Source organism: Arenibacter algicola (assembly GCF_018860365.1).
Lineage (GTDB): Bacteria > Bacteroidota > Bacteroidia > Flavobacteriales > Flavobacteriaceae > Arenibacter > Arenibacter algicola_B.
This window is the reverse complement of the sequence record NZ_JAHKPO010000014.1, coordinates 576,715-692,057: the sequence shown is the minus strand read 5'-3', so window position 1 is coordinate 692,057 and position 115,343 is coordinate 576,715. Positions and strand designations below refer to the sequence as shown.

Sequence of the window (115,343 nt, the reverse complement as noted above, 5' to 3'; positions counted from 1 at the left end):
TTTCATCATTTAGGTAAACAAACTCCTCAATATGTTCGATTGAATTCATTCTCAAGGAATATTCCAGAGGGAGATGTCGCTGTGCATGACCAATTACAGGTAATTTAAATTTTTGCGACTCCTGCAATAATTTCATGTAAATGGAATCCGTTAAATTATCCGCTATTTTTAAAAAATCAAAGCCTGTTTCTACATGCTGTCCTACCAATTCGGTAACGTCCAATTTAGTGCTAAGGTCCGATTTGGTCAGATAAGGACCAGTGGTAAAATAATTGGGAACAATAAGTTCACCGGATTTAGACCTATTTCTAATATCAATATGGTCTTGCCCTGAAAACTGAGCCATATTTCTAACGGTCGTGATCCCATTGGCAATGAAAAGCTTAAAGTCACTTACAATGTCATCACTTCGAAAATGATAATGCATTTCTGCCAATCCGGGGATAAGAAACTGTCCGGATCCATCAATGATCTCAAATCCCTCATTCTTCATTGGAACTGAAGCCTTTTCAATAGAGATTATCTTACCATCTTTGACCCATACCCTATGCTCCTGAAGTATGGTATCCTTGGACATGGGAATTACATTTACATTATCAATGCACAAGACTTCAGAATTTTGTCCCTTGGTATTTGAGCAAATGAGAAGGAGTACTGCAATAATATAGAACTTCATAGAATATAATATAAGTCAAATAATCAGTTCAAAATATGTGTTGGATATAAGTCTTAACAAAAATATAAAAAAAACCATCTTTTTATACACATAGGTATTATTTTAATACATTTGCTAAAAAAAGTACATATATAATGTCAAAAGCGGAAAGAACCAAGAGATATATTATTAGAAAATCCTCTGTACATTTTAATAAGAAGGGCTACGCTGGGACTTCCTTGAGGGATATCACTGAATTGACAGGATTGACCAAGGGTAGTATATATGGTAATTTTGAAAATAAGGAGGCAGTGGCCCAGGCAGTATACAGGTATAATGCAAAAAATATTGGAAATCAACTTTTAAGTGTTGTTCAAAATTGCAAGGGTGGAGCCAAGGAAAAAATTGTTGCCATATTGGATTACTATAGGGATAACTGGGAAGATTTCAGTAAGGCAGGTGGGTGCCCCTTGTTAAATGCGGCTACCGAGGTAGACGACACACTGCCTAAATTAGTAGTGGACGTAAGAAATTCGTTCAAGGGATTTACAAAAATGTTCGAAAACATTATATCGGAAGGAATGGAGGAAGAAGTATTTAAAGAACAATTGAACGTGGGGAAATTGGCTTCAACAATGGTCATACTGATCGAAGGAGGAGTCCTGCTGGCTAAGACCATGGACAACCGCGACTTTCTCGAAATAGCTTTTAACAGGATAGAAGGTATTATAGAAAATGAAATGAAAATGTAATATTTTTTTTAATTAAAAATATACCTAAGTGTATATTTTTGATGTAATTGTCAGATACATGTATATAATTTTATCAAATAATCAATAATATTTAATTAATAGAAGTTATGAGTAGGTTAGAATTATTAAAATCCTTCGTTGGTCAGGAGTTCAGGGTATCGCCATCACCACTAATGCGCTGGTTAAATCCCACTATCATTAGTGCCCAAAAAGGAAACCTTGTGTTCCAATATCAAGTAAGGCCAGAATGGTTAAACCCAATAGGAAACTTGCATGGTGGAATAACCGCTGCAATAATAGATGACATCTTGGGAGCGACAATGTTTTCACTTGATGAACCCTCTTTTTTTACGACAATAAACAATGTTATAGATTATTTTTCCGTAGCAAAACCTGATCAAATCATAATCGCGGAAACATTTATTGTTAAACTAGGCAAACAATTTGTCAATGCCGAATGTAATATATGGAACAATGAAAGAACCAGGCTCATTGCCAAGGGAAAATCAAACTTTTTTAAAACTGAAACCAACGATGGGACAATCCCACATATCCAGATGGATATGAACGTAAATCAAAATATCAATAATGGCATCAACAATTAAAGAAAGGGTAGAGCAGGCCGGATTGACCTTGCCAACTCCCCCGGTTCCCGGTGGAAATTATTCCCCTTTAACAATTAGGGGAGGTATTGGATATGTGGCAATACAGTTTCCAATCAAGGATGGCGTTTTCTACTATCAGGGCAAACTTGGAAATGAGCTATCAACCAATGACGGATACTTGGCCATGCAAATTTGCGCACTTAATGTCTTGGCCATAATCAATGAACACGTTGCATATGATAAATTGGAAGGCATAAACCACATCTATGCTTACTACAGGAGTGCCAAAGACTGGGACGACGCTCCATTGGTTGTAAATGGGGCCTCAGACTTGTTCAATAAGGTCTTGCAGGATAAGGGAGTGCACAGTAGGTCCTTGTTAGGAATCAAAAGTTTACCTAAGAGTTTTGGTGTTGGACTGACAGCTACATTTACAATTTTAAAATAACAAACGGATAACGGTTAATAGGACCGGGCGCTAAACGATCAATGCTAAAAGAAGCAATAAGTATTGTATCTGATGCTTTATAGCAAGTCCAATCCTTTAAGGGCGAAAATCAAAATTGGCCGGTTCAGCTATATCCATACCAACATCCGCTTTTAAAAGATTGGAGTATACTCATTCAGAATCAGTAAAAAATAGAGAATTAATAATTATTCAATCAATGGAAAATACATTCGATACAATCGTCATAGGATCTGGACCCGGCGGCTATGTTGCTGCCATTAGATCTGCGCAATTGGGAAAGAAAGTTGCGCTAATTGAAAAATACCCTGTATTGGGAGGAACATGTACCAATGTCGGTTGCATCCCGTCAAAAGCATTGCTGGATAGCTCCGAACACTACCATGATGCCACCACGAAGTTCAATGAGTTTGGAATAGAAATTACGGACATCACACTTAATTTCCCAAAGTTTATCCAAAGAAAAAATGAAGTTGTCCAATCCAACAACAGGGGCCTTGAGTACTTGATGAAAAAAAATAAGATAGTTGTATTCGAAGGTGTCGCTTCATTTATTTCTAAAAATCAAATTAGATTAAAAAAAGATCAGGGAGAAGAAATATTGGTATTTCACAACGCTATTATTGCCACAGGTTCCAAGCCAGCCTCTATTAAAAATATTGCACTGGACAAGGACCGGATTATAAGTTCAACAGAAGCGTTGTCATTTAGGGTACAGCCCAAATCCATGATTATTATCGGTGGCGGGGCAATAGGGGTAGAGCTGGCTTCAGTTTATGCTCGAATCGGTACCGAAATAACGATAATAGAATATGAGGATTCCCTTTTGCCCAATATGGACAAGGACCTTGGAAAGGCTTTATTTAGAAAGTTTAAAAAAGATAACATTCAAGTCTACCTGGGGGCGAAAGTCATCAGTGTTCAAAACCTGGAAAATAGAACACTTGTAAAATTCATAAACGCACATGGACAGGAAGAAGAAAAAATATCCGACTATACCATGCTTGCGGTAGGACGCATACCTTATACCAAAAATTTGGGATTAAAAAAAATTGGCATTCAAACCGATAATAAAGGCTTTGTTTTGACCAATGAGAAGCTTCAGACCAACATCCCAAACATTTATGCTATCGGTGATGTAATAGGAGGGGCTATGTTAGCACATAAGGCAGAAGAAGAAGGAACATTCGTTGCAGAAACCATTGATGGTCAAAAACCCTTCTTGGACCATAATTCCATCCCTAATGTAGTTTATACTTGGCCCGAAATTGCCTCAGTGGGTTTGACAGAACAAGAGCTGACAAAAAAGAATATTGATTTCAAAACATCGAAAATTCCCATTGCCGCGTTTGGCCGTGCACGCGCTGCTGGTGAAAAAGACGGTTTCGTTAAGGTTTTGGCGCATCCAAAATATGGTGAAATATTAGGTGTTCATATTTTTGGTCCGAGAGCAGCTGATATCATCAGTTTGGGTGTAACTGCTTTGGTTTATGAAATTACAGATCTTGATATGACCAATATTCCCTATCCACATCCTAGTTATACCGAGGCCATAAAAGAAGCCTTTCTGGAAGTTTCTGGTAAAGGGACTATAAACCTTTGAGTTCAGCAGTTTAATGTATTCTGGATTAGATGTAATAATAAATGAACATTTCTCGCCAACAACTGAATTATCAAATTGAAAATTGTTCAATAAGACCCGATCCATCTATAGTCCGGTAGGGCATTAAAATCGTAATGTACTATCAGGAGTTCAAGTCCATTGAATTAAAGGGAAACCAATTTAATTTCAAGACGGCAATCTACACCATTACACAATATATTAATGCACCAAAGGAAATTTTAGAAAACAAAAATCACAATTTAAAATGAAGATAGAAATTAGGGCACATTCCGACAACTGGAAAAGGGAGTTTGAGGAAGAACGCTTGGTTTTACAAGATATTTTTCAGGATGAAATTAGAGTAATTGAGCACATAGGAAGTACCTCCGTTCCCCAATTAAGGGCAAAACCTGTTATCGACATTTTTCTAGCCGTATCCAATTTACGTGGTATGTCGTATTACAAGAACAAGCTCAAAAAGTTTAATTACAGATATTCCCGAACAGATATGGCCAACAGGCATTTATTCTCCAAATATACGGCAGAGGAAGTTTGGACCCATAATTTACATATATTACCTTATGACGAGAATTTTTATTTAAGAAACGAATTATTATTTCGGGATTATTTAAGAAATAATCCCGAATATGTCTTCAAATATTCAGTGCTAAAAGAACAATTGGCCATAATAAATTACCAGACAATTGAAGATTACACAAAGTTGAAGTCGCAGTTCATCCAATCGGTAGTCGACAGGGCACTAATTGAAAAAGGAATACAGAAGCGAGTACCATTATTGGACCCAATTAATCGGTCCACTTAAACCATACTTCATCCTTTGCGAAGCAGTCAAGATTTTTAAATTAATTATTATATGGGAACCGCATAAGTATTCTTTATATCACCCATAACAAAAGTACTATGGGCACTGCCAATATTCTTTATACTGCCAAGATGGTTCAATACAAAATCCTGATAGTGCTTCATATCCTTGACCATCACCTTTAGCAAGAAATCATAATCCCCCGAAACATTATAACACTCGGTAACCTCCTTGATAGCTACAATATCCTTTACGAATTTGTTGCCAATTTCCCTGGTGTGCTGTTTAAGGGTAATATTGCAAAATACCGTAAGACCTTTATCCAGCTTCTCGGCATCAAGAACCGCTACATACTTTTTTATATAGCCATTTTTCTCCAATCGCTTGATCCTCTCGAAAACTGGTGTAGTCGACAAATTCACCTTATTGGCCAAATCCTTAGTGGTCAGGTTGGAATTGTTTTGTAATAATTTTAGAATCTGTATATCGATCTTGTCCAAGTCACTCATAGAATATTTTTCTTTTATTTAATCTTCACTTGTATCTGTTAGAATTATATTCTAATCAATAAGTATAACACAGTGTAAAATTTCAAATATGGTCATAAATATAGAATATTAAAACAAAAATATAAGCTTTGCCGAGAATTATGAAATCTAAATAAAATGAAGACAAACCTTTTAGGCTTTCCAAGAATAGGGGCCAACAGAGAATTAAAAAAGTCCTTGGAAAAATATTGGAACGGAGGTATTAATGTACAGGAATTAATACAGGCCGGTACAATCATCCGTGAGGAAAACTGGAGAACTATGCAATTGTCCGGTACAGATTTAATTCCTTCCAATGATTTTTCCTTTTACGACCAAGTATTGGATGCCACTATGACCTATGGCTGTATTCCTGAGAGATATTCAGAGATCAAAAAAGACAAATCGGATCTGGATCTTTACTTTGCCATGGCTAGGGGCTTTCAAAAAGATGGATACGACGTTACGGCTATGGAAATGACCAAGTGGTTCGATACCAACTATCATTACATTGTTCCGGAGTTCCAAAAGAATCAACAGTTCCACCTAAATTCCACCAAAGTAATCACTGAATACAAGGAGGCCCTTTCCCTAGGCATATGGACCAAACCCGTGCTGATTTCACCGTTTACCTATTTATATCTTGGAAAAGAAAAAGAAGAAGGGTTCCACCGTTTGGACCTGTTGGAATCTTTATTGCCTGTATTTTATGAACTGTTGGAGCAATTATACTCTGCAGGAGCAGAATACATTCAACTGGATGAGCCATGTTTAGCTTTAAACCTAAAAGACAAAGAGCGCAATAAGCTAAACGACCTTTATAATTCCATTGCATTAAAATTTCCTCACTTAAAAATAATTCTGACCAACTACTTTGACTGCTATGGCGACAATTTAGAAACTGCGCTGCAACTTCCGGTGCATGCATTGCACTTGGATCTAGTGAGATGTCCATTACAATTGGATGACATTTTGGAGTCGACATTGTACACTGGAAAACAGATACTTTCCTTAGGGGTAGTGGATGGCAGAAATATTTGGAGAAACAACTTTGATGCCTCCCTTAAATTGATAGACAAGGCCCAACAATGTTTGGGCAAGGACAAGGTTTGGATTGCCAGTTCCTGTTCATTTTTGCATACACCATACGATCTGGCCCAAGAAAACAATGAAGAGAGTCTGCCAAAAATAGTTAAACAATGGATGGCCTTCTCAAAGCAAAAGCTTAGGGAATTGGCAGTCCTAAGCCAATTGGCATCTGATATTCCAACGGAGGAAGCTGCCATTGAACTGGTCAAGAACAGACTCCTTTTTATAGAAAAAAAGAACTCAGAATTGGTTCATCACGCGCCGACCAAACAAAGAGTCGGATCATTGACGGATGCATGGAGCAAGCGCAACAACAACTTTAGTATCCGCCAAAAAAAGCAAAAACAGGATTTAAATCTTCCAATATTTCCCACAACCACCATTGGATCATTTCCACAGACACAAGAGGTTAGAAGTTGGCGCAGTAGACTCAAAAGAAATGAGATAACCCAAAAGGAGTATGATGACTTTATAAAAAGGGAAACCGAAAATACGATCCGTTTTCAGGAAGATATAGGATTGGACGTGCTGGTTCACGGCGAATTCGAAAGAAATGACATGGTAGAGTATTTTGGGGAGAGACTTAAGGGATTTGCGTTTTCGGCTAAAGGATGGGTACAAAGTTATGGTAGTCGATGTGTAAAACCACCCATAATATATGGGGATGTGCATAGGGAAGTACCAATGACAGTCGAGTGGACCTCTTACGCCCAATCCTTGACAAATCAGCCCGTAAAGGGCATGCTCACTGGTCCTGTGACCATATTGCAATGGTCCTTTGTAAGGGATGACCAACCCAGGTACACAACCTGTAAACAAATAGCTTTGGCCATTAGGGATGAAGTCATGGATCTGGAAAAAGCAGGAATAAAGATCATACAAATTGATGAACCGGCTATAAGGGAAGGGCTCCCCCTAAGACAAGAGTATTGGAACTCCTATTTAGATTGGGCCGTAGAATGTTTCCGGGTGGCTTCAAGTGGAGTAAAGGATAGTACACAGATCCACACCCATATGTGCTATTCCGAGTTTAATGATATAATACAAAACATTGCGGATATGGATGCGGATGTAATTACCATAGAAACCTCTAGATCCGAAATGGAATTACTGGACGCCTTTGTCCAATTCAAATATCCCAATGAAATCGGACCTGGGGTATATGATATCCATTCATCCAGAGTACCGGACATGAAGGAAATGGAACAATTATTGAAAAAGGCTGCTAAGCTTTTACCAATAGATAATTTATGGGTCAATCCGGATTGTGGCTTAAAGACAAGGGACTGGCCAGAAACAAAACTGGCCTTGGTCAGCATGGTGCAGGTGGCGAAGAAAATGCGGGTCGAGTACTAGACCGATTATTTCATATTAATTTGGAATCTAATATAAGGGACGGTCCCAGTTGGCCCGTCCTTTATATTTTGCACATATCGGACAAAAAGCATTCTACTCTATTCATTTGAAATTACCGATTGGGATTTGGATACAATTTCCTGTATAATATCGTCCAGTTCAATTGCAGAGGTATATATATGATCGAGCATTGGTTTTTTTTCATTCTCATCGAGCAAACCTTCGCGGAACAAATCCACCACACCCATCAATCGTGCTAATGGGGCTCTAACGACATGTGATTGCGTCCAAGCTATTTCCCTTAGTTTGTCATTTTGTTTTTGAATGGCAAATTCACTGTGTTGTTTATCACTAATATCCCTAATGTACAATGACAAGTTGTTTTCCGAGGGATAGGCACTGACCTCCAACCATTTATTGAAACTTGAGAAATAATCCTGAAAGTAGATCGTATTTCCAGAATATATCGATTTATAGTATTTCAGAAATGCTTTGGAATCGATGTGGTTTTCCATTACGTTCCACAAGTTCTTGCCCATTATATCATCCTTTTCTACCATCAATACTTTCTCTGCGACGCTGTTCCAATACGTAACCGTCCAATTATGGTCCACAGAAATAAAGGCATCACCAATGCTTTCGAGGATATTGTTCTTTTCTTCATTGGTTTTTTCAATTTGCAATTGGGTCGACTTCAAATCTGTGATGTCCTGAACGGTGCCCTCAAGTTTTGTATAATTACCGTCGGGTCCATTAATCGGTTGCCCCACATGCTGTATCCATTTTATGGAGTTGTCGGGCAGTGTAATCCTATAGACAACCTCATACTTCCTTTTTTGTAAAATGGCCTTATCATTTTCACTTGTCAGCACATCCTTGTCTTCAGGATGGATGGTGTCCTTAAAAGTTTCAAAACTAAAGTTAAAAGTTTCTGGATTTCTTCCCCAAATTTTATAGAACTCATCTGAACAAACAAAGGATAAATCAATCGGATCAACACTCCAATAGCCCAGTTTCGCAATTGTAGTTGCACTCTTGAGCTTAAGTTCCGATTGTTTAAGGTTGTTTAAATATGCTTCCCTGTCGGTCACGTCATTACAGGTGACTAGAATACATTTAATTTGATCCAAAACCAAGTGCTGTCCAACAATTTCCATTTTTACCAATTCCCCGTCTTTCTTTTTATGGGTGTATATTCCGGATTTCATGGTCCCTGTCTGAAATTGAAAGTCTTTGACGCCTGCACCAATTTATCTATCTCTTCATTTGGCCTTAGATCTTTTGCTGACATTGTCAGCAACTCTTCTCTAGTATAGCCGTAGAACTGCATCATGGCATCGTTGACATCTACAATTTTGAAACTGTTCGGTTCTAGAATGTATTTGGGGAAAGGACTCGTATTAAAAAGTAGGCGGTGTTTTTCTTCCGAAGCTTTAATTTCCTTATTAATCAGTACCCTTTCAGTTATATCACGGGCATTAATCACAATACCTTGAATCATAGGATCGCCATACAGATCTACCATCAATATCTCTATCCACCTCCAGGAACCGTTTTTGCACCGAAATCTAAATGGCTTGGAAACGAAAGGTTTATTATTGATGAATTTTGAAAAATGATTTGCTGCTTTTCCATTATCCGATTCATGGACAAAACTAAAAATATTTTGGCCGATCAACTCCTCGGATGAATATCCCAGAGCCTTTTCCAATGCCTTATTTACATAAATATAGTTTCCATCAATATCTACTATGGTCAACCAATTATAGCCGGCTTGTAATACCGAAGTATAACCTGGATTTATCAGGTCGATCTGTTCCCAAACCTTCTTTTGGGTGGTAATATCCTGGATTTCCCCATCCAATTCGGTTAATACAGCTTTATCATTTATTCTTGATTCACTTATTTTGATATTCAGGAAAACAATTTCCCCAGATTTATGGACCATTCTACACTCCAATTCTTCCTCCAATAAATTGTTGTTGGGCCAATTCCCAAACCTCTCGATAAATTTTTCCTGATCAAAATAATACACTAACTATCTGCAACCTCCGTTTCTTCCACAAATTCTTCTATATCGATGGTCTTACTTTTTTGGATATTTGCGTTTTCAAAATCTTCCTTTTCTAAAATGACATATGCATCATTCTTTTTAAAACCTTTAACAATATTTTTCCACTCTACTTCTTCACCCGTAATTTCGTTCACACGTTTATATCTTATTCGTGCATTATCATTTTTGTCGAGCATATCTAAATCTAGTGCCCGACTTTCTGATGCCGAATACATTTTTATAGGAATCGAGACAAGCCCAAAACTTACAGAACCATTCCAAACTGATTTCATATTTTTTAGATTATAAATTTGTCGGGTTAATACCCATTATACATCCAAAAATTACAGATTATCCAATATAAGCAAGGATGCAAAAACTTTTTTTAATATCTCATTTGGAAAAAATCTAAGAAAGTGTGATTCCTTTAGAACACTATTTTCCCATTTAAAGTGATATCATTTGATATGATCATTCATAGGGTGAATCCCATAACACCTCGATATATGGAGAATCCGAAAATTAGAGCGGATGTGTTTTTTCTATTGGAACAAGGCGAATTTATTACCTATGCAGATGGAAAGGACAAAAAGGTGCAATTTAAATTACAGGCCATTCACCGGGGTCTTCCTAAACCTACCAAAGAATTTTCTAAGTCTGATCTAGAAACTAATTTCGAGAGAATCTATAGAGAAGCTAGACCTATATTTGAGTAAGATTGCTTAATTATATTATTTGAACCATATAAATTGAGGTTCATAAAGAGTATCTAAGGGTTAGAGTATGATTCCCTCTTAAGTGATAAGGATTACAGATCGGCTATAGACATATTTCCTCCTTGATGCTTGGAATCGGGCCAATTGACTTTGGCGAATATGAATTTGTATGCATTTGGCCTATTCAAGGGAAGTAATTCGTTATTTGCTAGACACAAACATTTAAAACAAATTTTCTAACATAAAAGTCAAAAGTTTTGGAATAAGGGAAAGATTACTTTGCCCTAAAAGCAAAAAAAATTACTCCGCAACCTAAATTTAGAGAAAAGAATTCTCAAGTTCCGATTACTCAAGTTGACTTTCTGGAGTTTAATAAGCTGGGCAACTTGTTCTAAATTACTCAACATTTCACCCAGCTATGTAATTATGTCATTCTGGAACGTGGCAAACTTATTTCCTGTGGATATGGGGCTCGGTGCGTAATACTCCTATCTTCTTTTAGTCTCTCATGTACTTTATAATCTCTATCACTACCGTTCTCGTATCGAGGGTCTGGAACAAAGGGCATTTTTTCCATCTTGGATATTACTACGGTAGGAAAATGGAAATCGACCTCTACAGTGCCAAGCAGTAGATAGCAGCCCCCACCTTTAAATGGATAATTTTTTAAAGTGGTCGCGAAATGGGCGGTATCGAAGTAATCCCCATTACTGTCTATCCAGGTCCCGAAATACATGTTGCCATTCATGGTGGGCACTTGCTTTGTAGATACCAGATAGGCCAACATGCGTACCGTTTTTTTATAATTATCAAGCAGTTGGTTGTTCATTACATCCCCGCGATACTTTGTTTTTAAGAGCTCAAAAGGAGAGAGCGATACCGAAAATCCGAGTATCTCTATTTCATCGAATGCATCCTCGAAAATATTGCGCTCCATAACCGGAAATGTATATTCTTGTATTGGCTCCTCTATGAGTAGCATAGGTGACTTCGAAACCTCCCCAGATTCCAACATTTTGGCAATAATTATAAGGTCGCTTTTCGGTTTACCGGTAAACCGAAAAGCACCAACAAATATCAAAGTTTGTAAGGTCTCACCGCCGATGGCTGTTCGCGATAGGAAATTTTCCAAGGAAGTAAAGCCGCCATTCGCCTTTCTTTCCTCAACCAACTGGACTGTTAATTTTTCATCCATAGATTTTATAAGACCGAATCCAAGATAGATATCCTCGCCCTTCAGACAAGTCTGTAGTTCGCTATTGTTCACACAAGGTACATGCACGGTACCACCAGAACGCTTTGCTTCATGGACATAAATTTCCGTACGGTAAAAACCACCACCATTATTTATGGCACAGACCATAAATTCAATTCCGTAGTAGGTTTTAAGGTAGAGGCTTTGATAACTTTCTACCGCATATGACGCGGAATGTGCCTTGCAAAAGGAGTACCCCGCAAAGCTTTCGATTTGCCTAAAAACTTCCAAACTTAATTGTTCGTCATGGCCACGTTTTTTACAGGATTCAAAGAACTTATATTTTAAACTTTCAATCTCTTTTTTAGAGCGCGATTTACCACTTATGGCTCTTCGTAAAATATCTCCGTAGGTTGGTTCAAGACCCCCATAATGAAGGGCGATTTTTATTACATCCTCCTGATATACCATTATTCCATAAGTATCGCCTAAAAACTCTTCAAATACTTCATGGAAATACTCAAAGCAATTGGGGTTATTGTGGCGAAAAATATACTCTTTCATCATACCACTTTTCGCTACCCCTGGGCGAATAATGCTAGAAGCTGCCACCAAGGTCTGATAATCATTACATTTTAATCTTCTAAGAAGCCCACGCATAGCTGGGCTTTCTATATAAAAACAACCTAAGGTGTTTCCATTTTGTAGGTTGCTATTGCATTGGATATCGACCTTAAAGGAATTGACCTGTTCAATAGCAATGCTGATACCCTTGTTCTCTTTAACCAGTTCTACTGTATCGGCTATAGTTCCCAATCCTCGTTGGCTTAGAATATCGAACTTCTCGAACCCGATATCTTCGGCAATGTGCATATCAAATTGAACGATTGGAAAGCCCTTCGGCTTTATCTCTAAGGCAGAGAAATTAGTTATCGGTTCTTCAGATATTATTACACCACAAGCATGCATACTTCTTTGATTTGGAAATCCCAAAAGCATAGCACCAAGAGTGGCCACACGATCAACGACCGAATCCGTTCCGCCAGATTGCAAACCCTTGTTGGACAACTGGTCCAGCTCTGTTTTTTGCAGACCATAGACTTTGCCCAATTCACGCATTATAGAACGATGTTTAAATTCTACAATTGTCCCACAGAATGCTACGTGGCCCGGAGAGAATCTCTTGAATATATAATCAAGGATTTCATCCCGTTCTTGCCAAGACCAATCTATATCAAAATCGGGAGGGCTTTTTCTATTTTCGTTTAAAAAACGCTCAAAATATAAATCAAGTTCAATGGGGCAGATATCCGTAATTCCAAGGGCATAGCTTACAATACTATTCGCACCGCTTCCTCGTCCAACATGCATAAATCCTCTACTTTGACTATATCTTATAATATCCCATGTAATCAAAAAGTATCCTGTAAAGTTAAGTTCGCCTATAACCTTAAGCTCCTTTTTCATCCGGACTTTAGCATCCTCGTTCTTTGCGCCATAACGCCTTACAATTCCATCCTCGGCCAACTGACCCAACAGTAACATATCCCCGGACTTACTGCCTGTGTACAGTTTTTTATTTCTAGGTACCGTAAAGTCGAATGTGAAATTACAGCGTTCGGCCAACTTCTCCGCATTGCGGATAATACCAGAATATCTAGAAAACTGATCCTCTAGAGTATGCGTAGTATCCATAACCTCCGAAGGATGGCAATGGGCATCCTTCGGTAACTGTGATAACAAAATGTTATGGTCGATACATCTCAGCGTTTTATGAAGCTTGAATTCGTCATCGCTACGAATGGTCACGGATTGAAACGCTACAGTTTTTCTTAGTAATTTTTGATATATCGGTTTAATCAATTGGGTGGTTTCAAATCCATTGACACCAAGAAATTCATTCTTTTCCAAACTTACTGGAGCATTGGATAGCGGATAAATTATAAATGCATTTTTAAATTTCGGGGCTATATTGGGAAGCGGCTTATCGCTGAGATTATAATTTGTCAAGAATTCACAAAGTTCGGCGATTCCCTTTGTGTTCTTTGCAAGGCCGGTATAAAGCTTTTCATCATTATTGCGAAATTCGATACCCACTATGGGTTTAATTTTTTTTGCATCGCACATCCGAATAAAGTCGTAAATACCAGTTACCGTATTGATATCGGTCAGCCCCAAGGTAACCACACCCATTTTTGCTGCTAGGTCTACTAGTTCCTCCAATGGGATTGTGCCGTACCTTAGACTATGGTATGAATGGCAGTTAAGAAACATTTTCATTTGGTCCGGTAATTTTGAAAGGCTGAAGAAGTTCCTACTGCATTCATGCCATATTTGTTCCGTATGGAATCCAATGCATGATATAACGATAGTATTTCACTAGTATCCTCAAACAAGTTGATTTGATGGGATCCCGATACGATATCAGAAAAGCGTACACCGACCTTTACAAGGCGCATTCTTCTATGATATAATTTAAAAAATAATAGCTGTACTTCTTTTTTTAGAATATGGTCCAAGGAAGTGTAGCCTATTTTTGACTGTTTGGTTTCCGTATCAAGGTTGTTATATTTGACCTTGACAATTACCTTTGCGGTCACTAGGTTATCCTGTCTTAGCTTAAAAGCTAATTGTTCCACCATGGCCATTAGTTGAGATTTTATAACTTGGATATCTATACAATCCATGTCAAAATCGTGTTCCTGATAGACCGCTCTCTTTTCTGAATAAGGTTTTACCGGTTCACTATCAATACCGTTTGCATGCTGCCAAATTAAATTGCCCCTTTTTCCCAGCATTTTCTGTAGAACCATCGGTGGCATTTCAGAGACTTTACCTATTTGTCGTATTCCTATTCTTGATAATAATTGGAAAGTAGTGTCACCAATATTGGGCAATCTTTGAATCGGTAATGGATTCAAGAAATTCTGCACTTCTCCCTGCTTTAAAAGTCTTGGCATTTTGGGAGTGGTGCCGACCACTCCAATTTTTGAAACTGTTTTATTGACCGACAACGCCCAGGAAGGGTCAAGGCCAGACATTTTTGAAATCTGTACCGAGAGTTCCTTTGTCCAATCATAACAGCCAAAAAAACGGTCCATTCCGGTAATATCCAAATAGAAGGAATGAATCGATGATTTCTCGACCACCGGGGCATGTTCCTTTATTATTTCGGTAAGCTCCTTTGATTTATTGGTGTATGAGCCATAATCCCCTTTAAGTATGGTCGCATTGGGACATAACCTTTGCGCATAAGCAGTAGGCATCGAAACCCGAACACCAAACCTTGACGCTTCTATAGAGCAGGCGGCAACCGTCCCTCTATTCGTACCACCCCCGATGATAAGGGGCATTCCCTTCAGGGATGAATTTGCCAAACGTTCGCATGCAATGTAATAATCATGCATATCCATATGTACTATCGCTCTTTCCATAGTCAATTATCCATAATCTTCAATTACATATTTGGCTTCCTTAAGCTCCAATTGACCTATTAACCTTTGTTCTGCTTCGTAATAGAATCCCTCTGTTAGCATAGCTTCATATTTGGCCAACCGCTGTGTTATAGTGGTTTTTGACCCATATAATTCAATGCGGCACATCACGGTCTTATCCATTGCATAATAAGCCTCTACTATAACTTGCTCATAATGGTAGTCCGCCATTCTATAGTCAAGTAAAACCTTAATTTCTTCTTCTAAATGTATCAGATTTGGATAGTCCATTTGCTCTATTTTAATAATTATTGGAAAATGTCCAAAATTATGGATTATTTCCATTGATTATAGTATTTTTACGGCACGAAATAAAATTTTAACAAAATGGACTATGTAGTCGTCGATATCGAGACAGCTGGAAAGGGCATTCGAAATAATCGTATTACTGAAATTTGCATCGTTCGTATGAACGAGAACACAATATTGGATAAGTTTACATCATTGGTAAATCCCCAAGTTCGAATTCCCAACTTCATTACAGGTCTGACAGGAATAGATGATGATATGGTACGAACTGCCCCACTCTTCGAAGAGATAGCTGCAAAAATCATAGAAATTACTGAGGATGCCGTGTTCGTTGCGCATAATGTAACCTTTGATTATTCGGTGCTACGCTCTGAATTTCGATACCTAGGTTATAACTACAGTCGCCAAAGACTCTGTACCGTACGACTCGCGAAAAAATTAATGCCGGGAATGTTATCGTATAGCCTGGGACGCCTCTGTTCGACCTTGGGAATTCCACTCGTCAACCGACATAGGGCCGAAGGCGATACTGATGCTACCGTCATATTATTTCAGCGTCTGATGAGCCTAGATGACGGGGGTATCGTGTTCGATTCTTATTTAAATTCAAGAAAGACCACCTTGGCTCCGAATATCGATAGGGAGATTTTAGAGGGCCTTCCGCAGCGTCCTGGTGTCTATTATTTTAAGAACAGACATGATAAGATTATATACGTAGGTAAGGCCATCCGAATCAGGGAAAGGGTGCTCAGTCATTTCTATGATAAAAAAAATAAGGAATACGACCTTTGTCAAGCGACCGCAACCATAGACTTTCTAGAAACTGGAAATGAACTTATCGCATTGCTTCTGGAAGCGGATGAGATTCAGAACCATTATCCGATGTTCAACGTTACTCAAAAGAAACTAAGGGCACCCTATTGTATAATACATTACATAAACAGAAAAGGTATCATCCAATTTGCAATCGATAGAAAAACCGCAGCTGATTTGGGAGCCGTTACATTTTACAGGCGTGAGGAGGCTGTTGCCAGATTAAGGCAAATCTGTGAGGAATTTACCCTATGTCCGCGGTTTACTGCGCTACAAAGCAGTAAGGAGGGTTGCTCCCATTATGAAATCAAAGATTGCCACAAGGTCTGCGAGGGAAAAGAGTCCGTGGCAATTTATAACATTCGAGCCAAACGGGCTATTTCCGAGCTTCATAAGAACAGGGATAATTATGCCATTATCTGTAAAGGCCGTACGCAGGAAGAACATAGTTTTGTCTTGGTCAAGGACAGCATATATCAAGGATACGGCTTTTTCGACAGAGATCAGGGCATTGAAGGTCTTGATGATTTGGAGACGTTCTTAACAGCTAGAAAAAACACGTATCATACCATGCGTATCATTAGCAGTTATTTGAATGCCAACCCTAAATCCATTAAATTAGTGGTGCCACAGGAGTTTGTCCACTGATGGTCTTTCTCTTGAATTTAATGTTATACTTATCCTCGCTGCGTTAAAACAATTTTTTATAAGAGCATCTTGTGTAATCAAATAATTTTAAGTTTGAAGAGCTCCCCAGTATTCGATGATTAACGGTAATTTTAATTTAGTACTACTATGAACATTCCAGATACACTTAACGATGGGCAAAGAAAAGCGGTCGAATTCGATGGCGGACATCTGCTGGTACTAGCTGGTGCTGGAACAGGAAAAACAAAAACTATAATTGCGCGGGCAGCATATCTTATACAATCAGGAATAGACCCATCGAAAATACAGATACTCACATTCACCAAAAAGGCTGCGAACGAAATTGTCGAAAGGGTCAAAGCAACATTACCGCAATCCGATGGAAACTCTCTAGGCGGTGCTACTTTTCATTCTTGGTGCAACCAATTGATCGTGCGCTTTCCGAATTTATTCGGCGCAGCAGCGTTTACAGTTATAGACCCAGATGATCAGCTTAGTATTATGAAAATGGTATGTGGAAACCAGAATCTCGATTTCGGAAAACTTCGAATAAAACCGCAACAACTTATCGATTTATATTCCTTGGCCCGAAATACAAAAAAAAGTTTAACGGAAAGTTTGCGGATTAAACTCTTTAAGAATAAGAAGGACGCCGACACCGACTTTGAGATCTCCACAATAAAACCACATGTCGAAAATATTTTAAGGGCATATCAATTTAAAAAAAGGGAACAACGATATCTGGATTATGATGACCTGCTGTTGGTTGTTTCCACACAGTTGCGAACTAACCCTGAAGCGCGAACCATTCTAGCACAACATTTGGATTATCTACTAGTGGATGAAATGCAGGATACCAATCCGTTACAATGGGAGCTGTTGGACCCGTTTGTCAGCATTTGTAAGTTATTTTGTGTTGGTGATGATGCGCAATCTATTTATTCTTTTCGTGGAGCCGATTTTAAGAACGTACATCTTTTCAAGGAAAGGGTCCCGGATTCCGAGGTCTACAAATTGGAAAAAAACTATCGCTCTACTCAGGAGATTTTAGATATATCCAATTGGTTATTGGAAAAGTCTCCGATAAACTATGATAAGAAATTACAATCGATTCGCGGTTCTGGAGAGTTGCCACGGCTTGTAAATGTTAGTGACGAATGGCAAGAGGCCAATTGGGTTGCAGACGAGATATTAAATAATTTCACACATCAGGACCGCACATTCTCTGACCATTTGGTATTGGCCCGGTCTCAATATTACTCCAAATCACTTCAGGCCGTTTTCATTCGAAGGAAGATTCCATATGTCACCTATGGTGGGCGTAAGTTCATGCAGGCCGCGCATATCAAAGATTTGGTCTCTCTGCTACGAATTGTAAATAATCCATATGACGAAATTGCATGGATGCGGTTTTTGACCTTTCAAGAGGGAGTCGGGGAAGTTCGGGCATCGCGAATACTTCAACAGGTCATAGAAAATGTTGAAAAGGATGATATTCCGAATATTCTTCAAAATGCCATGCCAGGAGTGGATGGTAGCAAAATAGCCAAGCTTTACGAATCGATAAAATCCAAAAGCGATGTAGGTGAAATGGTAGATACCGCATATGAAGCAATGTCGTTAGGTCTGGCATTTCGATATAGGCGTGATTGGAACGAAAAAAGGAGAGGGGATTTTCCAGTTCTTAAATTACTGGCAAAAAGTTATCCGACCCTTGGCGAGTTTATTGGAGAAGGTCTTCTAGATAATTCTGAAAATATGAACGGTATGAATGTTCTTAGTGAGTCTAAGCTAATTACTGCAGAGAACAAAGACCATGTTATTATATCAACTATCCATTCAGCCAAAGGCTTGGAGGCGGATGTCTGTATTGTGTTAAACGTATCCCCAAAAGCATTTCCATCAGCATGGTCATTGGATAATCTTGCTGAAATCGAAGAAGATAGACGCGTTCTATATGTTGCCATGACACGTGCAAAGAACAGATTGATTCTAACCCGAAATACAGCCTCAATTTCTGCGGTGCACCAGCGGGCAATACCGATCATTAAGGATTCCAAGACCGACGATGCCGATACGTATTTCCTTAATGACCTTCCTGATAACTTAGTGGAACAATTAGTTGTTGAACACAAATTTGGAAAGGTCAGTGATGCCGCTTCACCAAATAAGATTGACTTGTCCTCTGGGATGGATTTTAGCTAAATTCAATATCCTTGTTCCGCGAGAACTGTAAAATAAAAATCTTCACGAGTTAACTATATCATACTTATTATAAGAAGAATATAAGTGCTATTAGTACAACAGGGGTAAACGAAAAAAATGACATCCACAGATTTCTCAAGAAAAATAAAGTCCATAAATATGATAATTTGTGAACAGTATTTCAAGGACGGAAAACTTTCAGTGAAAGAAATATGCGAACGTGTTGAGATTTCAAGGGCAACATATTACAAGGGTTTAAGATATAGAGTACATAAAGTAAAATTGTGGCTCTATCAAACAAGAGAATAATTTTATATAAGCTAAATAACCAAAAGTAAAAATGAAGCTAACATATACAATAATATTCCTAATCTGTATATCTAATTGCCTAGAGGCTTTAGGTCAGGGTGAAGATGGAGATGAAAGAATTTTTTTTAATTCTATCGTTTTTCTCAAAGATTCAGTAGTAAAGAAGGAAAACAATTATGAAATATACATTAAAGAAATCTCATCTGGGAAGATAAAACCTTTTAAATATGCCGTGACAGGGTCAGGATTTTTTGTAAGTAAGGACCTCGACACCTATCTAGTAACGGCTAATCATGTGGCCAATCAAATTTCCTTAGAAGGAGAAATTTACTTTCAAAATATAAATAATGAAAAAAGAACTCTTAAATTAGAAAAGCTGGCCGATAAAAATTCTAGTTGGATTTCACATCCAATCGCAGATGTATTGTAAGCTTCCCTTAAAACCGAACTGTTTAAAAGTAGAATAATAATCTTAATTTTAAACAGTATGAGAAAGAGCAAATTTTCACCCACGCAGATTGCAAAGATTTTAAAGGAGTTCGATAATGGTAAGAGTGTGGACCAGATCAGTCGTGAGCATGGCGTCAGTTCCGCTGCTTTTTACAAGTGGCGCTCTAAATATGCAGGCATGAATTCCAAGGAACTCAAACGACTTAAAGAGCTTGAGGAGGAGAACCGTAAACTCAAACAGATGTATGCGACCTTGGCACTGGATCATCAGATGGCAAAAGAGATCATTGAAAAAAAGCTCTAAAGCCTTGCCGTAAAAGGACGATGACCAAGGAGCTTATTCATTACGGCATCAGTAGGGCGTGCCGTGTATTGAATATGAGTAAGAGCGTTTACTATTACAAACCTTTGCCAAAAGACGATACCGAGATAGAAGAGGCATTACAACAAAAAGCGAAGGAACACTCAGAGGAAGGCTTTTGGAAGTCTTATGACCGTTTACGCAATGAAGGCAGACCATGGAACCATAAACGTGTCCATCGTGTGTACAAGGCCCTTGGACTGCCTTTGAGAAGAAAGATAAAGAAACGCTTACCTGCAAGGATAAAGGAACCCTTGGAGGTCCCCGATGAACTAAACCATACCTGGAGCATGGATTTTGTAACCGATGTTTTGGAGAACAAGAGACGCTTCAGATCATTTAACGTCATCGATGATTTTAAACGGGAAATACTTCATATAGAAGTTGATTTTTCTTTGCCCAGCAACCGCATTGTCTGGGTATTGAACCATCTTATCAATAAAAGAGGAAAACCAAAGAAGATCCGAATGGATAATGGACCGGAGTTCATAGCCCATTTAACGAACGATTGGAGCCAGATGCATAAAATTGAATTCAAATATATCCAGCCGGGCAAGCCGACCCAAAATGCTTTTGTTGAAAGATTCAATGGTAGTTATCGGCGCGGGGTCCTCAATAAATATATATTTGAGGATATCGACCAGGTAAGGGAGCAAACACAGATCTGGATGAACGATTACAATCATCACAGGCCCCACGATGCCCTAGGTAAAATACCACCAGTAAAATATGCGAAACTTAATTCTTTTGGGACTAGTCCCAAAAGAATTAAAAACAATAACTTTAATGAAGTTTTAGAAAACTAAACAGTTCTAATTAGGGGGAGCTTACATAAATAACTATAATAAGATCTATTCAATTCCCATTATCTTTAAATGAAAAACTCTTTTAATCAGTCCAAACTACATTCTTAATACTAACAACATTCGACATCAAAGCAATTCTTTGAATTGTCGTCCTGGTACAAAGGTTTATCAGGGGAAAGTATCTTTGATAATCATTCGAAATTTAGCAATCTACTAAGACATATGTACTTTAAAATAACTAAAGTGAGATTTAATCCCCAAAAACAAATTTTTACCAAAAACTTAGTTTTGAGTATTAAGTTGTTATTTCCGTTATTAATCATGAATTCTTTATTTACCACTGCTCAGCACGTTATCCCCGAATCAATTAGCAACCAGGCGAATATCGCTCTATCCCACTTCACTGAACTTAATGAAACAAGTATTACTTTTAAATTTAAGCATAATATAAAAAAATCCACTATGTTGGCTCAGCCAAACTTTTGGAGCTTTTTTAAGTCCAGGAAAAAGCGTCAATATAAGATTTTAATTAGTGAAAAAATATTGATTTCAGGCAAGGAGTATCTTACCAGCGATATCCCGAATGATGTTATGATAGGTTGGTTAGGTCACGAATTGGGACATGTGATTGACTATAGCAACAGAAGTAGCCTGAATCTATTATGGTTTGCAATAAAATATTTGTTTTCCGATAAATATTTAATGAAAGTTGAACGCGCAGCCGATACCCACGCCGTAAATCATGGAATGGAAGGTTATATTCTAAGTACTAAGAACTTTATCCTTAACAATTCCGAAATAGATGAAATTTATAAAGCTAGAATTAAAAAATATTATTTATCTCCTGAAGAAATTATGAAACTTGTTAATGATAGGGATTTAATGAACTAATTATAAAATCAAATGGCACGTTGGACAAAATTCTCCCATTCCGCAAATTTATTTTCTCCCATGACACGTTCCATTTTGACTTGACCACCTTTTTTCTTGTTAAGTCCGTTCCATTCGTAGAATATATTTGGAGTTATTGTTTTGACCTTGATGCCTTTCAAAGCTTTGGACCTAGCTACCCGATAATTCTTATTGGTACCCTGTAAAAATCTATCTAATTCTTCCGCAATTTCCACTTCATTGCACTCATTCTCAGTACCCAAATACCAAATATGATGGAAATCTCCATTTATACGTTTCGCACAAATGGTATACTCTGGTATCCTCATTGAAAATTTATCTTCTAAATGTTGTGCTGCATCATCCATTTTATTCACGGAAAGCTGCGATCCTACGGTGTTTAGAAAAAATTTGGTTCTTCCCGTAATTCTAATTTCCGCTTTCTCCAAATTAGTAAATTCAATAGTATCACCAATTATATATCGCCAAGCACCAGCCACTGTACTAATTATAAGGACATAATCTTGACCCAATTCAACATTATCTAACGTAATTGATGGAGCATCAATAGTTAAAGACCCATCTTCATTAATATATTTAGGTTTAAAAGGTACAAACTCAAAGTAAATTCCACCATCGGTAACCAATTGCATAGCATCCGTATCAGGTCTCGATTGAAAGGCGATAAAACCTTCCGAGGCCAAATAGGTGTCAATTACTGTAATGTCTTTACCCAATAAGTCATTAAAACTCTTTTTATAGGGACCAAAAGCAACCCCTCCAGAGGTATAAACTTGTAGATTGGGCCAGATTGCGTGAATATTATCCAGTTTATGGTAGTCAATTACTGCCTGTAGCATCAGTTCTACCCAAGAGGGTATTCCGCTTATAGCACCAACGTCCCAATTAGGAGCTTCTTCTGCTATTTTTAGCACTTTATTTTCCCAGCCGTCTATTTTAGAAATTTCTTCTCCTGGCTTATAATAGCCTCTGAACCACACAGGAATACTTTTTGCACTAATTCCGCTTATTTCGCCTTCCTCATATTCGTCCAGTTTTCGTAACTGGGTCGAACTTCCCAACATTAAAATATCCTTTTCAAAAAATTCAGCTGGAAGACTAAAATTAGTAAGAGCATATATTTGTTTAATCCCGGTATCCTGAATGCAATTAATCATTTCATTGGTTATAGGAATACGTTTGCTTTTTGTTCCTGTAGTCCCAGAACTAACAGCAAAGTAATCCGGACTGCCGGGCCAGGTCACATCTGTATGTCCGGAATGTAATTTTTGCCACCATTCACCATTCATTTTATTATAATCAAAAAAAGGAATCCGGTCGGCAAAAGCACGGGGTGTATTTTCTGAGACCAAGATTTTTTCAAAGTCGTAATGTTTCCCGAATGCCGTATTTTTCGCCTTGTCCAAGATATCCGTCAATACATTTCGTTGTTCTGATACTGGGTTTCTTGTAGTCACCAGTACATCTCTTAGTTCTAAAAACCCCTTTATAACATTTCCAACTATAGCCATTACATGTTAATATAAATTTTAATGTGCTCATTTGAATAGTAAATGAGTTTCAATAAAAATATAGCATTTATTCCTTTGTGTCAGCATAGTGATAATTTAAGGTCATCAATTATGAGTCTTTATAAATTGGAACAAAAATCGCCATTAAAATAAGTAATAATTTCACTTGTTCTAATAATGAATAAGGCCCCAATGGGCCCTTATTCATTATTAAATAGGCCAAAAATCACCTAAGGTCTTCCAATGTTTTTATTCGATGTAGATCTTCTTTAAGCCGATCTCGCTGTCTTCTTATTACAGCAGCCGCTTCAGATGGTAGTCGAACATCAACTAAAACTTCATTGTATTCATCAATAGCCGCGTTATCTCCTCTAATAGCTTCTTCCAACATAGCCTCTTCATCATCACCGGAAAAGAAGGCCTTAATATCCATCCATGTTCTATGTAATGCCCCTAAGGTACTACCATCTATTTCATCCCTAGTATTTAAAGCTGGAGCAACGGATTTCAATTCTTCCAAAAATATACGTCGCTCACGAGCCTTATTTCGAAAATAGGATTGCAATCCTAATTCAGTGGTATTCTCTACAGCCTTTTCGTAACCTTTGACTGAATCTTCGTTTTTCCGAATAATATCATTTAAACGGTCCTCAATATTTCTTATATTATCGTTCATATATAATAATTTTATGCGGTAACAGTTAATGCCTACCGTTTGACATATTGATAAAACTACAATGCATCGTTCGTGTAGCTTAATTCAAATCATATAAATATGAACTCTAATAATTGTGGATCGGCCACATTGAATTATATGGTTTATAATTCAGTAGGGGAGGTCTATCCGTTTCGATGAACTTCTATTCGCACTGGAAGAAAGTATTAAAAAATAAAATTTAAAAGATGATACAATAACTATTCCCATGAACGATTCACCATGTTTTCTAACCGTATATCTTTTTCCAATTCTATTTTTACCATAGAATTTAATTGATATTAGATTATTATTGTTTTTTATAAGTATCGCAGATAAAACTACTTTTTGCTTTTTCTTCTTGTTTAAATATAACGATAAGTGAGATATGCCAGTTGTGCCCCAACAGCCATTAATTTCAATTTCCTACTTTTAATTAAAGTAGATGCCAGTCCTAATATGTTTAAAGTTTTCATATATATTTATTATTGATGATTATGAATATCAATTAAACTACCCTTAGTTCAAATATCACAGTTAATCATCCAATTGATTCCATATCTATCGGTAAAGCGAGCAAAAAGCGCTTTCCATTCTCTTTCGCGCAACTCATGGTGAATTCTGCCACCGGAAGATAATTTTTTATAAAGTTTTTCTGCTTTTTCTTTTTGGTCCAGATCAATGCTCAAATGTATTTTACTACCATCTGTCAAAGGAGTATCCGGTGTCGCATCATAGGCCATTATATGCACTCCATTTCCCTTCAGTTCAGCATGTTGAAGTTTACCTCTGTAGGAAGAAGGGACATCTAATTCCTTATCTGCATAAGTTTGTCTATTCTTAATTTCTGCATTGAAACAATCCGCGTAAAAATTGAGGGCCTCCTGACAATTGCCCCCAAAAGCCAAGTAAGCTTGTACAGTCATATCTTTTATTATTTAGTTTACATTAAAAATACTATAGGAAAACCGTTCAAATTGATCGTAAAAGAATTGTTCTTAGTTCTAAAGCAAAAGGGGTTACTTTATTTTACTTTACTCAACAAATCACATTTGTGTCTTGGATTACTTAAAAATGTAAGCATTGAATTGAAAGCATTACGCTCTTAAAATTCCTGTAACCATCCAAAAACTTATAGCATGTTTATCTTTTCATCCACAGATATCCAATCTATAATTAGTAAAGGTTTATAGAATGGAATCCAATAACTACTTATATAATATATTTGAATATTTCTAACGTACAATTGGACTTATAATCACTTGTAAAATTTAAAATAAAAAAGAATCATAATACCATTCAAGATAGAGGATAACCCATTGGTTATAATTATTGGCCAATCCATTTTAATTGTTCCGTAAATTGTCCATAGGATAACACCGGTTAGTATGGTTACAAACATCCATAACGATATATCACCCACACTTTTGGTTCGGTATGCCTTAATTATTTGTGGCAGCGCACCTATGGTTGTAAAAAAACCCGCAAAAATTCCGATAGTATCAACCATTTATTATATTATTTAAGGATTGTTCGGACACATTATTGCATGAAATTGACAATCATTAATTTTGAATCAAATCGTCTACTAAAATTTCAGGAGGTTTATTATCTTTAGTATCCAGAATATATAGGTTTGTGGACAGCTCAAAAAGGTGTGCTTCGGTTTCATAAAAATGCATCATGTAACCGCCTGTATTAATAAATACTACAAAATCACCGATTTCAGGTAATTTTGGAAAAGTTAGTTTTCTTTTCAATATTACGTCCTGCTCCAAACAATATGCGCCAGTCAGATAAAGTTCTACAGCATTACCGTCATTTACCGGTTTCTGATATATTACAAATGGATCTAATAAAAAATCAGCACTTGAGCTTTTAAGCTGACTCATGTTCATTTCCAATCCAACAAGCCAAGTCCCATTGGCATCTTTCTTTCTATGCGCAACTTTCGCTATAGTCATGCCAACTTCTTGCAATAATGCTCGTCCAGGTTCAATTCTTAATTGGATTTTTCTGTCATTAACCAGTTCATAAACAGACGGACCCGAATTTTTCTTATAAGTCAATATTTTCTCAAGAAATTGCGATCCATTTATTTCATTGTAATAGGGATATGTGTTCAATTCTCCAACTACAGAATTTTCATTATCAGCCTTTCTTAAACCCAAACCGTTGTTCATAAAAGTTATTGGAGAACTTCTTTCCAGCACCGCCATCTGTAACCCTTCCTTAAAATTTTCCCATTCCTCTTTGGAATCCAGGTAATTTATCAATATACCGCCCCCTATATCCAGAAAAGTAATTTTGCAGCCAGAATTGTTTAATTCGTCCAATAGTTCCAAAGTTTGCAATATCGCTTCAGCACGTTGTACAATGGAATAGCCGTCTAAATGAAAATGGAAGCCCTGTAAATAAATATTATGGAATTCAGATATTTGTGAAAACCATATCTTTAAATGCTCAATATCTTTATCGATATCGAATCCAAATCTACTGTATAATTTTTTACCATCAACCTTAAAGCCGCTCAATCGTATTCCTATACTTGCAATTACATTTAGATCCTTTGCTATTTTTTGGGTCAATCTTAGCTCATCATGGTTGTCAATAATTATTAATACATTGTTTTCTATGGCATATTTCAACATAGTGGTTGTTTTAACTGCTGCGGTTAAAACCAAATCGTCTGAGCTTGCTCCAAGATCTATGGCCTCTTCAAGTTCATTATAGCTGGCGGTATCAACACCTATTTTAAAATCAATCGCCGCTCTAACCAAACTTTTTGATTTATTGGCCTTCCTGGCAAAGTAAATCTTAGAATCGATATTATATGTTTTAAAGACTTGATTTAAATTATCGATATTTTTTCTAAAAGAAGGTATGTGGTGAAGATTTATTGGGGATCCATATTGCTTTGTCAACTCTTCCAAAAGTTGTACCTCTGCCATAATATCCTTCATCCAATCACTGGTGATAGGCGTCAAAGGGTATTTGCCTTTAGATTTTGAATAGGTCATATTTATCTTAGCGTTTTTATATTACTATTTAATCCGATGTTAGAGTAACTCCTTGCTGTTCGCAAAGCCCAATCGGAAGCAAAATTATTTTTTGTTCGAGAGAGAGAATCATTATCATAGGTTATGCCTTCCGTCAAAGTTCCATATAAAGTAATATCAGGGTTGATATTTCCCTTAGAATCGATCAACCTTCCACTTCTATCTACCTCAGGACAACCTGTATTGTAGCTTTCCTTTCCAGGGACAATAAACTCCCTTAACAGTTCATTATTTTGTAAGCCAATGAGCAATTCAGACCAATTATCTCTGGACGTATTCGTTGGAATCCGCGCATCTACAAGCACTTCGGCATTAACAGGACCTCTATTGGCAACTTTTAATGTCCATTTGTAATTTTTTCGTTTAACAACTGGATTTTTAGAATAATCCAAGTTTAAAATTCCATTCTCTAATAAGGCCAATATCTTTTTCATATTCGTCAAGGGTGGACCATAGGATATGCGATTGAGCTGGGAACGATAATTTAGATCAAAAAAACGATGGGATTCTGCAGTCATTCCTCCAAAATTATATATTTCACTAAACTGTTCACTAATATTTCCCCAGGTCATTACCGCGGCCATGAATGGACTTTTCTCTGAACCCAATTCCGCTTCAGACATCACATATCTCAAATAGGCCAATGGCCCAAGATTATCTGTAGGATTTTGGAAGTCGACAGGTTTGAAGATATTCTCGAAATTAAATGTCTGTTCATTAGGGTAGTCTTTATGGAATTTCAGGATTTGGCATCTAAATCTATCTACATTGTCATCGGGGTCAAGGTTCAATCCTTTTTTATGAAAAGCTACCTTGTAGAAGTTGTATTCAGCCTCCAAAATATAAAGTGGCAAGATATTCTTTAAAAAACTTGGTTTTTCCCCATTTACTATCCGCCCGTATATGGATCTTAGAGTAAAAAATACGGGTAGATAAGGCTTTTTTCCTTCTCTGGTTGAGCGTGGGATCATCGGAAGTCCACTACGGCAAAAACCATATATTTTACCAGGTTCCCTTTTCGAAGGCTCATAAATATAGGACTCATCATCCTTTTTTATAAAACGTCCTCCTCGACCTTCTGTCAATGCCAAAAGAGCGTCAATAAAAGTTAATCCCATACCTTTGATTGCTACTTGGGTATTGCTTTGTATTACAGACAATTTGGAATCAACAGGATAAATAAATGGGATAAATGATTTCCGTGTTACACTAGTGCTTTCGGGCTTTTCTTTTTCTTGAAGTTGTCCCTTCCAACTACAATGACCAGTGGAAATTAATATATTATTTACTGTAAGGAATTGATCCTTTGCATCTAATTCGTCTAGATATCCCAACTCGTATACACCTGCTTTCTTGATTATACTGACAACAGAACTACGATGTTTAACAATACGATAGGAACTAATACCTGCTCTGTACAATTTTTCGAAACACTCCATTAAATAATATCCCACCATCGATCTTGAAGCAAAATGATCGTTTAAATTTGAATCTTTGTTATAAGTTCCTTTTGCTATCCAATCAGCGAACGATAGTCTATTATCGACCACAGGCTTTAGTATTTCCGATGGCCATACATTGATATTGCGGTTAGGATAGTTCATCAGTAAATAACTGGGTTGAACCGGGTCATAAATCTCTCCGGCCCCGAAATTTCCTGATTTTTCAAATAAATGCACTTCAATGTTTTTATCAATTTCCAATTTGCCAAGTTGTGCTAAAAGACGCTCGAAAGCGTAAAGACCTTTTGGCCCTAAACCCACAATAGCAATTCTATAAGCTTTCATGTTCGATAAATTGATTATAATTTTTTAACACTCTTCCATTTTGAAATTCCGAGGAGATTTGGTCAGAAATAAAATTTTCCCTTATCCATTTAGGGTTGTAGACCGTATCAAGGTAACGTTCACCCTTATCTGGAAATAAAAGCACCGACACTGAATTTTCAGGCAATTTGTACTGATATCTTAAATAAGCAGATACTACTCCACCAGATGAACCTCCAGCAAGAATAGCTTCCTCCTTCAATAATTTCATACAACCTTTAATGCAATCGATATCCGCAACATGCATAACGTCATACACTCTATCAGGGATAAGAAACTGAGAAGGCATGCCTGCGCCATGACCGGGAATTTTTCTCAATTTGCTAGGCCCACCAAATAAAACACTACCAATGGCATCGACTGCCACTAATTTTGTATCAAGTTTATGTTTCTTGATATAATCTGAACATCCCATCAGACTTCCGCACGTACTTGTAGCAATAAAAATATAATCTACCTGTTTATTGAGTTGCTGCATAATCTCCTCCATAGTTTGGTGGTACGCTTTTGGATTGTTTGGGTTGCGGTACTGGTTTGACCACACACTATTGGGCACGGAATAAAGCAATTCCTTTACTTTATTTAATCGTGCCCCCAAAAAACCACCCTCCGAATTTGGCTGGTGAACGACAATTATTTCTGCTCCGTACACTTCCAATAGTTTTTTGGTGTGGGGATTAAGGTTTGGATCGACAACTACTTTTAAATTTAATCCGTGAAATAAACAAGCTTGAGCAAGGCCAACTGCCATATTACCAGAACTAGATTCGATGACTGTCCCCCCTTTTTGTAATTTACCTTCTCGCATTAATTCATAGACAATTCGACTGGCCGATCTATCCTTCATACTACCGGCGGGATTAAAGCCCTCCATTTTAGCATAAACCAATTTGCTGTCTTCAAACATTCTATTCAAGCGGATAAGTGGAGTATTACCAATTGAATCCATAATATGAGATGCTATCCTATTCATAGTAGTTATGTTAAAGTTTTAATAAATCTCCGGGCGCATTTAGCCTTGAGTTAAATTTCGAGTAAGATAAATCTTCATTACCTCTAATATTAACTTGATGTCCATAATTATTGATTCGAAAGATAATCTTGTGTAAAAGCAGAATATAGGTGATATACATTTTACATTTTTCCGCTGCATTAAGTTGTCACTATAAAGGTATTTCACTGTATCTGTCTATTCATTTAGATACATAAGATTATATCAGTTTCCTATTTAGCAAATAGCACTGAATTCTTAATAATGACAAATGAGATAATTTAATTGCTTTATCGGGGTACATTAGGAGTTTTTAATTAACTATTTTGCTGACCAATACCCCCGAATATGTTCTGAATACTTAGTTAAGTTTTATCAATTTAAATTAACCATAATCCAGAAATACCTTAGAGATGGAAATGAATAAATATACTAGACGAGCTTTTATTGGTGGTTTAATATGCATGATAGTAATTGCACTGAGCACCTTTCTTTTAGGTAAGTTAAGTGGGTACGAAGCCAAAATCCTTATTAAAAGCTCTTTGGATGGAATTAACACATTATGTAATACGATTGCTTTGGCATCAGCAACAATTTTAGCTCTTTTATTAACTTTATTAGGACTTAGTTCCACCACTAAATCAGAATTAAAAAAAGACTATTATCATGAGGTACTAATAATAGCCAAACTCGATACAACTATTTTTATCGCTGCGGTAATAACATTTCTTATATTCAACTTACCAATTACAGAATCGAGTAATGTGCCAAATAATTGGTTCAGCACACTTTATTATATTTCATTAGGCATTTCAAGTCTATTGAGTGCTGGACTTATTGTAGTTGTACTTTTACTATATAATACAGTAGTTAATATTATAAAAATAGTCGGTTTAGGCAGAAAAGATCATCCACTAGTTCGTGATGAAAGTAACAAGATAGAAAATTGAGTCAATGTCAAATTCTATATTCCAAACAACCCAATTAATTCATTAGTTGACTTTTTCCTAATTATAAAATTAATAGAGCCATCAATTGAATTCAAGTGACAATATATTGGTTCATGGCTTAGCCTTCCCACAATATTATATTTCCAATTTTGCGATCATTTTTTATGGCTATTAATCTAAAATGAAATTTTTTAGTTTGCCTCAAACTTTGTTAGTGATAGCCTTATTTGTCGTTTTGTTTTTGACATTCTTTTGTCAAATCTTTATTTCTCCTTCCAAGCCCATGTCGGTTTGTTCCCCAGGTTTGGTTGCCATTCCTCCTGTCTGGAAAAGTGCTTCCATAGAATTTGTTGTGCTATCCCAATAATATCCTTCTGTTGGTTTGATTTGGATAGCTGTAAGATTTGGATCATCAATTCCTTTAAACCAAATGTCGTCATTTTTTTCATAAAGATCTTTTAAAATGTGCATATCGGTTCTAATTAGGGCATCCCCATAAAGAGTCATAAATTGCTCAGATTTAGGGTTCACATAAATCAGTTGAGCCCTTTCCTCATTCCTTATATGGGAGTTATGTTTACTTTGCTTATTACTTAAAAACCAAAAAGCACCCATTTCATCAACTTTTTTTGTGCTCATTGGAACAATGTGAAGAGGTGAAATTTGACAATTAGTTCCCATCATAGCTATTTCTATAGACTCAGCCATTTCTTTCATTATTTTACGTGCTTCTTCATCGTGCATATTATTGGTCCCCATAATTTCAGTTTTTTTATAAAGTTATATTTGAACCTTCAGAAAATTTAATTCAAAACAGAAATATGTTAATACAATGAAGTTTTGAAAATGCCAGAACTCCAAAAAAATTAATAAAAGTTTTTAGTAAGCAGGAAGTGTAAAAGCATTGAGAAGGTATTGCTTATGCGAATCGTATTGATTTACAGCTCGGCATTAGGAACAAGTACCTTAGGTCGTCCAATCTGGATGATCTATGATCATAATTCAGCTCATTTGCTAATACCTGATCTAGAAAGTTTTACAGGCAATTTTCATCTCTATACTGTTAATAAAGTCCCAAACCAGACTATAATTTTGATGAATAATTAAAAATATACAATTATGAGAAAAGCATTTAGGATATTAAGTTCAGCATTAATAATTATATCATTATTTACTTCATGCAGTAAAGATAATGATCCGGTGGACGACAATCTTTTTGTTGGGACCTACAATGGAACAGTAAGTTATTCCAATAGTGAAGACAGTACCGAAATTTCAACAGATGATGGAAGGGTTACATTGGTTAAGGTAGGTGATTCCTACAATTTTGATTTCTCGGATGGCATTCCCAGTTTAAACGGAATTAAAATGGAAAAAAATGAAAATTTATTTATAAGTTCGGATGGGGCCATTAAAATCGATGAAGGCACTTTGTTAATCGCTTATTCAAAAGACGGTGAAACTTGGGGTGCCAACTGCGACAGATAAATACGATTAATGTAAAATTTGTTAGAGCCGCTGAAGTTCAGTGGCTCTATTATTTTTGTTAATTATCCGCTTATTTCAAAGGGTTTCATTTTGTACGTCCATAATATTTTGAAACTGATTATCTTTCTGATTTAAAACCGTGTCTTGGAAGAATTCTTTGTTCGCAATAAAATATTGTCACTTCACGGATAAAAAGCATAACCCTAAAAAGGCTAAAACAGAAGATGAATTTAGATCTTGTGTTCTATATTCTTGAATCACCATTAAACTTATATCATTGATCCATTTTTTTCAAAAACTCAGGATAACTCATGGATTGTTTCAAGGTAAGGTGTGTTTTCCCGAGAATATCATCAACCAAATCTTGGTTTAATTTAACTAAGCTTTCACCGAACCATTCCAAACCAAAAGTAAACCATTGTTCACCTTTTAAACTAAAATTGCTATATTCAACTTGGCAGCCGAAATCCAAATTTTTATTAGGGGGGAAAACTACAGTTTTATCTGACATGTTCGTTATATAAACAGCATTTCTATTTTTTGAAATGGTTATCCAATCTTCACGCTCCCCGTTTATAATACCTAAATATTCTAAATCACTAGGATTTGAATTAAAACTCCATCTCGTCCAATCTTCTATATAACCGGAGGCAAGAGAGGTTAAACAATTTCGGTAACGAGTATTTACACGATGTTTAATTTCTATTTTTTCTTCCCTGAGTTTTATACCGATATTATTATTAGCAATGTTTAAATAGATATCCTCTCTACGTTCCATAGAGTTGAAATCAAGGGAATTAAACCACTGTTGGAGATATTTGTTTTCTCCCTTAAAAAACCACCGCATTTCTTTGCTTATGTACATAATCGGATAATTACTTTATAAATTAAATGTTTATACTTCAATGGTATCTTGGCAATTATTTGTTTAGCCCGTTCATTAAGGACAAGTAAATCTTTATATGCTATAGTTGAAATGTTTTACCTCATCATTTCTATTAAAGTCTTGGCAATTATGTTAACTATATATTTGTGTCAAACACAAATGATAAGCGTTCTAAAATTACACTTCAGTTCCAAACGGATTTAAATATGGTTTCTCTCCATCATTAATGTAAATAAATCAAGATTTACCTCAAAAACCAGTTTATTTCAAAGATCAGAAAACCTCTAATTTCTGTTCGATCTGAATATTAACTAAGGAAGTACAACAAGATTCATATGAAACTTTCTTCATCCGTCATTGAGGTCGTGGTTGGAGGTTCATGGGCCATACGTTTCTTAAGTCCTGCTGAATCAACGCCAAAAAAATGCAATATTTCCGATCGATTTGAAAGTAATCTGGCTTTATCGCCGTTTATCACGATTGGCCGCTGTAGAAGAACCGGGTTGTTATTAATTATTTTCAACCAATCCTCAGTTGCAAAATTTTCCTTTCCATTCAAATCAGGAAGGTGTTGGTCTATATCCATGAATACTTCCCTGAAAGACAAACCAACATTTTCTAAAACTTCGAGCCAAATGGTATCGCTTATTTTTTCTTGGGCAATGTCAATGCATTCTACATTTTTTTTAGCCCCTTCTAAATAACCCAGCAGTTGTTTGCCCAAATTTGATAATGAGCTGTAAATAAATGTAATCTGATTTTCATTTCGTACAAGGACAGGCATATTGACAATTTTTAATTTGGGCCAAAATAGGTAATGGCTTAAAATTATTTTATCCTGATTAGCACAAAAATTAGTTTAAATAATTAAAAGTTCATTTTGACAAGAAATATTATATACTTCAATTCGAATCTTAAAGTATTATTTAACCCCTTTTTTTTGGATTAAGTAGTAAGTGGTATGGAAAATCCATTCAATTGATACTTATTGGGCATTGTTCAAATTTGTGTGGTCCGAATGGGGTAAATCACCTTGAATCGAAACTGGCGGGGATATTTAGGGCAAGGCTGCGTGAATTCAATTCTCTTACATATATTGAAATATGGATTGGAGTTCAAAAAACACAAAGGGAACGAAATGCTTTACGCATTTTACATTCCCTTTGCTAGTATATTTTCCTTAGACAGCATTATCTATCCAGTCACGAGTATCCTCTCAGCCATTGCTAATACAATAGCACCCCGAAATATACAGTTTAAAAATAAGAAAAAAATAAATCATAATCAAAACTGAAGCCCAATTTTGCATCGAATTATATGATTTGAGTTAAAGAATTTATTGAATCAGCACATTTCTTCATTTGTATTCTCATTTGAAAAGATTCCATAATACCTACTTTTATTTATTTATTATTATGCAGTTGTTCTTGATCAATCAAATGACTTCTATTTAAAGATCTGTCACTTATGGCAATGTCCTTTGTTTTATGTAATAAAATCTTAATTAGGTTGTTTCTACTTAAGTCAAATGTCCTATGTCAATATGTGTAATACTTGTTATATACTGAATGCCGCCGGCTCAATCAACTTTAACTCGGAACTTATGGTATCTTGTTTTTTATACTTTTCAATAGGAAATACCATGAGCAATGTTATAATATCGTTCCAGTAATTCTTAGCAATTGCCATGTTTGGAATAAGCGAAGAAATGGTCTAATGCTACAAAAACTAGTTCGTACACAATAATAGATTCCGCGACCACTCCTTATAACCAGGATAATCCTTTACGCCATTCGCTCGAAATAACTTACTGTTTAATCTAATTTCATATGTGGATAATAAAAAATAAATTAAGTGGTTTCAAAAAGAAATGCTCCACATAAGGGAACAAATACTCCACAGGTCCAGCCCACGGGGCACTATTCTTTATTTCATAACAACCTCAAATGACCATCTTTATGTTAAACTTCATACTCCTTTTCCTATCCTTGGTTCGTCACGTATTACGCAATCATCTTTTCATTACCCCTCGTCCATACCTATCTCCACTAAATACATCTGACACCTGTACTGTATATCCAGATACATATGACACATGATCCTCTCAACTTTAGGATTTTAAACCAATCGAAGATATTTGGTCGAACAAACCAAATGATAGGGCAACTACAAAACTTTGATTATCCAATGATTTCGGGTAATCTAGCTAACAATCAAGATTACTGTTCAATTTTGTGCGAGGTAAGCCTTAGGTTATTTGTCCCTCTAGATTAAAAAAAGCCGCCACTAAGAAGTGGCGGCTTAAAAATGGGTGTTCTCATTTAATTACCAATTCTCAATTTCAGCACGAATTTCATTTGGCGTTTTACCAATTCTATTGCCAATTTGCTTTACAGTAAGATCAAAACGGCCAGGTTCGATTTCAACATCCTCATCAGTAATGTCTGAATACCTTTCACGGTATTCTTGTTCAATTTCGTACCACTTATCTTCAAGTTCTTCTAAATTCAACTGAGTATTTAAATTCGTGGTACCAGGATCATCATAATAATCTTCGGAATCTTCGAAGCCATCTATATTAGTATGCATATTGAAATAAATTAAGGGTTACTGACTCAAAATTAATCGGTATACAAAAAGAGTTGTGAACCAAAAAAATAATAAATTAACCTTAAAAATGATTATTTATCTTTAATGTTTTCAATTCCTATTTACTAATGATCCAATAAGTAACATCTGTCCAATACTACAATTTTTAATATATTGAATTGCGTTAAAATTTTTATTGATTTGATTGTTTCGTATAAATCACTAATAATATTTTTATGAGGTAAGCGCCCGTGTTTGGCTTTTGAAGCTATAGTAATATAAAATTAAAATCTATGTTAGGGAATTCACATTTAAATACAATAACTCTTAAGGGGTTATTCCTTGGAGGTGCACAGGATACATTATAATGAAGCTAACGATTATTATATACATTTTTTGTCCAGGCAAATGAAAATTTCAATTATTTATATTTTAAAATTTTCATACAATAAACACATGCAGTTATTCAATGTATCTTCTTCCCTTTATTTTGAAGAGAAAGATTTTTTCAACCAATTTTCAAAAGTAAAATCGACCATCAAGACTCTGAACAAAAATAAGAATGCATATATCCTATTATAGACAGAAGTTAATCTTCAATCCTTAAAAACATTTAAATGGACGAAAAAAATACACCTTATTATTTCATAGAAGGAGGAGGGGAGATGGGGGATCAAATTCGAAAAAAGAACTGGGACAGAACACCTCTGGGCGACCCAAAATCTTGGCCAACTATTCTTAAGAATATGATTTCGATGATACTTGACAATCCGATTGGAATGTATATCGCTTGGGGAAAGGAATATACTCAAATATACAATGACGGATATAGGGCAATTCTGGACACAACAGATCATTCTCACGCCTTGGGTCTTAGTCCTAAGGAAACTTTTCCGGAAATGTGGCATATCATTGAATCAATTTTCGAAAAGGTTATGACCGGAATACCAGTGGCTATAACTGATTTTATGTTTCCACTTAATAGAAAGGGAGTCCTGGATATTTGTCATTTCGATTTCTCGTGTAGCCCCATTAGGGTGGAAAATGGACAAGTTGGGGGTATTCTAATGACTATAATTGAAACAACAAATAAAAGGAAAGCTGAGGATCAACTGAAGGAAAGCAATATTCAATTAAATTTTGCTTTAGAAGCGGCGCAATTGGGTACATTTGATTTGAACCCAATCACCAATGAGTTCACTGCCAATGAAAGACTAAAGCGTTGGTTTGAATTACCCTCGGATAACAATATTCCTTTAAACAATATTATTGAAAAAATTTCAGAAAAGGACCAGGAAAGGGTAATTAAGACTCTGCAAGAATCTCTGGAATATCCAATAGACAGTAAGTTTGATGAAATTTTTACCATTACAAATTACAAATTAAACAAAGACATAATCCTTCATGCAAAAGGACAGACTTGGTTTAATGACGAACAAGTGGCTTTTCGATTGAATGGTATTGTTGAAGATATAACGGAGCGTACCCTAGCTGATCGTAAAATTTCTGAAAGTGGTCAATCGCTTCGTAACATAATTTTAGAAGCACCAATTGGTATATGTGTAATGGATGCTGATACTTTGGTTAGCGAAATAGTTAATGAACAATTTATTGATATAGCGGGTAAGACATATGACGAAATAGTCGGAAAACCATATTGGGTAACCTTTGCTGAGGCACGGAAATATTATGAAAATGCTTTAAAGAGTGTAATAGAAACCGGCAAGCCCTATTTTGCCAACGAGGTAGAAATTACTTTGGTACGACATGGTAAAGAGGATTCTATTTACGTAACGTTCGTATACGCTCCTTTGAAAGATAAAGACGACAAAGTTGTTAAAATTGCGGTTTGGGTTGTTGACAACACCAAGCAGGTCCATGCCCGTCAGAAGGTGGTCCAGAGTGAAAGTAATTTGAAACTGATGATTCATCAAGCTCCTATGGCAATAGCCATTTTTCGGGATCAAGATCATAAAGTCGAAATTGCCAATTCCCATGCCCTGGAAATCTGGGGCCGAACGGAGGAACAAGTCATCGGCAAATCAATATTCTCATCCATGCCTGAACTTCTCGCTCAGGGAATCAAAGACATTTTGGATGAAGTAAATAATAGTAATGTCCGTTTTGCAATTAATGAACTTCCTGTTGAAATATTGAGGAATGGCAAATTAGAAACCGTTTATATTAAATTTTCATATGAACCACTTTATAATAGTGAAGATAAAATCGATGGTATCATGGCCATCGGTTTTGATGTAACTTCCCAGGTATTATCGAGAAAAAAAGCGGAAGAAAGCGAACAAAGTATTCGTACTCTAATAGAAAATGCCCCATTTCCTATTGGCGTTTACACTGGTGATGAAATGCGTATTACGCTTGCGAATCAATCAATAATGGACGCGTGGGGAAAAGGCAATAATGTCATTGGCCAACTATATACCGATATTTTGCCGGAATTTAACAACCAACATATATTCGAACAAATACGAAATGTTCAAAAAACAGGTAACCCATTTCATGCCAAAAACAAAAAAGTAGAAATTATAAAAGGAGGCAAGAAGAAAACCTTCTATTTCAACTACAGTTTCACCCCCTTGTTTGACGCTTCCGGCAAAGTGTTCGGTGTTATGAATACAGCGGCCGAGGTTACTGAATTGAACGAAGCCAAACTAAAAATAGAAGAAAGTGAAAAGCGGTTTAGGAATTCAGTACGGCAGGCACCCATGGGGATTGCTATCTTTAGAGGTTCCAATTATGTTGCAGAACTTGCGAATAGAAATTACTTAATGTTGGTTGATAAGGTCGAGGAGGAGTTTCTAAACAAACCTCTTTTCGAGGTTCTTCCAGAAACAAAGAAGACGATATTACCTTTGTTTGACGAGCTGATGCAAACTGGTCATGCAATAAACTCCACGGAGTTGACAGTCACACTGGAGCGACAAGGAAAAAAGGAAGATGCATTCTTCAATTTGGTGTACCATCCATTAAAAGAAGAAAATGGTGACATTTCGGGTATTATGGTCGTAGCAATCGAGGTAACGGAAACAGTAAAGGCAAGACATTTACTGGAACAAAGTGAGAAACACTTTCGTAATATGGTAATGCAGTCACCAATTCCCATGACCATTTTAAGGGGGGAAGATTTCATAATTGAGTCTGCAAACACTGCAATGTGCGAAAAATTATGGCGCAAAAAAAGGAATACTGTAATAGGTAGATCATTGCTGGAGGTTTTTCCAGAATTGAAAGAACAAAAATACCTGGCCTTGCTAGCAAAAGTTTTTAAAACAGGTATTACCCATAGGGAAGAAGAATCCATTGCATTTGTTCAAGGAGATGACGGAACCAAAAAATTTTACCTGGATTTTGAGTACTCAGCCCTTTACGACTCCGATGGTACGATATCAGGAATAATGATTACTGCGAATGATGTCACGGATAAGGTCGAAGCGAGAAGAAAAGTGGAAGATGCAGAAGAAAGAACTCGATTGGCTGCAGAGGCGACAGAACTTGCTACCTGGGAGTTAGACCTAAACACTAGGGACATAATCCATTCTCCTCGACTTGCCATAATTTTTGGGCATGATATTTCCACTAAGATTTCCCATGCCGATATGCGTAAACAAGTTCATCCAGAAGATATTCATGAGATTGTAGAGAAAGCTTTCGATAAAGCTATGCATACGGGTAAATATGGTTACGAGGCCCGGATTATCAAACCGGATAAAACCATTTGTTGGATTAGGACGCAAGGCAAGGTATTTTTTGATTCCAATAACAAGCCTTATAAGAAAATTGGTACATTACGGGATATCACAGAGGAAAAGCTTAACCAACAAGCATTACAGGAAAGTGAGGAGAAATTTAGATTACTTGCCGATTCAATGCCTCAACAAATCTGGACCTCCGATCCGCAAGGCAATCTCATTTATTTCAATAAAACCGTGTTTAATTATTCAGGATTAACACATAATGATTTAGTAAAAAAAGGTTGGATAACAATTATTCATCCCGATGACCTTAAAAAACATACCAAAGAATGGTTGGAATCTATAAGAACTGGTAAAGATTTTCTGCTTGAACATCGTTTCCGTAGGCATGATGGTGAATATAGGTGGCAATTAAGCAGGGCTAAAGCGCAAAGAGATGAACAAGGTACAATAACAATGTGGGTTGGTACAAGTACAGATATTCAGGACCAGAAAATGTTCACATACAATTTAGAGAAACAAGTGGAGGAGAGAACGAAGGAACTAAATAAAAACAACCTTCATTTAGAAAGAATGAATAAGGAATTACAATCTTTTGCATACATCTCTAGTCATGATTTGCAGGAACCATTACGTAAAATTCAAACTTTTGCCTCCAGAATAATGGAGAAAGAGGCCAAAAATTTATCAGAACCTGGATTGGATAAATTCCACCGTATTCAAAATGCAGCAAATAGAATGCAAAATCTCATCCAGGATTTGCTTGCTTATTCCCGTACCGATACTGAGGAAAGGATTTTTGAAATAACAGACTTAAAAACAATGGTTGATGAAGTAAAAACGGATTTAAAGGAAGAAATTCTTCAAAAGGGTGCAATTATAGAATCAGGTAAAATGTGCGAAGTTAAAATTATTCCCTTTCAATTCCGACAATTGATTTTTAATTTGATTAGTAACTCTTTAAAGTTTACTGATGAGGGACGCACTCCGCTCATAAAAATAGATAGTCAAGTCGGAACAAGGTCATCATTCAAGCTAAAAAACCTAGCGAAAGACAAAACATACGTTCATGTTAGTATTTCGGACAATGGTATTGGATTTGAACCAGAATTTAAGGATAAGATATTCGAAGTATTCCAACGCTTACATGGAAGGGAGAAATATAATGGAACGGGAATTGGTCTGGCTATAGTTAAAAAAATTGTTGACAATCATAACGGATTTATTACAGCAATCGGAATACCTAAAAAGGGAGCTAAATTTGATATTTATATTCCGCTTACATGAGGAATATTATCATTCACTCTTAGATATTAAATAGACAAGAATTTAAAGTTCAACATTAAACAACTATAAATCATTGCAAGGTTATTGATGTTCATTTTGATTTAGTGGAATAGTTTAGGGCCCATAATCATGTATTAAATATGGATTGCAGTTGACATTATATCATTCATTATGTATAGTATTGGATGAATGCAAAAACAACAAAAGGTCACAATTTGGACTTAATAATGGCCTGAACCCCTTTTGGCAATACCTTTCATTTATAAAATATACTGTTCACTGCCCATATTTACAGTGTACATTGCAATCACTGGGAGATATTAGATTGTTATTCATTTACATTTTCAAGTTAATTTAGAATACTTCGATCTCGATCGGTATTTCCAACATTATCAAAGAAGTTCTTATTTAGATAATCTATTTTAATCTTTTAAATGGATTAAAATTAAACGCTATAGTGATAACCCCTTGTAATTCAATGCAATAATTTTAAAAAGTCCATATTAGGACTACTGATAGAAAGTAAATAAAGTTTAATTAATTCCATAAAACTATGAAAATTTTTAAATCATTAACATTGGCTCTGATCTTAATTGTAACTGGGTTAGCCTATTCGCAAAAAAATGACACGAATAAATTATTAGCCGATGCAGAAAATGCAAAACAAAAAATGATACAGCAGGATCAAGGGTTGAAGAAATTCTTTAATAATGCATCCGGCTATGTTATTTTTCCCAATGTCGGGGAAGGTGGTTTAATTGTAGGTGCCGCTTCTGGAAAAGGTATCGTTTACGAAAAAGGTAATTCAGTTGGTATTGCGAGCCTTAAAAAGCTTGATATAGGAGTACAGGCTGGAGGACAAGCACTTGCCCAGGTAATCTTTTTCGAAACGAAAGAGGCTTTAAACGAATTTAAAACAGATGATTACGCATTTTCTGCAGAAGTATCGGCAGTAGTCATAGAATCAGGAGCCTCACAGAATGCCAATTATAATGACGGCGTAGTTGTTTTTACCATGCCAAAAGCGGGTTTAATGGTTGATGCATCTGTAGGTGGTCAAAAATTTGATTATGAACCATTTAAATAAATGGACCCAAGCATTGAATAGTCGGTCTTAAAACCGACTTTTTTTTTGGGCTAACTTTTAACTTCACCATAGTTCACTCTGCATATAGAAATCAAACATGTACACTCAGGATGTAAATCATCCAATCGTCAAACTCTACACAGTATTTTAGGGACATAAAGACGATTGGTCGTAATGCAATCCTATAATACAATCGAAAATTCGTCATAATTATTTTAGTAAGGCATACATTAACTCGTTCATAGGAACTGTTGCATATGAAGAGGAATAATCAGACACAGCATATGGAAGCACTAGGCTACCATTATTAATTATTGAACCACAAGAATAAACAACATTAGGGACGTAACCCTCTCTTTCTTCTTCTAACGGTGAAAGTAGAGGTTGGGCCAACCGTCCTATTTCCTTTGTCGGGTCATCCAAATCAAATAGTGCAGCACCAATACAATAACGCCTCATTGGGCCGACCCCGTGTGTAATAACGAGCCAACCGTCTTCCGTCCACAGTGGCGCTCCGCAGTTTCCTATTTGTGTAAATTCCCATGGATATTTAGGTTCTTGGATTTTTATTGGATTATTCCATAAGGTATTTCTTTCAGAAAACATGATATAATTATTAACTCCGTCCACTCGCGCCAGAACTGCATATTTACCCTTGATTTTTTTGGGAAACAAGGCAAAATTTTTGTTTTGAGCTGCTTTGCCGAACATTGGCATGATTCGAAATGTATTAAAATCATCTGTAGATAATAATTTAGGTAATATCGTATGTCCATCAAAAGCGGTATAGGTTGCATAAACTTTAATAGAACCATCATCCTCTGTAAACCTGACAAAACGAGCATCCTCTATTCCTTTGCTTTCAGATGGAGACACCGGAAATATTACCCGCTCGGATATATCGGAATCTAGGCTAAATTTCAAATCATAATAGGAATCCACCAGCCAGGTCATTTCTTCAAGGACCAAACGATTACCGGTGCTTATTCCACTGGATAAAACCCTATTTAAAGCGGATTTCAGCTCATGATACTCAAAATGATCAGGTAGGCCGTTCATTATGGCAGAATAATATTGTTTTGAGATCTTCATCTCCTGCAACTTTTGTTCAAAGCGCCCTTTATCATATGATTTTTTCTGGACAATTTGTGGCATATCAATATGATTTCTCACCTTATATAATTGAAAATTGTTATTGGCGTCCAAAACACCTTTCCTAAATACCAATGAGGATAAATGGCCTTCGCCTGTAGCTCGGAATGATATTATCACTCTTTTCTCACCTTTGACCAAGAATGATTGATCAAAATCTTCAATTATAGATGGGTTAAACATTGCGGCAGACTCAATAGAATATTCCATTGTTGCATATGACCCGAAAAGTAATTTCGCCTTTGGGGAAAATTTATCAATTTTTAATCCCATTTGTTTCATCAGGGGAATATGGTTTTCAAAATGTCGCAAGAAAATTTTGGAAATATTACGATGCCGTCCCGCAAATTCCCTAAGGGTATGACTCAATTCCCGATTTATGTCCTCCTCTTTCAATGAAATTACTCTTTTTAAGAGTTCATGGGTTCGAATTTCCCCATTGTCAAAAAAACGCGCCACTATACGACTACTATCAGGCAAGAATTTAATGTTTTTTCGATTTACGGTTACTTGCATTATAATTTCAATTTATTATACATTAAATCAATTCCATTGTTGATTGCCCAAACAATGCCTGACAATTCATTAAACTAGAACGACGAAATCCGAATTAGAATTATTAGACTCTGACTGTATAGGTTTAATAGACTTGAACAATAAAGTTTTCAACTGATTGAATGAATTTGGTTTTTTTATATATTGATTCGCCCCGGCTTCTTTCAGTTTATCAATCTCCTTTGCATTAAATGAAGTGGAATAAATTATTACCTTTATGTTGGAAAATTTAGATATACTTCGAATATCGGCCAAACATTCGAAGCCATCCATTAATGGCATGCGAAGGTCGAGGAATATTGCACTTGGCAGCTCAGTTTCAGATAATAAATCTGCCATCAAATCAACACCATTGTCAAACTCGGTGACAACAGTAGCAATAGGAATATCTTCTAAAGCTTCTAGGAATAAACTGCGGTCATCACAATCATCATCGGCAAGAAAGATTTCAATTGGTTTCATAACATTATATATTAATGACTAGTCGATCGATCAAGTGGGTAAATAGAACCCGGGTTTCGTAAATAAATACCACAGATTTAATTATCGACTCTTCGTTGAATAAAAAATTTTCTCCATAAAGCAATATTTTGGAAATGTTAAATTAGAAACTATCTTAAATCACATATGCACTAAATGATCAATATTTTGACTTAAAAGATTAAAGTGGAATTTAAAATACTGAGAAACAAATTTCATTTGAGCTTAAAATATATTGAGGGGACACCTCATAATTAAAATAAATTGATCAGTCCAGAACCGAATAACCATAAAAGTAGACTTTTAACTAGAATTAAGATTACCCAGTGTTTATTACGGGCTAACCAGCTTAGTATCAATTAAATTAATACTGTCATTGTAATTCCATAATCTTCTGTTAAAACGAAAAATTCTATAATAGAATTTATGAATTATATAATACTTCGTTGATCTCTTTTCAGAAATTTGGATAATCTAATAGGAAGACCGATGGACTTTATACCAATTAAGGTTTTACGGTTTAAATAAAAGTTAATTAAGAAACATAGTTAAGTATAACCTATAAAAATAAAAAGTATGGCAACTATATCAATTCAGTCAACAGACACTCAAAATATATTTAATCAGCTAAGCCAATATTTTGGTGAATATTTTAAGGTTAAAAATAACGAATTTGTTTTGAGCTTTAACAACAAATTAGGAAACGGAAGATTCTGTGGAAGATCATTTAAAGATGGTATAACTCACCTTGAAATCGAATTAACCTTGCGAAAAAGTTTTTCTATTCAAAACTACGGGCAAAAAAATCCCCCACTTTATATTGCTTATTGTTCAAGAGGTCATATTTCCCATAGTTTTAAAACCGAAATACAAAAAAGGGTTCTGGAAAATTTTAGAACTGGTATTTTTACAAATGAACCTAATAGTGGCAATATTTTATTTTTTGACAGCGATAAGCATGTTAAATGCTCCATATTTATAATAGATAAATGTCGCCAGAATAATTCAGATGGAACTACTTTGATAACACAGCTACAAAATTCTTTGTTGAAAAATCAATCCCAAAAAAATTATATATTCATTAGTTCCTACAATCTTAAATTAGCAGAAAAACTCGAACAAATTTCTGTTATGAAGCATCGAAGTTATATACGGAATTTGTTTTTAAAAGGGCTTGTTTATGAAGTGCTTGCTATCGCGGTTCAGCAACATGAGGAGGATATAAAAAAGCACAAGTTGGCAGGAAATCTGAGATCCAGTGAGATAGATTCCATCCGGAAAATTTCAGAATTTATAAAGAATAATCCCGATAGACAACTGAACATTACACAACTTTGTTCCAAAACAGGTCTCTCACCGAGTAAATTGCAATATGGTTTCAAATTATTGTATGGAACAACGGTTAACGATTATAGTAGAAAAGTGCGTCTTAAGTATGCAGAACAACTTATAAAAAGTACAGATTTAAACATTTCCCAAGTGGTTTATAGTATTGGTTTTACCAGTCGAAGTTATTTTTCCAAAATATTTAAGAAAAAATATAAGTGCAGTCCAAAACAGTATAAGGTACAACAAAGTACTGTCCCCATTCCTGAATAAGAGTTCAAAAAATACAAGCAAATACAATGATTTAATTTAAAGTCTTTAAACGTGTGCGCAATTAAAGTTACTTTACTGTAAATAAAATAGTATTGGCTAAAAGGGATATGTAGCTCGCTGAATTATTTCGGTAGAATTAAGGACCGATTATGGTCTCCTTTGAAAGCGAAGATTAATCGTAACAACATTTTATTTTTGTATAATCTTCAACGGGGCTCTTAAGAATAGTATATGAGTAAAGTGCATTCCCAAAATTCTACAGTAAATTTAAACTCCACACCAAGTATTTCCATCCACTACTATGATCAATATATACCAGATTAAAGTATTAAGGGAAATTGGCCTCCCTGATTATTGCCCGAGACAACGTGTTGAAAATGAATTGATATGGATTTATTAATGATGTATGTGAGTTCACTAAAATTATTAGGCTTTTTAATAAACATGTTTGCTCCATATTTCGAAGTAGATTCCAAATCTGTTATTGCAGTGGAAGTGGAATAAATAGCCACAAACATATCCTTGAAAGATGCATTCGTTCTTAAATATTTTAAGCATTCCAAACCATTCATTACCGGCATATTCAGGTCCAAAAATAATAGTTCTGGTAGCATCTTGATCCCGCTGCTCAAATGGTCTATGAAATTAAGGCCATTACTAAACAAAAAAAGTTCAGCCTTTATCTTCAATTCCTCAAACGCTTCCTTGAATAGGAGTCTGTCGTCCTGATCATCATCCACAAGGGCAATCCGGTTTAATTTGTAATTTGCTACATTAAATTTTTCATGTGTCATAGGTATAGATAATGAGTTTATCCACTTTAAACACTTTAAAGTTTAGATAGTATTGAAAGCTAGGTGTTAAGTTTGGAGATTTTGACGAAGGCATCAGTGTGACAACTCGCTAAATGGTTGTCAGGGACAATTTATAACATTGGAAAATATAATCATTATGGATTGTTCGATTTCCATATTTCATATTTTTTTAATTGGTCCGAAGAAAGTATCCTCCCCAACTGCCTGTCACGTTCAGAAGGTATTGTACCCATCATTTCTCCATTTGGTGAATTTCTTTGTTTCTCTTTGAATCTTTCCATGGCAGTCTCAAATTCGCGAATTTGATCTTTGGACATCATTATATCTTGATACAATTTGTTATTATCAAATGTCATAGGTGCAGATAAATCAGTTTTATCGCCAATAATATTCGCGTTGCCACCAGTATTCCCATTGGTATTTTGTATTACAGAGTGGATAATTTGGGAGTGAGTATCATCGGGGGCCTTATTGGTCCTTTCAACATGTTTCATTTCTTTTTCTGAAACTGAATTCTTCTTAGAACTTTGAGACTGCTCCAAATTCGCAGATTTACAAGCTATAAAAAGTCCAGAGACTACAACGCTAATAATATACATTTTTAAGTTCATATTCTAATTATTTTTAAAATATTTCTCAATTGAAATTTTAGGAAAATTAGCGAGTCGAAAATAAATTCTTTGTTACAAAAGATTATTTTTTTGACTTTAACTGATAGTTTCAGTGTTTATCCTATTGTGAGACTTTTAAACATTAAATACCTAGAGCCAGGATTATTAAAATCTTGAGAAGTATATGTATTGGTGGAAATGATTAGGTAGACCTGCACTAACAAGACATGAAATATTACTTGATTAAATATTTACAACTTCTTTTCTGGATTAATTATTAGCATAATCGAGTTAACTTATTTATTTGGACTTTGGGAAATTAGACTACAATTAATTAAAGGAATTATTAATTTAAAATATTATAATATGCCCAATCCTAGAATTAAAGACGAAGATAAATACCAAGCGCTACGAGATAAGGGTTACAGCAAGGAGAAATCCGCTCGTATTGCCAACACACCCGATTCAGGTAAAAAAGGGGGTAAGGCCAAACGCTATGAGGAGTGGACCAAACAGGAGCTTTACAATCAGGCCAAGAGAGTAGGTATCGATGGTAGATCTCAGATGAACAAGGAGGAATTGATCCATGCCCTTCGGAACAATTGAAAGTAAAATTTGTATTAAAAGAAAGTGTGTAAAAGGAGGTATATAATTAATATACTTCCTTTATTTTTTGACAGCCACTAATCATAAATTGATTATCATATTGATTTGGAAGCTATAAAAAAGGTGAAATTATCATTGCTTATATAAAACCTTAAATCAAAAAAATTGTATAAACCGCTGTCCCGGAAATATTCGTCTTACCATTAATATTCCAGTATATTTTAAGGTAAAATAAATTTTATACTATGATATTTATAATCGCTGTTCCTCCTAAAGTGTTGCGTTTTATTGAGTCTATAGTTCTGTCGAGAGAAGCGATTAGAGATCCATAAGAATTAGGCTTGCGCAAATACCTATTTGCCCCCAGACTGAACAAATGCTCTATTCGATCCAAATCAAACTCTGTAGAGTATACAACAATAGGTATCATATCCAAACCATTGTCATCGCGTATTTCTTTTAAACATTCTTCACCGTCTTTTCGTGGCATGTAGAGATCCAGGAATATTACGTCAGGGTTAGAAGAATCGGTCTTAAGACATAACAATAATTCATCTGCATTATCGAAAGTTTTCAGCTCAACTAAAGTATCAATTTGGGAAATCGCTTCCATAAAAATTTCTTGATCTTCCAAATCATCATCAACAAGATATATTGAAAATATCTCCGGTTTATTTTTCTCTCTCCTCTCCATAACTATGATATTTTATTTACAACCGTAGGCATTTCATTCATCAATTTCGTTTTTCTACGTCGCGCTGGTATAATTGACCTTTTCTTTCTTTATTTTTAAAGTACTTCTAATGTAGTATGCAGAAACAACTGGAAATATCTCTAAAAATATAAGTTTTGACCCAATAGAAATAACTCCGATATTAAACGATTTTAAAATGTTAAAGTATTTTTAGTCGATATCAGAATTGAAAATTCATTTCTACAAATAAACTTTTTGAATGCCGATCAAAACCAAGGAAGATATAATATGAAAGTCATTATAAAGGTAATCTTACCCGCCTATAATTTCTCCACCGTTAATGTGCATGACTTGTCCAGTCATATAGCTACTATCTTTGGAAGCAAGAAAAACATATGCAGGGCCCACCTCAGCTGGCTGGCCAGGACGACCCAACGGTACGTCTTTACCAAAATTTGTCAAATCATCTCCTTTGAACGTAGCCGGAATCAGTGGAGTCCAAATGGGGCCTGGTGCCACCGCATTAACCCTGATACCCTTGTGGGCCAGTGATTTGGATAAACTGCGAGTAAAAGCCGATATAGCACCTTTAGTGCTAGAATAATCTATTAAATGTTCAGACCCTCTATATGCAGTGACCGATGAAGTGTTAATTATTGTATCATCCTTTTTTAAATACTTAAGAGCTGCTTTGATGATATAGAAAAATGCATAAATATTTGTTTCAAATGTTAAATGCAGATTCTCTGTCGTTATTTTCTCAATAGATTCTTCAGGAAACTGCATTGCCGCGTTATTAACTATTATATTAATAGTACCAAACTTACTAATGGTTTGTTGCACAGCGGCCTTACATAATTCTTCATCCCTTACATCTCCTTTAATCAACAAACATTCTCGATCTTCTGCTTCCACTGCACTTTTTGTGGTCTGAGCATCCTGATCCTCGTTTAAATATATAATAGACACATTCGCACCTTCTTTGGCAAAGTACACTGCAATACTTCTGCCGATCCCGCTATCACCTCCTGTAATAAGAGCTACTTTACCACTTAATTTGCTACTACCTTTATAATCGTCTCGGATGGTTACAGGCTCCGTATCCATTAAATATTGTTGACCTGGTTGATGAGACTGCTCTTCATGATTTTTTATTTTGATATTTTCCATGTATTGCTCTTTTTAGTTATATATATATTTTACAATTGAGTTCTTCAGCAAATAAATATTAAGCATTTGAAAAATATTGATACGATAACAAAAAAAGTGAGCTTAATTAAAAGTTTAAGTTTTGCACTAATACCTGACCCCGACTAATACTCGTTATAAAATTTTTTGTAACTAAAATATATCTCATTATGAAAAGTTTTCTGTTATTATTTTATGGGATTTGATATATACTATCATTTCCTTGATAATGTTTCCTGTTCACGTCTGTTCATTTGAAAGAGTTAATAATAATTTAATAGGAACAATGCATGACAAGACAAATGAATAAATTTATTTACTCTGATGGCAGGGAATTTTGATTGACAAAAATTTAAAGTAATTTTTAATGAAACTAAGATCGAACGAACCTTTTTGGCTGATAAAAAATGGCATAAAACACTCATATCCCTCTGTAAAAGCGGATATCGAAACAGATATAATAATTATTGGTGCGGGAATCACGGGAAGTCTTATGGCTTATCAATGTATTCAAGATGGGTATAATACGGTAATAATTGACCACCGCGAGGTAGGTCATGGCAGTACATCTGCTACTACAGCCTTATTGCAATATGAAATAGATGTTCCGCTTTACGAGCTTTCAAAAATGATCGGAAAGAAAGCAGCTGAACAAAATTATCTCGCCTGTTATGAAGCCATCGATATTTTGGAAGACCTTTCGAAGAAAATAAAGTCACGATGTGGTTTCAAAAAAAAAGAATCCCTGTTTTATGCAGCCTACAAAAAAGATGTCGACTGGTTGAAAAGTGAATTTAAAGCAAGGCAAAATTTAAATTTACCCGTAACCTGGATATCATCTGACTCCATCAACAAAAGATTTGGAATGGAAAATACTTTTGGTGGAATATTATCACAACAGGCTGGAAGTATGGATGCTTTCCGGTTTACACACGATTTATTGCATTACAGTTGTCAAAAAGGCCTAGACATATATGATAAAACTGCCATAGACCATGTAAAATACAACAAAAGTGGTGTCATGGTCCATACCGAAACCGGACATCGTTTGCAGGCAAAGAAATTAATTTATTGCACTGGTTTTGAAAGCACCAATATAATTAAAGAAAAATTTGTCGATTTAGTTTCAACCTATGCCTTTGTTGGGGAACAAGATAAGAAAGGAACAAAAAAATTGAAGGATACAGTATTTTGGAATTCGGCCGATCCATATATTTATATGAGAGCTACAGACGATGGTCGATTTCTTATTGGTGGGGGAGATGTGGACTTTATAACTAGTAAAAAACGTGATGGGTTGATTAATTCAAAAGTACAGCATCTACATCGTCACATAAATCGAATATTTCCTTCATTTAACATTATTACAGATTTTGCTTGGGCTGGAACATTTGGTAAAACTAAAGATGGTTTACCGTACATAGGTGAACATCCTGATTTTAAAAGCACTTATTTCGTACTTGGTTTCGGAGGTAATGGAATTACCTTTTCAGTAATTGGAATGAAAATTATATCCGATTTATTAAAAGGTACGATGCATGACTTATCCCAGTACTATAGATTTGGAAGGTAGCATTTTTGGTCTGCGTTTATAATTCTGATGAATTGTGGATTGGGATTTATAAGGGCAATAAATAATTTTAATGAGCTACTTCACAATAGGTTTTACTCCTAGTTTTATATAACTAATGTGGTTTTAAAATTTAAATAAAATGGAAAAAAAGAAAAGTACCTCATCCAAAATAGAGCAATTAAACCAATATAAAAAGGATTCTTCAAATGAACCTTTAACCACGCGACAAGGAGTCAAAATAAACGACACCAATAATTCCCTAAAAGCCGGGGATAGGGGATCAACCTTATTGGAAGACTTCATTCTACGTGAAAAAATACATAGTTTTGATCACGAACGGATTCCTGAACGCATTGTGCATGCGAGAGGCAGTGGTGCCCATGGTTATTTTGAGTTATATCAAAGCATACCAGAGTATTCGAGGGCCGGTATTTTCACTGACACAGACCGCATAACCCCTGTTTTTGCGAGATTTTCAACCGTAGCCGGCTCCAAAGGTTCAACGGACTTAGCACGAGATGTCCGTGGATTCGCAGTAAAATTTTATACCGAGGAAGGAACATGGGATCTAGTAGGAAATAACATGCCAATATTTTTTATTCAAGATGCGATTAAATTTCCTGACTTGATACATTCCGTTAAGCCCGAACCAAATAAAGAAATTCCACAGGCAGCATCGGCACACGATACTTTTTACGATTTCGTTTCGCTAGCCCCAGAGACGTTACATAATCAAATTTGGCTTATGAGCGATAGGGCCATTCCTAGAAGTTTTCGAATGATGGAAGGCTTTGGCATACATACCTTTCGATTGATTAATGACAAAGGAGAAGCCCATTTTGTGAAATTCCATTGGAAACCTTTATTAGGGGTCCATTCTGTAACTTGGGACGAGGCGGTTAAAATCAGCGGTGCGGATTCCGATTTCCATAGACGTGATCTTTGGGAAGCAATCGAATCCGGGCAATTTCCCCAATGGGAACTCGGTCTGCAGATCATTCCAGAGAATGATGAACACAAATATGATTTTGATATATTGGACCCCACCAAGTTAGTACCGGAAGAAATGGTTCCAGTAAAGATCATTGGAAAAATGACATTGAACAAGAATCCTGATAATTTCTTTGCGGAAACCGAACAGGTGGCATTTCTGCCAGGAAATGTTGTTCCAGGAATTGATTTCACTAATGATCCTTTATTACAGGGTCGTTTGTTTTCTTATCGCGATACACAATTATCTAGGTTAGGTAGTCCTAATTTTCACCAACTTCCAATTAATATGCCTGTGGCAAAATCCAACAATAACCAGCGTGATGGACATATGCAAATGGAGATACCCAAGGGGCAAACCGCATATTTCCCAAATACTTTGGGGGGAGGTTGTCCATTTCTTAGTAAAATATCCGAGGGGGCTTTCCAGTCCTATGAAGAGCGCATTGATGGAAAAAAAATAAGGTCAAGAAGTGAAAGTTTCAATGATTTTTTCTCCCAACCAGCCCTTTTTTACAGGAGCCTGAAAGAATGGGAGAAGAATCATGTAATAGATGCCTATTCCTTTGAACTAGGCAAATGTACGCATAAGCATATTCAAAAAAGAATGCTCTGGATGATTGATCAAATAGATAATGATCTTGCTAAAAAGGTTTCTTTAAATTTGGGATTATCAATTCCTAATGATATTGAACGTCCCATCAATCAAGCTATAAGTCCGGAAGCGAATTTCCATGATTTTCAACCAGGACCCAAAAAGTTCTACTTAAATGAATCGCCGGCGCTTAGCCAGGGTAACACTAAATTTGAAAGTATTGCTACAAGACAGGTAGCGGTGTTACTCTCCGACGGATTTAGTAACAATAATTATAACGAAATGAAAGAAGTCCTAACAAGTGGCAATGCTGTAGTCAAAATTATCGCGCCAACTGGGGGGGATGTAATCTCTGATAGTGGTCAACAATACCAAGTAGATGCTTCCATTACCACCACAGAAAGTGTACTTTATGATGCTATATATATTCCAGGTGGAAAGCAATCAACTGATGTAATATCAAAAAATGCAAAATTTATAAAATTTGTGAATGAGGCACTTATGCACTGCAAACCTATTGCCGCCGATAATGAAGGTGAATCATTTTTAAATAATACCTATGCCATTGATTTCCTTTTGGATAAAGCGGTCTGTATCAATGCAAATCCTACGGAATTTGTCAAGGCAATTGCGTTGCATCGAAATTGGGAAAGAAGTGAAAAAGTTAATTCCATTCCAGTATGAAAACTTAGTAACCAATGACCTTATTTATCCAGTATTTTTTGACATATTATTGCTATATGATGGATGCATCCGTATCCAAAATTGGGGTTGATCCAGATTGGGGATTTCATGAAGATTATTTGTTTAAAATTTTACTCGCCATTTTAGCAGGATGCTTAATAGGTATTGAGCGGGAATATAAGGGAAAGGATGCCGGGATAAAAACAAACATTTTGGTTGCCGTTGGAGCATGTGCATATCTCATATTATCATTGCAGTTCTATGGAAGCGAGGATACGGATATAACCCGTGTTCTGGGCCAAATTGTGACGGGAATCGGTTTTCTGGGTGCAGGGGTAATTCTGAAGAGAGAGGATAAGATTGAGGGCCTGACTACCGCTGCAACAGTTTGGTGTAGCGCAGCTGCTGGATGCATAGCTGCGCTATATATGGTTACAAATTTAATAGTCTTTACCGTGGCAGTGGTTATAATTAATATGATCTTCGGTATTTTAAGTAAAAATATAGCATCATGAATTAAAATAGGCGAAGTATTGATGTCCGTTAAAGTTGTCGGATACCCCAGTTGTCATTTCTCGCAGAACGACCTAAGCTATGAAAGTTGCCCGTTCTATTTGCTGTACTTGAGTATATGGCAATTTACCTGGCCAATTAAATTTTCATAAATGAAATAAAAAACTATTTCGGTCTAAATTCGATGTATGGTACTGCCAATTCATTTTCAAAATCTTTTCAATAGATTCACGAAGGTTGCAAAAGTTACTCGGCTTATTTAGATATATATTTGCTCCATTAACAAAAGTCTCTTCAATATCCTTTTCAGAAGAAGACGTAGAGTAGATTGCAATGGTAATATCGTTCAAGGACGGGTTGGTACGTATTTCCTTAAGGCATTGCATGCCGTTCTTAAGAGGCATATTTAGATCTAGAAAAATCAGGTCGGGTAGGACGATTTTAGGAAGGTTCAAATAATCCATCAATTCCTGCCCATTATTATACAAGGACAATTTGGTCTTTATTTTAATTTCATCAATAGCTTCCTTAAAAAGAATTCTATCATCTTCATCATCATCGGCCAAAGCTATATTTAGAATTTTATTAATTGTACTCATTCGAATTGTACTCATATATTTCTCACTATATATTATTTATTTTTTCCATATAGGGTTGAATACATAAACTTCTGGAATAAGTACAATGAAATTCCCAGCTACCGTTATTCTGCCCTTAAACGTCTTATTTAAAAAAAAATTTAAAATTTAAATGAAGTATCTTTCTATTTTCCAAACAAGAAGTTCAAACATTCATAGGACTCAAAATATTTATTAATAAAATTAAAAACCCTACATGTGATCATAAATTAACGGCTTTTAAATTCCCCATTCGCTTACTGTACAAAGCGCACGAACCACTAATATAACGCAATAATTCTCACTACGTATTCGAACTTTAAAATAAAAAATTCTTCATCTCTACGTAAAATCCATTTTGATAATATAGCTGGAATGGTGGCACAATGATAAATGAAAATTACCGTCCATTTTAACATATTCAGATTTTTTTTTATCATTATTGAACCTTTTATGTTTTTATTTGACTAGTTGCATTTCAGCTATTAAGCTCTTGGAGTGGGACACCCGATAAAAAATTGGACTAAACAATAGGGCAAAGACTGGTGTTTATACTTATTACATTTTACATTAGAACCACACTGAAAAATCAAAAGGCCTAATTTTATAAACGCCCAATTTTTCTCAAAGAACACATTAACTACATGAATTTTAAATCATTTTAAAGTTCTATATTTAAGCAACATATTACATACCTACTATTATAATAAGCAATAATTATCGCTGGGCATGTTTTTAATATCTAAGCAATTTTATTTGGCAAATGTTAATAAATTGTCTTATTTCAACTTTTAAATTCAACCTAGCTTCACTAGGATGAACCTTAATGTTCTTGGTAACGGAAATAGAAATACTCAATAAAAGATGAAAATACAGGTGCGTGATGTTGCCATTCAACAAATAATGCAAGATTTGTCCAAAAGTTTTAAAACAGACTTAAATAAAAATGACGGGGAATTTAATGTTGAGCTCCCAATCGAATTAGGTAAGGGCCACATCAAAGGAATCTATTTTGACCATGGTCTAGGAGTATTAGAATTCAACTTCATTTTGGAAGAAAAATTGATTTTGGAATATACGAAAGGGGAAGTACATCCTTTGAAATTATTATTTAATAGGGAGTCTTCTTTTCGTCACAATTTCGATCAATGTGAAGAATCCCATGAAATAAATCGTTTGGAAAATGTGATACTTTCCAGTACACCACTAAATAATCATGTTTTTATTTTTCCTCCAGACCGACCCATTAGCATTTTTAGTATTGAGATCAATCGGAAATTATTCGAAGAAAAAATCAGTGGCTTTTTAATGGATATGAATGAGGACCTGATGAAGTTATTCAGGGACGTGAATGGCACACAAATTTTCTATCACAAAGACTTTTACAGTTTGGATATATCCCGGTTTTTAGAAGAATATTCTGAATGTAATCTTGCCGATTTTTTGAAAACAGTCTATCAGGAAGGAAAGGTCTATGAAATTTTGACGCATTTGTTTCAACAATATTTGGACGACTTAAACGGTTCAGGAATGCATAAGATCCTTCGTAAGGCAACTATTGAAAAAATAGAAATGGCGTCCAAAATAATCAAATCTGAACTGGATAGTATGGATAATATTGTGGACTTGGCGAAAAGAGTGGGGGTAAATCAAAATAAATTACAACAAGGCTTTAAATTCTTGTACAAAACATCAGTAAATGAATATATACAGAACTATAGGTTAGAGAAGGCTAAAGAGCTATTGGAGACCACTGATTTAAATATAACAGAGATCACCTATAAAATTGGAATCAGCTCGAGAAGTTACTTTTCCAAACTTTTCAAAGCCAAATATGGTATTTCCCCAAAGGAATATTGCAATCAGTTCAGAAAACAGGCCCAATAACCTAACTTTTAATTATTTAAATAAAAATTACACTTTAATAAATTACAGAAAACTTAAATTCAAAAACCTTATCCATGGTATTATGCTACCAGTAAATTCATTGTTGATTGGGCAAGGTTGATTATTACCTCAATTCTATCCAAAAGTTCGAATATGAATTTATAAGAGGTATTCTACTAAAAAATTATTCTTTGTGCTCTTCGTTTATTGACTTGATCGATACCAATATATTAGGAATTTCATTAGAATGGTAATTTTTACTTGTTCCTTTTTGGAATTGAGAAGCATAATCCGTCATTTTGTTCCTCCTGTCACTTCAACGGATTACTCAAATTTGACAATCTCTACCATATTAAAACACAATACTTTGTTACTGCAGTCTTTATACTTTGAAGGAATTCCTAATGACTCTCCAATAGAGCTTATGACAATTCAACGAGAAGCAATAACAGTACGATGGGCAAATCAGAAAAAAAATAGTTGGATTGCGATAAATTTAATCCTTATTGCAACATTTACAGAATAATTCTGATAGTAAATTGTCCTGGATTCTTGTGGCTGTAGTTTAAAGCTTAATCCGATTTAGGCTGTTGATTATGAATTGTTTTGCTTCGAGCTTCACTAACTAAAAATCCACAAAGAACAATATATATTATATCCTAGTTGGATTAAATTAAAATACTATGAAAAATGACATTAATAGTTGGAGCCGCAAAGACTCACAAAAAAAAATAATTTCGAAAACCCTTGGTCATTTATATTTCAATGAATCGCAAAGGACTTACAGTCAAGACAGTAAAAAAATGACAAAAATTGCATGTATATCCACGTATCCCCCTAGGGAGTGCGGTATAGCTACATTTTCCAAGGATCTCCAACTTTCCATTGAAGAGCGATTCGGAGGCAAAATGAAATTGATAATTTTTCCGTTGGAGACTCAAACCGATAGCCATAAATACCCGTGTAAGATTGGTGGTGTATTAAACACCGATTATGAAATGGACTTTTTAAAAGTTTCCCAAAACATAAATAGTAATAAGGATATAGCATTGATCTTAATCCAACACGAATTCGGTTTATTTAAAAATAACGAATCCGCCTTTTTAAAACTAATTGATTCACTTAAGAAACCGGTAGTAATTACTTTCCACACTGTCCTTCCCAATCCCAATAGTGATTTAAGAAAACAAGTGCAAAGCTTATCTAGAGGCTGCCAAGAAATCATAGTAATGACCAAGGCGTCTGCGGATATCCTCGAAAGGGATTATGCAGTTCAGAGGAATAAAATAGTTGTTATTCCCCATGGTACGCATTTAATTTCAAATGGAGATAAGGATGAATTAAAACATAAATATGAATTATCCGGTAAAAAGGTACTTTCAACTTTCGGATTGCTAGGGCCAAATAAGAATATTGAAACAACTTTGAATGCACTACCGGGCATAGTCAAAAAGTTTCCAGAGGTTATGTTTTTAATAATTGGCAAGACACATCCATCGTTAGTTAAAGATTTTGGGGAGGATTATCGTTTATTTCTGCAACAATTGGTCGACAGGCTGAGCTTGCAGGATAACGTCAAATTTATAAACGATTTTCTTCCCACTCCACAACTTCTCCAATATCTTCAGCTTACCGATATTTATCTATTCACTTCAAAAGACCCCAATCAAGCGGTTAGCGGTACTTTCGCGTACGCCTTAAGCTGTGGATGTCCAATAGTGTCCACACCTATACCACATGCTCTAGAGGTACTGGAAAATCAAGCTGGTGTAGTATTTGATTTTTCGGATTCCAGCCAATTGCAACAAACCGTTATAAGACTTCTCAAAAACCCTCAAACTTTGGCAAATATGAGTTTAAACGGCCTACATACGACCTCCGGTAGTGCGTGGGAAAATGCCGCCATTGCGCACGCCAGAATTTTTGAGCGGGTAGGAAGGGGAATGGTTCACCTTGAGTATAGTTTACCAGCTCTAAATTTAAAACACATCAAGAAAATGACAACAAACGTGGGCATAGTTCAGTTCTGTAAAATTGATGTGCCGGCATTGGAATGGGGTTACACTTTAGACGATAATGCGCGTGCCATGATAGTTTTTTGCAAGCATTACCAACTTACTGAAGATCCTATGGATCTGGAATATATAAAAAAGTATCTAGCTTTTTTGGATGGCTGTTTTCGACCTGATGGAAAATTTTTAAACTATGTTGATGAATATTGTCATTTCACATCCCAAAATGGAGATGTAAATCTAGAGGATGCCAATGGTAGAGCGATATGGGCGCTAGGTTATCTTCTTTCAATATCCTCAAAGTTTCCATCCAATTACGCCTATCTAAATGATAGGGCTGAATTTCTACTTTCAGAAGCGCTAGATAATCTTTGGAGTTTGAGATCACCACGTGCGATGGCATTTTCCATAAAAGGGTTAAGTTATTACGCCTTGGAACATGGAATTCTTAAAGTGGAATCTTTGATAAAGTCAATGGCGGATCGCTTGGTGAGACTTTATTTGAACACTATACAAGACAACTGGCATTGGTTTGAAAGTTCTTTTACATATGGAAATGCTGTGATTCCCAATGCTTTAATGTTGGCATATATTATAACTGGAAAAGCAGTTTATAGGGAGGTAGCCGTGACCACTTTTGACTTTTTACTTGACAAAATTTTCATTAATGACATGGTACGGGTCATCTCCAATAAGAATTGGTTTAAAAGAGGTGATACATTCAATCCGGAATTTCAAGGAGGTGAGCAGCCCATTGATGTTGCCTATACTATTCTGGCTTTGGATCTATTCGATTTTGAAATTCCAGATAAGGGGTATGGAGCCCTCAAAGTTCGGGCTTTTGAATGGTTTTTAGGCAACAATCCATTGAACCAAACAATCTACAATCCATGTACAGGTGGTTGTTATGATGGTTTGGAACTTTATAATGTTAATCTTAACCAAGGGGCGGAATCGACCTTAAGTTACTTATTGGCCAGAATGTGCTTTAGGGAAAATCTTTGAGCCATGAAGAAAGTTAGGGAAATCGATGATACCGCGATGTGTATTTCACGAATTAGACGAGGCAAGGGGTATTGCTTTTATAATGAAAATGGTGAAAGAATTACTGATAAAAAAACCTTGACACGTTTGAGAAAATTGGTCATTCCTCCCATGTGGAATGAGGTATACGCCTGCCGTTTTGATGACGGTCACATTCAAGCAACGGGCCGGGATTTAAAAGGTCGTAAACAATATATTTATCATTCGATCTACGAAAAAAAGCGTCAAGAGGAAAAATTCCGCAAAATGCTGGATTTCTCCAAAGTACTTCCCAAAATCCGCAAACAGGCTCATAGAGATTTAAATATTAAGGAATGGGGCAAAAGTAAATTGCTTGCACTAATTGTTTTGATTTTGGATGAGTACGGCATTCGGATCGGTAATAAAGAATATAAAAAACAGAATGATTCTTATGGATTGACCACGCTACGTAGAAAACACCTTTCAATAGATGATGATGAGCTTGTTTTATCATTCAAAGGAAAAAGTAATCAGGAACAACAGGTCTATATAGACAATGAAGAATTGATTCCATTTATAACCAAGGCAGCCAGTTTACCGGGATACGAGATATTTAGATATAAAGACAGACATGGAGTATTTCACGATGTTGATAGTGAAGATGTCAATTGTTATATAGCTGACTATATGGGACCTGGTTATACCAGTAAAGACTTTAGAACTTGGGCCGCCAACCGTTTGGCTGTTGAATTCTACCCCATTGCAATGTTGGATAATAAAATCGGAGGTCGCAAAAAATTTAGTAATATAATTATAAAAATGGTTGCTTCTGAATTGGGAAATACACCATCAGTATGTAGGAATTATTATGTACACCCCGCCATTTTTAATGCTATCGATGAGAAAAGTTTACCGAATCCCAATCCATATCGGAAATCCAAGAATAAATATGGACTTACGCCTAGTGAAAAATTAGCTAGAAAGGTGATTGAAAAGAGCTCTAAAGAATATTAACGCTAATGTATCATTGTGCATTACTACCAAAATTTAGTTGAGGATGTTGGATCTTCAAAAAAACAATAGCTTCAAGAACTATGATTACAACTGGATATTTGGTGATGTTACCTTTGATCACTAATATATTAGACAATAATGCCATGGAATTATCAATAATTGTTATTGCCGGATTAATGGGCACCTCCTTCATGACCATATTCAGCCAAATACTTGGAAAAGTAATGGGGCAAAATTTTAATGAAGCTGAACTGATCAACAAATTCCTCAATATCAGGGGTAGAACATATCACTATTTGGGTTGGTATATTCATTATGCTATAGGGTTCATTTTTGCTGCCGGTCTTAGGGCCCTTTACCTACTCACGGAATTTGAACGATATATAATAATTGGAATTCCGATAGGGTTAGGACTGGGTGCCTTTGGGGGGATGTGTTGGTATATATTTTTCTTTAAAAAAACAGAAACGCCAAAATTAGAATTTAAGAATTTTTTCGGGCAACTATTGATCGCCCATGTAATCTTTACTGTTGTCGTACTTTCCATCTTTCAAATCATGAACCAATTGTGATTTTCTTCCTACACTTCCCTCACAATTTCAACATAACTGACCCTAGAAAAATTTAGATCGTTATCCTATAAAAAAACTGGGCAGAAGAATTTACAGTAGCCTTTTTTTAAGTTAATAATGCCTTCAATCGGGATAATAAAGTCTGTATATGTCTATTATCTTCATTCAACATTTATAATTTAAAACATTATACTTATAATTTAAAAACATCATACACTATGAAAAATTTGGAGGATTTATTCGAGCATCAATTACAGGATTTGTACAGTGCTGAAAAACAATTGATAAAGGCATTACCCAAAATGGAAAAAAATGCCAATAACAGCAAGTTAAAAGAAGCTTTTGCCAGTCATTTGGAGGAAACCAAAAATCAAAAAAAAAGGTTGGAAGACATTTGTGATCAACTGGACATTGATCCATCAGGAGAAAAATGTAAAGCCATGGAAGGTTTGATCAAGGAAGCGGAAGCCTTTATAGATGAGGCAGATAACGATAAAATAATGGATGCAGGCCTTATTGCTGAAGCTCAACGAGTTGAGCATTATGAGATATCAGGATATGGGACAGCTGTCCGCTACGCTAAGGAATTGGGACATGCCGATATCGCCAAAGAGCTCCAAAAAACTTTGGACGAGGAGTATAACGCTGACAATAAATTGGATAAATTGGCAGAAGGGCGTCTTAATAAAGAAGCAATGGCGTAATATCTGGCATTAAATTATTTAGGCGTCTCAGGTTAATTTGAGACGCCTTTTTTTTATCAAATGGACATTAATTATTTACATTATTGATTATGAAAAATATTATTTGGGCATTAGTAGCACTTCTAATTATAAGTTGGTTATTGGGTTTTATTGTATTTAAAATTATGGGAGGGTTGGTACATCTACTTCTAATTCTTGCGATAATTTTATTAATTTTCAACTGGTTCAAGGGACGGTCAAAAACTCCAAAATAACTTCCACTTATAAAAGCAAATTATGCGGCCATGGCATTATCGCTCCAATTAAAATCATTTCTCCCTGGGGTGATTCTTGGAACTTTACACCCATCGGCAAAAATACCTATCAATCGGAACCCATTCATATAAAAATACATTCGGGAAGACCGATGTCTAAAAATTAGAGAATAATAATTTATTCTCTAATTCTTCCAGATCCCAGGAATGCCTACCAGCATAAGATAACTTAGGAAGACACACTAGGGATTTATACTAGTTTTTTCAAAAAATACTCCTGAAAGGTAAATACCCAGAATTAATAGAATCAAAAAAAATACTATTATAATAAATCCGGTTTTGGTTATACCGTTCTTTTGAAAGATATAATTCCTTGTAGGTTCTTTTTCTTCTTTGACAAATTTAGTATCCTGATCATTTTCTTTTTTATCTTTCATATGTTTCTTAGATTAATTGCACTTAATATTTATACATTAATTTTCGATCAAATTATCTCAAAATGAACTGGGACGTTACTCTTATAAAAAATATAATTGTCCCAATAACAAATATTGATTTAACCAATCTAGATGTCAGGGTTCATATCATTATCTGGCCCTAAGTAAAATGAGGAAATTAAAAAGGGTCTTAATTCCGAATGGATTAAGACCCTTTTCTTGATGCTGGACTTGCTAAGATATTACTTGGTTACATATCAATTGAATTCCCATCCTTATCGAAGTATAAAGAACCTGAAGTACCATTTTCCAAGGTTACTTCTACCTTGTATTGTTCACTTTTATTTACATAAGCGTCACCAATGGTGGAATTCGGATAATCTCTCTTAATCGCGTCCGAAATTGCTGCCGGTAGGTCAGATTGATTGATTTTTTTAAAATCGTCCTGAGTCTGTTCTACGGCAACTTCATGTTGCGTCTGTTCATTATTTTGGGCGTAAGTAGTAAACCCTACAATTGAAAACATTGTCATTACTATTAACTTTTTCATGATATAAATATTTAGATTATTAATTTAACTACCATAACCAAAGAAAAGATCATACCATTTCGAAATATTTCATAACTAACTAATATTTAAAGATTTATGTGTTTAGGTGTATTTTAAAATTGTATAAAGCTGTGTAAAGAATTATGATGTATTATCATAACTTCACAATTTTACACAATGGTATAATTCAATAGAGATCAGTTTGTTTTAGTATATTTTCAAATAATATATGGGTATTTGCCTAGTTAAATATCAATTCCTCGTTTGGTACCAATGAAGGCAAGTTGGAATCAGGACCTTTGGTTGCCGACAATAATAGACATGAAATCGAAAAAATAGGATTTTAGCTATATAAGCTGCGCTTGCAACAATTCCAATAAATCAAAAGTGGCAGATACAATTGTCTAATTATCTAAGGTAATTGCACATGGAATTATAGCTGAATATTTTATGACTTAAAATTGATTAAAACTTGGATATCCTTTAACAGTGAATGTTCAAGAACAACTATTTTATACGGACTTATTTATCTAATTGTGATCCAATATTCAGATCCAAATAATAGTTAAACCTTCTAACATCAACATCAAGACTATAAACATGTAATACAATTGTGGAATTGGATAGTTACTTAAGGCCTTGAGAATTGTTGAATTGCCATATCGGATCAAGAGTTGTACATTACCTTGTCCAAAACTATATCATACTTTTGATATCATTTATCCAGGATGGATAGGTGAAAATGGTATTTTTTAATTTATCAATAGTAATATCATGATTGATAGCCATTGCAAAAATGTTGATAGTTTCTGCTGCATTTGATCCCAAGAGATGGGCCCCTAAAATTAATTTTGTACTATTATTCCAAATTACTTTAAAGGTATAAGCTGGGGAATTTATTCGTTTGGCACTAAACCAATCTTGAACAGAGTTATAACTGACACTAACATTATTATATTTACGTCTGGCCTCATCTTCAGACAGTCCAACAGATGCCAAATTTGGCAATGTAAAAACGGCAGAAGGTACTACAGGGGTATTTACTTTTTTACTATTACCATTAAGAATATTATGTGCTACAACTTCACCTTGGATGGCAGATATAGGTGTAAGCGGCAAGCCATGTTCCGATACATCGCCACAGGCATAAACCCTAGGATTTGAAGTATTCTGTAGGAACTCATTGACAACAATACCTTGTTCAGAAAAGTTTACATTCGCTTTTTCTAAGTTCAACATTGCGATTGAGGGTTCTCTTCCCGTTGTATTAAAGACCATGGAAGTATTTATGATATTTACTTTGTCAGACTGCTTAAATTCAACGTTATAAGCGTTACTCACATTTTCAATTTTTATTACCTCGGCATTAAGAACGATCCTGATCCCTAAATCTTGAGTAACATTGGTTAAATATCTTGTCATATCTTTATCAAAAGAGGATAATATCCTTGACCCGTGTTCAATAATAGTGACTTTACTACCAGCTCTCGCCGCCATATGGGAGAATTCCATACCTATATATCCTCCACCGATAAATACTATTTCTTCTGGTAAATTATTCAAGTTCAGAAAATCATCGCTATTATTCAAGAATTCGGCACCTTTGACATTAAGTAGGCGTGGTACATATCCAGTAGCAATGACAATTTTTCCCGCTTTAATTTTTGAATTTTCTACCTCAAGAGTGTCACTGCTGATAAATCTTGGAGATTCATGGAAGAGTTGGATTCCTAACTCCCTTAAATCCTTTTCTGTGGATTGTGGGACATTTTTTGTAAATTCAAGTTTAAAACGTTGAAGATCAAGCCAGTTTAATTCAGGTGGTCGAGATATACCCTTACCTAATAAATTGGAAGCCATTTCACATACTTCCGTAGGTCCTAATAGTACTTTTTTTGGGTCACACCCTCTAGTGGCACAAGTGCCTCCGTATTCGCGATTATCGGAGATAGCTACCTTTAGACCTGCCTTGACACAATATTTTGCCACTGTTCGCCCTGCGCCACCACTACCTATAACAAAAACATCTACTTTTTTCATAGTCGGAAAGTTATCTTTTATCTATGTCAATCTTTGATGTTTTCCAATAATTAATTAGCTCAAGAGTCAATCATATATAAATATAAAATTCCAAAGCCAACAGATGTTATTCACTTTTTTATCAAGACAAATTTTATGGAGATATTAATTGTCTAAATTACCATTCCCTTGATAAACATGACTTAATCCAATGTAATTTGTGGTTTAATCATAAGGATGATTCGCCAATGATTTAATTAGATATCGGTTCAATCTTCAATTTATTAATTAAGAACAATTTCAAAATTTTAACGCACAGGTTTCTTGGCCAAGGACAAAACCAAATCCATTTATTTATAAAAAACAAATTATTTTCAAATGAAGTACCCATCATAATATACATTTTCCACATTGTAAAATGACCATCCTACCCAGTTAATTTTTTCTTTAAATGGGCTAAAACCCCTTTTCCAATGTTCCTAATTTTAACTAACAATTTGATGTAATAATCAAAGTAAAAGAATAATAACACTAAAAGTAGAAACTATGGAAAAATTAAAAATTTTAACTATATGTGCTCTTGTGATTGGCGTATATGCCTGTAATGGGCATAAGGAAAAAAACAATATGGACTCGTCAAATAGGATAGAAGACACAAGAAAGGGGGACTATGCAAATAAAGAGCCAGACGCTGACAGTCATGTGAATTCGGCATCTAGGCCCTCTGACTGGAGGAAGGAGTATGATTCACATATGGACATTTCCGACATATATGGCAGTTTAAACATGAGTGATTCTCAAATAAGGGAATATGAATCAGCTTCCAAAACCCAAGGAGATAATTGGCAAAGGAAAAATGAAACCAATATAGACAATCAGGCTATATTGGTGCGTCGCGACAGCAGTTTGCAATCGGTCCTTACTCCGGAACAATATCAAAAATATAAAGAGATGTCCAAGGACAAAAAAACTGAAGAATAAGTAAAACCATTTATCAATTTTATTAATCCGTTAAAACAAATAAAGATGAACACAGAAAGATTTTCAAATACAAGAATAGATAGAGTTTTCAATAACACTCAAAGTGCCCACGACTATTATGACAGCCTGATTGACAGGGGTTATGACAAGGACGATATCACTATTTTAATGTCCAAAGAAACCAAGGACAAATATTATGATTCCGAGAACGAGGACACGGGAAGCGAGGCCTTAAAAGGAGCAGGAGCAGGCAGTGCTATCGGAGGTGCAGCTGGAGCTATAGTAGGTGCAATTGCCGCTATTGGCACTAGTTTGGTACTTCCTGGCATCGGCCTAGTGGTAGCCGGACCTTTGGCTGCTGCCTTTGCCGGCGCTGGAGTCGGTGGTGCAGGGGGGGCCATTGTTGGAGCTCTCACTAAAGCTGGGCTTACTGATTCCAAATCGGCTGAATATGTCGATTATTTGGAAGAAGGTAAAATAATAATTTCAGTTGATCCCAAAAGCTATGAAGATAGAACTTATTTGCGGAATCAGGACGGAATTATTTATTATGACGACAATTACTAATACCTCAATTATTTACTGTAACTGGAGCACCATTATATTATGGTGCTCTATTTTTATAATTGTCTATAAACACCTATTTAACAATGTTTCATGCATACTAATTCTTATAACCAGGCCATTTTTAAAGGGTTTTATATTCTGATATAGGTCAATTGTATCATGTGTAAATATTGATTTTTGTGTGTTACTGTTGGACTTGCACTAATGACCTTAAGGCCATTAATTACTTTCCAAGTCCTATGTATTCAAATCTTTTCTAATTAAAAATTACGAATCATGATAAAGCATAAAGTAATTCGTCAGATATTTACACTTTTTTTGATTCTTTTGATGGGGGGTCTTATCTTCAAGGAAATGGCACCTTATCTTTCAGGTGTCCTTGGAGCCATAACGATGTATGTAGTGCTCATCAAACCTTTAAATATATTGGTCTCCAAAGGCTGGAATAAGTACATAGCCACAATAATGTTAATGGTTATATCATTTATTGCCATATTGTTACCAGTAGCAGGTGCCATTATTATGCTTGGAAATAAAATTGGCAGCGCAGTAAAGAATTTAGAAAAAGTTGTAACGGCATTTAAGACACAATTAGGGAATTTGGAGAATCGCTTGGGGTACGATTTAACCTCACAGATCGATGCTTCGGCGGTATCTGGTTGGGTATCAGAAAATCTGCAGGGCATTGCTGGAGGTACTTTTGATACTGTAATTGCCATTTCTATAATGTATTTTTTCTTGTTCTATATGTTGACCAATCGTAAAAAATTACTCCAATCCTTGTTCGAATATATACCTATAAATGACAACCATCTAAACCTCATTGGTAGCGAAACTCGTGAAATGGTGAGAGCAAATGCCATAGGGATTCCATTGGTCGCCATAGCACAAGGAATTGTTGCCCTACTTGGATTTATTATTTTTGATATTGAAAATCCATTTTTTTGGAGCGTTATAGTGACTATAGGTTCAATGATTCCTTTTATCGGTAATTTTTTAGGAACTATTCCGGTCTTTATTCTATCCCTTTCTAGTGGTGATACCTTTCAGGCCTGGGGTATTCTGTTATACGGCATTGTGGTTGTTGGTATAACCGATAATGTCATACGCTTGTACGTACTTCAAAAACTGGACGATGTTCATCCGCTTATTACCCTTACAGGAGTAATTGTTGGAATTCCTTTATTTGGATTCATCGGGTTGATTTTTGGACCATTACTAATTAGTCTTTTTCTTTTAATAGTTAAGATATATAATGCCGAGTACGGTAGGAACAAGAAGATTATAATATAATTGAGCTCGATTATTTCTGGATTTTATTACATGAACCTCGCTTATGGGTGGTAGCCTATTCCTATATGTCATCCTAGGCGTTGTTAAGGACTTTTAAGGGCTGTAAATATCGCCCAGATTGCGGCTCATATTGTAAAATACGGAATGTAAGTGAACAAAAAATGCCGGTAAACCCGGCAATTTATGGTACTTTAACAGTTAAATCTTCAAAAGTTCCCCAATCATTGAAGCTCTAAGGAATTGAGCTGATTTGATCCGATCACTGGTTTATCACCATGATCGAATCTAGATTGAGAGTTCATAAAAAATGAGACCAACTTGTTATTTTGATTGTCCCAATAATCAGCTGTTTCAATTTTAAGGCGCACTAACATTAGTTCAGAATTATCTTTTACTTTAAACCATGCATACATTAGTGGAATCCATAATTCTGACATCTTATCAGTATCATTGACGGGTTCTGCAGTCCCAAATATAGTGATGCAATTATGGCTGTTGGGATCGTTATATATAACCTGGACCCTATTGTCAAACTGAATTGTTGTGCAAATTGCATTCAGTTTTGAAGTTATAAACCAAAGATTACCTTGCTCGTCCATATGCTGCAATGTCATGGGACACACAGAGTAGGGTAACTTTTCAAGTCCACTGGTCATTGTTACGTATTTGGGCATATTCAACAAGGTTTTTAATTTTAGTAAACCGTGTCTATCCAAAGAAAATCTTTTTGTTTTCATTTTTTCAAAAGTGTTATTTATTAATTATTTGATCAAGTCTTACGAATTCTTACCAATTCATGTGTTTCCGCTCTTATACCGGACTTTGTTAGACGGATTCCATTATCCATTTAAAAAAAGGAAATGTGCAATCGCTAAGCATGTTGATGTACGTGTTTTCCTTCCATTATTTCTTCAATAAGCTTTCCGCAAAAAGCTGGTAGATCTTTAGGATTTCTACTTGTTACAAGACCCTGATCGACAACGACTTCCATATCTACCCAATCTGCACCCGAGTTAATAACGTCATCCTTGATACTCTTGTAAGAGGTTATTTGACGATTTCCTATAACTCCTGCACTGATTAGTAGCCAAGGTGCATGACATATAGCACCAACTGGCTTGTTGTCTTCGAAGAATGACCGTATAAAATTTAGGGCTTTCTCATCTGTACGGAGAGTGTCCGGATTCAAAACACCGCCAGGTAAGACCAAAGCATTATAAACGGAAGTATTGACTTCATCCAAATTTTTATCGACCTTTATGGAATCCCCCCAGTTGGTTTTGTCCCAACTTTTTATTTTCCCCAACTTATTAGAGACAATATGCACGGTTGCCCCTTCAATTTTTAGTGCCTCCAAAGGCCTAAAGAGTTCTGATTTTTCAAATCCGTCCGTTGCTAGTATAGCTACTTTTTTGTCTTTTAATTTCATGGTATTTTAAATTTGTTCAATTATATATTATATAAATGTTCCTATTAAAAACTTGGTTTGAAATTAATTCAATTGGACAAGATTGAGTTGTTCATTTGAGACTATAGTGAACTGTATCAATCATAATGGATATTACTTTTTTAAAGCCTCAATTTAGGAGCATTGTAATTATTATCTAGGCGTACCAACGAGGACTCTACTTCTTATGCCTTTCTATAACTAACATTCTTACAAGTTAATTTTTTATGGAATTAGATCAATCCACAATAAATTCTCGATTTAATTTTCACTGTTGTTGGCCTGTACGTTCAAAACAAAAACCATTATGGTGTTATTGAAAATAACGAAGGGGGCTAAGTGAGTATGAACAAGAAATCATTCTATCAAAATATAATAGATGTCAATAATATATTCTAAAATATGAATTACGATGATTTAACTACTTTGGGAATTGCTTTTGGTCTAGGTTTATTGGTAGGTCTTCAGCGCCAGCACGCCGATACCAAAATGGCCGGTGTACGTACATTCACCTTAATCTCAATTTTGGGTGCGGTAAGCGGACTATTATCCCGTGATTATAACAATCCATATATTTTACCGGTTTTCGGTATAGCCATTGCTGCCTTAATGGTGACAGCCAACAATATTAATAGGAAAGAGGGGAACAATGACGTAGGTCAGACTACTGAAGTGGCGGCATTATTGATGTTTGCCATTAGTGGATATCTAGTAATGGGTGATAGGGTCTTAGGGGTAATTGTCGGTGGTGCCATGTCCATCTTGTTGTACGCAAAGCAACGATTACATGATTTTATCGACAAGTTAAAGGACAAAGACCTAAATGCTATTATGACCTTTGCTGGAATTTCCTTAATTGTACTTCCGATTTTACCCAACCAAACATATGGACCATTGGATGTGTTGAATCCGTATAACATATGGTTGATGGTAGTATTAATTGTAGGACTAAGTGTAGTGGGATATTTTATTTACAAATTTGTTGGGAAAAGTACTGGTACCATATCGAATGGAATTTTAGGTGGGTTAATAAGCAGTACGGCAACTACGGTAAGTTATGCAAGAAAAACGAAGGACTCGAAGAATATTGATATTATGGCCGCCTTTGTAATTACGACAGCTTCCGCCATTGCTTTGGTTAGAGTACTTATTGAGGCAGGGTTAATTATTCCGGATAAATTACATCGCATAATACTTCCCCTTGTAGTACAATTTATCATCATGGGCTGTCTTTGTGGACTACTTTTTTATTGGATTAAAAAAAATGGGGAACAGGAAGAGATGCCAGAACCAAAAAATCCTGCACAATTTAAAAGCGCTTTAATCTTTGGCTTACTTTACGGCTTAATTTTAATGGCGGTGGCTTTTACGAATAAAGAGTTTGGTGAACAAGCACTTTACGCTGTTGCAATAATTAGTGGACTCACCGATGTCGATGCAATTACTTTGTCACTTTCCCAATTAATGAAAAATGATGGTTTGACTACGACTAAAGGGTGGAGACTAATTTTAATTGCCACACTTTCCAATTTATTGTTTAAGGGAATTATGGCAGCTGTTCTTGGAAGTGCACGGCTAACAAAATATATAGCTCTTTCATTTGGGATTTCGATTGTGGTGGGATTGATATTAATTTGGGTTTGGCCAGAGTCATGGCATTTATAGAAAATAATTAAGGTTGAATACCAAAAATGCCATTGCCATTGTGGTCAATTTTTAGTTTTCTACTTATTAATTTGTAGACATCAACCAGCACAGAACAAGTTATATGACTTAGCTGGTGGAAGATTCCTGAAACTAATATGTTTACCCACTAGATCAATCTATAGTTATAAAGCGGCACCGAATTAAAACAGAGTTCACAAAAATTAAATAATCGCACTTTAATGATTTTGTAAATCAATATGACCTTTTTTACCAGGAGTTTCAGAAGCAAAATTTTCATCGCCATGTCTCATTGACGATAAGGGCACCTCAATTCCATTTTCCCAGTAGTACGCACTTTCGATATTGATGTTCAACAATACCAAATTAGGGTCTCCTTGTCCATCGAACCATTTGTTTAAACTATCGTTCCAGAGTTCATCAACTTTGGGCAGATCGACAATATGCGTTGCATTTCCAAATAAAGAAATATATTTTTGGTTTAATTCATCACCATATAGTATCTGAATTCTATTATCGTTTTCTATTTGACTGAAATTATCACTATCTCGAGTCGTGAACATCCATAAATCCCCTTGTTCATCCATTTGTTGGATAGTCATTGGACATACGGAAAATGGAATTTTTTCCAAAGCCGTTGCCATCAACACGGTTTTCGGTCCTTTCAACAGGGTGCGCAATTTACTAAGTCCTTGCCCATCCTTGGTATAATTTTTCTCTTTCATCTTATTAATATTATTAAACACTTAACAGTTGCCAACTGATATTTTTAGGCAACAAGTTTTCGACATTCTTCTGCACAAGTCAAACAGGCGGCTGCGCATACTTTACAATGATCATGTTCATGTTGTCTGCATTGCTTTGCACACCAAGTGCATACCTCTGCACACAACAGACAAGCCTCTTTTGTATAAGGACTATCGGCAACCATATATTTAATACACAACAAACAGATATCCAAACACTGCTGACAGCATTTCGGACAATCATTCATACTTTCTTTTCCCGACATTTGAATTAGACAGTTCTGACAGTCGACAAGACATTGCTGACAAGCTTTTATACAACTTTCATACTTTGAAATCATAACATTGATGTTTTAAAATTATTACTTATATATTCAATTGACTTCCTTGAAGTCATGGATAGTAAGCTACTATTTTCCGACATTTTTTTCATGGTAGAAGAACACCCAATAAAGTCCTTAAAAAAATGCAAAATTCTATTCAAACTTTTTGCAATTGGACATTTTTATTTTCGATTTCCAAATTCATACGGTAAGTAGGTATAACCCTTTTTACTGGACTTTGAAAAACTTACACAGTCCAACACATATAAGCGCTCGGTGTTTTCCTAATACCCGCTTTAACATTAGTTAGAATGTTGGTTTATTTTACTAATTTCGTATAACATATAATGCGAATTAAAAGTTTACGTATATGTACTCAAAATATAGAGAAAAAGAAATATACTTTAGCTCAAAATAAGGAATTTTAAACGCTATCGACCTAAGCATATGCACAATTCTAATGAGTTAAATTGTTTTTCAAATACGTTAAATCCTATCATCAATTCAATTTAACTTTAGATATAGAATTATTAAAAGAAGTTAATGTGACAGGTGCTATCTTAGCGGAAAGCACAGCGGGTCTTTCCCGGACAAAATATCACAGGTATCACTAACAGATTCCACAAAAAATAATTCTTATAATATTTGTTGAATTATAGTTTGATTGGTTATAGTTCGATTAGTTCAGAAGGGCTTCAGAAATGGAGCCTTTCTATTTTCAACGAATGTATTGCGTCAGGACTTAAGAATACATGAAGTCCATATTTGGCTTAATCAACGGTATTTGAATTATTCCTTACCGTTGCACTGGATGTATTATAACTAATCGAATTTCTAAATTAGTGTTCCGGAAGGAGGTATTAAGTTTAAAATAAAAAGGTTGAGAAAAGAATGACCATCAAATAAATTAACCAATAATGCCGCAGTCGGGCCGGGTTTTTCCCAAATAAAATTTTGGTTACCTTAAATAACAACGGACGATGATTACTCACAAACTTATAACCTATTTCGCTAATTGTTTGGAATAAATAAAACTTCTGGTAGTAATGGTAGAGAAAATTCCACTTATTGGAATAGAATAATGTGCGATAAGCGGCTTCTGCTCCCTTATAAACCCTTCCATCTGGTTCTATCAAATGTATGGCCTGGCCAAATGCTTCCTCCGATATATCTGGGATAACGAAATAAATGCTTTGATAAGTGACATAGTCAATAGTTTCTCGGGTTAATATTTTCCATCTAACAATCCAAAATTTACAAAAACCACACTTTCCGTCCCATATCAGGCATGGTTTTGAGGGGAAGTAACCGCTTTGGAATTTACGTTCCATATTGAATTATATAATTTCACGTCAAAACTCAATCTTCATTTTGAGTTCGTTGAAACAGGTAATTTTTATCGGTCAGGTCCAAAATCATAGGAGTAATACTAGTTTTTCCTTGTTTAACAGCCCATCGATCCGAACCTTCGTCCTCCGGCTCTAAGGGAATAACGGTAAACCAGTACTGGTGTCTCCCCATTGGATCTTTATTAGCAATAATTTTACCATCGTATTGTCTAACTGACTGGCTAGTCCATATTATTTCTCCGAAGGGATTCCGAGGAAAGTTAATATTCAATAACTTCAAATCCTTAGCTTTTATCACTTCATTAAGTGCATCAATTACATAAGGCTCCAATTCATCAAAATCGGTGTCCTCGACCCCCACGGATACACTTAAAGCTATACCACGTAAGCCAAATAAAACTGCCTGTCGTGCTGCTGAGAGCGTACCGGAGTGCCATGCTGAATTGCCAAGATTGGCCCCTATATTGATACCTGAAAGAACCAAATCTATACCTTGGAACAAATGGACACCTAGAGCTACGCAATCCGCAGGTGTTCCGTTTACACGAAAAGCTTCCAGACCTTCAAAGTGAATCGGTGATTTTTTAAAGCTAATTGGTTTACCTGAGGTAATAGCCTGCCCCATGGAAGATTGCTCAATATCCGGAGCCATTACGATAACCTCTCCAAAGGCTTTGGCAACATTGGCTAAACATAACAAACCCGGACTATAAATTCCATCATCATTCGTAACCAGTATTTTCATGATATTATAGTTAATTTCTTAATTAATTATACCATTATAAGTCATTTTAAGGGACAACATCTGTAAATCTCGGTCAATCAATTCCATGAATTTTGTTCTTAAAAAAAAATTATTGACTCGAAAGCAATGACTCATTCAAATTGAATTTACGAACTACTATATTTATATAAAAAGAATCAGATGATTTGAATATTATGAAATTTAAACGAATGAAAAAAGCACAGATTTTTCATAATCCTACAGCAGGAGATGGCACTCACAGTAAAAAAGTGGTAAAAAAAATTGTTAAAAGAGCAGGTTACCGTGTAGATTATATATCCACCAAAAAAAAACACTTTTTGAAGAATTTTAAGCCATACGAACTGGATGCCATTTTTGTAGCTGGAGGGGACGGAACCGTACATAAGTTAGCTGAAGCTTTAGTGAATAAAATGCCAGATAGTCAAATACCTATATATCTAATACCTTTTGGTACCGCCAACAATATCGCAAAAACAATCCAGAATTTAGGCGCAGATGGATTAATGAAGGTCGATTACGGAAGAGTGAAAGGTTTGCCGAAGGACCAGCTATTTTTTGAAAGTGCAGGATTCGGTATGTTTCCCGAACTGATATTTGAAATGGAAAAAAAATCAGAAAAAGACGTTCCGTATTACGAGTTAAAACAAGCCGTTGATAAATTACAAGAAATTATCAGAAAAATTAAGGCGGTAAAAGCCACCTTGAAAGTAGATGGACAAATAATTACTGGATATTTTTTACTGGTTGAAGTGATGAACATTCCATTCTTAGGTCCCAACCTACATATAGCACCTAGTGCGAATCCGGGTGATGGCTATTTGGAGTTGATTTTAGTTGATGAACAATATCGGCAGGATCTATTGGATTACCTAACCAATAATTCCTATAACAATACCGAAAGTCTAAATTTAAAAAATTTTGTAAAAACCTATAGTGTAAAAAAATTGCAGATTGAATGTGAGGCTGTCAAAATGCATTATGATGATCAACTGGTAGATGATTATATTGGACAAACCTTGGAAATAGAATCTGTACCTGGCCAATTGAAATTCTTCCTAAATAATTGAATTTATCGACCATTCGTATTCCAAGGGCTTATTATTTGCTTTACTTAGATTTTGTTTAATTCTTGACCACCAAAACTCAAAAAGAGGCCCAAAAAAGTGTATGGACCAATGCCGTATTGACCATACCGGCCACTCTGTTTTTCTTTTTTGTGGGTACTACTTTATTCGCTTTTTTTAAAAATTATCCTAACCAGCTTAATCCTACTTTTGAAAACAATGATGCCATATTCCCCTGGTATATTGTTTCGGAGTTACCAACTGGTATTTCTGGATTATTGATTGCAGCAAAATTTGCTACGGCTATGAGTAGTTTGAGCAGTAGTATGAATTCTGCTGCAACGTCATATGCTACTGATATCCATTTTCGATTTGGATGGAATAAGAAGGCCCATGAATTTAAACTGGCGAGGAAAGCAACATTAATAATCGGAATTATTGGGACCATTTTTGCCGTTATGATGGCAACAATGGATATAAAATCGCTCTGGGATGAATTTCAAAAGGTTTTAGGATTGGTCATAGGAAGTTTAGGCGGAGTTTTTCTACTAGGAATTTTCACAAAAAGGGGTAATTCAAAAGGTGTTTTAATAGGTATTATGGTCAGTATCATGGTTCAAGTTTATGTCGAAATTACTGAGCCCGTTCATATATTGGTGTATTCTGCCACAGGGGTTGTTTCCTGTTTCTTGGTAGGATATTTTGCCAGTTTCCTATTCGTCATGGATTGAGGACACCTTGATATGTTATTGATATTCTAAAAAAATGGCCAATTGAACTAACCACATAAACTTAAATAATATACCAATTATGACGGAATACAGAATAGAAGGTTGTTTTAAAAACTGCAATATCCTTAAGGTACCTTTAACAACTATATGATAATGCCTGTTATAGTTTTAACCTCTCTATAAATCCTTTCAAAATTAATTCTCAAATCTTCCTGGGAAAAGAAATTAGGTTTGGGCGGAACTTCTTTTTTAATGTTCTGTAGTTTGAACTGCAGTTTTTTGTCCCTTCCATCTGCAAAGGCAATAAATTCGCCTTGTTGAAGCCTAAAGAACATATCCGCACGTCTTTTGGCAACTTCCTTTTCCCCTGTGGTAATGCGGGTATCAAAATTGAGGTTATGTCCACGGTTGACACTGGTGGTCTCCTTACGGACGATTTCAAAAAAGCGTTCATAGTATTTGGCGGTATCCGGGTCATTGACCTTGCCAAAAAACTGATAGGATAGGTTGCTCAAAATGGCCTTACCTACCTTATCGCCATAAAGGATATCATTTTGCACCTTATCCTGCATAACATAAACTGTTGCGATATCATAACTACGTAGGGTAGCTGGGATACGGTGCATATTGGGCAATCTTATGGTAGGGGCCTCTTCCATGGTTAGGAAGGACGGTCGCTGGCCCCTTACGCTCATTTCTTTGATTACAGTATGCATTACTGCTGCGATGATAGGGGAAAAGGCCGATTCATATTTGGGGTGGTTCACTAAGGAAATCACGGCCGGGTTTGCATTGCTGTTTATATTGAGAGGCACTTCATCCTTGGACAGTACCATAAACAATTGTTGTGAACTGATTTTTTTTAGGGCGTTGGCCAAGGTACTCCTTACTCCGGCCGTCTGTCTTTCCGAATCCAACCCATTGACAAAGGCACTGGCCATAGCTTTTGAGGTCAGGTCCGAGTTTAGAAAAGCTGCCATGGTTCTGGTGTCCATGGATTGAAAAATGGCTATTAGGTGTGGCAGGCTACAAAACTTAGGATAGGAAGTTTTGAGTTTCCAGATCAAGCCGGCCATCAGGCCTTCCACGGCATCGTTAAAAAATTTTGTGGTGCTATTGGTATTGGATTCGTTCATTTCCAAAAGGTTTTCCATCAATACTTTTGAAATTTCGTTGACACTTTCCTCATTGTGGAGATATCTGGGAGCGATGGGATTCACCCGATAATGGATCTGATCGAAGGCTATGGTATAGAATTTTACTTTATGATTGTCCTTAAATAGGGGATAGGCCATTTCAGTAAGTTCGAAATTCTTATAGTCGTGAAGGATGCCACAAAAGTTATTTGCGCTAAAATGCTGAAGAAAATTGTAGATGACACTTTCGGTCTTTCCGCTTCCTGCCGAACCGATCACGGATGCCCCACGTTTTATATTGTCGATATTAAATTTACCCTGCCGTAGCCTAAAATGGACCTGATATTTTTCATCCTTAGGTCCCGTCCTTTTGTCCAAATAGACATAGAGGAAGGTGGAAATAAAAAGTATGGGTATAACAATCACAAGAACAATATGTGCCCATTCCGTGGTCATATGCCAATGGTGCCAGACTGAATGGCCTTGTCAAGTCCGCGCTTCAACCTTTGTATGGTCTTAAGAGCCAGTTGAACTTTATTGGTAGGAATGTTCAACATGGAATAATCCACACCAGCCTTCCGCAGGATATTAAAAGCGATGCTTTTTTCGTTGGTAGGAAGTCCGGACAGGGTAGAGAAATAGAGTTTGGGGTTATTGATAAATGTTTTTCTGGCCTGATAGGTTTCTGCATAGTTGCGGTGGTAACCAAAAAGTTTATCGAAAGTCTTTTCGGAAACGGTGTAGAACCTATCCCTATCAAAGCCGCGTTTTATGGATTTACCATTAAAGACGGTTTCAGAATTTTTGTATTTGCTCCCTGGGGAAAGGCTATATTTATTGGACATATCCTTACGGCTCACAATAATATGTACATGGGTTTGGGGTCCTTCCTTGGACATGCCCTGTACGATTCGTTTCCCGTTCTGTTGGTGAGGTGCCTCCTTTTCCAATCGGGATATTTGTTTGTTTAGATTGCGGATGTTGCCCTGGGCCTTTCCTTGTTCAATCCTTCCAATTTGGTTTTTAAGCTCCAATAATTTTGTGGCGTAGGGTTGATTTTCCCTTACCTGCCAGTCCGTACCTTTAAAAGTGCGTTGATGTTCTATTTTGGCAAAGAATTTAATATCGTCCAGGGATACTGCTCTTCCGTCAATTTCCCGGTTAAAGCAGGCGGCATACTCTTTCATAAGTTCAATGGTGTAACGTTTAAGATCTTCGGAGCTGTTTTGCAAACGCTTCAGTTCATAGGCACTTGGATTCACGGTAATGGAATAGAACTTGGGTTCATTCCTTTTGAGTTTTGCAGTATTCCCGTCGATTTCCCGGACAACTTCATCGGTAGGCACCATTGAATCGAATTGGTTAAAGAAGTGTTCCTGATCGTCTATGGACCTTTGTTCATTTTCCTTTTCCAGGTATGCCACGAAATCGGCCACACTCTGGCCAAAATTACCGTCCATTCTTTGTTTTGTTATGGTGATGTACATATGGTGAACTATTGATGAAATTCTTGAATTCCTCTTGGGTCATCTGCAGCTTCAAATATCCGCTTCCAAAACTGCCCTTGACAAAAACGATGGCGTCGCACAATTTTTGCAGGTCCGTTTTGACCAATTGGAATTGCTCCCGCATTTGGTCATATTGTTTGCGGTAATATTCCAGTTCCTCATTTTCTGTGATCAGGGGAGGAGCTTCAAAAATGATCTCTTCTTGATTTTCATTTAATCGTCCCTTATCTTCCTGAAAGAGCAGTTCCAGCATGGCGTTGGTCGGTTTGGTCTGGTTCTTTTCTATATTCTTAATGATGGCCACCAGGGCGTTTATGCGTTTTTTGAGCCGGTTCTCCATACTGGTCATATTGGGACCTAGGGAAGCATTGGGGGATATGTCGTTCCATTCAAAAAAGTTCATCATGGATTCCAGGGCTTCGGAATGGGAACGACCTACTTTTTTGGAAAACTTCCTAAATCGGGCGGCAATACCTGTTTTGATGCTGATTGCTGAAAAGTGGTATGTTTTATTATGAAGAGGTTCCATTTACTGTAAAAATCTGTTCATTAACGGGGGCTCCCAAAGTATTTACATTAAACATTAAGGCTTTGATTTAATTTAAATCAGTTATTTGATTGATTATCAAAATATTAACTATAATAACACTGCCTTGGCGTGTTATCCTCTTGCTTCTCCTTTTTGTACGCCCTGGGGATACAAAAATTCGAACCAACTGCCGAAAAGATCAGAAGAAATGCTCCCTATGCATTGCTACCAACTAGTCAATAATGGCCGGTTTTACGTTTATAAAAGTTAAACTATTCCCATATAAAAAGGAAATAAGGAATAAGGTCAAATACTCTGTTCTGATATCAAAAAAATCGAAATGAAAAAACTGGCCCAGAAAAAAGCCAGTTACAAAAAGGACCCTGTACAAAATGTAAGGGTCCTATTGTCATTGATATAACAAATTGGAATGTTCCGGTCTTATCAGATAAGACCGTTATCCGAAAAACTGAGGTAACCCCCATCTGGTGCAATAATCAAATGGTCCAGTACTTTAATATCCAAAAGTTCCGCGGCCTTTTTGATTTTATAGGTCAATTGTATATCCGCCTCGCTTGCCTTCAATTTTCCGCTGGGGTGGTTATGACTGAGGATAATCGCCACCGAAAGCGATTTAAGGGCGACGGCAAAGAGAATCCTTAGGTCTACCAAGGTACCGGTAATACCACCTTGTGAAAGATTGTAGATACCCTTCACCTTGTTGCTATTGTTGAGCAATACCACCTTAAAGCATTCCTGAACCGCGATGGTGTTCTTGTTCCACTGCTCGTATAAAATGTTTGCGGCATCTTTGGAGCATCCAATTATTTGCCAGAAAGGAGAGCGAATTTCTCCTTTGTAACTAATCTGAATTTCATTAACTTTGTATCTCATAATCAAATGATTAGAATTAATATTAAAAGAGGGATCGGTATTTCGGGCGATACCCTCTTTTTTGTTGATTACTTACTTCCCATAAGCAGTATTTCCCTAGCTTCCACTTCGGTGACAAAGCGCTGAACACCATCATCAGTGGAATAGGAACGTGTTTTAAGTTTCCCCGTTACTGCAATTTCCTTTCCTTTGGAGGCGTACTTTTCTACGATTTCGGCGGTCTTTCCCCAGGCAACGATATTGTGCCAATTGGTTTCCTTTTGATTTTCGCCTTTTGAGTTTTTGAAGAAAACGTTTGTCGCCAAAGAAAACCGAGCGACCTTTTTACCATTTTCAAGATTGGCAATTGTTGGTTCCTGTCCTACATTACCGATTAATTGAACATTGTTTCTAATAATTCCCATGATTAAAAAAATTAAGGTTAAACATTTGATTTACAATATTTTGATTGACAGATTTACTTACTATATCCAGAGTGTTTTCCTTTTTTTTTCCGGCATGCCGGTTTTCTCTGGTTTGGTATTGATCACTTCCATTTTGGGATATTTGGTATGATTCCATAATTCGATATTTTGATTTACTTTCCATAGAGCCGTCGTCGTTACCTTTTTTTGTTGCTTGATGGATTACAATATTTTTGGATGGGAACACTTATAAACAGTAGGGGGAGGAGCGCTGGCTTTATGCAGTGTGGACATCCAAAAATGTTGTTGTTTTGCCTTCGAAAAAAGAAACGGCGACAACTATGGAATTCAAAAGAAGGTCTTGGAAAATACCTATATCCGGAAGTGGTCGATACCATCATCCAACCGAAAGGAACTCGGCAGATGGATTTAAATGCAAATAGGTCTGATTGTTAGGATATTGGAATCCTGACAAACCTGGTCTGAAAGCTCCTTAATATTTGATTTGGGTACGATCCGATCACTGTAGTTTTGATTGCAATAGCAGGGTTCTACTTCCTTTAAGTTCCCTAAGTTCAAGAATCAATTTTTCCGATGAGGTCAAAACAAACTTGGGCAGGACATATACAAACGACCTGGTCTCCCCATTTTTGATAGCCTTAGGCAGCCCATAGGTGAAAAGGGTCTTCAACGGCAAATTTTGAAAGGAAGATTGGCGCCGATCGGTACCATTTAGGGTATACACATTAAGATAATCGATTTCAAAATCGATTCCCGATGCATTTTTCACCACCATCTTAAGAAACACTTCCGAGCCATAATAGACCGGCCGAAATAATTTCAATTGTATGTCCTGGACCCGTATCGATGCCACCTTTTCCGTTTGGGACTTGAGTACGGCATCGGATGCCCTTTTTAAATACGCTAAGGTTCTGCCCAGGGAATCGACTTTTTGTTCCTTTTGATCGCTGACCTCCTTTATCGGGATTTCATTTCCGATGCTCTGCTTTTCCGCAACAAAATAATTCAGCTGGGTCAAATCAGGCTTGTATTTTAAAATGTATGAATAGAGTTGCCCGTTGGAAGTAACTACCAACAGATTACTTTCAGGACCGGGATGTGCCTGCAATAGCCCAAAATGTTGTTGTGATTCCCTGTTATATGTGAACACAAAATGGGGTGCCCCGGTGATACCCTGGCGAACCGGCTCTGGAAAAAAGAGGGCCACATTTTTTTGTTCATTGGCATAAAGTGTATCCAAAGGCTGTTGTGCCGACATCCCTAGGCTGAGGGAGAAAACTATTGAGACGATTGTGGTTTTCATTGTAGATTAATTTTAAGATTGTTTCTATCGTATTTTAAGATGAGCTTATAATTGTCGGATATGCTCGCCCGAAAGCTCCTTCGGTTACGTTGGAACACTTTTCGAACTCCCTTAATTTGTGGCATTCCGGTAATATTTATATCGTCGACGATATCGTTCACCACTTCATTGGTTGCTTCGGCCCTAAAATTGTTCCTCAAATAAATTCCTTCAGATCCATCCTCAAGGTCGTAGGCTTTGAACTTGACTGGTAGGTGATCAATATTTTCAATTCGAATCAAGGTCCTGTTCGGCTTAAAACTTACAAATCCGTAGATACGTGTATTTTTGGGAATCAATACATTGTTGATCTTGGCATCCTTTAGTAGACGCATTCTTAAACGTTGGTCCGCCTTAACAGTTTGATCGCCGTCCACACGGACCATGATAATTGGATCGGAATTCCCGGAGCCAACTATCTCAATGGGGTGGGAAGCAAAAAAAAGCTGGTGCTCCAGGGCAAGAGTTTGGGATGCCACCTCGGTTTCCTTCTCCCCAATATATTCCTCTGTCTTCTCGGTCTTTATATGCCTGGACTGGGATCGGGAAAGCGTATCACCATTCAGGGTTTTACCGGTCCTTTTTGAATATCGCATCTGTCCCTGTTTATAAATACTGTCCACCAATTGCATTTTTTTCTTGTCTAGCAATTCAGGGTCGTATAGGCCGGTGGAGTCCAACAGGTCTTCATCGTAGACACTAGGAGCGAGGGTAGGTCTCGCCGTCTTCATATCATTTATGGCATCCAATTTGGAATCATATATCTTCTGTTCGTTCATTATTTCAGGTACAGGTATTTGATCGGCCTCCAGTTCCTGTCCTTGTTCGTCGTCCAAAACGAGTACAGCATATGCCGTAATAAAAAGTAGTATACAGAGTAGAATGGAGGTAAACACAATTTTGTTCTTTTCATTTTTCATATTTATCTAATTTTCGTAGTGTATTTTCAAAGAAATCGGTAATCATGAACCCATGGGTGTTTTTGGGAAAGTTCCTGTCCACCCTAAGGAGTTTACCGGTAGTGGTCAATTCATAGATGTCGGTGGATAAGCCCCTATTGATCTCAAATATTGTTTTAGTTTCAAAAAGATATGGCTCCTTGTCCAGGACAATTTTGGATTTTATGGCAAGCACCTTTTGTACCAGGGAATATTGCAGCAATCGGTTATATACCCCGTCTACTTTTTTCTGACGGTACAAATCAGCCACACTGCTATTGCCCAACCAAAGGGCTTTTTCCAAATTGCTCTCATAGTTACTCGGATCGATGCCGTAGAAATAGTCATGGAACAATTCCAAATGTGCTAGGGCCTCTACCTCGAGATTCTCCTTTTGATCGACCAATTTTAGAGGAATGACCTGGCCATCAGCATTGACCATAAAAGCGTTGTTCAAGGCGTCATTATGGAGTTTCAGTACCAAGAGGAGCGCAATGGCACTTATGGTAGTTGCCGCAATAATAATGGACAGGACTATAAATCGATTCTGTCCCAGTACCTTGTAGATGTTGTTGTAAGGTGTTTTCATATTGTTCTAGGGATTAAAGGGTTAGGAGACATTAAAGAGCTTAAGGGTAAAGGTTATTGCCCTACGGTACAAAGTGAATTTTAATAGGACAATGAACCCGATGGAACCAAGTTGTATAACGGGTGCGAAAGTTTGACTGCCCCAATCGGTACCAAAAAGGTTGGACCAAAAATTAAGGTTCACCTCGGTATAGAAATTATTGATAAATACATTGACCAGAAAAAATGCCGGGACCAGCATATAGACCCCTGCATACAATCTAAAAAAATTATAGGCCATGGAGCGAAACTTTTCAAACACGGCCAAGCTAATGACCAATGGAAAAAAGGCTTGCATGATTCCCAACAAAAAAAATCGTTGGGCCAAAAAAAGAGGATAGATAAAGAGGTCCAATAGCCAAAGGATCAAGCCTATGATAAACGACAATATTTTCAGTCCGAACAGTGGAGTTACCAAGGCCTCGTAGAGTAGGGCCAACGCTTTTTTGGCAGCGTCGATGGCGCCCACATCCTGTTCGATATCCAAATCCTGTAGCTGTAAGGGTAGGAGTACCGGAGCTGTGTCCCTAAACTGGGTTTCTATAGCTACTAGAATGGTATCGAATGCGGATAGCACCTCCGTAGAAAAAATGGCCAGCACGACTACCGCAAAGTTCTTGGCCAATTCACCAGGGGTCAATCCCCAAGAATAACCTTCATTGTTGGCCACGCCCTCATTGTATTTCTTAATGATATTGATCAGAAATAGGACGACGGCCAGGGCCTTCATCCCGGTAATGGCCATCTGTGAAAAGCTACTGTTTTTAATGGTCTGAAAGACCGTATCCACATAATCAAGCCCTATTCCCAAAAATATCCCCGACATTAGTAGTTGATTTCCCTGTTATTGATTTTATCCTGCATTTGCCTAAAGGCGATTATCTCTCTATAGCGCCTGGTCTTGGCCTCGATCTCGGCCACCATTTCTATGGATTGCAGTTCCTTTTCCTTGAGAATGGCCGTGCGTTCGGCATCGGTCATTTTCAAATTATCACTAGACAGTACTTGATCGATATAGTCCATGGACATCATGGAATTTTCAATTATTCCCTGAAAGGAATCTGAGATTCGGCCAACTTCTTCGGGCCGTATATATGGGGAATTTAGGATCTGCCTTAGATCCTCCTGCACCATATCATAAAGTCGCTGATTGTTCTTGGCCAATTCCTTTACCGCATTCAATTGTTTGATTACACTATTGACCTTATCAATATTCTCCTTCTGTTCTTTTAAGAATTTTACAGTTTTCAACAGTTCTGCGGTCTGTTTCCCTGATTCCAACAGCGATTTCATAAAGGAGATGAAATTGGTATTGTCATATACCGGCATGCCCTGGGCCATCGCGTTGCTTTTAACAACCAAGGACAGGGTCAGGGCCAACAATAATTTATAGTTAAAAAGTTTCATAGTATATAGGTTTAAATGTTACGTTTATTGGGAGGATTCGTTTGTTGCGCTACAAACTGCGTAATGGCGGTCTGCATATCCCCGTATTTTCTATAGAGGGCCATAATGGTTTCATTCTCTTCACCATCGGTTAGGTAAGCGGCATGGACTTCTGGCGGAACTTCCAATCGAAATATGTTGCTATCCTTCCCGATTTTGATAAACATTTCCGTGTATTTACGTTCCCCTTTTAACTGGTTCCTTATGGATTTTAATTGGTTAAGATCATGTGAGGAAAGATGGAGCCTGTTGACCAGTTCATCATATCCCTTTTCATTCCTTAGGCTATAGATGACCTGAGTGTTTTCAAGGATACTTGCGGATGTAGAATTATTGGGCAGTTGGTTGATGGATTGAAGGATGATACCAATAGCCCCGTTTTGTTTACGTATGGCCTGGTAATAGAATTCCACACTTTCCAGAACGTTCTTAAATTTTAACTGTTTGGCAAACTCATCAAAAAGGATGATGCCCTTTTCCGCCTTGTTCCTCCAAATCGTTCTTTGAATGGCCGATTTGATCAATTTCAACATAACGGAGAGAATTTCCTTATTATCCTTTACCTCGTCAAGTTCAAAAACGATCAGTCGTTTGTCCTCCAATTTATAGGTTTGGTCCGTGTTTGTATTGAACAGAAAACTATATATACCATTTTCCACATATTCCGAAAGAATGTGAAGGAAGTCATAGACGCTAAAATGCATTTCACGAATCTGGAGGTCTGTGACCAATGAATCTTTATGGTCATCTACATACTGGTACAGTGAAGCCAGTGAATGGCCAGTTGTGCACTTGGAATAATAAGACAACAGGACCTTTTTAACGGCTACCTCCTGTGCCTTGCTGGTTTCATTACCCGTGGCCAAAAGCTCCAAAATAAAAATGGTAAGATCTTCCAGCCGTTCTGGAGTAAGGTCGGCTTTATCACTAATGTAGAATGGGTTTATACCCAGGTTTTTCCCTTGTACATACCTAAGAACAATATGGTCATTGGGGTAGAGCTTGGCAAATTTATCATAGGAACCTCCCAGGTCGATGACCACTAGGCGTACTCCACTTTCGAAATATTGGCGCAGAATGTTATTGGCCAAAAAGGATTTACCTTCCCCAGTAGGTGCAAAAATAGCAAAGTTGCGTGCCTTTATGCGCTTTCTGGCTTCATCCCAAACATCCTTTAAAATTGGGATGTTGTATTGCCTATCGTTAAAGACAACACCTTTACTATCGGAAATATATACACTATTGTTAATGTATAGGCAAAGGGCATGCTTTAGATCGGCTACGTACAGATCCCCGTTGGAGAAGTTGGAGGTAAAGCAACAAAAGCTGTTAAGAAAATAATGCTTCCGTTCTTCACCTTTAGGATAATAGGGAACGATGTCCAATTCCTTGAACTCTGTTTTGATCTTGGTGGCAATCCTGCCCAATTCTTGTGTTCCCTCTCCCCAAAAAACTATATTGAGATGTCCTCGGACTATTCTAGAACTTTCATCATCATGGATCTTTGCCAGAATATCCTCTATTTTTTTTAAAACGACCTTATTTTGAGTTCCAAAATTGGAACTCTTATTAAGTTCCTCAATACTTTTCTCTAGATATTTCCGCCATTTATATTTATCGTCCAGATAAATGATTTGATTGACGATATGGTTTTCATGTAAGTTGAGTCCCAAACCATCTATAAATCCTTGATGAAATACAAAATCATCGGAGGTGAACTTGTCATTGGGCCTACTGCTTTGTAGCATATCGCCAAAGCAGAGTTCGCTATTGATGGCCATGACGTCAAAATCATGGTCACCGATCTCCAAACACTTTTTATTCATTTGGATATCTGTGTCAAATCCATGGTTATAACCATTGAAGTAATTATTGGTCGATTCCAGGATACTATCCTCGCACATTGGTGCAAGGGTTATTTTTCTGCTATTATTGATAAAGGACACGGCATCATTTACCGCATTGACAAATTCGCGTGAGCAATGGTCCATTTGCCTATGAATACCCTTATCCACTTTGCGAAAGGGGTTGACGTATTTTGTAGTATTGAACGTTTTCTTTAGCGGAAGAACAAAAAAGAGAAAGGAAGAATGGTCCAAATATTCCCGTCCCTTAAAGTAGTGGTAAGTGGCTTGCTGAAGAAAACTTTCATTGGGCAAATTTTCGGCTGAATATCCGGCCTTTCTATAAACATCTTGTTTATGCACGATGGTACCCACGGGTAGCGCCTTAAAGGCTTGAAACCAAGACCCATGAATTTCCTCAAAATCCTTCTCCGACAAGGAATAGATCTCCGGATACCCCACGGAATAGCACTGGACCAAGTTGCCATTATTGGCAAAAATGACATTTCCTTGAATATCCATTATAGGATAAAATTCGGATAAGTTAATTGTCTTCATAGTGCAGGTGACTTGCTCTTTTATTGTTAATAGTGTGTGGAAACACTTTTTTCAAATGGAATACGGTCGGGTTATTATGGCAAAAGGAGAGACATACAAAAAGCAGAATGTTGAAAATGATAGCCGAAATAATCGCCCCTAAACTGAAAGAAAAGATGATGAACATCAAGGAACTTATAACGGAAGTCATCTGAAGTGCGAACATCATAAGGGGGAGTCCCATTATCATGGCCTTTTTACGAATGTTCCTATATACCATGTACTTTTTCATTAGACAACAATTCCGATGAGATAGGTGAAGATTCCAACAACTGCACCGGCAATAAGTACAAATACAAGAACCCGTGTTATACCTTTTTTGAGATCGGCGTTTTCTCCAAAAAAGTGTCCCGCGTTAAAGAGAAAACCTATAAGAAAAATCACTCCCAGAATAATGGGGAAAACGGTACGGATGGTATCGGATACGTCATTGACCGATTCTTCAATTCCACCAATTTGAGCGAAAATAGGATTGTAAATCAGTAAGGTAAGGCCAACCTGATAGTATAATTTTTTCATGTTGTTCAGATTTAGTTATTAGACTTTTTGATACATGAAAAATAGTTTATATTTATATATAAATTACTGACAATCAATATTTTGTGAATAAAATATTAAATGATTAGTTTTAATGTGTTTTGATGTCAATTAACATGAATTTGAATTGTAATTTGAAACTGATATGTTGATAACCTTGAAAATCGGGAGTAGGGCAAGTTGCAAAAGCGTCATATTTTGGCTCTTGATATTAAAAATGTGCTTCAGTTTTTGTCAAGTAGAGCAGCCAAAAAAGATTGTGGTCATCGATCCCGGCCATGGAGGTAAGGATACCGGTGCCATAGGTGTCCATGGGGTCCTTGAAAAGGAGGTAGTTTTAAAAATTGCCAAGGAAATCCTAAACCACAACCACCTAATATTGGATGACAGGATAGAGGTTTATATGACCAGGTACAAGGACACATTGATATCATTATCAGATAGGGCGATGTTGGCCAGGGCCTTAAAGAGCGATTTGTTCATTTCTTTACACTGTAATGCGGCCATCACAGGAGCCTATGGAATGGAAATTTTTATAGCAGATAAGGTTAATCCGCACACGGAATCCTCGGTGCAGTTGGCCATGTCCATTTTAGGTGAGAGCGGACGCAAACTGGGCATTAGGGAAAGAGGGGTAAAGGTGGGCAATTTTCAAGTACAAAGGGAAACGATGGGCTTTTGCCCGGCAATTTTAATAGAAACCGGCTTTGTTACCCATGTTGATGAAGGGGATTATTACCAAGAACCTAGAAATATCAAGGCAGTGGCATTGGCTATATTGCTTGGAATTTATAATTATTTAAAAAGTCAGGAATGAATTTTACCAAAAATAAATGACATCAAGGTGTAGCATATGTATTATCAATAAAGCCATACCTAAATTCTCTTATCCTTACTATCTTCCTTAAAGGCGATCAAATTAAACAATTGCCTCATTCTAGATCGAACACGGCAACCATAACGTTCCTCGAGTTCCTGGGCATTGAGATTGGTAGTGGCGTGGGTATGGATATTATGGTTCAATAATAGTTCGTATCTGGAAAGAAGTATTTCCCCCATTACATTGCAATCTTTACCAAAATATCGTCCCGTAGGCTCCACTCCCAGATCATCAAAACAATAGGATTTCCCCTCACCGTAGTCTTCCACAATTTTAAAACCGATGTTATTAAATGCAAAAGTGATATTTCGTGCCGGTATCACTTCATAAGTTCGGCCGTAAGGACTCAGATAGCGCAACAATTTCATTAAACTGCTCTTGCCACAACCTACGGGCCCAGAAAGTAAAATACCTTTGTTAAGGTCAATATCCAGTTTCTTGCAATTCAAAGGATCCTTGATATAATAGTTACAGAGTTTGTAAATGACGTCGCGGTCCTGTTCCAATATGCTAAAATTCTTGCCGAACATTGTTTGTCCTTTGGCATTGAGATATAATAATATTTTATTGAAATCATAGCAGATCTGATTATCCTTAAGACTACCGAGGACGTATTGTTTATGACCTACAAAGCGTATATGTGGATTCATAGGGGCTGATTAAAATTTTTCATGGAACTGGACTTCAGGTTGTCCGTATTCTGGCTGACCGGGACCACTGTTTTATCCTCCTTTATCTCCATGGACTTAAAAATCCATTTTTGCGCCAGAGCATGCCAATCTACGATTTCGGCCGTACCTCCAACTTTCCATCCAATGCTTTTATAATGACAGTAAAACTTCTTGGCTTCCGTAATAGGCCAGTTTTTTTCATTAAAAAAAGCAACAACTTCTTTTTCATTTTGGGGTCGGTCCCGTTTGCCCACATTTGTTTTGTTTTTTATAGTTTCTATATGTTTATTTATAGGTACCACTACTTGTCCATTGCTTGTCCCTGATGTGGTTTGGTGTGGGTACACTACTTGTCCATCAGTTGTCCCAAAATTGAACATCTTGATCGTACTCCCCTGGAAGGGGTTATGGGAGGGACGGTAATACAAATAATTCCAATGGTGCAATTCCTTCAAACAGCGATGATAAGTTGATTTAGAGCCTATTTTTGCATAGGCCATTACTTCTTCCCGGTTAATATGGAAGCTATCACGAAAATGGTAACTGTTCCATAATTGAAAAAGTCCCACATAAAGGCTTATGTGGGTAGGGTTTAGTCGATTATCTTTTGAGAACTGGAGGAAGACCCCGTTCAGGTGTTTGATATAGTTCATAGTTAAGGTGTTAAAATTCGTAATCCACCCTGTTCTTCTTCATAATAGCTTGGATATCCTCTGTATCATAGAATAGGATTCCGCCCATTTTTGTGTACGGCAAAGTACCATTGATCCTTAAGTTTTGAAGGGTACCTGAACTAATATTGAGCAACTCCATCACTTCAGAGGAGCGAAGGTACCTTTTAAGTGTACCATTGGCCTGTTTAGAGAGCAACTCCTTAAAGCCCTCCATCAATTCGATCTTAAAATCCCTCAGATCATCTGTGGTAATTACATGTGTTGGCATAATTTGAAAGTTTTGGGAAGGGAACCAGCGAGTATTAAAATGAAGACTCCAGGTTCCGATCACGATTAGACAATGAGCCGTAAATTTGACATGTTTTTACAGGAAATATTCACCATATGTTACGTAATGGGGTTAAATTTTAACATCATTACAATCAATTACATTTATGGGCAAAGCGAATAAAATAAAATTCAAAAAACAACCAAAACTCTCTTAAAAAGAGGCAAATTTACTTGGTAGGGGACGCACCGGATACGATAGGTAATTACGATACCACGACCTAATTTATGAAACACTGGAATCGAGACCCATACCAAGCCGTTATTTATAAATGTTTGTTATTGAGTTCTACGTACTCGTTCCTGATTAGGTCATATAATAATCCCATTCTTTCATGTAGTTCCTTGGTCATTACAATTTGAAATTCCTTTATTCCAACTTGCAACTGAAAATCCTGATCAATCATCCCATAAACAAAATCATTGGTCGCTTGGAGACCTTGAAATGGCTCCAAGGGTTGGGCAGAAAAATATAATTTCCTGTAATTATTGTTCCAATAGGAATAATTTACGGTAAAAGAAATGGCCCCGTAGTGTTTTGAATATTCGCATAAAAGAGGTTTCTCTTGTGCCACTTTATAAATAGGTTCATATTAAAATAACAACATTCAATGTATTAGATAATTTGCAAGGCCACCATACTTATTCGATATGTGCCACTTTAAACGGACCAATGGTATTCTTCAATAAATTATTGATAATTACGCATGATTTCCGAATTAGGAAAAGTTAACAGCTATTGAAAATCATTGGGAAATGATTACATAATTTCGATGATAAACATATTTATTGGACTTATTGATTCCCCATGATATTTAAACCAAAGTTTGGACCGTTTGTCCAAGATGAACGTTGACCTCTAATCAGGTTAATAACTTTGCCAGTAAATTTAAAAAAATCCCCCAAAATGGTAAAGTCAATAATTCTTAAAAAAGTCTACTTAGAAGCATTCAAAAACTTAGGGAACCAATTAGTAAAAAACGGGTTCAAAATATATTTTTGGGCATGTGCCGTCCTTTTTATTTTGGTGCTATACGCATTTGTTTTCAGGTTAACAACGGGATTTGTTTGGGATTAATGTAAAGGTAGCTCTTCTTGATTGTTCCCGTTAATTTTGAATCCAAGATTGAATAATCGCAACATAAAAGAGGCTGCCCTTAATAGGCAGCCTTCTATTTACATACTCAAACAGTATATCACAATCAACTTGTTGTAATTTCTTTAACCGCAGATGGTTTGGATACATCTGTACCTTTTTTGGTATAAACCCTAACGTAATACTTGGTTTTGGTTGTTAAACCGCTTACGGCTACGGATAATTCACTCACTTCCTTTTTGTTGTAACCTGAAACTGTAGAACTAAAATCCGATTTGGTGGAAACCTCCACTAGATATTTATCTGCCCCGGTTATTGCACTCCACTCAATTTTGAATGATGTATTCTGAATATCAGTTGCATCCTTTAGCACTGGTCCAGCTATTAGTTTAGTGGTCGTAGCATCTTTAGCTGCAGATGCTTTTGACACGTCACCACCATCTTTTGCGTAGACCCTGAAATAATATTTGGTTTCCCCTTCTAATCCGCTGATTGTGGTACTGTTGGTAGTAACCGATTTTTTATTGTAGCCCGTAACCGAAGTACTAAAATCAGCTTTGGTGGAAACTTCAATGAGGTAACTATCCGCCAAATCCACTTTGGACCAGGATGCTTTAAACGAAGTAGCTTGAAGTTCACTGGCATTGCTTAGGGTTGGGGCCGCAACTTTTGAATCTGAATCATTGTCGTCATCCTTACTACAAGACGTTGTCAAAACTGGGGCTAAAGCCATACTAATTAAAAAATAATAAAATGGGAATTTAATCTTGTTTTTCATGTAAATTATGTTTTTTAATGTTAATAATCCCATTACGTTGAAGCTTTACTAAACGCTACAGGGTTTTAATTTTTTTTTTTAAATAATCCAAACTAGAACGAAAAATCGATCCTAAATATGGCCAAGTTCAATGAAAAACATTGGACGAGGTGGCTCATAAACTTTGTTTACCGACGTACAATATATCATACTAAATGTCAAGAGATATGATATTTCACCGCACTATTCAACATGGATGACAAATGCAATAATTTGGATTAACTGAGGATACAAAAAAAGCCCCTATCAAGAACAATAGAGACTTTTGATAAATAAAAACAATAACTAATTCAAATTCTAGTGATTTTCCAACCTATGCCTTATTTCGTGTACTCATTCACATTATTCCAGTGGACTTAAAGACAATTTATTCCAATATTAATGAATACCTGTTCTTAACAAAACCGATCCAACATAGTTCAATCAATAAAATATATTTAAAGGCTCTAGAAGACTATGCTGTCAGAATTACCTGCATGTATCCAAATGTCCGATTCACAACTATATTTCCATATCATTTTATTTATAAGTACTGATTTTCCAGAATACAATCATGGATTTAGGGAAACTTTTAGGGCTATACCGCCCATCGGAACTTTGGTATTATCAGAGGATATAGAATTTAACGGTAACTTATAAAAGGGTTGTATTTCATATTTTACCCGATCCGATAAAGGAGCCTTATAACCAATGGATAAATTAATTGTACCAAAGGGGTGTAACCGACTTCCTTCATAGTCTGATTCTTTTTTTGAAGATATCTCTTCCTTAACCCTGTAACTCTGCATAGTCCCATTAACATCGTGATATACCTCTACCTCTCGAAAGGTCGTTTTTGTTGCTACCGTATTTTCATTAAACGTTAAATAGGACGACATCCCTGCTTGAATAAAAATAAAGTTTCTTTTACTAGGGATCTTGTACATAATATTAATAGGTATATCCAAATTCTTAAGACTCGTTTCTTCCTTATTGTATTTATCCTCTTCCATTGAGGCTTCAGATCTTGCAAGAATTGATTCTTCGTTCTTTAGTCGCAAATTATTAAATATAATGCCAGTGTTAATTGCAAATGCCGAGGATTTTATCGGCACATTCAAAACAACCCCGGCCCCAAAGTTGGTGGAAGTCAAGGCCTGGCTATTGGCATTGTTTGAACCATAACTTGGTGACACCTGGAATCCAATTTCAACATCCTCTTGGACAGTACTTATATCTTTGTAGTCGCCATCCTTTTTGGGAACTGCAAATTGCTCTGTAATCCAATCATAATTGTCAAAGGGAATATTGATCAAGTCAATGTCTCCAGCTTGAATTGGCAAAGCATTCTCAAATATCATTACAGACTTTGTTACGGCAACTATTGTTCTCACTTTTCCTTTAGAATCGACATATCTACCATTCATATGGGCCAATGCATCTTCAGCATCTAGATTCATTTGCTTAGAATCACTAACTTTAGTTACATTAATATTATCCATCTCGGTGCTCTCTTTCAGGAGATTTTTACCAGTTCCAACACTATCCTCGCCTGATGTAGATTCCAATATTCTGGAATGGGGTAGGGTGAGGTCCTTTATAGTTACGGGATATTGAAAATCTACAGGATGATGTGGGTTTTTCATTAATATCCAGCCAATTGCAATCAGTAACAAAATAGAAGAGGCGACTCCCGTCATACACCAATTATGAATACGGTTTTTTCTTTTCTTCTTGTGGATTAAAAAACGCTCCCATGCGCCATCCTCATAGACTTCTACATGGTCAAGTATTGCGTCTCTTACTTTCTTTGCCAATTCTTCGTCAAATTGTTCTTTCATCCTTACTATTTAAAATGTCTGGTTACCAAGCCCCTCAATCTCTCCTTAGCTCTTGCGAGATAAGTCCTAGATGAACTTTCGCCTATGCCCATTAACTCAGAAATCTCCTTATGGTCATATCCTTCGATTTCATAGAGATTAAAAACCGTCCTTAACATTTCAGGAAGTTCTCCCAATAATTGATAAATATCATCAATGTCCAAGTTGTCCAATAATTCCACCGCCGGCAAATCCCTGGAACAATCGGATACGTCCAAATGATATAGATGTTTTTTGTTTCTTCTAAATTCATCTATGGCGCAATTAATGGTTATTTTTCTTATCCAACCTTTAAACGATTGTTTGTGATCAAAGGATTCAATCGAATCAAAAATCTTAATAAAGGTATCATCAACCACTTCTCTTGCTATATCCTTATTTGTACAATATGCCATTCCTATGGCCATGACATAACCGTAATATTTCTTATACAGACGTTCCTGATCTTTTCCTATTTTCGAAATACAACCAGAAATTAATTTCGTCTCTTCCTCCTTAGTGTCCTTGCCCAACCTTATTCACAATTATACCAGTTAAGGGAATTAAAAAGAATTTCCTGAAACCGGTAGCCACATTGATTGTTCTTTTTCTCCGCAATTTTATTTTGTGAATGAACAGGTTCCCATATTTTAAAAAAACCGTTCACACTTTATACTTAGAATTATTTAAAATGATGGTTATGGCTTTATAATAATATATATAGGGACATTATTGAACTTTGGTCCATCCAAAAATGGATACTTAAAATAAATGGGTTCAGGTTCAAATCAAATGGCCCTTTAAAGCAACGGCTGTTATTTTTTATATTTTGATTCAAGTGGTGCAAGAACTATTCTTATACCAATAAAAATTTATTAATATTAATCTTGATCGAGATTTAAAATCAATTTGTCTTCCCTATTCCAAAAGGACACAATTACCTTTAACGGCCCAGCATCAATGATGCTTCAAAAAAATGGGCCATACCTTCGCATAGTTATTAGATTGAATTTAAATACCTTAACGCCAATTGCCCGAATGATCTACGGGCCATGGCATTTACCTAAATTATCACCTGTACGAAAGGTTGCGGTAAAACGCTACATGTACATAGAAAAAAATATCCGGATTTCAAAAATGGCATAATACTTTGTTCCACAAATAGGCCCAAAGGACTTATAGGCCGACGTAACATTGATCCAGTTGACATTTGAAATTATTTCCATTTTAAGTTTTGGGGGAGGATGGAAATTCTTTGTAATGGGGCAATTATACCATTAACCTCGCTACGAACGATTTACAGCCATGGAACTATTGTCAATTCATGCAATCCTATTCTGTATTATAATGCCACAGTTGATTCAATACCTAGGTGTTAGTTTGGATTATTTTTTATTAACCGAAAATTAGTTTGACATCGTCGCTACCCATAATCTCATTAAAGATTAATTATTTTTCGTAGAAGACGTCAATCATTAGGTTTGGTTGCTTCAGCCGAATTAAAATTAACAAACCAAAGTATTTTGATCATTTATGAGACCTATTTTGAACTAGCAACAGCTTTATGGAACTACATGCTGGCCAGCCGCCATCTGGGGTATCCGTTTGAGAAGGGAAAGTTCAGTAAATCCCAAATACCTATATTTTCAGGGTATAAACAGAAGCCAGCCAATACTCGACTTATGGAATTAAATTAGGTAAAAAACAACTTGTGTTGATTAAAACTGTAATAATCTGAACCCAAGCCTATTTAATAGTTAATAATTCAGATGATAAAATAAATTGGGCAATCTTCTATCTAAACAGAAAAGAGGTTAGATTTGGATTTATGAAAAGTGTCAGAAATACCTTGTTTTCAAATAGCGAAACTTTCGGAGGACTTGTGGAAAATTCTTTGCCCGATATGCCAGAAATGCCCATATGCTCCTTTTCAGGTAAACCTGCTGATTATTATATTGGTTTATCCGGTCCAGGTCACCATGATGAAATTAGATTATTGGGGCCCATATGCTCCAAGTTTGTTGAAACGGCCATTGTCAATGTATTGGGGCAGGGAGTGGACAACATACAATGGCCGGTTATTTTGGATTTGAAAAAGAATATATTCTATCATTCCCATGATGCCTATTTAAAAGGGCATTCTGCAATCATGGGTTGGAAGAATCGGATAATTTCCAAAGCAAAGGAATAATCGTTGTAGGAATCAAATAGCTTTTTTACCAAGTCTTAAAACTTCATCATTCAATATCTCTCTAATATTCGGATTTTCTTATAATAAGTATATTGCCATTGGTCTAGTTAATTAATTCAAAGTAAATGAAAAGAAAACTTGAAACCATAGGACTTACAATAGGGTGGTTTGCAATTATTGGTCAATTTATCCTATTGATTATGAATAGGCAAGCAGGGTTATTTGAAACCATTATTCGTTTTTTTAGTTTTTTCACCATTTTGACCAATATATTGGTCGCACTATACTTTACAATGTCATATTTAGATTCCAAGAAGAATCCTTTAAACCTAATTCTGTCCAATGGAGCCATGACTGCCTTAACTACATTTATATTAATTGTAGGCTTGGTATATCAGGTTAGTTTAAGACACATATGGAACCCTACCGGCTTACAATTTGTGGTCGATGAATTACTACATACGGTTATCCCGATCTACATGTTAATGTATTGGTTCATCTATTCAAAAACGACTGAATTGAAGACCAAATCAGTTCTAAACTGGTTACTATATCCATTGATCTATGTTGTGTTCATAGCTTCAAGGGGATATATTTCAAATTACTATCCCTATCCATTTCTAAATATACCTGAAATAGGCCTCGAACGTTCCCTGTTTAATATTGGCATAATTTTGGGTGTATCCATCCTGATGATGATATTGCTCATAATCACTGGAAAATTTCGTAAAAACTTGATCAAAGAATAATTATATGAAAAAGAATTACATTTTAGTTTCAACCCTTTTGTTTATGGTGGTTATCGTTTCATGTACCGCAATTAAGAATGGGAGTAATAATAACCTTTACAATTCCATATGGGAATTGGAGTATATATCAGGAACGCGGATTGCTTTTGATGGCCTATATCCGGACAAGAAGCCGGTAATTTCATTTAACAAGACCACAGGGAAGATTACGGGCAATAACAGCTGTAACGGTTATTCCGCCGATTTTAAAATTGATGGTAATAGCATCACCATTGGCGAACCTGGACCTTCTACATTAATGTATTGTGGTGATGGTGAACCACAGTTTTTGAATATGATGAAAAAAATAAATGCCTTTAGCCTGGACAAAGAGGGTAGGCTAAATTTAATGATTGGAGAAATACCAATGATGAGATTCAAAAAAATAAAAGAATAGACCATTGCGTTCAAATCTTCTGGGTTATTTAATGCTTTCAATACCTAAAGCTCTTGGTAATTTTTATTCTTATAAGCAGATTTTTATTTTTCCAACTTTCCATACTGAAAAATATGAGTAATATTGTAAATGTTCGATTTTCGTTTAAAGGTTTTTCATACGGTCGCTAGAAGGCTAAATTTTACCAAAGCCGCAGAGGAATTATTAATATCCCAACCTGCTGTGACCAAACATATAAAAGAGTTGGAAAGTCAATTTAACCTGGCACTTTTTGATCGAAGGGGAAACAAGGTAATACTATCCAGGGCAGGAGAAGTTCTTCTAAAACATACAGAAAACATTCAAGAAATCTATAGGCAAATCGAGTTTGATCTAAACCAGTTCAACGAGGCGTTCAAAGGGGTTTTACATGTGGGTTCCAGCACATCCATTACGCAGTACATATTACCTCCATTATTGGCCCGGTTCCATGCTATGCACCAAGATGTGAAGGTAGAGCTGTTCAGTGGCAATTCGGAACAAATTGAGATGGCCCTTCTAAATAAGAGCATAGAACTTGGCGTAGTTGAGGGCAAATCCAAAAGGCGTGAAATTCACTATTCCCCTTTCTTAAAAGATGAGATCGTACTGGTTTGCGGGAGTAAAAATCCTATGTCAACCAAAGAAGAGATAAGACCCGAAAACCTGAAGAACATTCCTTTGCTATTACGGGAGCCCGGATCGGGGACCTTGGAAGTCATTGCCGATGCTTTAAAGCAAAAAGGAATCCGACTTGGAGACCTAAAAATAGAAATGCAATTGGGCAGCACGGAAGCCATAAAATCCTACCTACAACACTCTGATTGTATGGCATTCGTTTCCTTACATGCCATCTTTAAAGAACTTAAAAGCGGCGTCTTAAAGATAATAGAGATTAAAAAACTGCCGATCCACAGGCAATTTTATTTTATAACGCCCCAAGGTCCTGAAGGAGGGTTGTCCTTATTACTAATGAATTTTTTAAGGAGAAACCATAATTTTTAGTTGTCATTGGTTATTGAATTGAGAATCGACAGAAGCATCTATTCACTAATATTACATTAAACTCTATTATAACTTCCACTCATCAAGGTCGACAATCGTCATAACCTTAGGTTATCATAAATTAATATTTGCAATTGGCTATTGGGAATAAACCCTCGTAAATTTGAATCTGAAAGGCTTCATTAATTTTGAAGTTGCCTAATAGTATAATTTAAAAATTTAAGATATGAGTTTGAGAATTGGAGACGATGCGCCAAACTTTAAGGCGCGGACGACGGAAGGTGAAATAGATTTTCACCAATGGCTGGGCAATAGTTGGGGAATTTTATATTCACACCCTGCAGACTATACCCCTGTGTGTACAACAGAACTTGGCAGGACCGCCCAGTTAAAGGAAGATTTTGCAAAAAGAAAGACTAAGGTACTCGCTGTTAGTGTTGACGACTTGGATTCACATTATGGCTGGGTAAAGGACATCAACGAAACCCAAAACTGCAATGTGGATTTCCCTATTATAGCGGATAATGACAAAAATGTGGCAACCCTTTATAATATGATACATCCCAACGCATCTACTTCTGCCACAGTTAGATCTGTTTATTTTATCAGTCCCGACAAAAAGGTACAGGCCATTATTACGTATCCCGCTTCTACGGGAAGAAACTTTTCCGAAATTCTCCGGGTTGTCGACTCACTAAAACTTACAGCGGAACATAATGTGGCCACTCCAGTGGATTGGGAAGATGGCCAGGATGTAATTATTCCACCAGGAGTGAAGCAGGAAGATGTAGAAGCCAAATATCCTAAAGGCCATCGAGTTATAAAGCCATACTTGAGGTATACTCCCCAGCCCAATAAATAATTACTTATTATCTGAAAACATGGAACTAAAAAGAGGATTGGACAGAGGACCGTTCAACGATGAGCAAGTGGACAAACTCAATATAGCTTTATCCGGACTTGACTCCGGTCAGCTTCAATGGCTAAGTGGTTATTTCGAAGGGCTCATTCATACGTCTTTGAACAAACCCTCTACTGGAAATCTACCATTGGATTCGGGCCACAATACTAAAAATGAGCTTAAACACGAAAAAGTGCATATTCTTTTCGGGAGCCATACAGGTAATTCTGAAAGTTTGGCCAAAGACCTACATTCCAAGGTAAAGGATTTGGGAATTGATGCAGTAATTTCCGACATGGCCTCTTTTAAAACCAGGGAACTCAAGGGCATCAAAAAATTGGCCATAATCGTAAGCACCCATGGATTGGGAGAACCCCCGGTACAAGCTGAAGATTTCTATCGATACCTGCACAGCAATAAGGCACCAAACCTGGCGCATTTACAATTCTCGGTTTTAAGCCTAGGAGATAGTAGTTATATTGACTTTTGCCAGACTGGCAAAGATTTTGATACAGTACTTGAAAAACTTGGAGCTCAAAGAATTGTTCCGCGTGAGGACTGCGATGTAGATTACGCAGAACAGGCAGAGGCTTGGCAAAGCAAGTTTCTTAGTGCCGTAGTGCAGACAAATGGCCAAACTTCCCCGGTCAAAGCAGAGAACATTCCCGATAATCCGGCTAATAAGTCCCTATATTCCAGAAATAATCTTTTTGAAGCCACCATTCTCGAGAAAATCAATCTAAACGGACAGGGATCTTCCAAAGAGACCGTTCACCTTGAATTGGATCTGGAAGGATCTGGAATAAAATATGAGCCTGGGGATGCCTTAGGGGTGTACGGTTCCAATTCCCATGAACTGGTAGAGTCAGTTTTGCATACCACAAAGTTAGCGGGCGAAAAGGAGGTAGAAACCTATGAAGGTACCAAAACGCTACATGATGCACTTACATATAACTATGAACTTACTCCACTTTCAAGGAACACGCTTTCCGGATATGCAGAACTAACAGGCAATAAGGGGTTAAAGAAAATCCTTGAGGATAAAATTGCACTTCAGGAGTATCTTTCCGGACGTGATTTTTTAGATCTGATAAACGAGGTGCCGTACGAGTTGACTTCTGACGAACTGATTTCCATTTTGCGCAAAAATACCCCACGGATGTATTCCATAGCCTCGGCTCAAGATGTAGTTGATGAAGAAGTACATCTGTTGGTGTCGGTTGTCCGATATAGTGCATTAGGCAGAAACAAGGAAGGGCATTGTTCATCTACCCTGGCAGACAGGCTTGATATTGGCGATAAAGTAAAGGTCTTTGTTGATCGGAATACACGCTTTAAGCTTCCCAAAAATCCTGAAGTGCCTATTATTATGGTTGGTCCGGGAACTGGAGTGGCGCCATTTAGGGCATTTATGCAACACCGGGAAGTATTGGACAAAAAGGGACCTTCCTGGCTTTTCTTTGGCGATCGGAATTTCACTACAGATTTCCTTTATCAGACAGAATGGCAACAATATTTGAAGGAGGGGGTTCTGACCAAAGCAGATGTTGCCTTTTCAAGAGATCAGGATCAAAAGCACTATGTACAACATAGAATGTTGGAAAACGGTAAGGAGTTATATGAATGGTTGGAGAAAGGAGCGCATTTTTACGTGTGCGGTGACGCTAAAAAAATGGCCAAAGATGTTGATGTTGCCTTAAAGCAGATTATACAACAACAGGGGGGGATAACTATTGAAAAGGCAGAAGAGTATGTAAAAAATCTTCAAATTGCGAACCGTTACCAAGCAGATATCTATTAAGATAGCTTCAAGTGAGCTATAATGCGAAGGAAATGTATTTATGGAAAAGCAATCGAATTACAAGGAATTATCAGAAGATGAACATATCAAGGACAAGAGTGATTTTCTAAGGGGAAGCATAAAGGACAGTCTAAAAGATCCTTTGACGGGAGCTTTATTTCCCGACGATGTCAAGCTTATAAAATACCACGGTTCTTATCAGCAGTACGACAGGGATTTGGAGAGTGAACGAAGGCAGAAGAAATTGGAGCCCTTGTACCAGTTTATGGTTCGAGTAAGAGCTGCTGGTGGTGTTACTACTCCCAAGCAATGGTTGGCCCTCGATGAACTTTCTGAGCAATATGGAAATGGCACCCTTAAATTGACCACTAGACAATCTTTCCAATTTCATGGCATATTAAAAAGGAATTTAAAACCTACGATTCAAAAGGTTAACGAAGTTTTGTTAAGTACGCTTGCGACCTGCGGGGATGTGAATAGGAACGTAATGTGCAATCCAAACCCTTACCAATCCCATATACACGAAGAGGTATACCAATTTGCAAAAGAAATAAGCGATTATTTTCTTCCAAAGACAACTGCCTATCATGAAATTTGGTTGGACCAGGAAAAAGTAGCTGGAACCCCCGATTTTGAACCATTGTATCATCACCACTACCTTCCAAGAAAATTCAAAATAGCATTGGCTATTCCACCAAACAATGCCATCGATGTTTTTGCGAATGATCTTGGACTTATTGCTATTGAGGAAAACAATAACATAGCAGGATATAATATATGTGTTGGTGGTGGATTGGGAAGTACCTTTGGTAATGACGCCACTTATCCGCGATTAGCCGACGTTATTGGTTTCGCGCCGAAAGAAAAAGTGATTGATGTAGCCGAAACAGTTATAGCCATCCAAAGGGATTACGGCAACCGATCTGACCGTAAGTTATCGAGATTAAAACATACCATAGATGACAGGGGGTTAGAATGGTTTGTAGCGGAACTTCAAAACCGATTGGGATGGAATCTGGCCAAACCAAAATCCTATCGATTCAAATCAAATGGAGATGAATATGGATGGCTAAAAGGCACCAACAATAAATGGTTTTACACCTTATTTGTGGAACATGGTAGAGTTAGGGATGAAAATGATTATCAGCTAAAAACGGCTTTAAGGGAAATTGCCAAAATTCATACAGGAGATTTTCGATTGACAGGTAACCAAAATCTCATTATTGGAAATATAGAGGAAAGTAAAAAGCAGGGCATTGATGCTATATTGGAATTGTATGGTGTTGGTAACCATCCTAAACTAACGGGCCTACGCAAGAGTTCCATGGCCTGTGTCGCATTGAACACATGTGGATTGGCTTTTGCCGAAGCAGAGCGTTACCTTCCTTCCTTAATAGATAAGCTGGAGGTAATTATGAAAAATAATGGCCTGGAGAAGGATGAAATTAATATTCGGATGACAGGTTGTCCAAATAACTGTGCACGATCATCACTAGGGGAAATAGGTTTTGTGGGTAGGGCCATTGGTAGATATAACATGTATTTGGGGGCAAGCCATAACGGTGACCGATTAAATACCTTATATAAGGAAATGTTATCCGAGGAAAACATTTTAGAGGAATTAGAGCCAATTATTAAAGCCTATGCCCAGGATAGGTTAGGGGAGGAGCATTTTGGAGATTTCGTAATCAGAAAGAAAATTATTGAACCAACAGAAAGGCCCATACGGATATTAACCTAGTCCCTTAATTATTAGTGTTTCATTTGATTAACCTTACCTTTAAAATTTACATGTTAACTTTACCTGTCATAACATTACTTAGTAGGTTACATGCTTGATTCGTGCATTATCAAATTCCAAGTGGCCTTGATGCTAATTACTTTGTCTATATTATAAAAGTAGTTGTACCAATTAATGATATAATGTTGTTAAGGTGTATTTTGAAGCAACCATTTAAAATGAGTTGAATCTAATTGAAAAAGGGAAAAATGAAAGTAAATATCTTGGTATTATTTATTGGAATTTTAACAATAATCGGTTGTGATAACGATGATGTTCAAAGGGATATTGAAGGACAATACATCGGGACTTTTCAGAGAGGCGAGAATAGCTCAACTGTAGAATTGACGTTGAACAATTCCAATTTTGCCGGGGAAAGTGAAATCGTAAAATTCCCAGCAATTTGTAATGGTAATTACGCAATTTCAGATAGGACTATAAAGTTTGAAAACCAATGTCTTTGGACTGCCGAATTTGATTGGAGTTTGATATTGAGTGATACTTGGGATTTTAGTTTTACCAATGATACTCTAACATTAACCAATTCAATCGGAGATGTTTATACTCTAACGAAACAGAAATAATAATGCCCCACGACACAACCCATACACAAATCGGACTTCGTGCTTGGTCGAAAGGCCATTGTATTTTTATGTAGTCCGCAAAATCTATAGAATTTTGCTTAATAAAAGGAAAAGAAAACCAAAACCCGCCAGAGCGTAACCATTCGGTACGGGCGGGCTTAAAGAGTTTCACCCTTTTCTGTGATTTTATATCAGTTTGAAAAAAGAATTGGTTCGGTAATTTGATTTTTGGGAATTCGACCTTGCGACATAACACAAGGATATACTTAAAGTTTATCCCAACATCGCTAAACATTAGTCTCGGCTTATTGATAGAACCTCATGTAAATCCAACTATTATCAGTTTTCTGCGTCTTAGAACTTTTTAATCGGTAATGGACAAATCTTGGCAAATAAAGCATGTCTTGTCCATTTAATCATTGTAAAGTGCCTGTTCCAATTCATTTTTTTTGTTTCTACTTAATGGCACCTGGTTTCCAGCTACTTCAACTGTTTTACTATTGAACTTTTCAACTTTTTCAAGATTAACAATATAGGATTTGTGGATCCTTAGGAATTTTTCCTTGGGCAATTTTTGTTCAAAGGATTTCATAGTCGAAAGAATGACCACATTGCCTTCATTCGTCACCAACTTAACGTAATCGCCAAGAGCTTCGACCCACATTATGTCGTTAAGAACTACTTTACGCTGCCGTAGGTTGCTTTTTACAAAGATATACTCCTCTTCTTCATTCTGTTTATTAATCTGCTCATAATTGGCCATTGCCCTTTTTACAGATGTATTAAACCGGGCCAAAGAAATGGGCTTATAAAGATAATCGGTTACGTTATAATCGAATGCCTTCAGCGCATAATCGGGATTTCCAGTAATCAAAATTACTTGTGGTGGATCGTCCAGGGATTCCAAAAGGTCAAAACCATTGATGATAGGCATTTCCACATCCAGGAAAATAAGATCGATCTCCTTATTCTTAAGACCGTTATTGGCTTCAACGGCATTGCTGTATTCTGCCACCATTGTCAAGTTTGGATGATTGTCCACTAATCTGGCCATGGTAGTTCTCTGCATGAACGAATCGTCCACTATTATACATCTCAATGTCATAATTGGGGGGATAAATTGATTAATAAAAAGTTCAAGGTACCCAAATGACATACCTGACCACAATAAATGATGACAACCCTCTATATTATGTTGTGAAATGTTACTTATGGGTAGTTAATTATCCAGGGCTGCCTATTCAAATACTTGATTTAATTAAATCATTGAAAAAACTAATAAATTGAATGGTCTGGGGTAATCGATGAATTGTGCTAAATTTGATATTAGATGAACCTATTAAAATGCAAAAACTGTTCGAACATATTAACAAATACACTTCAATTGACAATAATGAGTTTCAGGAGATTGCCAAGTACTTTGATTTGAAAACTGTCAAAAAAAAAGAACTGCTTTACGAACCCGGAAACAAATCCCTGGACCACTATTTTGTTTTAAGCGGGTGTCTACAATTGTATATTATTGATGAAGGGGGAACCGAGCATACTTTACAATTTGCCATAAAGAATTGGTGGATTACGGATTATTTGGCCTATCACAACAATATGCGTTCGGAGTGTTATATCCAAGGAGTTAAAGCTTCGACCATACTTCACTTAACACATAATAATGAAAGAGAATTACTTAGACGGTTTCCAAAAATGGAAATTTATTTCAGAAAGATATATCAAACAGCATATGGTGCCTCACTTAATCGGATAAAGTATCTTTTTATTTATTCAAAGGAAGAAATCTATTTTAGATTTAAAGAGTCCTTTCCTGATTTTGTAAACAATGTACCTCAATATCTAGTGGCAAGCTTTTTAGGCTTATCGCCGGAATATGTAAGCAAATTAAATAAAAAAGATATTTCTTGAACCAGTTCAAGAATATTTATGGCTGAATCCAGGACCTTTGTACCTTAAATGGAATACTATGAAAAAGTCGATAATAGTAGTAGGGGGAGGTTTTGCTGGCTTGGAATTGATAAAAAGGATCGGAAATTCACCAAAGTACCAAACCATATTGGTAGATGCCAATAATTATAATTTCTTTCCGCCTTTGATCTATCAGGTCTCTACAGGGTTTATGGAACCATCGGCCATTAGTTACCCCTTTAGAAAAATATTGAGGAACTTTAAGAATGTTCGCTTTAGGCTTGGAAGTTTATTGGAAGTGGTTCCCAATGAAAACAAAGTAATGTTGAGCAATGGAGAGTTGCACTATGATATATTGGTTATGGCCACAGGTACTGAAAGTAATTACTTCGGTAATAAGAATATTGAAAAGTATAGTTTACCGATGAAAACCATAAGTGATGCGTTAACTCTTAGAAACACCATTCTTACTAGGCTGGACAGGGCAACAAGACACGATGACAAAGAAGAACGAAAAAAATTATTGACATTTGTTATCGCTGGAGCCGGACCTACAGGAGTTGAACTTTCAGGCATTTTAGCAGAGATGAAGACCTCTATTTTGAAGAAAGATTATCCTGAATTGAGTGAAAGTGATTTAGGAAAAATATACTTAATCGATGGTCAAAGTGCAGTTTTGAATACCATGTCAAAAAACTCGCAAAGCTATACCTACTCAAAGCTAAATGAATTGGGTGTAGAAATAAAGCTGAACTGTTTAGTAAATGATTTTAAGGAAGACATTGTTTTACTGTCCGACGGTACTACAATAGAATCCAAAAATTTAATCTGGGCGGCCGGGGTAACTGCCAAGGCTTTCAATGGTTTTTCCATGGACAGTTTTGGAAAGGGAAAAAGGTTAAAAACCAACTCTTTTAACTTGATCAACGGATACGATAATATTTATGCATTGGGCGATTGTGCGTTGGTCCAAGGAGATATTGGCTATCCTGAAGGCCATCCCCAATTGGCCCAACCCGCAATTCAACAGGCCAAAAATTTGGCCCTTAATTTAGAGAGGGACCAAAGCCCATGGACACCTTTCAATTACAAGGACAAAGGGTCATTGGCAATTATTGGAAGAAATAAGGCAGTTTTTGATTTGCCAAAGGAAAGGTTTTTTATAAAAGGATTTATAGCCTGGTTAATTTGGATTTTCGTGCATATTATGGGGTTGGTTAATTTTAAAAATAGGTTTCGCACATTGATTAACTGGATCGGGTACTACCTGTATAAGGATCAGTATTTTAGAATGATCATAAAACCAAATGATAAAAAATAATACGTTAAGGACTTATGGAAAAGTATAATCTAATATTAGTTGCATTGTTGTTTTTTTTCGGAAGCTGCAAAATGGACCAATCAAAAAATAGTGCCAAAAATGGACATTTACCAGACCAGAGCATTACCTCGGACACTTTGACGAAACACTTAAAGCCTTTCAAAAAGGAATTGCCTACGATAGGACTTCTAATGTTCAATGGCGTCCTGCAGAGTGAAGTCATTGCCACTTCAGATGTTTTTGCCAAACCAAATATAGAAGGAAATCAGCTTTTTAATGTAATAACCATTGCTGAAAATGCCGACCCAATAACATCAGAGGAAGGTATACGGTTCTTACCTGATTATACCTTTGAAAACTGCCCACAACTTACGGCCTTGTTTGTTCCAAGTGCCTATGACATGTACGCTCAAGTTCATAATGAGAAAATTGTAAGTTTTATAAAGGAAAAAAATAGGGAAACGCTATATACCGTAAGCAATTGTGCTGGCGCACAATTGATCGGCAAATCGGGTATTGCAGATGGACATAAAATTGTTACCTGGATCGGAGGGGGCACACAATTGCAGAAGGATTACCCAAATCTAAAGGTTCAGAACGACAGTTTGGTGACCTTTGTAGAGGACGGGAAATTCAGCTCTTCGAACGGTAATTTGGCAAGCTACATTTCGGCCTTAAATCTATTGGAGAAAATGTCCGGTCCAGAGCATAGAAAGTTTGTTGAAGGTTATCTATATCTTGATCGACTTCAAAATTGGAAAGATTAGGAATCACTTTTGTCTCAATGGACAACAGCATAACCTAATACGTGATCATGCTACCGCGACATAAATATTTGGTCTACGGCAAAGTTATCCAACGGTTTTTCAAAATAGCCCTTGACCAAAGAATGATCTTTAGCGCGCTTACGGTCCATGGAATTGGAAAATGCGGAAACGATATAAATTTCGAACGGGTTAATATTTCCCCGAATTTTTTCCAGTTCCTGTAGAAAGTGCCACCCTGTAAGTACTGGCAGGCCTAAGTCCAGTAAAACCTTTTCAGGAAACTCCAATTTACCATCCATACATTCCTTTAGGGCGGCTAAAGCCTCCTGAACAGAATAAAAAGTACTAACCCTATTGTTGGGGTAAGATTGCCCTATCTTATACTTAATGGCAAATTGTGATACCATATCATCATCAATTATCCACAAGGTTTCTTCTCTCATATTAATCTAAAATAACTTAATATATGTCATCAACAATTAACATCCGGATGTAAGATCAGTTTTTCCAAAATAATCTCTGATTTCCTTTAATAATCCAAAATAATCCCAGAAATAATGGCTACTTATTTATTTGTTTCAAAATAAGGACTACCTAGCCTCAACCCAATAGAAATTCGCTGAACTGTTTGAGTATCTGGTTTATTGGTTCATGACACGTACATTATTAAAATGGCACAATCCTAAAACTTATAAAATGTGAAGTCATCCCAAAAAATTAGTGGGGATTTGGGTGCTATGAATGGAAAGTCCATGATATTGGAAAGAAAAAAATGTGGTCTGGAAAAAGAATTAGAATAGAAGTAATTTGACCAAGTTTAATGCCATTATATATTCGCTTTCATTGTTGTGGATCCATTATTACTATCAATACTGCAGAACCTTTCCCTAAAATGCCCATTACAAGTTTCCATTTATTTAAAATTAACTATTTTAGGTACTCTTAGTGATTAAAACCAAGGATTATAATAATTGGGACTTTGAACTAGTAAAACTGTTAGTTGCAACAGGAATTAATATTTAGTCTTAAGATGTTACTATAATGAATTGATTTCTGGCCCCAGAAACATGTAAAAATCATAAAAATGGACTTTAATAAGGAAATGAATGAAAAGGATAATTCAGACAATACAAATCCATTTGAAGAATTTCTACAAGTTAAAATAACCAATGACATTTACAAACAAGTTTTCAAGTATTCCATTTTTCCAAAAATCATCCATAATATGGACATGCGTATCATTGAGGCGAATGACAGTGCCATCAAAGAATTTGGTTACCCCAAAAGTGAACTACTCAGGAAGAAACTAATAGACTTACATTACAAAGTTGATCAAGAGTCATCAACTCGGATTGGAGAAAACAAGGAACAAAAGAAAAACTTGACTGTTGAAAAAAAGTTTAGGCGTAAGGACGGTTCCGTTTTTGTTGCTGATGTCACTCCCTGTATGTATATAATTGAGGATATCCCTGTAATACACGTCCACATTCAAAACATCACCGAACGTAAGCAGGGGGAAGACAAGATGAAGAAGTTGAATAACGCCTTGGAAGCAGAGATAAGTAAAGCGGAATTGAACGCCGAACAAATTGAAACAAAAAATAGAGAATTGGAAGAGTTTGCCTTTGTGGCCGCTCACGATTTGAAAGCACCTGTCACCAATCTCAACGTGTTAATTGAAATGATAAATACACATAGTATTTATGGTGATAAGGATATTGAATTATTCTATAAATTGAAAAATAACATTGAACAGGTTTATAAAAAGGTGTTCGCCCTGAACGATGTCATCAACTTTAAAACAACGCTAAATGAAAAGAAAGAACACTTGGAATTTAAAAAGATATTTAAGGAAGTAAAACAGAGTATTCCTGACCGTCTTAAATCTACAAACGCCAACATCGACGTAGACTTTTCCGAATGCTCTGAAATTGAATATCCACCCTTACATTTAAAAAGTATCCTACAAAATCTGCTAAGCAATTCGATGAAATTCAAAAGCCCGGATCGGTTACTAAAAATCGAAGTAAAAACCAGAAAACGCAACGAAAGTGTTTATCTCCTCATAAAAGATAACGGACTTGGTTTTGACGCTGAAAAACATGGTGAAAAAGTGTTCGGCCTATTTAAACGCTTGCATACCCATGAAGAAGGAGTAGGGGTTGGCCTGTGCATTGTTAAATCCATTGTTGAGACACATGGTGGAAAGATCGAAGTCAAAAGCAGGCCTAATGAAGGGGCATTGTTCACCATACATCTAAACAATGAAAAAATGTATAAAATATAATTGATTGAGTTTGATAAGAGATCAAAAATAAATCTGGGTTAATTTTAATATATGCCGCTTTAAAATTTGTAGTCCAAGTGCCAAAGGAAATAGAGGATTTCAATTGTAATGAAAATAATTGCCCTGATTACATTATCCACGGTTTCCATTCAAATATTTAGCACGGTTGGGCATTTCTGCATAAAATCAAACAATTTTCCACAACAAGGAAGGGATCGATTACAAATTTTACTTCTTCCACAAACCTGACAATACTAAAAGAGCCTGAATTACTATTGCATAATCTCCTATTTGGAAGAACTTTTAAAACTGGTCAATGGCCAATACATATTGGAAATGGTAGGCCTATACGCGGATTTTAAACAGTAGTGGTCTTAAGAGCTATTTCCAAATCATTCCATTGCGATTTGCTAACTATGGGTATTTACTTAAAACTTATGTTTACATCTCAACAAAGATCAACTGTAACCATAGAAATTCAAAAAAATGCATCTGTTATTAAATAATATATTTTATGAATTTTAAATCATGAATACATGTTATGGTCTATCAAAAAGTCATTACTTAAAGTTGGTATTGAGCCATTAAATAGCTCCCCATAGTTTTAGCAGACAAAAAACTACTAACCAAGCAATTATAAATTAACTAATACTATTTCAATATATTATGGACAATAAAAAATATCCGATCGGTCAATTTAAATATCCCAAAGATTTAACGCATGATTTACTGTCAGATTGGATTACTACTATTGCTACATTCCCAAAGAATCTAAACATGGAGGTCCAAAATCTGACCGACAAACAGTTGGACTCGAGTTATAGAAAAAATGGATGGACGCTACGCCAAATTGTACATCATTGCGCTGATAGCCATATGAATGCCTTTTGCAGGATGAAACTGGCACTAACTGAGAATGAACCTACGATAAAACCCTATTTCGAAGACCGGTGGGCACAGCTGAAAGATTATGAGCTACCTTTAGATGCCTCCTTGGCCATTTTGGAGGGCTTACATACACGTTGGGAAATTCTATTGAAAAGTATTAGTAATAGTGACTTAAGTAGAAAATTCGTTCATCCGGAAGGAAATAGAAGGATTAGTATTGTGGAAGCTATTGGTATGTATGCTTGGCACTGCGAACACCATTTAGCCCATATTATGCTCAGTAAAAAGATCGGCTATGAATGAAAAAAACTACAAAGATTATCTTATTAGAAGCTTTGGGAAATCCGAAATACTGAAACTAATGAAGGCCGAAATTGTCACTATCGATAGTGGCCGTTTTGAAATGAAAATCCCAAAAGAAAAATTTATGTTGCGTCCGGCTGGAATGTATAATGGAAGTACCATAGCATCCTTGGCCGATTTATCTTCAGGTTATGCCGTTGCGACGACCAAAGCCATAGGTAGTTATTTTGCAACTGTTGAATTAAAGGTAAACTATCTCTCTCCTGCTATTGGGGATGAGTTAAAAGCAAAAGCAAAAGTTATTAAAAGTGGAAAAATTCTATCAGTTGTTAGCTCTGACATATTTAGTGTTATGAAAGATAGGGAGAAACATATCGCCACTGCTCTGGTAACAATAATGCAGATAAAGAATTTAGACAACAACGAACAGGTGGATTGATTTTAGCCTAATGTACTACGCTAGCTATTTTTTAGCAAATGGCCCAGCTGTATTAGTCTTTGTTCCAATTCTTTATTCCATACTAAACCATAATTCAACCGAAGACAATTGTTATACTGATTTTGTAAGGAAAATATTCTACCAGGTGCATAGTAAATTTGCTCTTGATTGGCTTTTTCATAAATGCTCAGGGTGTTTATTCCTTTTGGTAGTTCAACCCATAGCACAAAACCGCCTTGAGGTCGGCTAGCCATGGTATCTTCGGGAAAATGGTCCGAAATAGTTCTTGAAAATTGAAGCATATTACCATGAAGGGTATGCCTTAATTTTCGTAGGTGATTTTCATACCGTCCAGTTTCTAAAAAGTTCGCTATCACTTCCTGGGTTATAGAAGTTGTTGCAATGGTTAAAAATAACTTCATCCTTAGTACCGTTTCCTTAAATCTTCCTGGAACAACCCAACCTACCCTGTAACCGGGAGCCAGGGTCTTGGATACAGAACCGCACCATAAAACGATACCACTTCGATCATAAGTTTTACATGATTTGGGGCGTCGTTGTCCGAAATAAACGTCACCGTTCAGATCGTTCTCTATAAGTGGTATATTAAATTTTTCAGAAAGTTCTACAGCTGCTTTTTTATTCTCATCGGGCATGCAGCATCCGAGTGGGTTACTAAAATTGCTAATCAACAAACTAGCTTTAACTTCACCGCTCTTTAAAGCATCTTCAAAAGCATTCAGATCTACTCCGGTTTCCGGATGTGTCGGTAGTTCAAGCACTTTTACGCCTAATGCCTGTGCGAGTTGAAGCATCCCAAATGAAACGGGACTTTCCATAGCCACTGTATCGCCTTTTTCTGTAACTGCCATCATACAATAAGAAAGAGCATTTAAACAGCCGCTGGTAGTAATTATGTCTTTATAACTAAAGTTACATTCCATAGCAAATGACCACCTAGCTATTTGCCGGCGTAACCTTTCATTTCCTTCTACTTTATCAGAATTCACGCCACTACCGGTAAGATCACGCGTGGCCTGCACCAAACCTTTGTTCAGTTTTGCTATAGGTAATAATTCATTTGCCGGTGTTCCCAAGGAAAGCGCCATATGGCCATCTTGACCAAGATTGCTATAGACCTCACGAACAAGAAGTTCACTTTCGGAATAATTCGAAGCGTTGGAAGGACTGGTCTTCATGGGCATTGAAGGTAATCGTGTTCTGGAATATCTTACATAATATCCAGATTGAGGTCTAGCCTCGATAAGCATTTTACTTTCCAAATGATAATAAGCACTCAATGCTGTATTTTGACTAACACCATACTCCCTACAAATGGTACGCAGTGAGGGTAATTTATCTCCTGTTCTCAATGCATTATCCAAGATCTGTTGTTCAATAGTTCTGGATATTCTCAGGTAAACAAATTCTTTAGTCGTTATAATGTCCTTTTTCATTTCTTAACTGCTATATACAAAATTAATAAAACTGCATCTGCTATCATACTATTTTTTTATTCAGATTTGTACTAGAATAAAACATTAGTAATACGTATTTACAAATATCATTCTATCCGAAGAAATTATTGAATTAAGAAAAGAAATCAATATCGTACTAACATTAGAATAAACAGAATGTTATCGACTCAAACTAATATATATATAATTGGTTCCGGGGCCATAGGTCAAGCGCTGGCAGTGTTTCTTAAACTCGCTGGAAAAAGTGTTTCGCTTATCCGGGGAAGCGTGAATGATGGTTCTAGGAAAACCGAACGCCTTCGCGTAGAGATGGAGGACGGAACCGTCCAGGAGGCCCAACTGGAAATAGGGACATTAGTTAATTTCCCCTCCTTAAATGGAGTAATTGTTCTAACCAATAAATCTTATGGAAATGATAAGTTAGCGGCCGCCCTCAGGCATAAGACGGGCAGTTCGCCCATTGTACTTCTTCAAAACGGCATAGGTGTTGAACAGGCCTTTTTAAATCATCAATATCCAGAAATTTACCGTTGCGTTCTATTTGTGACCAGCCAGAGGATGAATTCCCATTCGATTAGGTTTAGGCCAATTTCATCAAGCCCAATCGGAATAGAACAAGGAAACATTGATAGACTTGATTACATAGTTTCCTTGCTAAGTACTCAGGATTTCCATTTCAACAGTGAAATCAATATTCAAAAGATCATTTGGAAAAAGACAATACTGAACAGCGTATTTAACTCGGTTTGCCCCTTGCTTGAAATAGATAACGGAATATTTCACAGAGATAAGGCGGCATTTGAAATTGCCCAAAGCGTAATCTACGAATGTAGCACTATAGCAGGGGCCATTGGGGTACCCCTAGATGTCGAAGAACTAAAATCAAGTCTATTACAGATCAGCAGATTATCCGATGGACAGGAGATATCCACCTTACAAGATATTAAGAACTGTAGAAAAACTGAAATTGAAACATTAAATCCGCAAATAGTGAAAGTTGCAGAGAGTATTAACAAAAGAGACCTCATAAGGGTGACTAGGCTCCTTGGTGATCTAATAAAACTAAAGGCACATTATAGGATGTTAAACACTAAAACAAACAAAAACATTTAATTATGAAAACAATGATCATTACCGGCTCAAGCAGGGGAATAGGTGCTGCAACAGCACTTCTCGCCGCTAAGAACGATTTTTCCGTGGTAGTCAATTATCTCAAACATAAAATAGATGCAGAAAAAGTGGTTAGGGACATTGTTGATGCTGGTGGTAAAGCTGTGGCGATTCAGGCTGATATTTCCAAAGAGGGAGACGTTCTTAGGCTCTTCTCCGAAACTGATCGACTCTTTGGAAATCTGCATTCGCTAATAAACAATGCAGGAATATTGGAAAGGCAAATGAGACTTGAAAACATAGGGATTTCCAGGTTAAACAGGATATTTTCAGCCAATATTACTGGTCAGTTCCTTTGCGCAAGGGAGGCTGTCAAGAGAATGTCCACAAGACATGGTGGAAAAGGAGGAACGATAGTCAATGTATCATCCCTTGCTGCAAAAACTGGAGCCCCCGGTGAATATATAGACTATGCGGTATCCAAAGGTGCATTGGATACATTAACCATAGGCTTATCAAAGGAAGTCGCGGATGAGGGGATTAGGGTCAATGGCGTTCGTCCAGCATTTATTTACACAGATATTCATGCTGACGGCGGTGAATATGATCGTGTGAACAGAATAAAGGAAAGTATTCCAATGAAGAGAGGAGGAACGGCTCATGAGGTTGCAGAGGCAATAATCTGGCTAGCCTCGGAAAAATCATCTTTCTCAACTGGAACTTTTATAGATATCACTGGAGGAAGTTAACTCCCTAATGGTAATACTCAATCTAAAATCGAGCATTAATAGTTAAATGGAATAATTATGAAAACAAGTTATTTACCTAGTGTAATCAAGCAGTTTGAATATTACAAAATGCTTGGGGAAAAAGCTATGGCACAATTGCCTGAAAACGGATTATTTTGGCAATTTAATCAGGAAAGCAATAGTGTTGCGATTATTGTTAACCATATTGCAGGTAATATGCTCTCCCGTTTTACAGACTTTTTGACCGAGGATGGTGAGAAAGTCTGGAGA

109 protein-coding genes and 1 pseudogene (2 of these 110 only partly in view) are annotated in these 115,343 nt (G+C 36.4%); 53 read left to right on the top strand and 57 right to left on the bottom strand.

What is annotated here, in order from left to right:
• Nucleotides 1–676 carry the 5' portion of an amidohydrolase family protein gene (locus KO529_RS14340; protein ID WP_215948544.1) on the bottom strand. 656 nt of this gene lie to the left of the window's left edge, so 676 of the gene's 1,332 nt are visible here — the first part of the coding sequence; its start codon is at nt 674–676; the stop codon falls past the left edge of the window.
• Nucleotides 677–810: 134 nt separating this feature from the next.
• On the opposite strand from KO529_RS14340, the gene KO529_RS14335 reads away from it, so the two are divergent.
• The 5 genes from KO529_RS14335 (at nt 811) to KO529_RS14315 (ending at nt 4,904) form a co-directional block, all read left to right on the top strand.
• Nucleotides 811–1,407: a TetR/AcrR family transcriptional regulator gene (locus KO529_RS14335; protein WP_215948543.1), complete on the top strand. Its 597-nt coding sequence runs from the start codon at nt 811–813 to the stop codon at nt 1,405–1,407.
• A gap of 107 nt (nt 1,408–1,514) precedes the next feature.
• A complete protein-coding gene (locus tag KO529_RS14330; protein ID WP_215948542.1) occupies nt 1,515–2,012 on the top strand; it encodes a PaaI family thioesterase in 498 nt (165 codons plus the stop codon).
• On the top strand, nt 1,996–2,460 hold the full coding sequence (locus tag KO529_RS14325; protein WP_215948541.1) for a RidA family protein: 465 nt from the start codon (nt 1,996–1,998) through the stop codon (nt 2,458–2,460). The genes KO529_RS14330 and KO529_RS14325 overlap by 17 nt, the downstream gene beginning before the upstream one ends.
• Nucleotides 2,461–2,677: 217 nt before the next feature.
• The gene (gene lpdA / locus KO529_RS14320; RefSeq protein WP_215948540.1) at nt 2,678–4,081 is read left to right on the top strand and encodes a dihydrolipoyl dehydrogenase; all 1,404 of its coding nucleotides are present in this window, start codon (nt 2,678–2,680) and stop codon (nt 4,079–4,081) included.
• 265 nt (nt 4,082–4,346) lie between these two features.
• Complete coding sequence (locus KO529_RS14315) at nt 4,347–4,904, top strand: GrpB family protein (protein ID WP_215948539.1); 558 nt, start codon at nt 4,347–4,349, stop codon at nt 4,902–4,904.
• 47 nt (nt 4,905–4,951) lie between these two features.
• On the opposite strand, the gene KO529_RS14310 is transcribed toward KO529_RS14315, so the two are convergent.
• A complete protein-coding gene (locus KO529_RS14310; protein WP_215948538.1) occupies nt 4,952–5,413 on the bottom strand; it encodes an Lrp/AsnC family transcriptional regulator in 462 nt (153 codons plus the stop codon).
• A gap of 156 nt (nt 5,414–5,569) precedes the next feature.
• On the opposite strand from KO529_RS14310, the gene metE reads away from it, so the two are divergent.
• On the top strand, nt 5,570–7,876 hold the full coding sequence (gene metE / locus KO529_RS14305) for a 5-methyltetrahydropteroyltriglutamate--homocysteine S-methyltransferase (protein WP_215948537.1): 2,307 nt from the start codon (nt 5,570–5,572) through the stop codon (nt 7,874–7,876).
• Between the two features lie 98 nt (nt 7,877–7,974).
• Here the strand turns inward: metE and KO529_RS14300 are convergent, their stop codons facing one another.
• From KO529_RS14300 to KO529_RS14290, 3 genes are all read right to left on the bottom strand, one after another.
• A complete protein-coding gene (locus KO529_RS14300) occupies nt 7,975–9,084 on the bottom strand; it encodes a PAS domain-containing protein (RefSeq protein WP_215948536.1) in 1,110 nt (369 codons plus the stop codon).
• Entirely contained in the window at nt 9,081–9,824 is a 744-nt protein-coding gene (locus KO529_RS14295) for a PAS domain-containing protein (RefSeq protein ID WP_215948535.1), read from the bottom strand. The genes KO529_RS14300 and KO529_RS14295 overlap by 4 nt, the downstream gene beginning before the upstream one ends.
• 86 nt (nt 9,825–9,910) lie before the next feature.
• Entirely contained in the window at nt 9,911–10,222 is a 312-nt protein-coding gene (locus KO529_RS14290; RefSeq protein WP_252734405.1) for a Ku protein, read from the bottom strand.
• 216 nt (nt 10,223–10,438) lie between these two features.
• Here KO529_RS14290 and KO529_RS14285 point away from each other — a divergent pair.
• Nucleotides 10,439–10,645: pseudogene (locus KO529_RS14285) on the top strand (type IV secretory system conjugative DNA transfer family protein); the annotation flags it as partial.
• Between the two features lie 424 nt (nt 10,646–11,069).
• Here KO529_RS14285 and dnaE read toward each other — a convergent pair.
• From dnaE to KO529_RS14270, 3 genes are read right to left on the bottom strand one after another with little or no spacing between them, the layout of a single operon-like run.
• Complete coding sequence (gene dnaE, locus KO529_RS14280) at nt 11,070–14,114, bottom strand: DNA polymerase III subunit alpha (protein WP_215948584.1); 3,045 nt, start codon at nt 14,112–14,114, stop codon at nt 11,070–11,072.
• A gap of 2 nt (nt 14,115–14,116) precedes the next feature.
• On the bottom strand, nt 14,117–15,274 hold the full coding sequence (locus KO529_RS14275) for a DNA polymerase Y family protein (RefSeq protein WP_215948534.1): 1,158 nt from the start codon (nt 15,272–15,274) through the stop codon (nt 14,117–14,119).
• Nucleotides 15,275–15,280: 6 nt separating this feature from the next.
• The gene (locus KO529_RS14270; RefSeq protein WP_215948533.1) at nt 15,281–15,619 is read right to left on the bottom strand and encodes a hypothetical protein; all 339 of its coding nucleotides are present in this window, start codon (nt 15,617–15,619) and stop codon (nt 15,281–15,283) included.
• 42 nt (nt 15,620–15,661) lie between these two features.
• On the opposite strand from KO529_RS14270, the gene KO529_RS14265 reads away from it, so the two are divergent.
• The 6 genes from KO529_RS14265 (at nt 15,662) to KO529_RS14245 (ending at nt 22,066) form a co-directional block, all read left to right on the top strand.
• The gene (locus KO529_RS14265) at nt 15,662–17,044 is read left to right on the top strand and encodes an exonuclease domain-containing protein (protein WP_215948532.1); all 1,383 of its coding nucleotides are present in this window, start codon (nt 15,662–15,664) and stop codon (nt 17,042–17,044) included.
• Nucleotides 17,045–17,191: 147 nt separating this feature from the next.
• Nucleotides 17,192–19,249: an ATP-dependent helicase gene (locus KO529_RS14260; protein WP_215948531.1), complete on the top strand. Its 2,058-nt coding sequence runs from the start codon at nt 17,192–17,194 to the stop codon at nt 19,247–19,249.
• Nucleotides 19,250–19,366: 117 nt separating this feature from the next.
• Entirely contained in the window at nt 19,367–19,558 is a 192-nt protein-coding gene (locus KO529_RS23680) for a helix-turn-helix domain-containing protein (RefSeq protein WP_354667782.1), read from the top strand.
• A 31-nt stretch (nt 19,559–19,589) separates the two neighbouring features.
• A complete protein-coding gene (locus KO529_RS14255; RefSeq protein ID WP_215948530.1) occupies nt 19,590–19,988 on the top strand; it encodes a hypothetical protein in 399 nt (132 codons plus the stop codon).
• Between the two features lie 57 nt (nt 19,989–20,045).
• A protein-coding gene (locus KO529_RS14250) for an IS3 family transposase (protein ID WP_215948529.1) occupies nt 20,046–21,175 on the top strand; the annotation gives its coding sequence in 2 pieces (ribosomal slippage) (nt 20,046–20,307 and nt 20,307–21,175; 1,131 coding nt in all).
• A 243-nt stretch (nt 21,176–21,418) separates the two neighbouring features.
• Nucleotides 21,419–22,066 (top strand): hypothetical protein, encoded by a 648-nt coding sequence (locus tag KO529_RS14245; RefSeq protein WP_354667781.1) that lies wholly within the window; start codon nt 21,419–21,421, stop codon nt 22,064–22,066.
• An 8-nt stretch (nt 22,067–22,074) separates the two neighbouring features.
• Here KO529_RS14245 and KO529_RS14240 read toward each other — a convergent pair whose 3' ends face one another.
• The 7 genes from KO529_RS14240 to sbnA all read right to left on the bottom strand — a co-directional run bounded on the left by KO529_RS14240 (nt 22,075) and on the right by sbnA (nt 30,150).
• The gene (locus tag KO529_RS14240; RefSeq protein ID WP_215948528.1) at nt 22,075–23,598 is read right to left on the bottom strand and encodes a GH3 family domain-containing protein; all 1,524 of its coding nucleotides are present in this window, start codon (nt 23,596–23,598) and stop codon (nt 22,075–22,077) included.
• 226 nt (nt 23,599–23,824) lie between these two features.
• A complete protein-coding gene (locus tag KO529_RS14235; protein WP_215948527.1) occupies nt 23,825–24,274 on the bottom strand; it encodes a ferritin-like domain-containing protein in 450 nt (149 codons plus the stop codon).
• A 542-nt stretch (nt 24,275–24,816) separates the two neighbouring features.
• On the bottom strand, nt 24,817–25,218 hold the full coding sequence (locus tag KO529_RS14230) for a VOC family protein (RefSeq protein ID WP_215948526.1): 402 nt from the start codon (nt 25,216–25,218) through the stop codon (nt 24,817–24,819).
• A gap of 332 nt (nt 25,219–25,550) precedes the next feature.
• Complete coding sequence (locus tag KO529_RS14225) at nt 25,551–25,802, bottom strand: SemiSWEET family sugar transporter (RefSeq protein ID WP_215948525.1); 252 nt, start codon at nt 25,800–25,802, stop codon at nt 25,551–25,553.
• Between the two features lie 55 nt (nt 25,803–25,857).
• Nucleotides 25,858–27,312 (bottom strand): Y4yA family PLP-dependent enzyme, encoded by a 1,455-nt coding sequence (locus KO529_RS14220; protein ID WP_215948524.1) that lies wholly within the window; start codon nt 27,310–27,312, stop codon nt 25,858–25,860.
• Nucleotides 27,313–27,314: 2 nt separating this feature from the next.
• Nucleotides 27,315–29,138, bottom strand: a complete 1,824-nt coding sequence (locus KO529_RS14215; protein WP_215948523.1) for an FAD/NAD(P)-binding protein — start codon at nt 29,136–29,138, stop codon at nt 27,315–27,317.
• Nucleotides 29,125–30,150, bottom strand: coding sequence for a 2,3-diaminopropionate biosynthesis protein SbnA (sbnA, locus tag KO529_RS14210; RefSeq protein WP_215948522.1), 1,026 nt, complete (start codon nt 30,148–30,150; stop codon nt 29,125–29,127). The genes KO529_RS14215 and sbnA overlap by 14 nt, the downstream gene beginning before the upstream one ends.
• Nucleotides 30,151–30,581: 431 nt before the next feature.
• On the opposite strand from sbnA, the gene KO529_RS14205 reads away from it, so the two are divergent.
• The gene (locus tag KO529_RS14205; protein ID WP_215948521.1) at nt 30,582–31,118 is read left to right on the top strand and encodes a hypothetical protein; all 537 of its coding nucleotides are present in this window, start codon (nt 30,582–30,584) and stop codon (nt 31,116–31,118) included.
• 255 nt (nt 31,119–31,373) lie between these two features.
• On the opposite strand, the gene KO529_RS14200 is transcribed toward KO529_RS14205, so the two are convergent.
• A complete protein-coding gene (locus KO529_RS14200) occupies nt 31,374–31,877 on the bottom strand; it encodes a pyridoxamine 5'-phosphate oxidase family protein (RefSeq protein ID WP_215948520.1) in 504 nt (167 codons plus the stop codon).
• Between the two features lie 360 nt (nt 31,878–32,237).
• Between KO529_RS14200 and KO529_RS14195 the strand changes: the two genes are divergently transcribed.
• A complete protein-coding gene (locus KO529_RS14195; protein ID WP_215948519.1) occupies nt 32,238–32,606 on the top strand; it encodes a hypothetical protein in 369 nt (122 codons plus the stop codon).
• A gap of 274 nt (nt 32,607–32,880) precedes the next feature.
• Here the strand turns inward: KO529_RS14195 and KO529_RS14190 are convergent, their stop codons facing one another.
• The 3 genes from KO529_RS14190 to KO529_RS14180 form a co-directional block, all read right to left on the bottom strand.
• Nucleotides 32,881–33,384 carry a hypothetical protein gene (locus KO529_RS14190; protein ID WP_215948518.1) on the bottom strand — a complete coding sequence of 168 codons (504 nt, stop codon included), beginning with the start codon at nt 33,382–33,384 and terminating at the stop codon, nt 32,881–32,883.
• Nucleotides 33,385–33,823: 439 nt separating this feature from the next.
• Nucleotides 33,824–34,276, bottom strand: coding sequence for an arsenate reductase family protein (locus tag KO529_RS14185; RefSeq protein WP_215948517.1), 453 nt, complete (start codon nt 34,274–34,276; stop codon nt 33,824–33,826).
• A 1,541-nt stretch (nt 34,277–35,817) separates the two neighbouring features.
• On the bottom strand, nt 35,818–36,081 hold the full coding sequence (locus KO529_RS14180) for a hypothetical protein (RefSeq protein ID WP_215948516.1): 264 nt from the start codon (nt 36,079–36,081) through the stop codon (nt 35,818–35,820).
• Nucleotides 36,082–37,148: 1,067 nt separating this feature from the next.
• Between KO529_RS14180 and KO529_RS14175 the strand changes: the two genes are divergently transcribed.
• Both KO529_RS14175 and KO529_RS14170 read left to right on the top strand, forming a co-directional pair.
• Complete coding sequence (locus tag KO529_RS14175; RefSeq protein ID WP_215948515.1) at nt 37,149–41,078, top strand: PAS domain S-box protein; 3,930 nt, start codon at nt 37,149–37,151, stop codon at nt 41,076–41,078.
• A gap of 553 nt (nt 41,079–41,631) precedes the next feature.
• A complete protein-coding gene (locus KO529_RS14170) occupies nt 41,632–42,165 on the top strand; it encodes a YSC84-related protein (RefSeq protein WP_215948514.1) in 534 nt (177 codons plus the stop codon).
• Between the two features lie 210 nt (nt 42,166–42,375).
• Here the strand turns inward: KO529_RS14170 and KO529_RS14165 are convergent, their stop codons facing one another.
• Nucleotides 42,376–43,599 carry a glycoside hydrolase family 130 protein gene (locus tag KO529_RS14165; RefSeq protein ID WP_252734404.1) on the bottom strand — a complete coding sequence of 408 codons (1,224 nt, stop codon included), beginning with the start codon at nt 43,597–43,599 and terminating at the stop codon, nt 42,376–42,378.
• Nucleotides 43,600–43,902: 303 nt separating this feature from the next.
• Nucleotides 43,903–44,334 (bottom strand): response regulator, encoded by a 432-nt coding sequence (locus KO529_RS14160; RefSeq protein ID WP_215948512.1) that lies wholly within the window; start codon nt 44,332–44,334, stop codon nt 43,903–43,905.
• Nucleotides 44,335–44,928: 594 nt separating this feature from the next.
• Here KO529_RS14160 and KO529_RS14155 point away from each other — a divergent pair.
• On the top strand, nt 44,929–45,951 hold the full coding sequence (locus KO529_RS14155; protein WP_215948511.1) for an AraC family transcriptional regulator: 1,023 nt from the start codon (nt 44,929–44,931) through the stop codon (nt 45,949–45,951).
• A 320-nt stretch (nt 45,952–46,271) separates the two neighbouring features.
• Here the strand turns inward: KO529_RS14155 and KO529_RS14150 are convergent, their stop codons facing one another.
• Nucleotides 46,272–46,745 carry a response regulator gene (locus KO529_RS14150; protein ID WP_215948510.1) on the bottom strand — a complete coding sequence of 158 codons (474 nt, stop codon included), beginning with the start codon at nt 46,743–46,745 and terminating at the stop codon, nt 46,272–46,274.
• A 155-nt stretch (nt 46,746–46,900) separates the two neighbouring features.
• Nucleotides 46,901–47,377, bottom strand: coding sequence for a hypothetical protein (locus KO529_RS14145; RefSeq protein ID WP_215948509.1), 477 nt, complete (start codon nt 47,375–47,377; stop codon nt 46,901–46,903).
• 366 nt (nt 47,378–47,743) lie between these two features.
• Between KO529_RS14145 and KO529_RS14140 the strand changes: the two genes are divergently transcribed.
• Nucleotides 47,744–47,983: a DUF7218 family protein gene (locus tag KO529_RS14140; RefSeq protein ID WP_215948508.1), complete on the top strand. Its 240-nt coding sequence runs from the start codon at nt 47,744–47,746 to the stop codon at nt 47,981–47,983.
• 238 nt (nt 47,984–48,221) lie between these two features.
• On the opposite strand, the gene KO529_RS14135 is transcribed toward KO529_RS14140, so the two are convergent.
• Together KO529_RS14135 and KO529_RS14130 are read right to left on the bottom strand one after the other, a co-directional pair.
• The gene (locus tag KO529_RS14135) at nt 48,222–48,677 is read right to left on the bottom strand and encodes a response regulator (protein WP_215948507.1); all 456 of its coding nucleotides are present in this window, start codon (nt 48,675–48,677) and stop codon (nt 48,222–48,224) included.
• A 312-nt stretch (nt 48,678–48,989) separates the two neighbouring features.
• Complete coding sequence (locus tag KO529_RS14130; RefSeq protein ID WP_215948506.1) at nt 48,990–49,847, bottom strand: SDR family oxidoreductase; 858 nt, start codon at nt 49,845–49,847, stop codon at nt 48,990–48,992.
• Between the two features lie 385 nt (nt 49,848–50,232).
• Here KO529_RS14130 and KO529_RS14125 point away from each other — a divergent pair, with 385 nt between their 5' ends.
• The 3 genes from KO529_RS14125 to KO529_RS14115 all read left to right on the top strand — a co-directional run bounded on the left by KO529_RS14125 (nt 50,233) and on the right by KO529_RS14115 (nt 54,222).
• Nucleotides 50,233–51,438, top strand: coding sequence for an NAD(P)/FAD-dependent oxidoreductase (locus KO529_RS14125; RefSeq protein ID WP_215948505.1), 1,206 nt, complete (start codon nt 50,233–50,235; stop codon nt 51,436–51,438).
• Between the two features lie 139 nt (nt 51,439–51,577).
• Nucleotides 51,578–53,707 (top strand): catalase, encoded by a 2,130-nt coding sequence (locus tag KO529_RS14120; RefSeq protein WP_215948504.1) that lies wholly within the window; start codon nt 51,578–51,580, stop codon nt 53,705–53,707.
• A 56-nt stretch (nt 53,708–53,763) separates the two neighbouring features.
• Nucleotides 53,764–54,222 (top strand): MgtC/SapB family protein, encoded by a 459-nt coding sequence (locus KO529_RS14115; protein WP_252734403.1) that lies wholly within the window; start codon nt 53,764–53,766, stop codon nt 54,220–54,222.
• Between the two features lie 144 nt (nt 54,223–54,366).
• On the opposite strand, the gene KO529_RS14110 is transcribed toward KO529_RS14115, so the two are convergent.
• The gene (locus KO529_RS14110; RefSeq protein ID WP_215948503.1) at nt 54,367–54,819 is read right to left on the bottom strand and encodes a response regulator; all 453 of its coding nucleotides are present in this window, start codon (nt 54,817–54,819) and stop codon (nt 54,367–54,369) included.
• An 882-nt stretch (nt 54,820–55,701) separates the two neighbouring features.
• Here KO529_RS14110 and KO529_RS14105 point away from each other — a divergent pair.
• From KO529_RS14105 to KO529_RS14080, 6 genes are all read left to right on the top strand, one after another.
• On the top strand, nt 55,702–56,724 hold the full coding sequence (locus KO529_RS14105) for a helix-turn-helix transcriptional regulator (protein ID WP_215948502.1): 1,023 nt from the start codon (nt 55,702–55,704) through the stop codon (nt 56,722–56,724).
• Between the two features lie 803 nt (nt 56,725–57,527).
• Entirely contained in the window at nt 57,528–59,741 is a 2,214-nt protein-coding gene (locus KO529_RS14100) for a glycosyltransferase (RefSeq protein WP_215948501.1), read from the top strand.
• A gap of 3 nt (nt 59,742–59,744) precedes the next feature.
• Nucleotides 59,745–60,755 (top strand): DNA topoisomerase IB, encoded by a 1,011-nt coding sequence (locus KO529_RS14095; RefSeq protein WP_252734402.1) that lies wholly within the window; start codon nt 59,745–59,747, stop codon nt 60,753–60,755.
• 143 nt (nt 60,756–60,898) lie between these two features.
• Complete coding sequence (locus tag KO529_RS14090; RefSeq protein WP_215948500.1) at nt 60,899–61,327, top strand: DUF2938 domain-containing protein; 429 nt, start codon at nt 60,899–60,901, stop codon at nt 61,325–61,327.
• 218 nt (nt 61,328–61,545) lie between these two features.
• A complete protein-coding gene (locus KO529_RS14085; RefSeq protein ID WP_215948499.1) occupies nt 61,546–62,031 on the top strand; it encodes a ferritin-like domain-containing protein in 486 nt (161 codons plus the stop codon).
• Between the two features lie 89 nt (nt 62,032–62,120).
• Nucleotides 62,121–62,285, top strand: coding sequence for a lmo0937 family membrane protein (locus tag KO529_RS14080; RefSeq protein ID WP_215948498.1), 165 nt, complete (start codon nt 62,121–62,123; stop codon nt 62,283–62,285).
• Between the two features lie 242 nt (nt 62,286–62,527).
• Here the strand turns inward: KO529_RS14080 and KO529_RS14075 are convergent, their stop codons facing one another.
• From KO529_RS14075 to KO529_RS14065, 3 genes are all read right to left on the bottom strand, one after another.
• Nucleotides 62,528–62,722, bottom strand: a complete 195-nt coding sequence (locus KO529_RS14075) for a hypothetical protein (protein ID WP_215948497.1) — start codon at nt 62,720–62,722, stop codon at nt 62,528–62,530.
• Nucleotides 62,723–62,972: 250 nt separating this feature from the next.
• Nucleotides 62,973–63,272: a PepSY-like domain-containing protein gene (locus tag KO529_RS14070; protein WP_215948496.1), complete on the bottom strand. Its 300-nt coding sequence runs from the start codon at nt 63,270–63,272 to the stop codon at nt 62,973–62,975.
• 696 nt (nt 63,273–63,968) lie between these two features.
• On the bottom strand, nt 63,969–65,312 hold the full coding sequence (locus tag KO529_RS14065) for a dihydrolipoyl dehydrogenase family protein (protein WP_215948495.1): 1,344 nt from the start codon (nt 65,310–65,312) through the stop codon (nt 63,969–63,971).
• Nucleotides 65,313–65,837: 525 nt separating this feature from the next.
• Here KO529_RS14065 and KO529_RS14060 point away from each other — a divergent pair.
• From KO529_RS14060 to KO529_RS14050, 3 genes are all read left to right on the top strand, one after another.
• Nucleotides 65,838–66,272 carry a hypothetical protein gene (locus KO529_RS14060; RefSeq protein WP_215948494.1) on the top strand — a complete coding sequence of 145 codons (435 nt, stop codon included), beginning with the start codon at nt 65,838–65,840 and terminating at the stop codon, nt 66,270–66,272.
• Between the two features lie 45 nt (nt 66,273–66,317).
• Nucleotides 66,318–66,839 (top strand): hypothetical protein, encoded by a 522-nt coding sequence (locus tag KO529_RS14055; protein ID WP_215948493.1) that lies wholly within the window; start codon nt 66,318–66,320, stop codon nt 66,837–66,839.
• A gap of 276 nt (nt 66,840–67,115) precedes the next feature.
• Nucleotides 67,116–68,132: an AI-2E family transporter gene (locus tag KO529_RS14050; RefSeq protein WP_215948492.1), complete on the top strand. Its 1,017-nt coding sequence runs from the start codon at nt 67,116–67,118 to the stop codon at nt 68,130–68,132.
• Between the two features lie 221 nt (nt 68,133–68,353).
• Here KO529_RS14050 and KO529_RS14045 read toward each other — a convergent pair whose 3' ends face one another.
• Both KO529_RS14045 and KO529_RS14040 read right to left on the bottom strand, forming a co-directional pair.
• Nucleotides 68,354–68,869: a pyridoxamine 5'-phosphate oxidase family protein gene (locus KO529_RS14045; RefSeq protein WP_215948491.1), complete on the bottom strand. Its 516-nt coding sequence runs from the start codon at nt 68,867–68,869 to the stop codon at nt 68,354–68,356.
• A 134-nt stretch (nt 68,870–69,003) separates the two neighbouring features.
• Nucleotides 69,004–69,561 carry a type 1 glutamine amidotransferase domain-containing protein gene (locus tag KO529_RS14040; protein WP_215948490.1) on the bottom strand — a complete coding sequence of 186 codons (558 nt, stop codon included), beginning with the start codon at nt 69,559–69,561 and terminating at the stop codon, nt 69,004–69,006.
• 420 nt (nt 69,562–69,981) lie between these two features.
• Between KO529_RS14040 and KO529_RS14035 the strand changes: the two genes are divergently transcribed.
• A complete protein-coding gene (locus tag KO529_RS14035; protein ID WP_215948489.1) occupies nt 69,982–71,244 on the top strand; it encodes an MgtC/SapB family protein in 1,263 nt (420 codons plus the stop codon).
• Between the two features lie 218 nt (nt 71,245–71,462).
• On the opposite strand, the gene KO529_RS14030 is transcribed toward KO529_RS14035, so the two are convergent.
• The 4 genes from KO529_RS14030 to surE form a co-directional block, all read right to left on the bottom strand.
• On the bottom strand, nt 71,463–71,969 hold the full coding sequence (locus KO529_RS14030; protein WP_215948488.1) for a pyridoxamine 5'-phosphate oxidase family protein: 507 nt from the start codon (nt 71,967–71,969) through the stop codon (nt 71,463–71,465).
• A 44-nt stretch (nt 71,970–72,013) separates the two neighbouring features.
• Complete coding sequence (locus KO529_RS23500) at nt 72,014–72,175, bottom strand: four-helix bundle copper-binding protein (RefSeq protein WP_252734419.1); 162 nt, start codon at nt 72,173–72,175, stop codon at nt 72,014–72,016.
• Between the two features lie 1,004 nt (nt 72,176–73,179).
• Complete coding sequence (locus KO529_RS14020; RefSeq protein WP_215948487.1) at nt 73,180–73,644, bottom strand: thiol-disulfide oxidoreductase DCC family protein; 465 nt, start codon at nt 73,642–73,644, stop codon at nt 73,180–73,182.
• Between the two features lie 28 nt (nt 73,645–73,672).
• A complete protein-coding gene (surE, locus tag KO529_RS14015; RefSeq protein WP_215948486.1) occupies nt 73,673–74,407 on the bottom strand; it encodes a 5'/3'-nucleotidase SurE in 735 nt (244 codons plus the stop codon).
• A 209-nt stretch (nt 74,408–74,616) separates the two neighbouring features.
• On the opposite strand from surE, the gene KO529_RS14010 reads away from it, so the two are divergent.
• The gene (locus KO529_RS14010) at nt 74,617–75,495 is read left to right on the top strand and encodes a diacylglycerol/lipid kinase family protein (protein ID WP_215948485.1); all 879 of its coding nucleotides are present in this window, start codon (nt 74,617–74,619) and stop codon (nt 75,493–75,495) included.
• A gap of 62 nt (nt 75,496–75,557) precedes the next feature.
• Nucleotides 75,558–76,223 (top strand): sodium:solute symporter family transporter, encoded by a 666-nt coding sequence (locus tag KO529_RS14005; RefSeq protein WP_215948484.1) that lies wholly within the window; start codon nt 75,558–75,560, stop codon nt 76,221–76,223.
• A 143-nt stretch (nt 76,224–76,366) separates the two neighbouring features.
• Here the strand turns inward: KO529_RS14005 and KO529_RS14000 are convergent, their stop codons facing one another.
• From KO529_RS14000 to KO529_RS13945, 12 genes are all read right to left on the bottom strand, one after another.
• On the bottom strand, nt 76,367–77,815 hold the full coding sequence (locus KO529_RS14000; RefSeq protein WP_215948483.1) for a type IV secretory system conjugative DNA transfer family protein: 1,449 nt from the start codon (nt 77,813–77,815) through the stop codon (nt 76,367–76,369).
• Nucleotides 77,812–78,846, bottom strand: a complete 1,035-nt coding sequence (gene mobB / locus KO529_RS13995) for a MobB family relaxase (RefSeq protein ID WP_215948482.1) — start codon at nt 78,844–78,846, stop codon at nt 77,812–77,814. Before mobB ends, KO529_RS14000 begins: the two co-directional genes overlap by 4 nt.
• Nucleotides 78,809–79,396, bottom strand: a complete 588-nt coding sequence (locus tag KO529_RS13990; RefSeq protein ID WP_215948481.1) for a BfmA/BtgA family mobilization protein — start codon at nt 79,394–79,396, stop codon at nt 78,809–78,811. The genes mobB and KO529_RS13990 overlap by 38 nt, the downstream gene beginning before the upstream one ends.
• Nucleotides 79,397–79,840: 444 nt before the next feature.
• A complete protein-coding gene (locus tag KO529_RS13985; protein ID WP_215948480.1) occupies nt 79,841–80,290 on the bottom strand; it encodes a JAB domain-containing protein in 450 nt (149 codons plus the stop codon).
• A gap of 68 nt (nt 80,291–80,358) precedes the next feature.
• Complete coding sequence (locus KO529_RS13980; RefSeq protein ID WP_215948479.1) at nt 80,359–80,694, bottom strand: single-stranded DNA-binding protein; 336 nt, start codon at nt 80,692–80,694, stop codon at nt 80,359–80,361.
• 520 nt (nt 80,695–81,214) lie between these two features.
• Nucleotides 81,215–82,018 (bottom strand): DUF4138 domain-containing protein, encoded by an 804-nt coding sequence (locus KO529_RS13975; RefSeq protein ID WP_215948478.1) that lies wholly within the window; start codon nt 82,016–82,018, stop codon nt 81,215–81,217.
• The gene (gene traM, locus KO529_RS13970; RefSeq protein WP_215948477.1) at nt 82,015–82,977 is read right to left on the bottom strand and encodes a conjugative transposon protein TraM; all 963 of its coding nucleotides are present in this window, start codon (nt 82,975–82,977) and stop codon (nt 82,015–82,017) included. The genes KO529_RS13975 and traM overlap by 4 nt, the downstream gene beginning before the upstream one ends.
• Nucleotides 82,967–83,584, bottom strand: a complete 618-nt coding sequence (locus KO529_RS13965; protein ID WP_215948476.1) for a conjugal transfer protein TraK — start codon at nt 83,582–83,584, stop codon at nt 82,967–82,969. Before KO529_RS13965 ends, traM begins: the two co-directional genes overlap by 11 nt.
• Before the next feature lie 21 nt (nt 83,585–83,605).
• The gene (locus KO529_RS13960; RefSeq protein ID WP_215948475.1) at nt 83,606–84,448 is read right to left on the bottom strand and encodes a hypothetical protein; all 843 of its coding nucleotides are present in this window, start codon (nt 84,446–84,448) and stop codon (nt 83,606–83,608) included.
• Nucleotides 84,448–85,029 (bottom strand): conjugal transfer protein, encoded by a 582-nt coding sequence (locus KO529_RS13955; protein WP_085500890.1) that lies wholly within the window; start codon nt 85,027–85,029, stop codon nt 84,448–84,450. The genes KO529_RS13960 and KO529_RS13955 overlap by 1 nt, the downstream gene beginning before the upstream one ends.
• An 11-nt stretch (nt 85,030–85,040) precedes the next feature.
• Complete coding sequence (locus tag KO529_RS13950; protein WP_215948474.1) at nt 85,041–87,470, bottom strand: TraG family conjugative transposon ATPase; 2,430 nt, start codon at nt 87,468–87,470, stop codon at nt 85,041–85,043.
• Nucleotides 87,471–87,740: 270 nt separating this feature from the next.
• Nucleotides 87,741–88,028 (bottom strand): hypothetical protein, encoded by a 288-nt coding sequence (locus KO529_RS13945; protein ID WP_215948473.1) that lies wholly within the window; start codon nt 88,026–88,028, stop codon nt 87,741–87,743.
• Between the two features lie 235 nt (nt 88,029–88,263).
• Here KO529_RS13945 and KO529_RS13940 point away from each other — a divergent pair, with 235 nt between their 5' ends.
• Nucleotides 88,264–88,863 (top strand): N-acetylmuramoyl-L-alanine amidase family protein, encoded by a 600-nt coding sequence (locus KO529_RS13940; RefSeq protein ID WP_252734400.1) that lies wholly within the window; start codon nt 88,264–88,266, stop codon nt 88,861–88,863.
• Nucleotides 88,864–88,922: 59 nt separating this feature from the next.
• On the opposite strand, the gene KO529_RS13935 is transcribed toward KO529_RS13940, so the two are convergent.
• From KO529_RS13935 to KO529_RS13920, 4 genes are all read right to left on the bottom strand, one after another.
• A complete protein-coding gene (locus KO529_RS13935) occupies nt 88,923–89,576 on the bottom strand; it encodes an ATPase (RefSeq protein ID WP_215948471.1) in 654 nt (217 codons plus the stop codon).
• Nucleotides 89,573–90,250 carry a hypothetical protein gene (locus KO529_RS23490; protein WP_252734399.1) on the bottom strand — a complete coding sequence of 226 codons (678 nt, stop codon included), beginning with the start codon at nt 90,248–90,250 and terminating at the stop codon, nt 89,573–89,575. The genes KO529_RS13935 and KO529_RS23490 overlap by 4 nt, the downstream gene beginning before the upstream one ends.
• Nucleotides 90,251–90,260: 10 nt before the next feature.
• Nucleotides 90,261–90,539, bottom strand: coding sequence for a helix-turn-helix domain-containing protein (locus tag KO529_RS13925; RefSeq protein ID WP_215948470.1), 279 nt, complete (start codon nt 90,537–90,539; stop codon nt 90,261–90,263).
• Nucleotides 90,540–90,864: 325 nt separating this feature from the next.
• The gene (locus KO529_RS13920; RefSeq protein ID WP_215948469.1) at nt 90,865–91,173 is read right to left on the bottom strand and encodes a hypothetical protein; all 309 of its coding nucleotides are present in this window, start codon (nt 91,171–91,173) and stop codon (nt 90,865–90,867) included.
• A 332-nt stretch (nt 91,174–91,505) separates the two neighbouring features.
• On the opposite strand from KO529_RS13920, the gene KO529_RS23675 reads away from it, so the two are divergent.
• Nucleotides 91,506–91,676: a DUF6747 family protein gene (locus tag KO529_RS23675; RefSeq protein ID WP_354667780.1), complete on the top strand. Its 171-nt coding sequence runs from the start codon at nt 91,506–91,508 to the stop codon at nt 91,674–91,676.
• Between the two features lie 124 nt (nt 91,677–91,800).
• Here KO529_RS23675 and KO529_RS13915 read toward each other — a convergent pair whose 3' ends face one another.
• The 3 genes from KO529_RS13915 to KO529_RS13905 form a co-directional block, all read right to left on the bottom strand.
• Nucleotides 91,801–92,472, bottom strand: a complete 672-nt coding sequence (locus KO529_RS13915; RefSeq protein WP_215948468.1) for a fibronectin type III domain-containing protein — start codon at nt 92,470–92,472, stop codon at nt 91,801–91,803.
• A gap of 590 nt (nt 92,473–93,062) precedes the next feature.
• A complete protein-coding gene (locus KO529_RS13910; protein WP_215948467.1) occupies nt 93,063–94,331 on the bottom strand; it encodes an outer membrane beta-barrel protein in 1,269 nt (422 codons plus the stop codon).
• Nucleotides 94,332–94,336: 5 nt separating this feature from the next.
• Nucleotides 94,337–94,882, bottom strand: a complete 546-nt coding sequence (locus tag KO529_RS13905) for an RNA polymerase sigma factor (protein WP_187586671.1) — start codon at nt 94,880–94,882, stop codon at nt 94,337–94,339.
• A 1,295-nt stretch (nt 94,883–96,177) separates the two neighbouring features.
• On the opposite strand from KO529_RS13905, the gene KO529_RS13900 reads away from it, so the two are divergent.
• The 8 genes from KO529_RS13900 (at nt 96,178) to KO529_RS13865 (ending at nt 103,814) form a co-directional block, all read left to right on the top strand.
• A complete protein-coding gene (locus KO529_RS13900) occupies nt 96,178–96,540 on the top strand; it encodes a hypothetical protein (RefSeq protein WP_215948466.1) in 363 nt (120 codons plus the stop codon).
• 125 nt (nt 96,541–96,665) lie between these two features.
• Nucleotides 96,666–97,289 (top strand): Pr6Pr family membrane protein, encoded by a 624-nt coding sequence (locus tag KO529_RS13895; protein WP_215948465.1) that lies wholly within the window; start codon nt 96,666–96,668, stop codon nt 97,287–97,289.
• Between the two features lie 4 nt (nt 97,290–97,293).
• Nucleotides 97,294–97,725 (top strand): META domain-containing protein, encoded by a 432-nt coding sequence (locus tag KO529_RS13890; protein ID WP_215948464.1) that lies wholly within the window; start codon nt 97,294–97,296, stop codon nt 97,723–97,725.
• A 129-nt stretch (nt 97,726–97,854) separates the two neighbouring features.
• Entirely contained in the window at nt 97,855–98,748 is an 894-nt protein-coding gene (locus KO529_RS13885; protein WP_072861161.1) for a LysR family transcriptional regulator, read from the top strand.
• 226 nt (nt 98,749–98,974) lie between these two features.
• On the top strand, nt 98,975–99,610 hold the full coding sequence (locus KO529_RS13880; protein WP_187586667.1) for a peroxiredoxin: 636 nt from the start codon (nt 98,975–98,977) through the stop codon (nt 99,608–99,610).
• A 19-nt stretch (nt 99,611–99,629) separates the two neighbouring features.
• Nucleotides 99,630–101,450, top strand: coding sequence for an assimilatory sulfite reductase (NADPH) flavoprotein subunit (locus KO529_RS13875; protein WP_215948463.1), 1,821 nt, complete (start codon nt 99,630–99,632; stop codon nt 101,448–101,450).
• A gap of 40 nt (nt 101,451–101,490) precedes the next feature.
• A complete protein-coding gene (cysI, locus tag KO529_RS13870) occupies nt 101,491–103,191 on the top strand; it encodes an assimilatory sulfite reductase (NADPH) hemoprotein subunit (protein ID WP_215948462.1) in 1,701 nt (566 codons plus the stop codon).
• Between the two features lie 248 nt (nt 103,192–103,439).
• Nucleotides 103,440–103,814: a hypothetical protein gene (locus KO529_RS13865; protein WP_215948461.1), complete on the top strand. Its 375-nt coding sequence runs from the start codon at nt 103,440–103,442 to the stop codon at nt 103,812–103,814.
• Between the two features lie 412 nt (nt 103,815–104,226).
• On the opposite strand, the gene KO529_RS13860 is transcribed toward KO529_RS13865, so the two are convergent.
• Nucleotides 104,227–104,919: a LytR/AlgR family response regulator transcription factor gene (locus tag KO529_RS13860; RefSeq protein WP_215948460.1), complete on the bottom strand. Its 693-nt coding sequence runs from the start codon at nt 104,917–104,919 to the stop codon at nt 104,227–104,229.
• 239 nt (nt 104,920–105,158) lie between these two features.
• Between KO529_RS13860 and KO529_RS13855 the strand changes: the two genes are divergently transcribed.
• The 3 genes from KO529_RS13855 to KO529_RS13845 all read left to right on the top strand — a co-directional run bounded on the left by KO529_RS13855 (nt 105,159) and on the right by KO529_RS13845 (nt 107,819).
• Nucleotides 105,159–105,731, top strand: coding sequence for a Crp/Fnr family transcriptional regulator (locus KO529_RS13855; protein WP_215948459.1), 573 nt, complete (start codon nt 105,159–105,161; stop codon nt 105,729–105,731).
• Between the two features lie 58 nt (nt 105,732–105,789).
• Entirely contained in the window at nt 105,790–107,052 is a 1,263-nt protein-coding gene (locus KO529_RS13850; RefSeq protein WP_215948458.1) for an NAD(P)/FAD-dependent oxidoreductase, read from the top strand.
• Between the two features lie 71 nt (nt 107,053–107,123).
• On the top strand, nt 107,124–107,819 hold the full coding sequence (locus KO529_RS13845; RefSeq protein WP_252734398.1) for a DJ-1/PfpI family protein: 696 nt from the start codon (nt 107,124–107,126) through the stop codon (nt 107,817–107,819).
• A gap of 50 nt (nt 107,820–107,869) precedes the next feature.
• Here KO529_RS13845 and KO529_RS13840 read toward each other — a convergent pair whose 3' ends face one another.
• Nucleotides 107,870–108,262 carry a response regulator gene (locus tag KO529_RS13840; RefSeq protein WP_215948456.1) on the bottom strand — a complete coding sequence of 131 codons (393 nt, stop codon included), beginning with the start codon at nt 108,260–108,262 and terminating at the stop codon, nt 107,870–107,872.
• A gap of 641 nt (nt 108,263–108,903) precedes the next feature.
• Between KO529_RS13840 and KO529_RS13835 the strand changes: the two genes are divergently transcribed.
• The 3 genes from KO529_RS13835 to KO529_RS13825 all read left to right on the top strand — a co-directional run bounded on the left by KO529_RS13835 (nt 108,904) and on the right by KO529_RS13825 (nt 111,736).
• Complete coding sequence (locus tag KO529_RS13835; protein ID WP_215948455.1) at nt 108,904–110,106, top strand: sensor histidine kinase; 1,203 nt, start codon at nt 108,904–108,906, stop codon at nt 110,104–110,106.
• 666 nt (nt 110,107–110,772) lie between these two features.
• The gene (locus KO529_RS13830) at nt 110,773–111,297 is read left to right on the top strand and encodes a YfiT family bacillithiol transferase (RefSeq protein ID WP_215948454.1); all 525 of its coding nucleotides are present in this window, start codon (nt 110,773–110,775) and stop codon (nt 111,295–111,297) included.
• Nucleotides 111,290–111,736 carry a PaaI family thioesterase gene (locus KO529_RS13825; protein ID WP_215948453.1) on the top strand — a complete coding sequence of 149 codons (447 nt, stop codon included), beginning with the start codon at nt 111,290–111,292 and terminating at the stop codon, nt 111,734–111,736. The genes KO529_RS13830 and KO529_RS13825 overlap by 8 nt, the downstream gene beginning before the upstream one ends.
• Nucleotides 111,737–111,756: 20 nt before the next feature.
• Here the strand turns inward: KO529_RS13825 and KO529_RS13820 are convergent, their stop codons facing one another.
• Nucleotides 111,757–113,193 carry a PLP-dependent aminotransferase family protein gene (locus KO529_RS13820; protein WP_215948452.1) on the bottom strand — a complete coding sequence of 479 codons (1,437 nt, stop codon included), beginning with the start codon at nt 113,191–113,193 and terminating at the stop codon, nt 111,757–111,759.
• A 177-nt stretch (nt 113,194–113,370) separates the two neighbouring features.
• Between KO529_RS13820 and KO529_RS13815 the strand changes: the two genes are divergently transcribed.
• The 3 genes in view from KO529_RS13815 to KO529_RS13805 are tightly spaced (at most 57 nt apart) and all read left to right on the top strand, a layout consistent with a single transcriptional unit that may run on beyond the window.
• Entirely contained in the window at nt 113,371–114,327 is a 957-nt protein-coding gene (locus KO529_RS13815; RefSeq protein ID WP_215948451.1) for a ketopantoate reductase family protein, read from the top strand.
• A 2-nt stretch (nt 114,328–114,329) separates the two neighbouring features.
• The gene (locus KO529_RS13810; protein WP_215948450.1) at nt 114,330–115,073 is read left to right on the top strand and encodes an SDR family oxidoreductase; all 744 of its coding nucleotides are present in this window, start codon (nt 114,330–114,332) and stop codon (nt 115,071–115,073) included.
• A 57-nt stretch (nt 115,074–115,130) separates the two neighbouring features.
• A protein-coding gene (locus tag KO529_RS13805; RefSeq protein WP_215948449.1) for a DUF1572 family protein crosses the window boundary here: on the top strand, nt 115,131–115,343 show its 5' portion. 342 nt of this gene lie beyond the right edge of the window; only the first 213 of its 555 coding nucleotides appear in the window; the start codon lies at nt 115,131–115,133; its stop codon lies off the right edge, out of view.

Excerpts from the sequence above, each read along its gene's own strand:
- KO529_RS13935 (WP_215948471.1), bottom strand. The coding sequence starts at position 89,576 with ATGAATCCACATATACGCTTTGTAGGTCATAAACAATACGTCCTCGGT.
- KO529_RS13855 (WP_215948459.1), top strand. The coding sequence starts at position 105,159 with ATGCAAAAACTGTTCGAACATATTAACAAATACACTTCAATTGACAAT.
- KO529_RS13830 (WP_215948454.1), top strand. The coding sequence starts at position 110,773 with ATGGACAATAAAAAATATCCGATCGGTCAATTTAAATATCCCAAAGAT.
- KO529_RS14150 (WP_215948510.1), bottom strand. The coding sequence starts at position 46,745 with ATGACACATGAAAAATTTAATGTAGCAAATTACAAATTAAACCGGATT.
- KO529_RS13900 (WP_215948466.1), top strand. The coding sequence starts at position 96,178 with ATGAAAAGTGTCAGAAATACCTTGTTTTCAAATAGCGAAACTTTCGGA.
- mobB (WP_215948482.1), bottom strand. The coding sequence starts at position 78,846 with ATGTACATCACCATAACAAAACAAAGAATGGACGGTAATTTTGGCCAG.
- cysI (WP_215948462.1), top strand. The coding sequence starts at position 101,491 with ATGGAAAAGCAATCGAATTACAAGGAATTATCAGAAGATGAACATATC.
- KO529_RS13860 (WP_215948460.1), bottom strand. The coding sequence starts at position 104,919 with ATGACATTGAGATGTATAATAGTGGACGATTCGTTCATGCAGAGAACT.
- KO529_RS13835 (WP_215948455.1), top strand. The coding sequence starts at position 108,904 with ATGGACTTTAATAAGGAAATGAATGAAAAGGATAATTCAGACAATACA.
- KO529_RS14300 (WP_215948536.1), bottom strand. The coding sequence starts at position 9,084 with ATGAAATCCGGAATATACACCCATAAAAAGAAAGACGGGGAATTGGTA.
- KO529_RS14000 (WP_215948483.1), bottom strand. The coding sequence starts at position 77,815 with ATGACCACGGAATGGGCACATATTGTTCTTGTGATTGTTATACCCATA.
- KO529_RS14030 (WP_215948488.1), bottom strand. The coding sequence starts at position 71,969 with ATGAAAGAGAAAAATTATACCAAGGATGGGCAAGGACTTAGTAAATTG.
- KO529_RS14185 (WP_215948517.1), bottom strand. The coding sequence starts at position 34,276 with ATGCCTGTCCTTGTACGAAATGAAAATCAGATTACATTTATTTACAGC.
- KO529_RS14290 (WP_252734405.1), bottom strand. The coding sequence starts at position 10,222 with ATGAAATCAGTTTGGAATGGTTCTGTAAGTTTTGGGCTTGTCTCGATT.
- KO529_RS14050 (WP_215948492.1), top strand. The coding sequence starts at position 67,116 with ATGATAAAGCATAAAGTAATTCGTCAGATATTTACACTTTTTTTGATT.
- KO529_RS13815 (WP_215948451.1), top strand. The coding sequence starts at position 113,371 with ATGTTATCGACTCAAACTAATATATATATAATTGGTTCCGGGGCCATA.
- KO529_RS14085 (WP_215948499.1), top strand. The coding sequence starts at position 61,546 with ATGAAAAATTTGGAGGATTTATTCGAGCATCAATTACAGGATTTGTAC.
- KO529_RS14310 (WP_215948538.1), bottom strand. The coding sequence starts at position 5,413 with ATGAGTGACTTGGACAAGATCGATATACAGATTCTAAAATTATTACAA.
- KO529_RS14170 (WP_215948514.1), top strand. The coding sequence starts at position 41,632 with ATGAAAATTTTTAAATCATTAACATTGGCTCTGATCTTAATTGTAACT.
- KO529_RS14080 (WP_215948498.1), top strand. The coding sequence starts at position 62,121 with ATGAAAAATATTATTTGGGCATTAGTAGCACTTCTAATTATAAGTTGG.
- KO529_RS13960 (WP_215948475.1), bottom strand. The coding sequence starts at position 84,448 with ATGTCGGGGATATTTTTGGGAATAGGGCTTGATTATGTGGATACGGTC.
- traM (WP_215948477.1), bottom strand. The coding sequence starts at position 82,977 with ATGAAAAATGAAAAGAACAAAATTGTGTTTACCTCCATTCTACTCTGT.
- KO529_RS13810 (WP_215948450.1), top strand. The coding sequence starts at position 114,330 with ATGAAAACAATGATCATTACCGGCTCAAGCAGGGGAATAGGTGCTGCA.
- KO529_RS13975 (WP_215948478.1), bottom strand. The coding sequence starts at position 82,018 with ATGAAAACCACAATCGTCTCAATAGTTTTCTCCCTCAGCCTAGGGATG.
- KO529_RS14295 (WP_215948535.1), bottom strand. The coding sequence starts at position 9,824 with ATGGTCCATAAATCTGGGGAAATTGTTTTCCTGAATATCAAAATAAGT.
- KO529_RS14065 (WP_215948495.1), bottom strand. The coding sequence starts at position 65,312 with ATGAAAAAAGTAGATGTTTTTGTTATAGGTAGTGGTGGCGCAGGGCGA.
- KO529_RS13895 (WP_215948465.1), top strand. The coding sequence starts at position 96,666 with ATGAAAAGAAAACTTGAAACCATAGGACTTACAATAGGGTGGTTTGCA.
- KO529_RS23675 (WP_354667780.1), top strand. The coding sequence starts at position 91,506 with ATGGTAAAGTCAATAATTCTTAAAAAAGTCTACTTAGAAGCATTCAAA.
- KO529_RS14230 (WP_215948526.1), bottom strand. The coding sequence starts at position 25,218 with ATGACTGTACAAGCTTACTTGGCTTTTGGGGGCAATTGTCAGGAGGCC.
- surE (WP_215948486.1), bottom strand. The coding sequence starts at position 74,407 with ATGAAAATACTGGTTACGAATGATGATGGAATTTATAGTCCGGGTTTG.
- KO529_RS23500 (WP_252734419.1), bottom strand. The coding sequence starts at position 72,175 with ATGGTTGCCGATAGTCCTTATACAAAAGAGGCTTGTCTGTTGTGTGCA.
- dnaE (WP_215948584.1), bottom strand. The coding sequence starts at position 14,114 with ATGTTTCTTAACTGCCATTCATACCATAGTCTAAGGTACGGCACAATC.
- KO529_RS13950 (WP_215948474.1), bottom strand. The coding sequence starts at position 87,470 with ATGAAGACAATTAACTTATCCGAATTTTATCCTATAATGGATATTCAA.
- KO529_RS14190 (WP_215948518.1), bottom strand. The coding sequence starts at position 33,384 with ATGGAACGTAGAGAGGATATCTATTTAAACATTGCTAATAATAATATC.
- KO529_RS14200 (WP_215948520.1), bottom strand. The coding sequence starts at position 31,877 with ATGGGGACCAATAATATGCACGATGAAGAAGCACGTAAAATAATGAAA.
- KO529_RS13925 (WP_215948470.1), bottom strand. The coding sequence starts at position 90,539 with ATGCCAACACATGTAATTACCACAGATGATCTGAGGGATTTTAAGATC.
- KO529_RS14010 (WP_215948485.1), top strand. The coding sequence starts at position 74,617 with ATGAAAAAAGCACAGATTTTTCATAATCCTACAGCAGGAGATGGCACT.
- KO529_RS14020 (WP_215948487.1), bottom strand. The coding sequence starts at position 73,644 with ATGGAACGTAAATTCCAAAGCGGTTACTTCCCCTCAAAACCATGCCTG.
- KO529_RS14265 (WP_215948532.1), top strand. The coding sequence starts at position 15,662 with ATGGACTATGTAGTCGTCGATATCGAGACAGCTGGAAAGGGCATTCGA.
- lpdA (WP_215948540.1), top strand. The coding sequence starts at position 2,678 with ATGGAAAATACATTCGATACAATCGTCATAGGATCTGGACCCGGCGGC.
- KO529_RS14070 (WP_215948496.1), bottom strand. The coding sequence starts at position 63,272 with ATGAAAAAGTTAATAGTAATGACAATGTTTTCAATTGTAGGGTTTACT.
- KO529_RS13965 (WP_215948476.1), bottom strand. The coding sequence starts at position 83,584 with ATGAAAACACCTTACAACAACATCTACAAGGTACTGGGACAGAATCGA.
- KO529_RS23680 (WP_354667782.1), top strand. The coding sequence starts at position 19,367 with ATGACATCCACAGATTTCTCAAGAAAAATAAAGTCCATAAATATGATA.
- KO529_RS14040 (WP_215948490.1), bottom strand. The coding sequence starts at position 69,561 with ATGAAATTAAAAGACAAAAAAGTAGCTATACTAGCAACGGACGGATTT.
- KO529_RS14215 (WP_215948523.1), bottom strand. The coding sequence starts at position 29,138 with ATGAAAGCTTATAGAATTGCTATTGTGGGTTTAGGGCCAAAAGGTCTT.
- KO529_RS14135 (WP_215948507.1), bottom strand. The coding sequence starts at position 48,677 with ATGGAGAGGAGAGAGAAAAATAAACCGGAGATATTTTCAATATATCTT.
- KO529_RS14180 (WP_215948516.1), bottom strand. The coding sequence starts at position 36,081 with ATGCATACTAATATAGATGGCTTCGAAGATTCCGAAGATTATTATGAT.
- KO529_RS13840 (WP_215948456.1), bottom strand. The coding sequence starts at position 108,262 with ATGAGAGAAGAAACCTTGTGGATAATTGATGATGATATGGTATCACAA.
- metE (WP_215948537.1), top strand. The coding sequence starts at position 5,570 with ATGAAGACAAACCTTTTAGGCTTTCCAAGAATAGGGGCCAACAGAGAA.
- KO529_RS14095 (WP_252734402.1), top strand. The coding sequence starts at position 59,745 with ATGAAGAAAGTTAGGGAAATCGATGATACCGCGATGTGTATTTCACGA.
- KO529_RS14325 (WP_215948541.1), top strand. The coding sequence starts at position 1,996 with ATGGCATCAACAATTAAAGAAAGGGTAGAGCAGGCCGGATTGACCTTG.
- KO529_RS14055 (WP_215948493.1), top strand. The coding sequence starts at position 66,318 with ATGAACACAGAAAGATTTTCAAATACAAGAATAGATAGAGTTTTCAAT.
- KO529_RS14160 (WP_215948512.1), bottom strand. The coding sequence starts at position 44,334 with ATGAAACCAATTGAAATCTTTCTTGCCGATGATGATTGTGATGACCGC.
- KO529_RS14100 (WP_215948501.1), top strand. The coding sequence starts at position 57,528 with ATGACAAAAATTGCATGTATATCCACGTATCCCCCTAGGGAGTGCGGT.
- KO529_RS13940 (WP_252734400.1), top strand. The coding sequence starts at position 88,264 with ATGTGCTTCAGTTTTTGTCAAGTAGAGCAGCCAAAAAAGATTGTGGTC.
- sbnA (WP_215948522.1), bottom strand. The coding sequence starts at position 30,150 with ATGAATAGGATAGCATCTCATATTATGGATTCAATTGGTAATACTCCA.
- KO529_RS13865 (WP_215948461.1), top strand. The coding sequence starts at position 103,440 with ATGAAAGTAAATATCTTGGTATTATTTATTGGAATTTTAACAATAATC.
- KO529_RS14205 (WP_215948521.1), top strand. The coding sequence starts at position 30,582 with ATGGAAATGAATAAATATACTAGACGAGCTTTTATTGGTGGTTTAATA.
- KO529_RS14220 (WP_215948524.1), bottom strand. The coding sequence starts at position 27,312 with ATGACCTATTCAAAATCTAAAGGCAAATACCCTTTGACGCCTATCACC.
- KO529_RS14110 (WP_215948503.1), bottom strand. The coding sequence starts at position 54,819 with ATGAGTACAATTAATAAAATTCTAAATATAGCTTTGGCCGATGATGAT.
- KO529_RS14035 (WP_215948489.1), top strand. The coding sequence starts at position 69,982 with ATGAATTACGATGATTTAACTACTTTGGGAATTGCTTTTGGTCTAGGT.
- KO529_RS14140 (WP_215948508.1), top strand. The coding sequence starts at position 47,744 with ATGCCCAATCCTAGAATTAAAGACGAAGATAAATACCAAGCGCTACGA.
- KO529_RS14260 (WP_215948531.1), top strand. The coding sequence starts at position 17,192 with ATGAACATTCCAGATACACTTAACGATGGGCAAAGAAAAGCGGTCGAA.
- KO529_RS14195 (WP_215948519.1), top strand. The coding sequence starts at position 32,238 with ATGAGAAAAGCATTTAGGATATTAAGTTCAGCATTAATAATTATATCA.
- KO529_RS13845 (WP_252734398.1), top strand. The coding sequence starts at position 107,124 with ATGGACCAATCAAAAAATAGTGCCAAAAATGGACATTTACCAGACCAG.
- KO529_RS23490 (WP_252734399.1), bottom strand. The coding sequence starts at position 90,250 with ATGAACTATATCAAACACCTGAACGGGGTCTTCCTCCAGTTCTCAAAA.
- KO529_RS14315 (WP_215948539.1), top strand. The coding sequence starts at position 4,347 with ATGAAGATAGAAATTAGGGCACATTCCGACAACTGGAAAAGGGAGTTT.
- KO529_RS13990 (WP_215948481.1), bottom strand. The coding sequence starts at position 79,396 with ATGGAACCTCTTCATAATAAAACATACCACTTTTCAGCAATCAGCATC.
- KO529_RS14240 (WP_215948528.1), bottom strand. The coding sequence starts at position 23,598 with ATGGCTATAGTTGGAAATGTTATAAAGGGGTTTTTAGAACTAAGAGAT.
- KO529_RS13915 (WP_215948468.1), bottom strand. The coding sequence starts at position 92,472 with ATGAAAAACAAGATTAAATTCCCATTTTATTATTTTTTAATTAGTATG.
- KO529_RS14090 (WP_215948500.1), top strand. The coding sequence starts at position 60,899 with ATGGAATTATCAATAATTGTTATTGCCGGATTAATGGGCACCTCCTTC.
- KO529_RS14130 (WP_215948506.1), bottom strand. The coding sequence starts at position 49,847 with ATGGAAAATATCAAAATAAAAAATCATGAAGAGCAGTCTCATCAACCA.
- KO529_RS13955 (WP_085500890.1), bottom strand. The coding sequence starts at position 85,029 with ATGAAACTTTTTAACTATAAATTATTGTTGGCCCTGACCCTGTCCTTG.
- KO529_RS13825 (WP_215948453.1), top strand. The coding sequence starts at position 111,290 with ATGAATGAAAAAAACTACAAAGATTATCTTATTAGAAGCTTTGGGAAA.
- KO529_RS14235 (WP_215948527.1), bottom strand. The coding sequence starts at position 24,274 with ATGAACGATAATATAAGAAATATTGAGGACCGTTTAAATGATATTATT.
- KO529_RS14225 (WP_215948525.1), bottom strand. The coding sequence starts at position 25,802 with ATGGTTGATACTATCGGAATTTTTGCGGGTTTTTTTACAACCATAGGT.
- KO529_RS14330 (WP_215948542.1), top strand. The coding sequence starts at position 1,515 with ATGAGTAGGTTAGAATTATTAAAATCCTTCGTTGGTCAGGAGTTCAGG.
- KO529_RS13880 (WP_187586667.1), top strand. The coding sequence starts at position 98,975 with ATGAGTTTGAGAATTGGAGACGATGCGCCAAACTTTAAGGCGCGGACG.
- KO529_RS13980 (WP_215948479.1), bottom strand. The coding sequence starts at position 80,694 with ATGGGAATTATTAGAAACAATGTTCAATTAATCGGTAATGTAGGACAG.
- KO529_RS13985 (WP_215948480.1), bottom strand. The coding sequence starts at position 80,290 with ATGAGATACAAAGTTAATGAAATTCAGATTAGTTACAAAGGAGAAATT.
- KO529_RS14165 (WP_252734404.1), bottom strand. The coding sequence starts at position 43,599 with ATGAAACAAATGGGATTAAAAATTGATAAATTTTCCCCAAAGGCGAAA.
- KO529_RS13850 (WP_215948458.1), top strand. The coding sequence starts at position 105,790 with ATGAAAAAGTCGATAATAGTAGTAGGGGGAGGTTTTGCTGGCTTGGAA.
- KO529_RS14335 (WP_215948543.1), top strand. The coding sequence starts at position 811 with ATGTCAAAAGCGGAAAGAACCAAGAGATATATTATTAGAAAATCCTCT.
- KO529_RS14105 (WP_215948502.1), top strand. The coding sequence starts at position 55,702 with ATGAAAATACAGGTGCGTGATGTTGCCATTCAACAAATAATGCAAGAT.
- KO529_RS14275 (WP_215948534.1), bottom strand. The coding sequence starts at position 15,274 with ATGGAAAGAGCGATAGTACATATGGATATGCATGATTATTACATTGCA.
- KO529_RS13875 (WP_215948463.1), top strand. The coding sequence starts at position 99,630 with ATGGAACTAAAAAGAGGATTGGACAGAGGACCGTTCAACGATGAGCAA.
- KO529_RS14120 (WP_215948504.1), top strand. The coding sequence starts at position 51,578 with ATGGAAAAAAAGAAAAGTACCTCATCCAAAATAGAGCAATTAAACCAA.
- KO529_RS14060 (WP_215948494.1), top strand. The coding sequence starts at position 65,838 with ATGGAAAAATTAAAAATTTTAACTATATGTGCTCTTGTGATTGGCGTA.
- KO529_RS14255 (WP_215948530.1), top strand. The coding sequence starts at position 19,590 with ATGAAGCTAACATATACAATAATATTCCTAATCTGTATATCTAATTGC.
- KO529_RS14115 (WP_252734403.1), top strand. The coding sequence starts at position 53,764 with ATGATGGATGCATCCGTATCCAAAATTGGGGTTGATCCAGATTGGGGA.
- KO529_RS14145 (WP_215948509.1), bottom strand. The coding sequence starts at position 47,377 with ATGAACTTAAAAATGTATATTATTAGCGTTGTAGTCTCTGGACTTTTT.
- KO529_RS13885 (WP_072861161.1), top strand. The coding sequence starts at position 97,855 with ATGTTCGATTTTCGTTTAAAGGTTTTTCATACGGTCGCTAGAAGGCTA.
- KO529_RS13890 (WP_215948464.1), top strand. The coding sequence starts at position 97,294 with ATGAAAAAGAATTACATTTTAGTTTCAACCCTTTTGTTTATGGTGGTT.
- KO529_RS14045 (WP_215948491.1), bottom strand. The coding sequence starts at position 68,869 with ATGAAAACAAAAAGATTTTCTTTGGATAGACACGGTTTACTAAAATTA.
- KO529_RS14075 (WP_215948497.1), bottom strand. The coding sequence starts at position 62,722 with ATGAAAGATAAAAAAGAAAATGATCAGGATACTAAATTTGTCAAAGAA.
- KO529_RS13820 (WP_215948452.1), bottom strand. The coding sequence starts at position 113,193 with ATGAAAAAGGACATTATAACGACTAAAGAATTTGTTTACCTGAGAATA.
- KO529_RS13910 (WP_215948467.1), bottom strand. The coding sequence starts at position 94,331 with ATGAAAGAACAATTTGACGAAGAATTGGCAAAGAAAGTAAGAGACGCA.
- KO529_RS13945 (WP_215948473.1), bottom strand. The coding sequence starts at position 88,028 with ATGAAAAAATTATACTATCAGGTTGGCCTTACCTTACTGATTTACAAT.
- KO529_RS14125 (WP_215948505.1), top strand. The coding sequence starts at position 50,233 with ATGAAACTAAGATCGAACGAACCTTTTTGGCTGATAAAAAATGGCATA.
- KO529_RS14175 (WP_215948515.1), top strand. The coding sequence starts at position 37,149 with ATGACTATAATTGAAACAACAAATAAAAGGAAAGCTGAGGATCAACTG.
- KO529_RS14270 (WP_215948533.1), bottom strand. The coding sequence starts at position 15,619 with ATGGAAATAATCCATAATTTTGGACATTTTCCAATAATTATTAAAATA.
- KO529_RS14155 (WP_215948511.1), top strand. The coding sequence starts at position 44,929 with ATGGCAACTATATCAATTCAGTCAACAGACACTCAAAATATATTTAAT.